At 73.4% G+C, this 97758-nt stretch carries 95 protein-coding genes; 49 read left to right on the forward strand and 46 right to left on the reverse strand.

The genetic code is table 11. From position 1 onward, the window contains the following. The first annotated feature begins 170 nt into the window (after positions 1-170). The 6 genes from Mco01_RS19010 (at position 171) to Mco01_RS19035 (ending at position 4806) form a co-directional block, all read left to right on the forward strand. Positions 171-557 carry an SgcJ/EcaC family oxidoreductase gene (locus Mco01_RS19010; protein ID WP_204058238.1) on the forward strand — a complete coding sequence of 129 codons (387 nt, stop codon included), beginning with the start codon at positions 171-173 and terminating at the stop codon, positions 555-557. 58 nt (positions 558-615) lie between these two features. Beyond that, the gene (locus Mco01_RS19015; protein WP_204058239.1) at positions 616-1575 is read left to right on the forward strand and encodes a sigma-70 family RNA polymerase sigma factor; all 960 of its coding nucleotides are present in this window, start codon (positions 616-618) and stop codon (positions 1573-1575) included. 86 nt (positions 1576-1661) lie between these two features. After that, positions 1662-2072: a TOBE domain-containing protein gene (locus Mco01_RS19020; protein WP_204058240.1), complete on the forward strand. Its 411-nt coding sequence runs from the start codon at positions 1662-1664 to the stop codon at positions 2070-2072. Beyond that, positions 2047-2883, forward strand: a complete 837-nt coding sequence (gene modA / locus Mco01_RS19025) for a molybdate ABC transporter substrate-binding protein (protein WP_204058241.1) — start codon at positions 2047-2049, stop codon at positions 2881-2883. The genes Mco01_RS19020 and modA overlap by 26 nt, the downstream gene beginning before the upstream one ends. 49 nt (positions 2884-2932) lie before the next feature. Then, entirely contained in the window at positions 2933-3745 is an 813-nt protein-coding gene (locus Mco01_RS19030) for an ABC transporter permease (protein ID WP_204058242.1), read from the forward strand. Beyond that, on the forward strand, positions 3727-4806 hold the full coding sequence (locus Mco01_RS19035; protein ID WP_204058243.1) for an ABC transporter ATP-binding protein: 1080 nt from the start codon (positions 3727-3729) through the stop codon (positions 4804-4806). Before Mco01_RS19030 ends, Mco01_RS19035 begins: the two co-directional genes overlap by 19 nt. Before the next feature lie 39 nt (positions 4807-4845). Here the strand turns inward: Mco01_RS19035 and Mco01_RS19040 are convergent, their stop codons facing one another. Next, positions 4846-6948 carry a glycoside hydrolase family 44 protein gene (locus tag Mco01_RS19040; protein WP_204058244.1) on the reverse strand — a complete coding sequence of 701 codons (2103 nt, stop codon included), beginning with the start codon at positions 6946-6948 and terminating at the stop codon, positions 4846-4848. A gap of 229 nt (positions 6949-7177) precedes the next feature. On the opposite strand from Mco01_RS19040, the gene Mco01_RS19045 reads away from it, so the two are divergent. Beyond that, positions 7178-8440 (forward strand): D-arabinono-1,4-lactone oxidase, encoded by a 1263-nt coding sequence (locus tag Mco01_RS19045; RefSeq protein ID WP_204058245.1) that lies wholly within the window; start codon positions 7178-7180, stop codon positions 8438-8440. A 307-nt stretch (positions 8441-8747) separates the two neighbouring features. Then, the gene (locus Mco01_RS19050; protein WP_204058246.1) at positions 8748-10922 is read left to right on the forward strand and encodes a phosphocholine-specific phospholipase C; all 2175 of its coding nucleotides are present in this window, start codon (positions 8748-8750) and stop codon (positions 10920-10922) included. Between the two features lie 168 nt (positions 10923-11090). Here Mco01_RS19050 and Mco01_RS19055 read toward each other — a convergent pair whose 3' ends face one another. The 5 genes from Mco01_RS19055 to Mco01_RS19075 all read right to left on the reverse strand — a co-directional run bounded on the left by Mco01_RS19055 (position 11091) and on the right by Mco01_RS19075 (position 15605). Beyond that, positions 11091-12854, reverse strand: coding sequence for an MFS transporter (locus Mco01_RS19055; protein ID WP_204058247.1), 1764 nt, complete (start codon positions 12852-12854; stop codon positions 11091-11093). Positions 12855-12949: 95 nt separating this feature from the next. After that, a complete protein-coding gene (locus tag Mco01_RS19060) occupies positions 12950-13783 on the reverse strand; it encodes an alpha/beta fold hydrolase (RefSeq protein WP_204058248.1) in 834 nt (277 codons plus the stop codon). Between the two features lie 134 nt (positions 13784-13917). Then, positions 13918-14406, reverse strand: coding sequence for a MarR family winged helix-turn-helix transcriptional regulator (locus Mco01_RS19065; RefSeq protein ID WP_204058249.1), 489 nt, complete (start codon positions 14404-14406; stop codon positions 13918-13920). Positions 14407-14776: 370 nt separating this feature from the next. After that, on the reverse strand, positions 14777-15103 hold the full coding sequence (locus Mco01_RS19070) for a hypothetical protein (protein WP_036333381.1): 327 nt from the start codon (positions 15101-15103) through the stop codon (positions 14777-14779). Positions 15104-15287: 184 nt separating this feature from the next. After that, on the reverse strand, positions 15288-15605 hold the full coding sequence (locus Mco01_RS19075) for a hypothetical protein (protein WP_204058250.1): 318 nt from the start codon (positions 15603-15605) through the stop codon (positions 15288-15290). 530 nt (positions 15606-16135) lie between these two features. Here Mco01_RS19075 and Mco01_RS19080 point away from each other — a divergent pair. Beyond that, a complete protein-coding gene (locus Mco01_RS19080; protein WP_204058251.1) occupies positions 16136-16579 on the forward strand; it encodes a hypothetical protein in 444 nt (147 codons plus the stop codon). Between the two features lie 451 nt (positions 16580-17030). On the opposite strand, the gene Mco01_RS19085 is transcribed toward Mco01_RS19080, so the two are convergent. Beyond that, positions 17031-18281, reverse strand: a complete 1251-nt coding sequence (locus Mco01_RS19085) for an extracellular catalytic domain type 1 short-chain-length polyhydroxyalkanoate depolymerase (protein ID WP_204058252.1) — start codon at positions 18279-18281, stop codon at positions 17031-17033. Positions 18282-18497: 216 nt separating this feature from the next. Here Mco01_RS19085 and Mco01_RS19090 point away from each other — a divergent pair, with 216 nt between their 5' ends. Next, positions 18498-19280 (forward strand): ArsR/SmtB family transcription factor, encoded by a 783-nt coding sequence (locus tag Mco01_RS19090; protein WP_204058253.1) that lies wholly within the window; start codon positions 18498-18500, stop codon positions 19278-19280. A gap of 22 nt (positions 19281-19302) precedes the next feature. On the opposite strand, the gene Mco01_RS19095 is transcribed toward Mco01_RS19090, so the two are convergent. The 4 genes from Mco01_RS19095 to Mco01_RS19110 all read right to left on the reverse strand — a co-directional run bounded on the left by Mco01_RS19095 (position 19303) and on the right by Mco01_RS19110 (position 21997). Continuing rightward, entirely contained in the window at positions 19303-19875 is a 573-nt protein-coding gene (locus Mco01_RS19095) for a TetR/AcrR family transcriptional regulator (protein ID WP_204058254.1), read from the reverse strand. Positions 19876-19945: 70 nt separating this feature from the next. Further along, entirely contained in the window at positions 19946-20770 is an 825-nt protein-coding gene (locus tag Mco01_RS19100) for an ABC transporter permease (RefSeq protein WP_204058255.1), read from the reverse strand. Then, on the reverse strand, positions 20730-21536 hold the full coding sequence (locus tag Mco01_RS19105; RefSeq protein ID WP_204058256.1) for an ABC transporter ATP-binding protein: 807 nt from the start codon (positions 21534-21536) through the stop codon (positions 20730-20732). Before Mco01_RS19105 ends, Mco01_RS19100 begins: the two co-directional genes overlap by 41 nt. Then, positions 21533-21997 carry a MarR family winged helix-turn-helix transcriptional regulator gene (locus Mco01_RS19110; protein WP_204058257.1) on the reverse strand — a complete coding sequence of 155 codons (465 nt, stop codon included), beginning with the start codon at positions 21995-21997 and terminating at the stop codon, positions 21533-21535. Before Mco01_RS19110 ends, Mco01_RS19105 begins: the two co-directional genes overlap by 4 nt. 83 nt (positions 21998-22080) lie before the next feature. Here Mco01_RS19110 and Mco01_RS19115 point away from each other — a divergent pair, with 83 nt between their 5' ends. After that, the gene (locus Mco01_RS19115; protein WP_204058258.1) at positions 22081-22995 is read left to right on the forward strand and encodes a DUF72 domain-containing protein; all 915 of its coding nucleotides are present in this window, start codon (positions 22081-22083) and stop codon (positions 22993-22995) included. A 40-nt stretch (positions 22996-23035) separates the two neighbouring features. Here the strand turns inward: Mco01_RS19115 and Mco01_RS19120 are convergent, their stop codons facing one another. The 3 genes from Mco01_RS19120 to Mco01_RS19130 all read right to left on the reverse strand — a co-directional run bounded on the left by Mco01_RS19120 (position 23036) and on the right by Mco01_RS19130 (position 25916). Next, complete coding sequence (locus Mco01_RS19120) at positions 23036-24253, reverse strand: RNA polymerase sigma factor (RefSeq protein ID WP_204058259.1); 1218 nt, start codon at positions 24251-24253, stop codon at positions 23036-23038. A gap of 9 nt (positions 24254-24262) precedes the next feature. Continuing rightward, positions 24263-24607: a YciI family protein gene (locus tag Mco01_RS19125; RefSeq protein ID WP_204058260.1), complete on the reverse strand. Its 345-nt coding sequence runs from the start codon at positions 24605-24607 to the stop codon at positions 24263-24265. Between the two features lie 133 nt (positions 24608-24740). After that, on the reverse strand, positions 24741-25916 hold the full coding sequence (locus Mco01_RS19130) for an alginate lyase family protein (protein WP_204058261.1): 1176 nt from the start codon (positions 25914-25916) through the stop codon (positions 24741-24743). 431 nt (positions 25917-26347) lie between these two features. Here Mco01_RS19130 and Mco01_RS19135 point away from each other — a divergent pair, with 431 nt between their 5' ends. From Mco01_RS19135 to Mco01_RS19175, 8 genes are all read left to right on the forward strand, one after another. Continuing rightward, positions 26348-27526 (forward strand): hypothetical protein, encoded by a 1179-nt coding sequence (locus Mco01_RS19135; RefSeq protein ID WP_204058262.1) that lies wholly within the window; start codon positions 26348-26350, stop codon positions 27524-27526. Positions 27527-27840: 314 nt separating this feature from the next. Further along, a complete protein-coding gene (locus tag Mco01_RS19140) occupies positions 27841-29754 on the forward strand; it encodes an APC family permease (protein ID WP_204058263.1) in 1914 nt (637 codons plus the stop codon). Between the two features lie 229 nt (positions 29755-29983). Further along, positions 29984-30073, forward strand: coding sequence for a potassium-transporting ATPase subunit F (locus Mco01_RS19150; protein WP_051459184.1), 90 nt, complete (start codon positions 29984-29986; stop codon positions 30071-30073). Further along, positions 30073-31734, forward strand: coding sequence for a potassium-transporting ATPase subunit KdpA (gene kdpA, locus Mco01_RS19155; protein WP_204058265.1), 1662 nt, complete (start codon positions 30073-30075; stop codon positions 31732-31734). The genes Mco01_RS19150 and kdpA overlap by 1 nt, the downstream gene beginning before the upstream one ends. A gap of 2 nt (positions 31735-31736) precedes the next feature. Next, positions 31737-33887 (forward strand): potassium-transporting ATPase subunit KdpB, encoded by a 2151-nt coding sequence (kdpB, locus tag Mco01_RS19160; protein WP_204058266.1) that lies wholly within the window; start codon positions 31737-31739, stop codon positions 33885-33887. After that, entirely contained in the window at positions 33887-34765 is an 879-nt protein-coding gene (locus Mco01_RS19165) for a potassium-transporting ATPase subunit C (protein WP_204058267.1), read from the forward strand. The genes kdpB and Mco01_RS19165 overlap by 1 nt, the downstream gene beginning before the upstream one ends. A 2-nt stretch (positions 34766-34767) precedes the next feature. Then, a complete protein-coding gene (locus Mco01_RS19170; protein WP_204058268.1) occupies positions 34768-37386 on the forward strand; it encodes a sensor histidine kinase in 2619 nt (872 codons plus the stop codon). Then, a complete protein-coding gene (locus tag Mco01_RS19175) occupies positions 37383-38051 on the forward strand; it encodes a response regulator (protein WP_204058269.1) in 669 nt (222 codons plus the stop codon). The genes Mco01_RS19170 and Mco01_RS19175 overlap by 4 nt, the downstream gene beginning before the upstream one ends. Positions 38052-38054: 3 nt before the next feature. Here the strand turns inward: Mco01_RS19175 and Mco01_RS19180 are convergent, their stop codons facing one another. The 3 genes from Mco01_RS19180 to Mco01_RS19185 form a co-directional block, all read right to left on the reverse strand. Beyond that, positions 38055-39599 carry a Na+/H+ antiporter gene (locus tag Mco01_RS19180; protein WP_204058270.1) on the reverse strand — a complete coding sequence of 515 codons (1545 nt, stop codon included), beginning with the start codon at positions 39597-39599 and terminating at the stop codon, positions 38055-38057. An 84-nt stretch (positions 39600-39683) separates the two neighbouring features. Next, positions 39684-39806 carry a hypothetical protein gene (locus Mco01_RS39805; RefSeq protein ID WP_275410526.1) on the reverse strand — a complete coding sequence of 41 codons (123 nt, stop codon included), beginning with the start codon at positions 39804-39806 and terminating at the stop codon, positions 39684-39686. After that, positions 39806-40066: an SAV_915 family protein gene (locus Mco01_RS19185; RefSeq protein ID WP_204058271.1), complete on the reverse strand. Its 261-nt coding sequence runs from the start codon at positions 40064-40066 to the stop codon at positions 39806-39808. The genes Mco01_RS39805 and Mco01_RS19185 overlap by 1 nt, the downstream gene beginning before the upstream one ends. Positions 40067-40437: 371 nt before the next feature. Between Mco01_RS19185 and lysA the strand changes: the two genes are divergently transcribed. The 3 genes from lysA to Mco01_RS19200 all read left to right on the forward strand — a co-directional run bounded on the left by lysA (position 40438) and on the right by Mco01_RS19200 (position 44263). Continuing rightward, a complete protein-coding gene (gene lysA / locus Mco01_RS19190) occupies positions 40438-41766 on the forward strand; it encodes a diaminopimelate decarboxylase (RefSeq protein WP_204058272.1) in 1329 nt (442 codons plus the stop codon). Positions 41767-41927: 161 nt separating this feature from the next. Then, positions 41928-43748 carry an APC family permease gene (locus Mco01_RS19195; RefSeq protein ID WP_204058273.1) on the forward strand — a complete coding sequence of 607 codons (1821 nt, stop codon included), beginning with the start codon at positions 41928-41930 and terminating at the stop codon, positions 43746-43748. An 11-nt stretch (positions 43749-43759) separates the two neighbouring features. After that, on the forward strand, positions 43760-44263 hold the full coding sequence (locus Mco01_RS19200) for a hypothetical protein (RefSeq protein ID WP_204058274.1): 504 nt from the start codon (positions 43760-43762) through the stop codon (positions 44261-44263). 122 nt (positions 44264-44385) lie between these two features. Here Mco01_RS19200 and Mco01_RS19205 read toward each other — a convergent pair whose 3' ends face one another. Next, positions 44386-44856: a hypothetical protein gene (locus Mco01_RS19205; protein WP_204058275.1), complete on the reverse strand. Its 471-nt coding sequence runs from the start codon at positions 44854-44856 to the stop codon at positions 44386-44388. A gap of 210 nt (positions 44857-45066) precedes the next feature. Between Mco01_RS19205 and Mco01_RS19210 the strand changes: the two genes are divergently transcribed. Continuing rightward, complete coding sequence (locus tag Mco01_RS19210; protein WP_204058276.1) at positions 45067-45258, forward strand: DUF4236 domain-containing protein; 192 nt, start codon at positions 45067-45069, stop codon at positions 45256-45258. Between the two features lie 74 nt (positions 45259-45332). Here Mco01_RS19210 and Mco01_RS19215 read toward each other — a convergent pair whose 3' ends face one another. The 4 genes from Mco01_RS19215 to Mco01_RS19230 all read right to left on the reverse strand — a co-directional run bounded on the left by Mco01_RS19215 (position 45333) and on the right by Mco01_RS19230 (position 49786). After that, positions 45333-46343 carry an acetamidase/formamidase family protein gene (locus Mco01_RS19215; RefSeq protein ID WP_204058277.1) on the reverse strand — a complete coding sequence of 337 codons (1011 nt, stop codon included), beginning with the start codon at positions 46341-46343 and terminating at the stop codon, positions 45333-45335. Then, a complete protein-coding gene (locus Mco01_RS19220) occupies positions 46340-47755 on the reverse strand; it encodes an APC family permease (protein WP_204058278.1) in 1416 nt (471 codons plus the stop codon). Before Mco01_RS19220 ends, Mco01_RS19215 begins: the two co-directional genes overlap by 4 nt. 172 nt (positions 47756-47927) lie before the next feature. Next, positions 47928-48650 (reverse strand): DinB family protein, encoded by a 723-nt coding sequence (locus Mco01_RS19225; protein ID WP_204058279.1) that lies wholly within the window; start codon positions 48648-48650, stop codon positions 47928-47930. Positions 48651-48691: 41 nt separating this feature from the next. After that, positions 48692-49786: a substrate-binding domain-containing protein gene (locus tag Mco01_RS19230; protein ID WP_204058280.1), complete on the reverse strand. Its 1095-nt coding sequence runs from the start codon at positions 49784-49786 to the stop codon at positions 48692-48694. Positions 49787-49836: 50 nt separating this feature from the next. On the opposite strand from Mco01_RS19230, the gene Mco01_RS19235 reads away from it, so the two are divergent. The 3 genes from Mco01_RS19235 (at position 49837) to Mco01_RS19245 (ending at position 51926) form a co-directional block, all read left to right on the forward strand. Continuing rightward, entirely contained in the window at positions 49837-50319 is a 483-nt protein-coding gene (locus Mco01_RS19235; protein ID WP_204058281.1) for a MarR family winged helix-turn-helix transcriptional regulator, read from the forward strand. A 71-nt stretch (positions 50320-50390) separates the two neighbouring features. Further along, the gene (locus tag Mco01_RS19240) at positions 50391-51167 is read left to right on the forward strand and encodes an SAM-dependent methyltransferase (RefSeq protein ID WP_204058282.1); all 777 of its coding nucleotides are present in this window, start codon (positions 50391-50393) and stop codon (positions 51165-51167) included. Positions 51168-51191: 24 nt separating this feature from the next. Beyond that, positions 51192-51926, forward strand: a complete 735-nt coding sequence (locus tag Mco01_RS19245; protein WP_204058283.1) for a TetR/AcrR family transcriptional regulator — start codon at positions 51192-51194, stop codon at positions 51924-51926. Between the two features lie 82 nt (positions 51927-52008). On the opposite strand, the gene Mco01_RS19250 is transcribed toward Mco01_RS19245, so the two are convergent. The 3 genes from Mco01_RS19250 to Mco01_RS19260 all read right to left on the reverse strand — a co-directional run bounded on the left by Mco01_RS19250 (position 52009) and on the right by Mco01_RS19260 (position 54037). Beyond that, positions 52009-52293: a DUF427 domain-containing protein gene (locus Mco01_RS19250; RefSeq protein ID WP_036333428.1), complete on the reverse strand. Its 285-nt coding sequence runs from the start codon at positions 52291-52293 to the stop codon at positions 52009-52011. Between the two features lie 85 nt (positions 52294-52378). Continuing rightward, positions 52379-53317, reverse strand: a complete 939-nt coding sequence (locus Mco01_RS19255) for a PfkB family carbohydrate kinase (protein WP_204058284.1) — start codon at positions 53315-53317, stop codon at positions 52379-52381. Between the two features lie 99 nt (positions 53318-53416). Then, the gene (locus tag Mco01_RS19260; protein ID WP_204058285.1) at positions 53417-54037 is read right to left on the reverse strand and encodes a TetR/AcrR family transcriptional regulator; all 621 of its coding nucleotides are present in this window, start codon (positions 54035-54037) and stop codon (positions 53417-53419) included. Between the two features lie 169 nt (positions 54038-54206). Here Mco01_RS19260 and Mco01_RS19265 point away from each other — a divergent pair, with 169 nt between their 5' ends. After that, positions 54207-54974 (forward strand): SDR family NAD(P)-dependent oxidoreductase, encoded by a 768-nt coding sequence (locus Mco01_RS19265; RefSeq protein WP_204058286.1) that lies wholly within the window; start codon positions 54207-54209, stop codon positions 54972-54974. Positions 54975-55041: 67 nt separating this feature from the next. After that, positions 55042-56229 (forward strand): MFS transporter, encoded by a 1188-nt coding sequence (locus Mco01_RS19270; protein WP_204058287.1) that lies wholly within the window; start codon positions 55042-55044, stop codon positions 56227-56229. Positions 56230-56354: 125 nt separating this feature from the next. On the opposite strand, the gene Mco01_RS19275 is transcribed toward Mco01_RS19270, so the two are convergent. The 5 genes from Mco01_RS19275 to Mco01_RS19295 all read right to left on the reverse strand — a co-directional run bounded on the left by Mco01_RS19275 (position 56355) and on the right by Mco01_RS19295 (position 60718). Next, entirely contained in the window at positions 56355-57428 is a 1074-nt protein-coding gene (locus tag Mco01_RS19275) for an ADP-ribosylglycohydrolase family protein (protein WP_239103738.1), read from the reverse strand. Further along, the gene (locus Mco01_RS19280; protein ID WP_204058288.1) at positions 57425-58147 is read right to left on the reverse strand and encodes a GntR family transcriptional regulator; all 723 of its coding nucleotides are present in this window, start codon (positions 58145-58147) and stop codon (positions 57425-57427) included. Before Mco01_RS19280 ends, Mco01_RS19275 begins: the two co-directional genes overlap by 4 nt. Then, complete coding sequence (locus tag Mco01_RS19285) at positions 58144-58713, reverse strand: cysteine hydrolase family protein (RefSeq protein ID WP_204058289.1); 570 nt, start codon at positions 58711-58713, stop codon at positions 58144-58146. Before Mco01_RS19285 ends, Mco01_RS19280 begins: the two co-directional genes overlap by 4 nt. Continuing rightward, positions 58710-60203, reverse strand: a complete 1494-nt coding sequence (locus tag Mco01_RS19290; RefSeq protein ID WP_204058290.1) for a purine-cytosine permease family protein — start codon at positions 60201-60203, stop codon at positions 58710-58712. The genes Mco01_RS19285 and Mco01_RS19290 overlap by 4 nt, the downstream gene beginning before the upstream one ends. 68 nt (positions 60204-60271) lie before the next feature. Next, on the reverse strand, positions 60272-60718 hold the full coding sequence (locus Mco01_RS19295; protein WP_204058291.1) for an ester cyclase: 447 nt from the start codon (positions 60716-60718) through the stop codon (positions 60272-60274). A 172-nt stretch (positions 60719-60890) separates the two neighbouring features. On the opposite strand from Mco01_RS19295, the gene Mco01_RS19300 reads away from it, so the two are divergent. Then, the gene (locus Mco01_RS19300; protein WP_204058292.1) at positions 60891-61388 is read left to right on the forward strand and encodes a low affinity iron permease family protein; all 498 of its coding nucleotides are present in this window, start codon (positions 60891-60893) and stop codon (positions 61386-61388) included. 37 nt (positions 61389-61425) lie between these two features. On the opposite strand, the gene Mco01_RS19305 is transcribed toward Mco01_RS19300, so the two are convergent. The 5 genes from Mco01_RS19305 to Mco01_RS19325 all read right to left on the reverse strand — a co-directional run bounded on the left by Mco01_RS19305 (position 61426) and on the right by Mco01_RS19325 (position 65520). Next, entirely contained in the window at positions 61426-62034 is a 609-nt protein-coding gene (locus tag Mco01_RS19305; RefSeq protein ID WP_204058293.1) for a response regulator transcription factor, read from the reverse strand. Then, positions 62031-63182: a sensor histidine kinase gene (locus Mco01_RS19310; RefSeq protein ID WP_204058294.1), complete on the reverse strand. Its 1152-nt coding sequence runs from the start codon at positions 63180-63182 to the stop codon at positions 62031-62033. The genes Mco01_RS19305 and Mco01_RS19310 overlap by 4 nt, the downstream gene beginning before the upstream one ends. 373 nt (positions 63183-63555) lie before the next feature. Further along, complete coding sequence (locus Mco01_RS19315) at positions 63556-63993, reverse strand: DUF6069 family protein (RefSeq protein WP_204058295.1); 438 nt, start codon at positions 63991-63993, stop codon at positions 63556-63558. 126 nt (positions 63994-64119) lie between these two features. Continuing rightward, positions 64120-64539 carry an STAS domain-containing protein gene (locus Mco01_RS19320; protein ID WP_204058296.1) on the reverse strand — a complete coding sequence of 140 codons (420 nt, stop codon included), beginning with the start codon at positions 64537-64539 and terminating at the stop codon, positions 64120-64122. A 288-nt stretch (positions 64540-64827) separates the two neighbouring features. After that, positions 64828-65520 carry a PRC-barrel domain-containing protein gene (locus Mco01_RS19325; RefSeq protein ID WP_204058297.1) on the reverse strand — a complete coding sequence of 231 codons (693 nt, stop codon included), beginning with the start codon at positions 65518-65520 and terminating at the stop codon, positions 64828-64830. A gap of 255 nt (positions 65521-65775) precedes the next feature. Between Mco01_RS19325 and Mco01_RS19330 the strand changes: the two genes are divergently transcribed. Both Mco01_RS19330 and Mco01_RS19335 read left to right on the forward strand, forming a co-directional pair. Further along, entirely contained in the window at positions 65776-66000 is a 225-nt protein-coding gene (locus Mco01_RS19330; protein WP_204058298.1) for a type II toxin-antitoxin system HicB family antitoxin, read from the forward strand. Between the two features lie 78 nt (positions 66001-66078). Further along, entirely contained in the window at positions 66079-66417 is a 339-nt protein-coding gene (locus tag Mco01_RS19335) for a YciI family protein (protein ID WP_204058299.1), read from the forward strand. A 91-nt stretch (positions 66418-66508) separates the two neighbouring features. Here the strand turns inward: Mco01_RS19335 and Mco01_RS19340 are convergent, their stop codons facing one another. Next, on the reverse strand, positions 66509-67183 hold the full coding sequence (locus Mco01_RS19340) for an esterase/lipase family protein (protein ID WP_204058300.1): 675 nt from the start codon (positions 67181-67183) through the stop codon (positions 66509-66511). A 232-nt stretch (positions 67184-67415) separates the two neighbouring features. On the opposite strand from Mco01_RS19340, the gene Mco01_RS19345 reads away from it, so the two are divergent. From Mco01_RS19345 to Mco01_RS19360, 4 genes are all read left to right on the forward strand, one after another. Next, complete coding sequence (locus Mco01_RS19345) at positions 67416-70280, forward strand: LuxR C-terminal-related transcriptional regulator (RefSeq protein WP_204058301.1); 2865 nt, start codon at positions 67416-67418, stop codon at positions 70278-70280. A gap of 144 nt (positions 70281-70424) precedes the next feature. Then, on the forward strand, positions 70425-71363 hold the full coding sequence (locus tag Mco01_RS19350; RefSeq protein WP_204058302.1) for a hypothetical protein: 939 nt from the start codon (positions 70425-70427) through the stop codon (positions 71361-71363). 868 nt (positions 71364-72231) lie between these two features. Beyond that, positions 72232-72909 (forward strand): fasciclin domain-containing protein, encoded by a 678-nt coding sequence (locus Mco01_RS19355; protein ID WP_204058303.1) that lies wholly within the window; start codon positions 72232-72234, stop codon positions 72907-72909. Between the two features lie 218 nt (positions 72910-73127). Then, on the forward strand, positions 73128-73760 hold the full coding sequence (locus tag Mco01_RS19360; RefSeq protein WP_204058304.1) for a hypothetical protein: 633 nt from the start codon (positions 73128-73130) through the stop codon (positions 73758-73760). A 93-nt stretch (positions 73761-73853) separates the two neighbouring features. Here the strand turns inward: Mco01_RS19360 and Mco01_RS19365 are convergent, their stop codons facing one another. The 3 genes from Mco01_RS19365 to Mco01_RS19375 form a co-directional block, all read right to left on the reverse strand. Continuing rightward, a complete protein-coding gene (locus tag Mco01_RS19365; RefSeq protein ID WP_204058305.1) occupies positions 73854-74042 on the reverse strand; it encodes a transposase in 189 nt (62 codons plus the stop codon). Positions 74043-74092: 50 nt separating this feature from the next. Next, positions 74093-74689, reverse strand: a complete 597-nt coding sequence (locus Mco01_RS19370) for a UTRA domain-containing protein (RefSeq protein ID WP_204058306.1) — start codon at positions 74687-74689, stop codon at positions 74093-74095. A 72-nt stretch (positions 74690-74761) separates the two neighbouring features. Then, positions 74762-75448: an alpha/beta fold hydrolase gene (locus Mco01_RS19375; protein WP_204058307.1), complete on the reverse strand. Its 687-nt coding sequence runs from the start codon at positions 75446-75448 to the stop codon at positions 74762-74764. A 98-nt stretch (positions 75449-75546) separates the two neighbouring features. Here Mco01_RS19375 and Mco01_RS19380 point away from each other — a divergent pair, with 98 nt between their 5' ends. Beyond that, complete coding sequence (locus tag Mco01_RS19380) at positions 75547-77694, forward strand: amylo-alpha-1,6-glucosidase (RefSeq protein ID WP_204058308.1); 2148 nt, start codon at positions 75547-75549, stop codon at positions 77692-77694. A gap of 85 nt (positions 77695-77779) precedes the next feature. Here the strand turns inward: Mco01_RS19380 and Mco01_RS19385 are convergent, their stop codons facing one another. Further along, positions 77780-78805 carry a LacI family DNA-binding transcriptional regulator gene (locus tag Mco01_RS19385; RefSeq protein WP_204058309.1) on the reverse strand — a complete coding sequence of 342 codons (1026 nt, stop codon included), beginning with the start codon at positions 78803-78805 and terminating at the stop codon, positions 77780-77782. A 321-nt stretch (positions 78806-79126) separates the two neighbouring features. On the opposite strand from Mco01_RS19385, the gene Mco01_RS19390 reads away from it, so the two are divergent. The 7 genes from Mco01_RS19390 to Mco01_RS19420 all read left to right on the forward strand — a co-directional run bounded on the left by Mco01_RS19390 (position 79127) and on the right by Mco01_RS19420 (position 86402). After that, positions 79127-80506 (forward strand): GH1 family beta-glucosidase, encoded by a 1380-nt coding sequence (locus Mco01_RS19390; RefSeq protein ID WP_204058310.1) that lies wholly within the window; start codon positions 79127-79129, stop codon positions 80504-80506. Positions 80507-80579: 73 nt separating this feature from the next. After that, on the forward strand, positions 80580-81020 hold the full coding sequence (locus Mco01_RS19395; protein WP_204058311.1) for a DUF6157 family protein: 441 nt from the start codon (positions 80580-80582) through the stop codon (positions 81018-81020). A gap of 65 nt (positions 81021-81085) precedes the next feature. Continuing rightward, entirely contained in the window at positions 81086-81751 is a 666-nt protein-coding gene (locus Mco01_RS19400; protein ID WP_204058312.1) for a dienelactone hydrolase family protein, read from the forward strand. Positions 81752-81871: 120 nt separating this feature from the next. After that, positions 81872-82849, forward strand: coding sequence for an aldo/keto reductase (locus Mco01_RS19405; protein ID WP_204058313.1), 978 nt, complete (start codon positions 81872-81874; stop codon positions 82847-82849). A 54-nt stretch (positions 82850-82903) separates the two neighbouring features. Next, positions 82904-83725, forward strand: a complete 822-nt coding sequence (locus Mco01_RS19410) for a carotenoid biosynthesis protein (RefSeq protein ID WP_239103739.1) — start codon at positions 82904-82906, stop codon at positions 83723-83725. Next, positions 83713-85164, forward strand: a complete 1452-nt coding sequence (locus Mco01_RS19415; protein WP_239103740.1) for a phytoene desaturase family protein — start codon at positions 83713-83715, stop codon at positions 85162-85164. Before Mco01_RS19410 ends, Mco01_RS19415 begins: the two co-directional genes overlap by 13 nt. Further along, a complete protein-coding gene (locus Mco01_RS19420; RefSeq protein ID WP_239103741.1) occupies positions 85161-86402 on the forward strand; it encodes a glycosyltransferase family 2 protein in 1242 nt (413 codons plus the stop codon). The genes Mco01_RS19415 and Mco01_RS19420 overlap by 4 nt, the downstream gene beginning before the upstream one ends. On the opposite strand, the gene Mco01_RS19425 is transcribed toward Mco01_RS19420, so the two are convergent. Next, the gene (locus Mco01_RS19425) at positions 86284-86949 is read right to left on the reverse strand and encodes a glycerol-3-phosphate acyltransferase (protein WP_204058314.1); all 666 of its coding nucleotides are present in this window, start codon (positions 86947-86949) and stop codon (positions 86284-86286) included. The two genes, Mco01_RS19420 and Mco01_RS19425, sit on opposite strands and share 119 nt — an antisense overlap. Position 86950: 1 nt before the next feature. On the opposite strand from Mco01_RS19425, the gene Mco01_RS19430 reads away from it, so the two are divergent. Beyond that, complete coding sequence (locus Mco01_RS19430) at positions 86951-87628, forward strand: spheroidene monooxygenase (RefSeq protein ID WP_239103742.1); 678 nt, start codon at positions 86951-86953, stop codon at positions 87626-87628. Positions 87629-87639: 11 nt separating this feature from the next. Here Mco01_RS19430 and plsX read toward each other — a convergent pair whose 3' ends face one another. From plsX to Mco01_RS19450, 4 genes are all read right to left on the reverse strand, one after another. After that, positions 87640-88584, reverse strand: a complete 945-nt coding sequence (gene plsX / locus Mco01_RS19435) for a phosphate acyltransferase PlsX (protein WP_204058329.1) — start codon at positions 88582-88584, stop codon at positions 87640-87642. A 170-nt stretch (positions 88585-88754) separates the two neighbouring features. Continuing rightward, on the reverse strand, positions 88755-89699 hold the full coding sequence (locus Mco01_RS19440; protein ID WP_204058315.1) for a phytoene/squalene synthase family protein: 945 nt from the start codon (positions 89697-89699) through the stop codon (positions 88755-88757). Continuing rightward, positions 89696-91165, reverse strand: coding sequence for a phytoene desaturase family protein (gene crtI, locus Mco01_RS19445; RefSeq protein WP_204058316.1), 1470 nt, complete (start codon positions 91163-91165; stop codon positions 89696-89698). The genes Mco01_RS19440 and crtI overlap by 4 nt, the downstream gene beginning before the upstream one ends. Continuing rightward, positions 91165-92220 carry a polyprenyl synthetase family protein gene (locus Mco01_RS19450; RefSeq protein WP_204058317.1) on the reverse strand — a complete coding sequence of 352 codons (1056 nt, stop codon included), beginning with the start codon at positions 92218-92220 and terminating at the stop codon, positions 91165-91167. Before Mco01_RS19450 ends, crtI begins: the two co-directional genes overlap by 1 nt. Before the next feature lie 273 nt (positions 92221-92493). Between Mco01_RS19450 and Mco01_RS19455 the strand changes: the two genes are divergently transcribed. From Mco01_RS19455 to Mco01_RS19470, 4 genes are all read left to right on the forward strand, one after another. Continuing rightward, complete coding sequence (locus Mco01_RS19455; RefSeq protein ID WP_204058318.1) at positions 92494-93549, forward strand: MerR family transcriptional regulator; 1056 nt, start codon at positions 92494-92496, stop codon at positions 93547-93549. A gap of 114 nt (positions 93550-93663) precedes the next feature. Further along, the gene (locus tag Mco01_RS19460; protein ID WP_204058319.1) at positions 93664-94188 is read left to right on the forward strand and encodes an RNA polymerase sigma factor; all 525 of its coding nucleotides are present in this window, start codon (positions 93664-93666) and stop codon (positions 94186-94188) included. A 2-nt stretch (positions 94189-94190) separates the two neighbouring features. Further along, positions 94191-95141, forward strand: a complete 951-nt coding sequence (locus Mco01_RS19465) for a YbgA family protein (RefSeq protein WP_204058320.1) — start codon at positions 94191-94193, stop codon at positions 95139-95141. A gap of 59 nt (positions 95142-95200) precedes the next feature. Continuing rightward, positions 95201-95668: a TspO/MBR family protein gene (locus Mco01_RS19470; RefSeq protein ID WP_204058321.1), complete on the forward strand. Its 468-nt coding sequence runs from the start codon at positions 95201-95203 to the stop codon at positions 95666-95668. 110 nt (positions 95669-95778) lie between these two features. Here the strand turns inward: Mco01_RS19470 and Mco01_RS19475 are convergent, their stop codons facing one another. Further along, on the reverse strand, positions 95779-96264 hold the full coding sequence (locus Mco01_RS19475) for a MarR family winged helix-turn-helix transcriptional regulator (RefSeq protein ID WP_204058322.1): 486 nt from the start codon (positions 96262-96264) through the stop codon (positions 95779-95781). A 90-nt stretch (positions 96265-96354) separates the two neighbouring features. Here Mco01_RS19475 and Mco01_RS19480 point away from each other — a divergent pair. Then, positions 96355-97758 (forward strand): phosphoketolase family protein (locus tag Mco01_RS19480; protein WP_204058323.1); only part of this gene is annotated, 1404 nt, incomplete at its 3' end.

Raw genomic sequence — 97758 nt, forward strand, 5'->3', positions numbered from 1 at the left:
CCCTCCCGCCGATAGAGCCGTCGACGCCGGCTCTATCGGCGAAGGCTCCACACGCCCCCGGGGGCCGACGCCGTGCCGGCCCCCGAAAGATCTTTCTCCGGGGACCGATGAATCGGAGCCGGCCGGCAGGTACATCCACCGACCGACCGGATCCGAGAGAAGGAACCCCGATGACCACACGCACCGACGCCGGCGTCGACGAGCTCCTGCGCCAGGTCTACGCGGCCTGGACGGACAACGACGCCGACGCCTTCGCCGCCCTGTACCTCCCCGACGCCACCGTCGTGATGCCCGGGGTGCTCCACCGGGGCCGCGAGGCGGTCCGGGCCTACATGGCCGCCGCCTTCGCCGGGCCGCTGAAGGGCTCACGCGGGATAGACGAGCCCGAGGACGTGCGGGTCATCGGCGACACGGCCGTCGTCGTCAGCAGGGCCGGGATCCTCATGGCGGGGGAGACCGCCCTGCCGGCCGACCGGGAGCGCCTGGCGACCTGGGTGCTGGTCCGGCGTGACGGCGAATGGCGGATCGCCGCGTACGCGAACGCGCCCGCGCGCTGACGGTGCGAGGCTGGGCGCGTCCCCGGGCCCGGGGACGCACCGGAAGGGGGGGACCGGCGTGGGCGTCGCGACCGGCGGGGACTTCGAGGCGCAGGCGGGGCCGTACCGGGACGAGCTGCTCGTCCACTGCTACCGCATGCTCGGCTCGGTCCACGAGGCGGAGGACCTGGTCCAGGAGACGATGCTGCGCGCCTGGCGTGCGTGGCGCCGGTACGACCCGTCGCTGGCCTCGGTCCGCACGTGGCTGTACCGGATCGCCACGAACGCCTGCCTGTCCGCCCTGGAGGGGAGGGCCCGCCGGCCCCTGCCGTCCGGTCTGGGAGGGCCGAGCGACGACCCGGACGCGCCGCTGACCCCGGCCGCCGACGTGCCGTGGCTCCAGCCGTTCCCGGACGCGCGCCTCGGCGACCCGGCCGCCGAGGTCGTACGGCGGGGCACGCTGCGGCTGGCCCTGGTCGCGGCGATACAGGTCCTGCCGCCGCGGCAGCGGGCCGTGCTCATCCTCAGGGACGTGCTGGAGTTCTCCGCCGCCGAGGCCGCCGCGCTGCTGGAGACCTCGCCCGCCGCGGTCAACAGCGCCCTGCAGCGCGCCCGGGCGAGCCTCTCCGGTTGCGCCGCCGCCGAGGGCCGGGTCGCCGAGCCCGGCGACGCCGCGGTGCGGCGGACCGTCGACCGCTACATCCGGTCGTTCGAGGCCGGGGACGTCGCCGGGCTGGTCGCCCTGCTGACCCGCGACGCGGTGCTGGAGATGCCGCCCGTGCCGCTCTGGTACGCCGGGAGGGACGGCTACGGGCGCTTCATGACCCGGGTGTTCGCGATGCGCGGCGCCGACTGGCGGATCACGGCCCTCACGGCCAACACGCAGCCGGCCCTGGCCGCCTACTGCCGCGACGGCGACGCCTACGCGCTCCACACGCTCCAGGTGCTGACCGTGACCCCGGAGGGCGTCGCGCGGAACGTCGTCTTCCAGGACCCGGCGGTGTTCGCGGCGTTCCGGCTGCCGGGCAGCCTCTCGTGAATGCAAATAGATGGCCCTGATTCGGGCTGCGTCTGCTAAGGGATCGGGCTTTTTACCCGGGTATTCGCGGCTGTAGGCTTGCCCGTGTGACGACGTTCCGGATCAGCGAGGCCGCCGTGCTGCTCGGCGTCAGCGCCGACACCGTGCGGCGGTGGGTGGACGGGGGACGCCTGCCCGCCGAGCGCGACCGGCACGGCCACCGCGTGGTGGCCGGCACCGATCTGGCGGCCTTCGCCCGCGCGCAGATCGAGGTCGAGGGGGGCACCGGGCACTCCTCGGCGCGCAACCGCTTCCGCGGGATCGTGACCGAGGTGGTCAGGGACGCGGTGATGGCCCAGGTGGAGATCGCCGCCGGGCCGTTCCGGGTGGTCTCGCTGATGAGCCGGCAGGCGGCCGACGAGCTGGGCCTGGAGCCCGGCGTGGTCGCCGTCGCCGTCATCAAGTCCACGAACGTCGTCGTGGAGATCCCCGATGGCGCCCGCGCCGCGACCCCGTAGGAGTGCAGTGTTTCCGACGCGTCTCACCCGGCGGGTCACCGCCGTCGCCGTCGCCGCCGTCCTCGTGGCCGGCTGCGGCTCCACCGGCTCCGGTGACGCGGGCGCCTCGGCCGCGTCCGGCTCCGCGGCCTCCGCGGGGAAACCGCTGACCGTGTTCGCCGCGGCCTCGCTCACCGAGACGTTCACCACGCTCGGCGCGACCTTCGAGGCCGCCCACCCCGGCACCAAGGTCACGTTCAACTTCGGCTCCAGCGCGACGCTCGCCCAGCAGATCACCCAGGGCGCCCCGGCCGACGTCTTCGCCGCGGCCAGCCCCGCCACGATGAAGACCGTCACCGACGCCGGCCTGGCCGCCGGGACGCCGGCGACGTTCGTGCGCAACCGGCTGGAGATCGCCCTCCCGCCCGGCAACCCGGCCAAAATCGACGAGCTCAAGGACCTCGCCGATCCGAAGGTGAAGGTCGCGCTCTGCGCCGCGCAGGTGCCCTGCGGGGCGGCGGCGGTCAAGGCCCTCGACGCGGCCAGGCTGAAGGTCACTCCCGTCACCCTCGAACAGGACGTCAAGGCCACACTCACCAAGGTCGAGCTCGGCGAGGTCGACGCCGCCCTCGTCTACCGCACCGACGTGCTGGCCGCCGGGGGCAAGGTGAAGGGGGTCGACTTCCCCGAGGCGGCCCAGGCGATCAACGACTACCCCGTCGCGGCGCTGTCGAAGGCCCCTCAGCCCGAGCTGGCCCGGCAGTTCGTCGACCTGGTCCTGTCGCCGCAGGGCCTGGACGTCCTGACCGCGGCCGGGTTCGAGTCGCCCTGACCATGGCCGCCGCGGCTCACCCCCGCGCCCGTACGGCAGGGGGACGGCGATGAGGACCCGCCCGGGGGAGGCGGGGCCGGTGCGCGGGCCGGTGCCCTGGGCGCTGGCGGTCCCGGCCGTCGCCGGCGTGGCGTTCCTGGTGCTGCCGCTCGCCGGGCTGCTGGTGCGCGCGCCGTGGGCCACGCTGCCGCGGCGGCTGGCCGAGCCGCAGGTGCTGGAGGCGCTGCGCCTGTCGCTGGTCACCGCGACCGTCGCGACGCTGGTGTGCCTGGTGCTGGGCGTGCCGCTGGCGTGGCTGCTGGCCCGCGCCGAGTTCCCGGGCCGCCGGCTGCTGCGCGCGCTGATCACGGTGCCGCTGGTGCTGCCGCCTGTCGTGGGCGGTGTCGCCCTGCTGCTCGTCCTCGGCCGCCGCGGACTGGTGGGCCAGTGGCTGGACTCGGCGTTCGGGGTGTCGCTGCCCTTCACCACGGCCGGCGTCGTGGTTGCCGAGGCGTTCGTCGCCATGCCGTTCCTCGTGATCAGCGTGGAGGGCGCGATGCGCGGGGCCGACCGCCGCTACGAGGAGGCCGCCGCCACGCTCGGCGCGTCCCGCTGGACGGTCTTCCGCCGGGTCACGCTGCCGCTGATCACCCCCGGCGTGCTGGCGGGCGCGGTGCTGTGCTGGGCCCGGGCGCTGGGTGAGTTCGGGGCCACGATTACCTTCGCCGGGAACTTCCCCGGCCGCACCCAGACCATGCCGCTCGCCGTCTACCTGGCCCTGGAGACCGAGCCCGACGCGGCCGTCGTGCTCAGCCTTGTCCTGCTGGCGGTCTCGGTCGCGATCCTGGCCGCCCTGCGCGAGCGATGGGTGGGCGGCCCGTGACGGCGGGGGACCGCGGCGCGGAGGGCGGGGGCCTGCGGGCGCGGCTGATCGTCGAGAGGGCCGCCTTCCGCCTCAGCGTCGACCTGGAGGCGGCGCCGGGGGAGGTGGTCGCGCTCCTCGGGCCGAACGGCGCGGGCAAGACCACGGCTCTGCGGGCGCTGGCGGGGCTGGCCGCCCTGGGGGAGGGCGGGAGCATCGACCTGGACGGCGAGCCCCTGCACACCCTGCCCGCCGAGCGCCGCCCGATCGGCGTGGTGTTCCAGGACTACCTGCTCTTCCCCCACCTGTCCGCCCTGGACAACGTGGCGTTCGGGCCCCGGTGCCGGGGGGTGCCGAAGGCCGAGGCCCGCCGCCGGGCCGCCGCCCTGCTCGACCGCGTCGGCCTGGCCGGGCACGCCGCCGCCCGGCCGCGCCAGCTGTCCGGCGGGCAGGCGCAGCGGGTGGCCCTGGCCCGCGCCCTCGCCGTACGGCCGCGGCTGCTGCTGCTCGACGAGCCGCTGGCCGCGCTCGACGCACACACCCGGCTGGAGATCCGCTCCGAGCTGCGCCGGCACCTGGCCGGCTTCGACGGCGCGACCGTCCTGGTGACCCACGACGCGCTGGACGCCATGGTCCTGGCCGACCGGCTCGTGGTGATCGAGAACGGCGCGGTGGTGCAGCAGGGCCCGCCGGCGGAGGTGGCCCGCCGCCCGCAGACCGACTACGTGGCCCGCCTCGTCGGCCTCAACCTCTACCGGGGCACGGCCGACGGCCATTTGGTCACCGTGGGGGACGTCGTGTTCAGCGTGGCCGAGCGGCTGAGCGGGCCGGCGTTCGTCGCCTTCTCGCCCGCCGCCGTCGCCCTCTACCGCAGCCGGCCCGACGGCACCCCGCGCAACCTGTGGCGGTGCCGGATCGAGGGGCTCGAGCCGCACGGCGACGGGATCCGGGTCCATCTGGAGGGCCCGCCGTCCGTGGCGGCCGACGTGACCCCGGCCGCCGTCGTGGACCTCGACCTCGGCCGGGGCCAGGAGGTCTGGGCCGTGGTCAAGGCGACCGAGACGCACGCGTACCCGGCCTGACGAGGGCGGCCCGGGGGAGTCCGGGCCGCCCTCGGCCCGCTACGCGGTCGCGCAGGGCGAGCCGTTCAGCGTGAACTGCCGGGGCGCGGGGTTGGCCGCGTTGTCCCAGCGGCCGAGGAAGCCGAAGGTCACGCTGCCGCCGTTCGCGCCGATCGTGCCGTTGTAGCTCGCGTTGGTCACCGTGACCTTCCCTCCGCTCTGGGTGTAGGAGCCGTCCCACATCTGCGTGACGGTCTGCCCGTTGCCGTACGTCCAGGCGAGCCGCCAGCCCTTCACGGCGGCCGTTCCCCGGTTGACGATCCGGACGCCTGCCTGGAAGCCGCCGGGCCACTGGTTCGTGATCGTGTACGTCACGGCGCAGGAGGCGTTCGTGGTCGGCGTGGGGGTGGGGGTGGGGGTGGGGGTGGGGCTCGGCGTGGGCGTCGGGGTGGGTGTGGGTGTGGGTGTGGGGGACGGGCTGGGGCTGGGGGACGGCGACGGGCCGGTCCCCTTGGGAATCACGATCGTGCTGATCGAGTTCGCCGGGAAGGTCCCGGTGAAGCCCCCGGCGCCCACCTGGAGGTCGGCGCCGCGCGCGATGGCCGTTACGTCGCTCGCGCCGTACCGGTAGGCCTGAGCGGTCGCGCCGCCGTCCCGCCCCTTGAGCGCGACGGAGCTGGTGAGGTCGCCGGTCGTCTTGTTCACGACGACGAGCGTGAGCGCGCCGTCCGACGCCCGCTCGGCCGCGTACACCGCGAGCTTGCCCTGGTCGGCGCTGGTCGCGCTGACGCCGGTCTCGCCGAACCTGCCGCCCTTGCCGTCGTAGTTCAGGTACATGCGGAAGGCGTAGGCGCCGGGCTGGGAGGCTGTCGGCGGGCCCCAGAGGGTGGCCAGGTCGAGGCCCTCGCGGCCGAAGATGCCGAGGATGTCGGCCTCGGCCAGGGCGCCGTTGATGTTGTCGAGTGCGCCCCAGTTGTACTCGGTGATCGCGGTCTTGGTGCCGGGGTAGTTGGCCGCGACCGTCTCCTTCATCCGCGGGATGAGGCGGACCTGGGTGTTGATCCAGCTCTCGTCGGTGTAGGCCGGATCCCACAGCGCGCGGGTGGAGCGCAGGCGCAGCGCGTCGGTGGTGGGGTCGCCGCCCTGGCCGAAGGCGACGCCGGACGCCTGCGGATAGAAGTGCTCGTCGAAGTAGTCGAGCACGCGCAGGTGGTGCTCGTCCTCGTACTTCTTCATCTGCTGCAGGTACCACGCCGAGAACGGCAGGCCGCCCCGCACGTCCTTGTCGGGCGGGTTCGACCAGCAGTTGGTGCGGCCGCAGGTCTCCTGGTCGAGGCCGGAGTAGTCCCACGACGACCAGCCCCAGCCGACCGGGCCGAGCGTCTTCGCCCCCGGGTCGGCGGCCTTGACCGCGGCGCCGATCAGGTACCCCTGGTCGCGCAGCTCCTCCGAGCTCGCGCCCTTGGGGTGCACGTCGCGATGCGTGCTGTGCCAGATGTCGGGCTCGTTGTCGAGGTTGTAGAACTTCACGCCGCCCGCGCCGGCCGTGCCGTACTTCGCCGTGAGGTGGCCGAGCCAGTCCTTCACGTACCCGGCCCCGGCCTCGACGCTGGTGTCGTGCGGGTCGTTCCCGGTGATCGGGGTGCCGTCGGGTTTGACGCCGTTGCCGCAGTCGGGCCGCCACTGGTCGGTCTGCTGCTGCGGGCCGTACTTGGCCACGGAGAACCCGCAGGACGCGTCCCGCGCCTTCGGCACCCAGCCGATCAGGGGGACGGTCAGGATCGTGTCGGTGCCGGTGCGCCGGTCCTGCTCCACGAAGCGGTCCGTGCTGGAGCCGTCGGGCAGCTGCGACGGGTCGGCGTCGTCCTCCGCGATGTTCTCGAAGAACCAGTCGGAGGCGCGGTTGTCGGTGTCGTACAGGTAGTTGTAGCGGGTGGTCGCGTTGCCGCCCCACCGCCGCACCGGCAGCCGCAGCTCCTTGGCGAGCGCCTCGTCGGCGAAGTTCATGCCGTAGATGTACGGGCTGATGGCGTGGCGGCCGGCGGTCACGTCGACGGTGAGCGCGGGGCCGTCGGCGGCGGCGAGGGCCGGCACCCGCCCGGCCACGCCGATCGCCGCGGCGACGGCCGCCGCCACGCCGATCGTGAGCGTTCTCCTGCGCACGGGTCTCCTCTCGGGTCCCTGGGGTCCGGGGCGGCCGGACGCGAGGTGGGGGGCGCGCCCGGCCAGGGCATCACGCTGGCCGGGGGGCGGGACGGGGGACAAGACACGGTTCCGCCCGTCCACCCGGGTTCCGCGCTGAGCAGGCACGACCCGCCCGAGGGCCCTGCAAGTTTCACGGCCCGGGCCGCGCACGGCACACACAGGGGTGAAAGTGCGAGAAACTCATGCAATGACCCATGCGGCGACAAACTGGGCGGGCAACGTCACCTTCCGCGCGGACCGCGTCGAGCGGCCGTCCTCCCTCGACGAGCTGCGCGCGCTCGTCGCGCGCAGCGCGAAGGTGCGCGTGCTCGGCAGCGGGCACTCGTTCAACCGGATCGCCGACTCCCCGGGCGCGCTCGTCTCGCTCGACGGCCTCCCGCCGGACGTGGAGATCGACAGCGCCTCCGCCACGGTCAGGGTCGCCGCCGCCGTCCGGTACGGCGACCTCGGCCGCCGCCTGCACGACAAGGGCTTCGCGCTGCCCAACCTCGCGTCGCTGCCGCACATCTCTGTCGCCGGCTCCGTGGCCACCGGCACGCACGGCTCGGGCGACGCGAACGGCGGCCTCGCGACGTCCGTCTCCGCCGTGGAGATGGTCACCGCCGGGGGCGACCTGGTGACCCTGAGCCGGGACGGCGACCCCGGCCGGTTCCCCGGGGCGGTCGTCGCGCTCGGCGCGCTCGGCGCCGTGGTGGGCCTGACGCTCGACCTCCTGCCCGCGTTCGAGGTGCGGCAGCGGGTGTACGAGGGACTGCCGGCCGAGGCGCTGGACGACCACTTCGGCGACCTCGTCTCCGCCGCCTACAGCGTGAGCCTGTTCACCGACTGGCGCTCGTCCCGGATCAACCAGGTCTGGGTGAAGGAGCGCGCCGGCGAGGCGGGGGAGGCGCCGGCCGACCTGTTCGGGGCGCTGCCCGCCGACGGCCCGCGGCACCCCGTCCCGGGCATGGGCGCCGACCACTGCACGGCGCAGATGGGCGTCCCCGGCCCCTGGTTCGAGCGGCTGCCGCACTTCCGGCCCGACTTCACCCCCAGCAGCGGCGAGGAGCTCCAGGCGGAGTACATGGTGCCCCGCTCCCGGGCGGTCGAGGCGTTCCACGCGCTCGACGGCATCCGCGACCTGATCGCCCCCGTGCTGCAGATCTCCGAGATCCGCACGGTCGCCGCGGACGACCTGTGGCTGAGCCCCTCCCAGGGCCGGGACACCGTGGCCTTCCACTTCACCTGGATCAAGGACACGGACGCCGTGCTCCCGGTGCTGGGCGCGATCGAGGAGCGCCTGGCGCCGTTCGACGCCCGGCCGCACTGGGGCAAGCTGTTCACGCTCCCGCCCGCAGTCCTGCGCTCGCGGTACGAGCGGCTCGGCGACTTCCGGAAGCTCGCGCGCCACTACGACCCCGACGGCGTGTTCACCAACGAGTACGTCGAGCGGTACGTGCTCGACGCCTGACCCGCGCCGCATACCAGCGGCCTCAATTGCACCACCTGCACCGGGGGCTGAGACATCGCCGACGTGCGACGAGACCGCCATCGTGGATCGCCGCAGGGTTTCGGTCCTGGGCGACGCCGGTGAGCCGGAGCGCGCCGCCGACGTCCGGACCGGAGTCGCTACCAGGGTCACCAGCGGCAAGCCGGCACGACCCCGCACCCTAGGTCTTGCGCCACCGGCAATTTGGGCGTCGGCCTAATGTCGCTTTCGGGCAAGGTCATCAGGCCATGATCAGGCGGCACATCCCCGTACCCAAAGGTCTTGAGCCATGTCTGAACTGTCCCGCAGGAATTTCCTCGGCACCGCCGCAGCCGTCACCGGAGCGGCCGCCGTCGGCGCGGCGTTGCCGGGTGCGGCCGCCGCGGCTGCTCTCCCGCGGAGCAAGCCCGCTCCGTCCGGCAAGCCGTACGGCGACATCCGTGACATCAAGCACGTCATCGTGGTCATGCAGGAGAACCGCAGCTTCGATCACTATTTCGGAGCACTGAAGGGTGTGCGCGGGTTCGGCGACCGCTCGACCATCGTGCTCCCCGGTGGCAAGACCGTCTGGGAGCAGCCGAAGGCGTTGACGACCGGGGCCGACACGCAGTATCCGTGGCGGCTGAGCGGGGCCAAGACCTGGAGTGGGGCGACCCCGCCGAGCGCCGAGCTCGGCGCCGCCAACTACGGCGGCACCAGCCACGGCTGGACCGACCAGCACGGCGCCTGGTACGGCGGGCTGATGAACGGCTGGTACTACGCCAAGGGCGGCCCGACCACGCTGGGCTACCTGGACCGCCGTGACCTGCCGTTCCACTACGCCCTCGCTGACGCCTACACGGTCGGCGACGCCTACCACTGCTCCGTGCTCAGCGCGACCGGCCCCAACCGCACCTACCTGTGGGGCGGGACGATCAACGCCGACCACAGGCACGGCAGCTTCACCGCGTACGATGGCGGCGACGAGCGCGGCAAGTTCCTGCCCTGGGAGTCCTACGCCGAGACGCTCCAGGCGGCGGGCGTCAGCTGGCGGGTCTACCAGTGCGCCGACGACTACGGCGACAACGGCCTGGAGTACTTCAACACCTTCGCCAAGCTCGACCCCACTCAGGGCGGGAAGGCCGCTCCGGGCGACGTCTACTACGACAACGGGGTGAAGAACGTCCCCGAGCCGGTCACCGGGCTGTCGGGCAACGCCGACAACATCACCGCCGCGATCCGCGCCGACGTGATCAACGGCACCCTGCCGCAGGTCAGCTGGATCGTGAACAACCAGTTCTTCTCCGAGCACCCGGTCACGGCTCCGAGCAACGGCGCGTACTTCCTCCGCGGCGTTATGGAGGCCCTCAACGCCGACCCGGATGTGTTCAACTCGACCCTGGTCATCATCAACTACGACGAGAACGACGGCCAGTTCGACCACGTGCCGCCGCCCACGCCGGCGCCGGGCGAGGCGGACGAGTTCGTCTCCGGCACCATGGCGGCGTACGGCGTCACCGCGCCGCTCCCCGTCGGGCTCGGCTTCCGCGTGCCGCTCATCCTGATCTCGCCCTGGACCCGCGGCGGCTGGGTGACCTCGGAGGTCTCCGACCACACCTCGGTCATCCAGTTCATGGAGAAGTGGACCAGCGCGCTCGGCAAGCCCGCCGTCTCGCCCAACATCAGCGACTGGCGGCGCGAGGTCTGCGGCGACCTGACCAACGCCTTCGACTTCGAGAAGCCCGTTTACGGCATGCCCGACCTGCCGGAGACCGGGCCTCTCATCCCCGAGACGCGGTACACCCCGCTGCCGGGCGACAACACGATGCCGACGCAGGAGGCGGGAACCAAGCAGGCGCGTCCGCTGCCGTACCAGCCGAACGCCAACTTGACCGGGTTCACCGGCGGGCCGTCCGGCGCGGTGGCGAACCTGGCGTTCAGCAACGAGGCCCCGTTCGTGACCAAGGCCAGTCACTTCGCCGTCTACAACAACCGGGCCGGGCTCCCGTCGCTGGCGCAGTACCCGGCCGCGTTCCCGGGCCAGTACACGGTCCCGGCGAAGGCGACGGCGTCCGGAACCGGCCCCGTGGGCGCCTCGGCCGGCGACACCGCGTACGACATCACCGTCACCGGGCCGAACCGGTTCCTGCGCCGTTTCGTCGGTGACCTCGCTGCCGCCGGCAAGGACCTCGTCGTCGAGGCGGCCTATTACGACGGCAAGTCGACCGCGCGGCCGAAGCTGAAGCTCTGGTTGCGCAACAACGGGGATGCGCCCGTGACGTTCGTGATCACGCACAACAACTACATCTCGGACACGCCGCAGACCGTGAAGGTCGCCGCGCACAGCAAGGAGGCGTGGGCGGTCAGCCCGCTGGGCGTCAGCGGCGGCTGGTACGACGTGACCGTTACGGCCGACTGCGACGCGGCCTGGTCGCAGCGGTTCGTCGGTCACCTGGAGACCGGAGAGGCCAGCATCACCGGCTGATCGAGCGTGCCGTACCGGAAAGGCTCTTCCGTGCCACGCGGGAGGGCCTTTCGACGTGGCGGCCCGCGAAAGCCGGCCGGGCTGCGTACGCCTCGATCTCCGCCTTGTCGTGCCCGGTCAGGGTGACCGTGCCGGCTCACCTCACGTCGTTCATGTCGTACCTCGTGCCTAGTGCGGGACCACGGGGGCGTCGCCCGCCGCGGGTGTGCCGGCTCCCGCACGGCTTCGCCGGCCGTCGAACATCGAGGCCGCCGCGCCCACGATCATCATGACCGCCGCCGCCGAGAAGACGACGACCAGCCCCTGGTGCACGGGCCCGGAGATCATGGTGGGGAAGAACGCGTTCCCCGTGAGACGGTCCTGCGCGGCGGGGGGCAGCGCGTGCAGGACGTCCGGCGGCAGCAGCGTCCGCACGGGGTTGTACCCGAGGAACGCGGCGAACACGCTGCCGACCGGCGGCAGGTGACCCACGGCCTGCGCGGCCGCGGCGGGCACGCCCGCCCGCTCCAGGCTGGAGGTGAGCACGCCGGGAAGGCTCGTCGCCAGGCCGACGATCAGCAGCGAGAAGAAGATGCCGATCGACAGGGCCTGCCCCGAGTTCTGAAAGGTGCCGCGCATCCCGGCCGCCGCGCCCCGCTGGTGGGCCGGGACGCTGCTCATCACCCGCGAGGTGTTCGGGGAGGAGAAGACGCCCGACCCGACGCCGTTGACCGCCAGCAGCAGCGCGAACGCCCAGTACGGGAAGTCGACAGGCAGCGCCAGCAGGCCCAGGAAGGTGGCGGCCGTGATGAGGAGCCCGCCGGAGGCGAACAGCCGCTGGCCGTACCGGTCGGACAGATAACCCGACACCGGCCCGGCGGCCAGGAAGCCCACGGTCAGCGGCAGCATGTAGATCCCCGCCCACAACGGGGTGTCCTCGAACGCGAAGCCGTGCAGCGGGAGCCAGATGCCCTGCAGCCAGATGATCAGCATGAACTGCAGGCCGCCCCGGCCCATGGCCGACAGCAGCACGGCGAGGCTCCCGGCCGAGAACTGCGGGATCCGGAACAGAGTCAGGTGGAACATCGGCTCGGCGACCCTGGCCTCGATTACGCAGAACGCCGCCAGCAGCGCGACGCCGCCGGTCAGCCCCGCCAGCACCCACGGGTTCGTCCACCCGGTGGCGTGCCCGCCGTACGGCTGGATGCCGTAGGTGATGGCGGCCAGCAGCACGCCGAGCCCCAGCGCGAAGGTGACGTTGCCGGGCCAGTCGAGCCGGCCGCGCCTGCGCTCGCCCAGCTCGTTCAGTGAGGCGTACGACCAGACGGTGCCGGCCAGCCCGATCGGCACGCTGACGAGGAAGACCGCCCGCCAGTGCCACTCCGACAGCAGGCCGCCGATGAGCAGGCCGAGGAACGAGCCCGCGATGGCGGCCACCTGGTTGACCCCGAGCGCCGTGCCGCGCTGCCGCAGCGGGAAGGCGTCGGTCAGGATCGCGGTCGAGTTGGCGAACAGCATGGCGCCGCCCACGCCCTGCACCACCCGCCAGCCGATCAGCCACAGGGCGCCCGGGCCGCCGCTCAGCGGGTCGAGCGACAGGCCGATCGAACCGGCCGTGAATATGACGAAGCCGCTGTTGTAGATCCGCACCCGGCCGAACATGTCCCCGAGCCGCCCGGCCGGGACCACGAGGACGGCCGAGACGAGCAGGAAGCCCATGATCATCCACAGCAGGTAGCCGACGTTGGCCGGCCGCAGGGGATCGAGCCCGATGCCCCGGAAGATCGCCGGGAGCGAGATGATGACGATCGACGAGTTGACCGTCGCCAGCAGCATTCCCAGTGTGGTGTTCGAGAGCGCCACCCATCGGTAGCGGGGGTGGTCCCGGTCGAACCGCCCCGCTCTCCGGTCCCGCCCCGCCGTCGCCGTCGTCGATCCCGTCGCGTCAGCCATGCCCATGTCCTCCCGGGACACGACGATAGTACTTGCTTTGGGTAACTAAGTACCGGGGCCGGGAGGACGGGCGCAGGCGTGTGACGTGCGGGCCGCTACTTGGCCAGGAAGGCCACCAGGGCCTCGGTCACCTCCGCGGCGTGGGTCCACAGCAGCCCGTGCGGGGCGCCGTCGATCTCCACGTACTCGGCCGAGGGCAGCAGCCGGTGGAACGGGCGGCCCGTGGCGTCGATCGGCAGGATCCGGTCCGCCGTGCCGTGCAGGATCAGCGTCGGCACGTCGATCTTCGGGATGTCCCCGCGGAAGTCGGTCGTCCAGGTCGGCACGCAGGCCGCGGAGGCGTAGAAGGACGCGCCGGCGGCCACGTTCCAGCTCGCGCGCAGGGCCTCCTCGCTCAGCCGGCTGCCCAGGTTCTCGTCGGTGTTGTAGAAGTTCACGTAGAAGTCGGTGAAGTACGCGTAGCGGTCCGCGGTCACCGCCTCCAGGATGCCGTCGAACACGGCCTGGTCCACGCCGCTGGGGTTGTCGTCGGTCTTGCGCAGGAAGGGCTCGAGCGAGGCGAGGAAGGCCGCCTTGGCCACCCGCTCCGAGCCGTACGTCCCGATGTACCGGGCGACCTCGCCGGTGCCCATGGAGAACCCGACGAGCACGACGTCGCGCAGGTCCAGGGTCGTGAGCAGCGTGTTCAGGTCGGCGGCGAAGGTGTCGTAGTCGTAGCCCGTGGTGGGCTGGCTCGACCGGCCGAAGCCGCGGCGGTCGTAGGCGATGACGCGGTAGCCGGCGTCGAGCAGGGCCGGGATCTGCTTCTCCCAGGAGTGCCCGTCCAGGGGGTACCCGTGGATGAGGACGACCGGCTGCCCCGTACCGTGGTCCTCGTAGTAGATCTCGATGTCGGTGCTGTTCTCCTGCCCGACGGTGATGTACGCCACGACGATCTCCTTCGCTCACGTGGGCGGGGGACGGTCTGGGGGGTGCCCGCATGTTCGGGAAAAACCTAGCGCACGATTACATCGTGCACAAGTAAAGTGAGCGCACGGCCCGTTTTGCCCCGAAAACGGGCAGGTCAGACAGCAGGCTCGGCGCCCCGGCGCGTGTACGCGGTGACGTTGGCGATGAGACGGCGGAGGGTGGCGAGGGTCCGGGTGAACTCGTCCGGGTCGAGGCCCATGGCGTCCCCGACCGTCGCCGGCAGGTTCCGGGTGTGCTCCCGCAGGGCGGATCCCCGCTCGGTCAGGGTGATCTGCACGGCGCGCTCGTCGTCGGCCCGGCGCTCCCTGCGCAGCAGGCCGTTCGCCTCCAGCCGCTTGAGCAGCGGCGTCAGCGTGCCGTAGTCGAGCTGGAGCGCGGCGCCGAGATCCTTGACGCTGACCCCGGCCGCGTCGCGGCGCCACAGCACCAGCAGCACGAGATACTGCGGGTACGTCAGGCCCAGCTCCTCCAGGATCGGCCGGTAGAGGCCGGTCACGGCGCGGGAGGCCGCGTAGAGGGCGAAGCACATCTGGTCGTCGAGGATCGCCGACAGGCTCCGGCGGTCGAGGTCGCTGCCGCTCATCTCCCGAGCGTAACGCCTCTTGTGCGCGAGCAGCGTGTGCGCGGTCAAATCGCACGCGAGCAATCTTCGGCAGGCTGGCGAGACGCCCGGGCGGGCCGCGCGGAGGCGCCGCCGCGGGCCGGGAGCGAGCCGGCCGCCCTGGGGTGGACGCTCCTCGCGCCCGTCGAGACCGCTCACCGCCCCAGGCCGGGACCGGCGGGACCGCGATCCCCGCGCCCGCCGAGACCGCTCACCCCCGAGGCCGGGGCCGGTGGACCGTGATCCCCGCGCCCCGGACGACTCGGCGCGACGGGCCTGCCCGGCCTTGCCCGAACCAGGCTCGGGAACGGTCCAAACCGCCGTCCGGCTGCCCCCACCGCAGCCGGCCGGCCTACCGTGCCCGCCGGATGAAGTCGCGGGTGGTCGCGGTCCCCGCCTCGCTGAGGAAATCGGCGAGATCCTCCGTGATCAGGGTCTTGTCGACCCCGACGGTGACGTCCTCCCGGCCGAACTCGGCCACCACCAGCCCCCCGGCCAGGTCCCCCGTCCGGCGGATCCGGACGCGCAGCGCCGGCACCGGACGGGGCTCGTCCACCGGCTGCAGGAGCCCGAGGACGTCGATCGCCACATCGTTCAGGGGCTTCGTGAGCTCCGGAGCGAACTGCGCCTCATCGACGTACGCGATGATGCGGTGTTCCGGAAACGTGCGGCTGATCACACCAGGACAGCTGCGCAACAGGGGAGTCCGGCGGATCTCCACTGAGGGTTGCGTCGGTGATGACACGGATCATCCACCGTATCCCTTCTGCACGAATATATCCGATTGTTTCCAACAGCGGCTCCCCGAGTGCCAGAAAAGTTTTGCGCATCCGCCTGGTTCGTGCACTGGTGTATCCGTAAAATTAGGCTTCATCCCTTTGGGTGGATGTATGTGCGGAACCAATCGCTTTAATTAGTTCATCGGCGAGTTGTGTGCATTGTTCCGCTGTGTAGCCTCTGGGGGCACGGAAGATCAACCGCTCGCCCACGCCGGCCGGGACGTCGACGATCTCCCAGCCGATCCACTGCGTGATGGCCAGCCCCTTCAGGCTGTCGGCGTCCATGCCGAGCCCCGCGGCCAGCGCCTCCAGTCGCCACATGTCCGGCATGCGGGGGACCCGGCCGCTGAGCACGTCGGTGATCCACTGGGCGGTCAGGCGCTGGCCCGTGCTCTGGCTCATGGATCGCAGGGCGAGCGTCCGGATGCTGATCCCCTGGTCTTCGAGGTGCTCCCGGATGCAGTCGTTCAAGGGAGTGGGGGGCGAATCGGCTGTCACGCGGCGGGGGGCCATTCGGTTGTCAGCTCCTCGGGGTTTTTCTCTCCGTGATCGCCCCCATCATGCCCGCTAGATCTTGCTGACAGGGCCGGAATCCCCGACGAAGCATAGGTTCGTTCTGTCAACAAGATGGGTCGGGGGGCGACCGCGCAGGTGGGGAAGCGTTTGGGGAATCTTTCTGAATCTCCTGCGCACGCTTTCCCTCCGCATTACAGTTCATGGCTGTCAGCGAATTCTGATGACGCGGATTCTCCTGACAGGCATCCTCGATCGGGATTTCGCGCCGCCGCTCCTCCGGGGGAGGCGATCCCGATCCGGGTGCGCGCTCCGCGTACGACGGCCGTCATCCGCCGTCGTCGCGCGCATCCGGTCCCGGCAGCACGGAAGCGCGTCGCGTCTTCCGCCGACCTCGTGAAAGGAATCGTCTCTTGACGATGAAGAAAGCTCTGGTCACCGGCGTGCTGGCCGCCTCCGCCGCGGTCTCGTCGGTCGCGCTGTCACAGGCGCCGGCGAGCGCCAACGACACCACCTCGACCCCGCGCTCGGTCACGGTCACGGTGCACATCACCAAGACGAAGAAGCACGTCGTGCGGCACAGGCGCCCCAAGATCAAGATCGTCCGCAAGTACATCCACGAGTACATCGTGAAGGGCACGACGTACGTGCTGCCGGACTGCCAGTACGTGGTCCACGGGGGCGTCTACGTCTCGCCGTCCTGCGGGCCGGACCTGACCCGTCCGGTCTACGTCGCGCGCGGCCGCGTCTACGACCTCCCCGGCGACTGGTGCGACCGCGCTCCGACCACGATGCCCGGCCTGGGCCTGAGCGACGCGGTGTACGTCCTGAACGGGCGCTGGTTCGCGATGCCGGGCTACTGATGCGACCAGCGCACCGGCCTCCCCGGTCGCGCTGGTTCGGCCTCCCTGGCCGGAGGTCCGGATAGGGCTGAGGACGGCCCCGGCCAAGGGGGTGCCGGTCAACGGCCCCGGCCCGAGTGACCCGGTCAGGGTGGCGCCGCTCGGCGGTCCCGACCGCACACGGGGTCGCCGACCGGCGACGTCGCCGCCGCGGTTCAGGGTGTGAGGCCCCCGGAACCGCGGTGGCGACGGCACCGCACCATCCCCGCGGGAGCGTAGCCCGCGGGGATGCACGAAGACCCGGAGACGCTTTAGGGGGGTGTTTCCGGGATGTTCGCGGCGTGGGCGGGTTTCCGACGCCCGCCCGGCCAGCTCGCGCCCTGCACCTGGGCATGAGCGGCGCGACTGGAGTGCCGCGACGAGAGCGGCTGCGACGGGGCTCGCAGCCGCTCTCCTTCATGCCCGGACGGACTCAACAGGCGGAGTCGGCGAGGACCCAGTAGTTGGGGCCGGTCTGCCGCAGGGCGTGGACGGTGAAGGTGTTCCACAGCCCCATGGCGTCGTTCGAGCCGTTGGCGTAGGTGTAGCCGCCCGACTGGTAGGCCCGTCCGGCCGTGGTGTGCGCGTAGTTGCTGGCCCGCACGCACGTCCCCGTCGGCGTCGGCGTGGGCGTCGGGCTGGCCGTCGGCGTGGGAGTGGGCGTGGGAGTGGGCGTGGGAGTGGGCGGAGAGCCGCCGCCGTCCAGGCCGAAGAACCGGGCGTCGTGGTAGGCCGAGCAGATCGTGTCGAGGAAGTAGGCCGCCGTGGCGCCGCACTGGTCGGCGGCGCTCCCGGGGTCGACGGGCAGTCCGTGGCCCATCCCGGCGATCTCGTACAGGCGCACGTCGTCGGCGCCGTACACCTTGAGCGTGGTGCCGCCGGTGAGCGACTGGGTGGACGTTGGGGTCTGCGACACGCCGCGGACGTTGGTCCACTGGTCGCGCAGCTGGGTTCCGTTGGCAGGGGTGACGGTGTAGTCGGACTGGCCCTGCCAGATCGCGACGCGCGGGTACGGCCCGGAGTAGCCGGGGTAGGCGGCCCGTACGAGGTCGCCCCACTGCTGCGGGGTCTTGCTCGTGGCGCTGTACTGGCAGCCGGACGCCTCGGTGAGGCTGCTCGCGCACCGGTACGCGAGGCCCGCCCCGATCGAGCCGGCCGCGAAGACGTCCGGGTACGTCGCGAGCATGACGGCCGACATGGCGCCGCCCGCCGACAGGCCGCTGACGTAGACCCGCGCCGGATCGATGCCGTACTGGGAGACGGCGTAGGCCACCATGGCCCGGACGGAGGCCGCCTCGCCCTGGCCCCGGCTGGTGTCGCCGGTCTGGAACCAGTTGAAGCAACTGGAGGAGTTGTTGGCGCTGCTGGTCTGCGGCAGCACGAGGGCGAAGTTCCACTGGTCGGCGTACTTGCGCCAGCCCGAGTTGGCGAAGTAGCCGCTCGCGTCCTGGGTGCAGCCGTGCAGGAGCACCACCAGGGGCCGGCCGCTCGGCAGGCCGTCGGGGCGGTAGGCGTACATGGACAGGTTGCCGGGGTTGGACCCGAACGAGGAGACCTGGACCAGCGACGCCGCCCGGGCGGGAGTCGTGGTCAGGGCGGCCGCGGCGAGCCCGGACAGCGCGAGGAGGACGGCCAGGAGGGCGCGGGCGGCCCGGGACGGCCGCGCGGAGAGGGATGTGACCATGGGGGTGCTCCTTGTGACCTGGATCACGGTCCTTACCGCGCACGCTAGGTCGTCGGTGATCCTCCCGACATGTCCGCGAAACACACTCTTCGCCCGCCTGTCATGGCCCTGTCAAGGAGGCGTGGCCGGCGGCCGGCTCCGCAGGGTTGACAGGCCCCCGGTCATGGCGGCTATCGTTCAGGCAGCCGGACGGCTGCATTTGAGGAACGGCGGACGATGGACGAGGTGTTCAAGGCGCTGGCCGACGCCAGCCGCCGCCGCCTGCTCGACAGCCTGAACGCCCGCAACGGCCAGAGCCTGCGGGAGCTGTGCGCCGGGCTCGACATGGCCCGGCAGTCGGTCAGCAAGCACCTGGCCGTGCTGGAGGCCGCCACCCTCGTGACCACGGTCTGGCGGGGCCGGGAGAAGCTCCACTACCTGAACCCCGTGCCCATCAACGCCATCGCCGACCGCTGGATGAGCCGGTACGACCGCGAGCGGGCGGGCGCGCTCGCCGACCTGAAGACCGCATTGGAGCTGGAGCCCATGGGCGACCCGGAGTTCGTCTACACGATCTACATCAAGACGACGCCGGAGCGGCTGTGGCAGGCGCTCGTCGACCCCGCCTTCACCCGGCGCTACTGGGGGATCGGCTTCACCTCCGACTGGCGGCCCGGGTCGCCCATGACCTGGGAGAAGGACGGCGTCACCGTCGCCGACCCCGAGCAGGTGGTCGTCGCGGCCGAGCCCGGCCGGCGGCTGTCGTACACCTGGCACACGCTCACCCCGGAGTTCGCCACGGCGGTGGGGCTGGACGAGGAGACGGCCGCGCGGCTGCGGGGGGAGCGGCGCTCGACCGTGACGTTCGAGATCGAGCCCGCGGGGGAGGCGGTCCGGCTGACCGTGGTCCACGGCGGCTTCGAGCCGGGCGGCGAGATCCGCGGGATGGTGGGCCAGGGCTGGCCCGCCGTGCTGTCGAGCCTGAAGTCGCTGCTGGAGACCGGGGACCCCCTCCCTTGAGAGGCCGCTGGCTGGGCCGCCGTCAGGCCAGGAGCGTCCCGAAGACCAGCGAGAAGAACGCGTCGAAGGCCTCGCCGGAGCGGTCGGCGCGCGCCCTGACGAGCGTCCCCTCCCACGCGCTGAGCACGAAGACGGCCGTCGCCTCGGGGTCGAGGCCGGGCCGGAGGCCTCCGGCGCTCCGAGCCTCGTCGAGCACCCCCGTGATCAGGGCGGACCACCGCGCGAACCCCTCCCGCACGGCCGTCCGCAGCGTCTCGCTGTGGTCGGTGATCTCGGCGCCGAAGTTGCCGAGCATGCAGCCCCGGGCGAAGCCGTGCCGTACGGTCTCGTCGCGGAGGAACTCGAAGTGGGCGCGCAGGCGGGCCAGCGGTTCGACGCTCCGGTCGGTCAGGTCCCGCATGCGCACGGTCTCGCCGTAGCGGTCGAGCGCCACGACGGCGAGCGCCTCCTTGCTGGGGAAGTGGTTGTAGAACGACCCCTTCGGGACGCCGGCCGCGTCGGTGATGTCCTTCACGCCGGCGGCGTTGTAGCCCCGCGCGTGGAACTGCTCGAACGCGGCCTCGACGATCTCCTTGCGCATGCCGACCCTGGCCATGCGATCAATATGTCCGGTCGTCTCGCCTGACGTCAAACCGCCGTACGTCCACCGTGCGTCCGCCCGGCGGTCATCCGCGGGCGAGGCGGGGGAGCAGCGCGGAGGCGATCGCGATCATCGCGGCGGCCGTGACGAGCAGCACCCCGAAATCGAGCGCGAGCCGGGCGTCGGTGCCGGCCAGCAGCCCCCGCAGCGCCTCGACCTCGTAGCTCAACGGGTTGACGTGGTTGACGACCTGCAGCCAGCCGGGCATGAGCTGCACCGGGTAGAGCGCGTTGGACGCGAAGAACAACGGCATGGTGATCGCCTGGCCGATGCCCATGAGACGGTCGCGCGACAGCACGAGCCCGGCGATCGTGATCGACAGGCAGCAGAAGAACACCGAGCCCAGCACGAGGGCGAGGGCCACGCCGAGCAGCTTCAGCGGGTTGGCCGTGATGTGCACGCCGAGCACCAGCGCGAGCAGGAGCACGACGACGGCCTGCGCCAGCGCCCGGACCCCGGCGGCGAACGCCTTGGCCCCGACCAGCGCGACCCGGGGCGTCGGCGTGACCAGCAGCTTGGCCAGCACCCCGGCGTCCCGCTCCCAGATGATCTGGATGCCGTAGAAGATGGCGATGAACAGCGCCGACTGCGCGAGGATGCCGGGGGCGAGGAAGTCCAGGTAGGGCGTCGAGCCCGTGGGGATCGCCCGGATCCGGGTGAAGACCTGGCCGAACACGAGCAGCCACAGGGCCGGCTGGATCGCCCGGGTGACCAGCTCGGTGCGGTCGTGGCGCAGCTTCTGCAGCTCCACCAGGCACATCGTGCCGGTGCGCGAGAGCGCCGTGCGGACCAGGCCGGGCGACCCGGCCTCAGCCGACACGGCGGGCGGTGCGACGGGCGGCGCGGACATCGCGGATCCCTCCGTTCTCTGTCTCGGGGGCGAGCGCGTCCCCCGTGTGGTGGCGGAACACGTCGTCGAGGGTGGCGCCGGGGCCGAGCGCGCCCTTCAGCGCGGCGGGGGAGCCGACGGCCCTGACCCGGCCGCGGTGCATGAGCGCGACGCGCTCGCAGTGCTCGTCGGCCTCCTGCATCGCGTGGGTCGTGACGAGCACGGTCATGCCCGTCTCGGCCCGGACGGCCTCGATCCGGTCCCACACGCCCTCGCGGGCCACCGGGTCGAGGCCCACCGTCGGCTCGTCGAGGATCAGCAACCGTGGGGCGCTGACCAGGGCCTGGGCGAGCTCCAGCCGGCGCAGCATGCCCCCGGAGTAGGTCTTCGCCTGCCGGTCGGCCACGTCGGCGAGGCTCACGGCGTCGAGGGCGGCGGCCACCTGCTCGGCCCGCGCGCGGCGGGGCAGGTCGTAGAGCCGGGCGAACAGCGCGACGTTCTCCCTGCCCGTCAGCGTGCCGTCGGCCGACAGCTGCTGGGGGACGTACCCGATCAGGCGGCGCACGGCCGTCCTGTCGCGGGCGACGTCCCGGCCCAGCACCTCGATCGTGTCCGGCGGGGCGGGCAGCAGCGTGGTGATCATTCTGATGGTGGTGGTCTTGCCGGCGCCGTTCGGCCCGAGCAGGCCGAACACCTCGCCGGGTTCGATCAGCAGGTCGAGCCCGTCGACTGCGACGGTCGCGCCGAAGGCGTGCCGCAGTCCCGTGCACCGTACGGCGGGGGTCACTGGTCCTCCTCCTCCTCGGCCAATTCGGAAAGCAGGTGCCGCAGGGCGGGGAGCGCGGCGCCGATGGCGGCGAGCTCCCCCGGGGGCAGCCGGTCGAGGGCGTCGCCGACGAGCATCCGGCGAGACTCCCGCCACCGGGCCATGCGCGCGACCGCGGCGTCGGTGACGAAGAGCCGGGCCGCCCGGCGATCAGCGGGATCGACCTCCCGGCGCAGCAACCCGGCGTCGGCCAGCTGGTTCACCAGCGTGCTCACCGAGTTGCCGGCCAGGTGGAGCCCGCGGGCGGCGGCGGCGACGCCGATCCCCGGTTCGGCCGCGACGATCTGGAGCAGCTCCACGTGCGCGCCGCGCAGCCGGGGGCCGGGCAGCTGCTCGCGCAACCGGCGGCGGGTGACCCGCCGTAAACCGGTGAGGACGGTCATCAGCTCCTCGGCCGTGGCCTGAGCAGGGGCGGCACTCATGGGACCAATATAGCTCTTATTGAGAGGTATTTGACCCGGGGGTCCCCGGCGGCCCTCGGGGGCGTCCCGCCTACCGTGAGGGAGTGGGGGAGATCCTCGTCGGCACCGCGTCGTGGACGGACCGGACGCTGCTGCGGTCGGGCTGGTACCCGCCCGACGTCACCACGCCCGAGGAGCGGCTGCGCTACTACGCCGGCCGCTTCCCCGTCGTGGAGGTCGACGCCACCTACTACGCCCTGCCCGCCGAGGGGACGGCCCGCCTGTGGGCCGAGCGGACGCCGCCGGGATTCGTCTTCGACGTCAAGGCGTTCTCCCTGCTCACCGGCCATCCGACCCGCCCGCGCGCGCTCCCCGCCGACCTGCGCGCGTCCCTGGGGGAGGGCGGGGGGAACCTGTACGTCCACGACCTCGACCCGGCCCTGGTGGAGCAGGTGTGGGAGCGCTTCGTCTCGGCGCTGCTGCCGCTGCGGGAGGCGGGCAGGTTCGGCGCCGTGCTGTTCCAGTTCCCCCGCTGGTTCCCGATCGGCGGGCGCGCCAAGCGCTACATCCTGGAGTGCGGGCGCCGGTGCGCTCCGCTGCCGATCTCGGTGGAGTTCCGCAACCGCACATGGATGACCGAGGAGAACCGGGCCGAGACGCTCGACTTCCTCCGCTCGTACGCCATCCCGTACGTGTGCGTCGACATGCCGCAGGGCCACCCGTGCTCGATCCCGCCGGTCGTGGCGGCCACGGCGGACCTGGAGATCGTCCGGTTCCACGGGCGCAGCGACAAGTGGACGAGCCACGACATCCACGAGCGCTTCGGCTACCTCTACTCGCCGGAGGAGCTGGAGGAGTGGGCTCCCCGGCTGTGCGAGCTGGGCCGGGAGGCGTCCACCACGCACGTGCTGATGAACAACTGCTACCGCGACCACGCGCAGACGAACGCCCGCCAGCTCGCGGGCATCCTCGCCGCGATGCGGGACTGCGCCGTCCGCCCCGCCCCCGCCTCCGGATGAGCGCGGCCGCCGGCCGAGCCGGGGTGGCGCGCGGGGACGGTCAGAGCTGGCCGAGCCGTCCGCGCAGGTGCCGGGCCTGCGGGTCGCTCATGCCGGCGTCGAGCGCTCGTCCGTAGGCGGCGCGGGCCTCCTCCGCCCGGCCGAGGCGGTGCAGCAGCTCCGCACGGGTGGCGTGCCACCAGGGGTAGGCGTCGAGCCCGGGGATCTCGTCCACGAGGGCGAGGCCGGCCGCCGGGCCGTCGCGCTCGCCCACGGCGACCGCCCGGTTGAGCCGGACGACCGGGGTGTCCTGCACGGTGAGCAGCACGTCGTACCAGGACACGATCGCGTCCCAGGCGGTCTCGGCGTACGACGGGGCGAGCGCGTGGCAGGCGGCGATGGCGGCCTGGACGGCGTAGGGGTCGGGCCGCCCGGGGCTGCGCCGCAGGGCCGCTCCCGCGAGCCCGACCCCCTCCTTGATCGCCTCCGGGTTCCACCGCTCCCGGTCCTGGTCGGCCAGCAGCACCGGCCGTCCCTCTCCGTCGAGGCGGGCCTCGCGCCGGGAGTCGTGCAGCAGCATCAGCGCGAGCAGGCCGAGCACGGTCGGCTCGTCCGGCATCAGCTCGGCCAGCAGCCGGGCCAGGCGGACGGCCTCGCGCGTCAGGGCGACCCTGACCAGATCGGCGCCCGCTCCCGCCGCGTACCCCTCGTTGAAGATGAGGTAGACGGTGGCCGCGACGCCGGACAGCCGGGCGGGCAGCTCCTCGGCGGCCGGCACCCGGTACGGGATCCGCGCCTGCGCGATCTTCTGCTTGGCCCGGGTGAGCCGCTTGGCCATGGTCGCCTCGGGCACCAGGAGTGCCCGGGCGACCTCGGCCGTGGACAGCCCGCCGAGAGTGCGCAGGGCGAGCGCGACCTGCGCCTCCAGGTTGAGCGCCGGATGGCAGCAGGTGAAGACGAGCCGGAGCAGGTCGTCGCGGACGACCTCGGGCGGCTCGGGGGCGGGGTCGATCCAGGTCATCGCCTCCGCCTCCTTGCCCGCCCGCCGGTTCTCCCGCCGGATCAGGTCGACGGCCCGGTTCTTCGCCGTGACCACGAGCCAGGCGCGCGGGTTGTCCGGCACGCCGTCGCGCGGCCACGTCTCCAGCGCCCGGACGACGGCGTCCTGCACCGCGTCCTGGGCCAGGTCGATGCCGCCGGTGACGCGGACCAGCGTGGCGAGCACGCGAGTGCCCTCCTCGCGCACCAGCCGCGCCACCGCGTCACCGGCCCCGGGCATCTCCGTGCGTCAGAACTGGATGACCGGGCGGACCTCGACGGCCCCGTTCCAGGCCGCCGGGATCTTCGCCGCGACCGCCACGGCCTCGTCGAGGTCGGCGCACTCCAGGACGTAGTAGCCGGTGAGCGCCTCCTTCGTCTCGGCGTACGGGCCGTCGCTGGTGATGGCGTCGCCGCCCTTGCCGCCCTGGACGCGGACGGTGGTGGCGGTGGCCGTGGGGTAGAGGGCGTGGCCGCCCTTGATGACGGCCTCGGCCGCCTCGCCGAACTCCTGGTACTCCTTCATCTCCTGGCCGTACTCGGGGCGCGTCCAGTCGACGTCGGGCGTGTAGGTGAAAGCGATATAGGTCGGCATCGGTGCTCCTTGCGTGCCCGGGCGGGTCTCCGTCGCCCGCCTTCCCTAGGTGGACGAACGGCCCTCGCCCGTTCTGGACACTCTAGGCCGACCGATTTCCCGCGACCTTGCATACGACCGGAAGAGCGGCCCGTCAGCCGGGGTTGTTCGCGTGGGTGAGCGTCTCCCAGGCCGTGAACAGCAGGTTGGTCCCGGCGGGGCGCTGCTGCTCGGTGAGCTTCTGGGTGTTGGTCATCGCGATCCCCATGCGGTTGTGCAGCGCGTTGAAGCCCACCTCGGTGACCGGGCCCAGGCCGAGCGTGAGCGAGCCGCCGCACAGCCAGGACGGCACGGCCGTCCCGAGCTGGTACTTGGACTGGAACCCGAGCGCCTGGCGGAGCCGTTCCGAGACCTCGGGGTAGAGGTCCTGGCCCTGGATGCGGGTGGTCTCCGCGACGTGGGAGATGGCCGAGATGCCGTACCCGGTGTGGGTGAAGTCCCGGCACGTCTCCTGGGTCAGGCCGTCGACGAACGTCGTCTGCCCCTGCCAGTACTTCACGATCTTGTCCCGGGTGTCGAGCCCGCTGCCGGGGGTCGTCTTCGGCAGCGCGCCGTCGGAGGCGATGTAGATGTAGGCCGGCACCCGGGCGCGGAACTTCGCGATGGCCTTGTCGTAGCTCGTCCGGTCCTCCAGGAAGACGGAGATGCCGACGGCGGCCTCCATCATGCTGAGCTCCCAGTTGCCGTTGCTGTTCGAGCCGTTGATCACCTTCGGCAGGTACACGGTGCGCAGCATGGTGGCGAACCGGTTGACGTTCGGCCAGCTGGAGTAGGTGTAGCGGATGATCTCGGCGGCCCGCGGCCAGACCGACCCGGCCCACCCGGTCTGCAGCGGGGCGTTGCTGTTGGTGTGGTCCGTGATCACGGCCGACCAGGCGTCCATGATCTGGATGGCCTTCGTGGCGTACCGGCTGTCGCGGGTGACGTACCAGGCCAGGGCGAGCGTGTAGGCGGCCAGCGCGTCCTGCCGCTCGTCCGTGCATCCGTAGTTGGGGTTGGAGTAGCTGCCGCACTCGACCACGGCCCGCGGCTTGGGCGTGCGCGACAGCGAGGCGAGCGAGCTGGCCATCATCTGGTCGTAGGCGGCCTTCCACGGCTGGGCGCCCGCGTTGACCTTGCTCCGGACGAAGTCGAGCTGGGCCCGGCCGACCAGCACTCCCGGATGGGTGAACGCGGCCGGGGCGGCGGATGCCGGGGCGGCCGGCGACGCGGTGACGGAGAGGGCCGCGACGAGCGCGGCCGCGCCTATGGAGAGGGCGGAACGGCGCATGGGGGGTGCTCCTGTTTCGGCTCTGTGGGCGGCGAGGAGGGGGTGACCCGACGGGTGCGCCGGGGGAGGGGGGCCGCCTTGACCGCTCATCCCAGGGCATCCGCACCCCGCCCGTCAAGACTTTTAGGAAACTTTCCTAACATTCAGTCCGGGTGGGTCCGGGCGCCCGTCCCGGGGGAAATGCGAGGCGCCGTTCATTCGCGAAATGCGCGCAGTGCGCGCCGAAAAAGCGTCGTGAACGCATTCGAGGCCCCGGGTTCGGAATGCCGTGGTTCGCGGGATCCCTGGTTTATCGCTTTTCCATCCCTGTACCTTGGTTTACCGTTCCATAAATCTACTGCCAGGGGCTATGTCGAACCGGCCGGTATTCTCGGCACGCATCACCGTATGGGTGATGGCCCGAATTCTACGCATCTGTTAGGGGATGGAATTTGATTCCTCCTGAAATTGGAACGAGGTTCGATCCGCTCGGTGGACGGCTGGCGAAAGGCGCGGCCGCCCTGACGCTCGCGGTGGCCGCGCTGTCGGTCCCGCTGCCCGCGAGCGCCGCGGCCCCGCCGTCGGGAGTCGGCGTGGCGCCGATGCGCGACGGCGTCCCCATCGTTCCGGCAACCTCCCGCCCGCACCGGTCCTGCCGCCACCACCCGGACAACCCGCGCTGCCGGCCGGGGCAGCATCGGGTCAGGCACCACCGCCCGGACGAGCACGCCGGGCCTGGCCGCCCCGAGGGGGGACGCCCCGCTCAGCCCGCCACGATCGGGGGCTCCTCGCCGCAGCACGCGACGAACGGGGGCAACCAGGGCGGTCCGTGGGGGCCGCGGGGGACCTCCGGCGGCACCACGGGGAACGGGCCGGTCGTGCGCCACACGCCCGGCGTCGTCCACGTGCCGGAGCACGACGGGGTGAGCCGGCCGCGTCCCGTGGCCGCCCCGACGGTGACGGTCACGCCGACCGTCTCCGCCACCCGGACGGTCGTCGCCACCCCGCGACCCGTGGCCACCCGGCGACCCGTGGCCACCCCGCGACCCGTGTCCACCCCGCCGCCCGTGGCCACCCGGCCGCCCGTGGCCGCTCGGCCGTCCCCCGCGGCGACCGCCGAGGGCACGCCGGCGACCGGCCTCGAGGCGACCGTCCCCGGTCCCGTGGTGGTCGTGCCGGCTCCGAGCCTGGGCTTGGGGCTCGACCTGGGCCTCGACCTCGGTCTCGGCCTGGGCTCGGCGCTCGGGGGCTGCCCGCGCCAGTGCGTGCCGGCCGGGAACACCGGCGTCGTCGGGCCGATCGCCCAGACGGCCGGCGCCGTCTCGCCGTGCACGAGCACGCTGGTCGCCTCGCCGTGCGCGCAGAGCGTGGACGACGGCGCCGTCTCGCCGTGCGCGAGCACGCTGGTCGCCTCGCCGTGCGCGCAGAGCGTGGACGACTACGTCCGCGCCGCCGTCATCGCCGTCCTGGAGACCGGCACGCACATGGGTTGCCGTCCGGTGATCGCCGCGTCCGCCGCCGCGTCGGCCGCAGTGGCGACCCCGCGGCGGGCCTGCGCGTCGCAGACGATCATGCCGCTGCTGTGGCCGCGGTCGGCCGTCGCACAGACGGAGGCGGCGCCCACTCCCTGACGCCGTCCGTCCGCGGGCCGGCCGCCGCTCCCGGCCGCCCGCGGACGGAGGCGCCCCCCGACGCGCCCCCCCACCGCGCCCCCCCACAACGCCCCGCACCGCCCCCTCGCCAAGCCCCCGTACGCCCCCCGCCAAGCCCCCGTGCGCCCCCCCGCCAAGCCCCCCGTGCGCCCTCCGTCACGTGCTCCGCCACGTGCCCCGTCGCGCCCCGAAACGATCTTGACGTTTTCTTGACGCCCCTACCAGGCGAAACCCGTTCCCGGGCTCAGTAGGGTTCCTCTCGTCTTGACGGGCCTTTGATACGGAGTGGGCGCATGGTCCGGGTTGATCAGCACGTCCTGGCGAGGGACGGCGCGGTGCGGCGCTGGCTGCTGGAGGGGCTGCAGGCCGACCGCGGGCAGATCGAGCACGGCCCGCACCGCAAGCACCCGTGGTGGCAGGTGATGTGCCTCACGGGCGTCGACTACTTCTCGACCCTCGGGTACCAGCCCGGCATCGCGGCCCTCGCGGCCGGGGCGCTGTCTCCGCTCGCGACCCTCATGCTCGTCCTGCTCACGCTGTTCGGCGCGCTGCCGATCTACCGCCGGGTCGCCGAGGAGAGCCCGAACGGCCAGGGCTCCATCGCGATGCTGGAGAAGCTCGCGCCGCAGTGGTGGGGCAAGCTGTTCGTGCTGGCGCTGCTGGGGTTCGCGGCCACCGACTTCGTCATCACGATGACGCTGTCGGCCGCCGACGCCACCGCGCACATCCTGGAGAACCCGTTCGTGCCCGCCGCCTTCGACGGGCAGCGGGTGCCGGTCACGCTGTTCCTGCTCGCGCTGCTCGGCGCGGTGTTCCTGATGGGCTTCAGCGAGGCGATCGGCATCGCCGTCGTGCTCGTGGGCGCGTACCTGGTCCTGAACGCGGTGGTGGTGGCGACCGCGCTGGTGCACGTGCTGGAGCACCCGCACGTGATGGTCGACTGGGAGCGGGTGCTGACCCACACCTACAGCAGCCCGCTCGCCATGGTCGGGCTGTCCCTCGTCGTGATGCCGAAGCTCGCGCTCGGCCTGTCCGGATTCGAGACCGGCGTGGCCGTGATGCCGGTGGTCCAGGGCGACCGGGCGCGCCGCATCGCCGGCACCAAGCGCCTGCTCACGGTGGCCGCCCTGATCATGAGCGTCTTCCTGATCCTGAGCAGCGTCGTCACGACCGTGCTGATCCCGGCGAAGGAGTTCGAGGCCGGGGGCAAGGCGTCCGGGCGGGCCCTCGCCTACCTCGCGCACGGCTTCCTGGGCGACTGGTTCGGCACGGTCTACGACGTCAGCACGATCGCGATCCTCTGGTTCGCCGGGGCGTCGGCGATGGCCGGGCTGATCAACCTGGTCCCGCGCTACCTCCCGCGGTACGGCATGGCGCCGGACTGGACCCGCGCCGTCCGCCCCCTGGTGCTGGTCTTCAGCGTCATCGCGTTCGCGATCACGATCATCTTCCGCGCCGACGTGGACGCCCAGGGCGGGGCGTACGCGACGGGCGTGCTGGTCCTGATCCTCTCGGCGGCCGTCGCCGTGACGCTGTCGGCGTGGCGGCGGGGGAGGATCCGGGCCATCGCGGCGTTCGGGGTGATCGCCGCCGTCTTCGCGTACACGCTGGTCGACAACGTGATCGAGCGGCCCGACGGCGTGAAGATCGCGTCGTTCTTCATCGTGGCCATCGTCGTGACCTCGCTGATCTCGCGGGCGACGCGGTCCACCGAACTGCGGGTCAGCGAGATCCACTTCGACCCGCTGGCCGAGCGGTTCGTCAACGAGGCGACCGGCGAGATCCACCTGATCGCCAACGAGCCGCACCTGCGCGACCAGGACGAGTACAACGACAAGCGGCGCGAGCAGTGGCTGAACCACCGGCTGCGCAGCGACGAGCCCGTCATGTTCGTCGAGGTCACGGTCGTCGACGCCTCCGACTTCGAGACCGAGCTGCAGGTGCGCGGCGAGGAGCGGTACGGCCACCGGATCCTGCGCTACGAGAGCCCGACGGTGCCCAACTCGCTGGCCGCCCTCCTGCTCCGCCTGCGCGACCGGACCGGGCACGCGCCGCACATCTACTTCCACTGGACCGAGGGCAACCCGGTGACGGCCATGCTGCGCTATCTGCTGTTCGGCGGCGGGGACGTGCCCCCGCTCACCCGGGAGGTCCTGCGGCAGGCCGAGCCGGACGTCACCCGGCGGCCGCACGTCCACGTCGGCTGACGGCCGGCCGTACGGAGAGCGTAAATACGCGCCGCCGGGCCGTATGGAACCCGTCAAGGGTGACGATGACCCATGATTTCCGGTCTTTGCTGGTCCTGTGCCCCCCGGAGAGGGGGCCGGACGCAATCACTTAGGAACTAGGAGTGGGGATGACGGACGTCATCTTCGTCGCCCTGACGGTCGCGATCTTCGTGATCATGGGGCTCGTCGTAAGGGCGGTGGAGCGGCTGTGAGCGCCGTCAACGCCATCGGCCTCGCCGTGTGCGCCGCGCTGGTGGTCTTCGTGGTCGCGGCCCTGCTGTTCCCGGAGCGCTTCTGATGGGTGCCACGGCGGCTGGAGTCGTCTTCATCGCCTCCCTCATCCTCGCGCTCGGCCTGACGTACAGGCCGCTGGGCGACTACATGTACCGGGTCTACAGCAGCAGGCGGCACACCGCGCTGGAGCGCGGGATCTACCGCCTGATCGGGGTCAGGCCCGACAGCGAGCAGCGCTGGGCCGTCTACGCCCGGGCGCTGCTCGCCTTCTCGGTGATCTCGATCCTCGTCGTGTACGGCATGCAGCGGCTGCAGGACAAGCTGTTCCTCAGCCTCGGCATGCCGCCGGTCACCGGCCACATCGCGTGGAACACCGCGATCAGCTTCGTGACCAACACCAACTGGCAGGCCTACTCGGGTGAGTCCACCATGGGCCACCTCGTGCAGATGGCCGCACTCGCGGTGCAGAACTTCGTCTCCGCGGCGGTCGGCATGGCCGTCGCCGTCGCGCTGGTGCGCGGCTTCGCCCGGAGCAGGACCGACGAGATCGGCAACTTCTGGGTGGACCTGGTCCGCGGCACGGTCCGCATCCTGCTGCCGATCGCCGTCGTCGGCGCGCTGGTCCTGGTGGCGGGCGGCATCGTGCAGAACTTCGCCTCGCCCCACGAGGTGACCACGCTGACCGGCGGCACCCAGGCGATCACCGGCGGCCCGGTGGCCAGCCAGGAGGTCATCAAGGAGCTCGGCAACAACGGCGGCGGCTTCTACAACACCAACTCGGCCCACCCGTTCGAGAACGCGACCGGCTGGACCAACTGGGTGGAGATCTTCCTCATCCTGCTCATCCCGTTCGCGCTGCCGCGCACGTTCGGCCGTCTGGTCGGGCAGAACCGGCAGGGGTACGCGATCCTCGCGGTGATGGGCACCCTGGCCCTCGCCAGTGTCGTGCTGACCAACGTCTTCGAGCTGAGCGGCCACGCCACCGTCGTCCAGGCGGTGGGCTCCGCGATGGAGGGCAAGGACGTGCGGTTCGGCGTCCCCGACTCGGCGACGTTCGCCGCGGCCACGACGCTGACCTCGACCGGCGCGGTCAACTCCTTCCACGACTCGTTCACGCCGTTCGGCGGCATGATGACGATGTTCAACATGATGCTGGGCGAGGTGGCGCCCGGCGGCGCCGGCGCCGGCCTGTACGGCATGCTCGTGCTCGCGGTGATCACGGTCTTCGTGGCCGGCCTGATGGTCGGCCGGACCCCGGAGTACCTGGGCAAGAAGATCGGCTCGCGCGAGATCAAGCTCGCCTCGATGTACTTCCTCACCACTCCGACCCTGGTGCTCGTCGGGATGGCCGTGGCGATGGGCAACCAGGCGGGGCTCGCCGCGATGCTGAACAGCGGCGCCCACGGGTTCTCCGAGATCCTCTACGCCTTCACCAGCGCGTCCAACAACAACGGCTCGGCCTTCGGCGGCGTCACGGTCAACACCCCCTGGTACGACGTGGCGCTGGGCCTGTGCATGGCCTTCGGCCGGTTCCTCCCCATCGTCTTCGTGCTCGCTCTTGCCGGGTCCCTCGCCCGGCAGGCGCCCGTTCCCGAGTCGGCCGGGACCCTGCCGACGCACCGCCCGCAGTTCGTCGGGATGGTGGTCGGTGTGACGATCATCGTCGTGGCCCTCACCTTCCTCCCCGCCCTCGCGCTCGGGCCGCTCGCAGAAGGACTCTCCTAGACATGTCGACCTCAGTGCTCGAAGCGCCGGAGCAGACTCCGGCTCCGCAGAAGGACGGGAAGGTCGGCGGCGGCCTGCTCGACCCGGCGCAGCTCGTCAGATCGCTGCCCGACGCGCTCAGGAAGCTGAACCCGGCCACGCTGTGGCGCAACCCCGTGATGTTCATCGTCGAGATCGGCGCGGCGTTCACGACCGTGCTGGCGGTCGTCGACCCCTCGTTCTTCGCCTGGGCCATCGTGGTGTGGCTCTGGCTGACCGTCGTGTTCGCCAACCTGGCCGAGGCGGTGGCCGAGGGCCGCGGCAAGGCCCAGGCGGCCACGCTGCGGGCCGCCAAGCGCGACACCACCGCGCGCCGCCTGACGAACTGGACGCCCGGCGCCCACGTCTCCACGTGGGACTCGGTCGGCGCGGCGGACCTGCGGCAGGGCGACGTGGTGGTCGTCGAGGCCGGCGAGATCATCCCCGGCGACGGCGACATCGTCGAGGGCATCGCGTCCGTCGACGAGTCGGCCATCACCGGCGAGTCGGCCCCGGTGATCCGCGAGTCCGGCGGCGACCGGTCCGCGGTCACGGGCGGCACGAAGGTCCTGTCGGACCGCATCGTGGTGCGGATCACGCAGAAGCCCGGCGAGAGCTTCATCGACCGGATGATCGCGCTGGTCGAGGGCGCCAACCGGCAGAAGACGCCCAACGAGATCGCGCTCAACATCCTGCTGGCCGCCCTCACGATCATCTTCCTGGTCGCGACCGTGACCATGCAGCCGCTCGCGATCTACTCCAAGGCGCAGAACCCCGGCGTGCCCGACTCCCTCGCCCTCAACGGCGACGGCGTCACCGGCGTCGTGCTGGTCTCGCTGCTCGTGTGCCTCATCCCCACGACCATCGGCGCGCTGCTGTCGGCCATCGGCATCGCCGGCATGGACCGGCTCGTCCAGCGGAACGTGCTGGCCATGAGCGGCCGGGCCGTCGAGGCCGCGGGCGACGTCAACACCCTGCTCCTGGACAAGACCGGGACGATCACGCTGGGCAACCGGCAGGCGTCGGAGTTCCTCCCCGTCGAGGGCGTTCCCGAGGAGGAGCTGGCCCAGGCGGCCCAGCTCGCCAGCCTCGCCGACGAGACCCCCGAGGGCCGGTCGGTCGTCGTCTACGCCAAGCAGGCGTACGGCCTGCGCGAACGGCGGCCGGGCGAGCTCGCCCACGCCGAGTGGATCGCCTTCACCGCCCAGACCCGCATGTCGGGGGTGGACGTCGAGGGCCGCCAGATCCGCAAGGGCGCGGCCACGTCGGTCATGAAGTGGGTCCGCGACAACGGCGGCCACCCCACCGCCGACGTCGGCCACCTGGTCGACGGCATCTCCGCCTCCGGCGGCACGCCCCTCGTCGTCGGCGAGGTGGACAAGGGCGGCAGGGCCCGCGTGCTCGGGGTCATCCACCTCAAGGACGTGGTCAAGCAGGGCATGCGCGAGCGGTTCGACGAGATGCGCCGCATGGGCATCAGGACCGTGATGATCACCGGGGACAACCCGATGACGGCGCGGGCGATCGCCCAGGAGGCCGGGGTCGACGACTTCCTGGCCGAGGCCACGCCGGAGGACAAGCTGGCCCTGATCAAGAAGGAGCAGGAGGGCGGCCGGCTGGTCGCGATGACCGGGGACGGCACCAACGACGCCCCCGCGCTCGCCCAGGCCGACGTCGGGGTGGCCATGAACACCGGCACCTCGGCCGCCAAGGAGGCCGGCAACATGGTCGACCTCGACTCCAACCCGACCAAGCTCATCGAGATCGTGGAGATCGGCAAGCAGCTGCTCATCACCCGCGGCGCGCTGACCACGTTCTCGATCGCCAACGACATCGCCAAGTACTTCGCGATCATCCCGGCGATGTTCGCGGCGGTCTACCCGGGCCTCGACGCCCTGAACGTCATGCGCCTGCACAGCCCGCAGTCGGCGATCCTGTCGGCGGTCGTCTTCAACGCCCTGGTGATCATCGCGCTGATCCCGCTGGCGCTGCGCGGGGTGCGGTACCGCCCCTCCAGCGCGTCCAAGCTGCTGTCGCGCAACCTCTACGTGTACGGCCTCGGCGGCATCGTCGCGCCGTTCATCGGAATCAAGCTCATCGACCTCCTCATCCACTTCCTTCCGGGGATGCAGTAATGGAACGCCTGCCGAGCTGGCTCCGCCAGCACATCGCGGCGATCAGGGCGATCGTCGTGCTCACGCTGCTCCTGGGCGGCGTCTACCCGCTCGTGATCACGGGCGTCGCCCAGGCCGTCTTCCACGCCGAGGCGAACGGCTCCGCCGTCCAGAAGGACGGCAAGGACGTGGGGAGCGCCCTCGTCGGCCAGCTCTTCACCGACAAGAGCGGCAACCCCGTCGCGGGGTACTTCCAGAGCCGGCCGTCCGCGGCCGGCGCCGGGTACGACATGCTGTCCACGGCCGCGAGCAACCTCGGCCCCGAGGACGTCGTGGACGTCCTCCCGGTCCCGGGGGCCAAGGACGACGAGGGCAACCCCGACACCGGCAGGCAGAGCCTGCTCACCCAGGTCTGCGCGAGATCCAAGGCGATCGGGGAGCTCGAGGGCGTCAGCGGGGCCCGGCCGTACTGTACGGCGGACGGGATCGGCGCGGTGCTGAAGGTCTTCCCGGCCGTCGGCACGCCGACCCGGGCCGTCAGCGTCAACCAGGCCTGCCCCGCGACCCCGTTCGTCGCCGTCTACGAGGGCGTGAAGGTCGAGTGCGGCAAGCCGGGCGAGGACTACTCGGCCGGCCGCACGGTCCCCGTCCGGGGCGGCGCGACCGCCGTGGTGCCGCCCGACGCGGTCACCGCGAGCGGCAGCGGCCTCGACCCGGACATCTCCGTGGCGTACGCGGACCTTCAGGCGCCGCGGATCGCCCGGGAGCGCCACCTGCCCCTCGGGACGGTGCGGACGCTGATCCGGGAGCACACGACCGGCCGCGCCCTCGGTTTCATGGGCGAGCCCGCCGTGAACGTGCTCGAGCTCAACCTCGCCCTCGACGGGAAGCGGGGGTAGCGGTGCGGCGCGGACGTCTCAGGGTCTACCTCGGCGCTGCGCCCGGCGTCGGGAAGACGTTCGCCATGCTGTGCGAGGGCCGCCGGGCGCTGGAGCGGGGCCGGGAGGTGGTCGTGGGCCTCGTGGAGACCCACGGCCGCCCCCGCACCGCGGAGCTGCTCGACGAGCTGGAGGTGGTCCCCCGCAGGCAGCTGATCCACCGGGGGACCGTCTTCGCCGAGATGGACGTCGACGCGATCATCGCGCGGGCTCCGCGGCTCGCGCTCGTCGACGAGCTCGCCCACACGAACGTCCCCGGCTCCCGCAACGTCAAGCGCTGGCAGGACATCGAGGAGCTCCTCGAGGCGGGCATCGACGTGATCTCCACGGTCAACATCCAGCACCTGGAGTCGGTCAACGACGTCGTCGAGCAGATCACCGGCATCCCGCAGCGGGAGACCGTCCCTGACGAGGTCGTCCGGCGGGCGGACCAGGTCGAGCTCGTCGACATGTCCCCGGAGGCCCTGCGCCGCCGGATGGCGCACGGCAACGTCTACGGACCGGAGAAGGTGGACGCCGCGCTGTCGAACTACTTCCGGGTCGGCAACCTCACGGCCCTGCGCGAGCTCGCCCTGCTGTGGGTGGCGGACAAGGTCGACGAGCAGCTCGACCGCTACCGCGCCGAACACGGCATCGCCGCCAAGTGGGAGGCCCGGGAGCGCGTGGTGGTCGCCCTGACGGGCGGCCCGGAGGGCGACACGCTGGTCCGCCGGGCCGCCCGCGTCGCCGCCCGCACCAAGGGCGCCGATCTGCTGGCCGTGCACATCACGAAGGCGGACGGCCTGTCGGGAGGCGATCCCGCCCTGCTGACCCGCCAGCGCGCCCTCGTCGAGAGCCTTGGCGGCACCTACCACCAGGTCGTCGGCGACGACGTCCCCCGGGCGCTGCTCGCCTTCGCCCGCGGGGTCAACGCCACGCAGCTCGTGCTCGGCGCCTCCCGGCGGGGCAGGCTGGCGCAGCTGTTCGCGAGAGGCGTGGGCGTCGAGACCATCGCGCTGTCGGGCTCCATCGACGTGCACATGATCACGCACGACGAGGTCCGGCGGGGGCGCACCCGCCCGTCGCGGTCGCGGGCGGCGCTGACCCGCAGGCGCCGCCTGGCCGGCTGGGCCGTCGCGTTCGTCCTGCTCCCGGTGCTCACCGCGACGCTGGTGCCGTTCCGGGACGCGCTGTCGCTGCCGAGCTTCATCCTGCTGTTCCTCAGCATGGTGGTCGGGGTGGCGCTGGTCGGCGGCATGTGGCCGGCGATGACGGCGGCCGTCGGGGGCTCGCTGCTGCTCAACTACTTCTTCACGCCGCCGGTCGGCGAGTTCACCATCTCCGACCCGGAGAACCTGTTCGCCCTGGTCGTCTTCGTCCTCGTCGCCGCCGCGGTCAGCACGATCGTCGACCTCGCGGCCCGCCGGACGAGGGAGGCGGCCCGGGCCGGCGCCGACGCCGAGATCCTCTCGACGCTGGCCGGGCACGTGCTGCGCGGCGAGGCCGCCGTGCCGACCCTGCTCGCGCGCATGCGGGAGACGTTCGGGCTCGCGTCGGTGTCGCTGCTGGAGCGCCGCCCCGAGGCCGGGCAGGGCCCGGACGACCGGTCCGACCCGGTCGCCTGGCGCATCGTCGCGACCGCGGGCGGGCCGCCGTGCGGCTCCCCGGGGGACGCGGACACCGACGTCGACGTGGGCGACGACCTGGTCCTGGTCGCCAGGGGCAGGCTGCTGGACGCCTCCGACCGGCGGGTGATCGAGGCGTTCGCCGCCGAGATCGCCGTGGCCCTGCGGCAGGAGCGCCTGGAGGAGGAGGCGGAGGCGGCCCGGCCGCTCGCCGAGGCCGACCGGATGCGCACCGCCCTGCTCGCCGCCGTCAGCCACGACCTGCGTACCCCACTGGCGAGCGCCAAGGCGGCCGTCGAGAGCCTGCGCAGCCGCGACGTCGACTGGTCGCCCGAAGACAGGGACGAACTGCTGGCCACCGCGGACGAGTCGCTGACGCGGCTCGACCGGCTGGTCGCGAACCTGCTCGACATGAGCCGGCTGCAGGCCGGAGTCCTGGGCGCGGTCGCCCAGCCGGTCGCGGTCGAGGAGATCGTCCCCCGGGTGATCGACGACCTCGGGCCGCCGGCCGGCGAGATCACCCCGGACATCCCGCTCGACCTGCCCGACGTCGTCGCCGACCCCGCCCTGCTCGAACGGGTGCTGGTCAACCTGGTCTCCAACGCGGTGCGTTACACGCCGCCGGGGGAGAAGGTGCTCCTCACGGCCAGCACGCACGGGGACCACGTGGAGATCCGGGTGGTCGACCGGGGCCCCGGCATCCCCCCGGACGCCTACGACCGGGTGTTCCTGCCGTTCCAGCGGCTGGGCGACCGGGACAACCACACCGGGGTGGGGCTGGGGCTGGCCCTGTCGCGCGGGCTGTCGGAGGCGATGGGCGGAACGCTCACCCCCGAGGAGACGCCGGGCGGCGGCCTCACGATGACCGTCACGCTGCCGCTGTCCTTACGCGCGCGGCGCCCGGACGGCGACACCGGCGGGATCGCCGGGGCCGTCCCTGACGAAGCCCCGGCGGGTGTGGAGGAGGCCTCGCCGTGAGCCGCATCCTGGTCGTGGACGACGAGCCGCAGATCCTGCGCGCGCTGCGGATCAACCTCGTGGCCCGCCGGTACGAGGTCGCGGTGGCGCCCGACGGCGGGTCGGCGCTGCGCGAGGCCGCCGACTGGCGTCCCGACCTGGTCGTGCTCGACCTCGGCCTGCCCGACATGGACGGGCTCGACGTCATCCACGGCCTGCGCGGCTGGACGCGCGTGCCGATCATCGTGCTGTCCGGGCGGGCCGGCAACCAGGACAAGGTGGACGCCCTCGACGCGGGGGCCGACGACTACGTGACCAAGCCGTTCGGGATCGACGAGCTGCTCGCCCGCGTCCGCGCGGTCACCCGCAGGACGGCCGTGCAGGAGGCGGAGCTGGCCCGGGTCGTGATCGGCGACCACGTGGTGGACCTGATCGGCAAGACCGTCTCCGGCGACGTGCGGCTGACGCCCACCGAGTGGCACATCCTGGAGCTGCTCCTGCGCAACCCCGGCAAGCTGGTCAGCCAGCGGCAGCTGCTGACCGAGGTGTGGGGCCCGGCGTTCGTCAAGGAGACGAACTACCTGCGGCAGTACATGGCCCAGCTGCGCCGCAAGCTGGAGCGGGACCCCGCCCATCCCGTCCACCTGATCACCGAGCCTGGCATGGGCTACCGCTTCAAGCCCTGACGCTCACTCCTCGATGTAGCGCAGGTCCTGCCGGTCGAGGCGGCGCTGGAGCCGGCGGTAGGTGCCCTCGCCGATCTCGCCGGCCGCGTGCATCCGGGCCAGCGCCTCGGCCTGCACGGCGACCACCTCCCGGCGGATCTGGCCGTACGTGCCGGTCAGGTCCTCCTGCTCCTGGTCGAGCTCCTGCTGGATCCGCAGGGACCGCCGGACCTGGTGCAGCACCGCCGGCGGCGCGGCCTCCAGGTCGGCGAGCTGCTCGACGTGCCGTGCCGCCACGTCGGTGAGCCGCCGCCGCGCCCGGACGTACTCGGCCTGGGAGTCGCCGGCGGGCACGGCGAGGCCCGACAGGCGCACGAGCGGCGCCAGCGTGAAGCCCTGGACCACGAGCGAGATGACGATGACGCCGGTCGCCAGCACCACGAGCAGGCCGCGGTGGGGGAGCGGCTGTCCTGAGGCCGTCGTGAGCGGGATGGACAGCGCGGCCGCCAGGGGGACGACGCCGCGTGCCCCCGCCCAGGAGACGACGGCCGACACCGGCCAGGACGGGCGGAACCGGCCGCCGCCGCGCCGCTGGAAGAGGGCCGTCAGCGGGACCATCCAGGCCACCCGCACCACCACGAGCGTGAGCGCGACGACGAGGACGGCCGCGACCCAGGGCCGCTCGGATGCCGCGAGATGACGGATCTGCCCGGGGAGCTGGAGGCCGATCAGGCTGAACACCACGCTCTCCAGCAGGAAGATCACCGTGCCGTATACGGCCGCGAGCTGGAGCCGGATCCGGGCGTCGGTCAGCTCGTGCTGACGGGCGCCGATGATCACCGCGGACACGATCACGGCGGTGACGCCCGAGGCGCCCACCGCCTCGGCGAGCACGTAGCCGAGGTACGGCACGATCAGCGCGACGACGCTCTCCAGGATCGGGTCCTCGGTGCGCCGCCGGACGAACGAGACCCCGGCGGCCACCACGGCGCCGACGACGGCGCCGCCGGCGGCCAGGCGCACGAAGTCGACGGCCACCGAGGACCAGCCCGCGACGCCGCCGGCGACGGCCGCCGCGGTGGCGATCCTGAACAGGATGAGGCTGGTGGCGTCGTTGAACAGGCTCTCGGCCTGCACGAGCGTCTGCAGCCGGGGCGGCAGCGCGAGCCGGCGGCCCAGGGCGGTCACGGCCACCGGGTCGGTGCTGGCCAGGACGGCCCCGAGCACGAACCCCAGCGCGATCGGCAGGGGGGTGAGGAGGGTGGTGACGAAGCCCACGGCGGCCGCGGAGACCAGCACGAGGCCGACCGCGAGCAGGGTCACCGGCCGCCACAGCCGGCGCAGCTCCCGCCAGGACAGCTCCTCGCCCGCCGCGTACAGCAGGGGCGGGAGCACCACCAGGCTGACGATCTCGGGAGTGACGTGGATCTGCTCGGCGATCGGCAGCATCCCCACGGCCACGCCGGCGACGACCAGCAGGGAGGGCGCCGGCACCCGGATGCGCCCGGCGAACGTGGCGACCACGGTGGCCATGGCGACCAGGAACAGCACGATCTGCACGCTCTGCACGGGCTTCCTCCGGCATCCCTCAGAATGCCGACCAGACTTCCCGGCTCACCAGGTCACCACGGTACAGGATGAGCGATCAGGTCATTAACGCCCGCACACGCACATACTTCCCTCGTCGCCGGACGGCTCGGGGTCGTCGTCCTGGCCGGAGCCGTCCGCCGGGTCCTGGCGGGTGTCCGCCGCGAGGTCCTGCCCGAGCGCGCACATCACGCGCTCCTAAGGGCCGGGCGGCTCATGGTCCCGGCCGGGTCGACGACGACGCCGACGACGTCCAGGTCCTTGATCAACGCGCGGAGCGCGGGCTCGCCGAGGCGGACCCACGGCTGCTCCTGGCCCAGCACCCGGGCCAGCTTCAGTGGCGAGGTGAACGCCACGGACGTCCTCTTGCCCGAGGCGGTCCGGAACAGGCGGAGGGCCAGGGTGGTCGTCCCGGGGCGGACGGGCACGTACAGCGGATCTCGCGACATCAGGGGTCTTCGTCTCCGTTCGGAAGCACTACATGGGCGACGCTAGGCCGTTCCGCGCCTCCGGGAGCCGTCCCTGACGGAATCCCGACGCCGCGGGCCCCGACGCTGACGCGAACCTGATGCCCGCCGCGGGCGGCGCGGCCCGCGCGCCCGGCCCGCACGCCCGGCATGGAAGGCGGCACCGTGAGGGGGACGTAAGGCGCGCGTCAGGGTTGGCGCGGCGGCCGTCAGAGAACCGTCACGATGCCGCTGAACAGGGAAGTCGCCGCCTAGCGTCGGTGTCGTCGCCATCGGCGCCGCGGCACGCGCCGTCCCCGGGCCACCGCCCGCAGCGCCCCGCGGCACCGCCCCTACCACCTCGTGAGGACGACATGACTCTGCTGATCACACCTCCGCGGACCCCGGAGACGGCGACCGGCCCGTGGCCGGCCACCATGCGCTTCACCGCGGGCGGGCGGGCCGCGCTCGGCGGCGTCGACCTCATGGAGGTCGTCCGGCGCTTCGGCACTCCGGCGTACGTGATGGACGAGGCGGACGTCCGGCTGCGCTGCCGGGCCTACCGGAGCGCGCTGCCCCGTGCCGAGATCGCGTACGCGGCCAAGGCGTTCTGGTGCCGCGCGATGGCCGCCTGGGTGCGGTCGGAGGGGCTGTCCCTCGACGTGTGCTCGGCCGGCGAACTGGCCGTGGCGCGCTCCGCAGGCTTCCCCGCCGACCGGATCATCCTGCACGGCAACGCCAAGACCCCGGCGGACCTGCGGGCGGCCGTGGACGAGCGGGTCGGCCGCGTCGTGATCGACGACATCGCCGAGATCAACCGTCTCGCCGCCCTCGTGCCCGCCGGCACCCGGCAGAAGGTGCTGGTGCGGGTGATCCCCGACATCGAGGCCGGGGCCCACGCGGCGATCCGCACGGGCGGCGAGGACCACAAGTTCGGGCTGTCGATCGGGGGCGGGGCCGCGGGGGAGGCCGTGAGCCGGATCCTCGCCCAGCCGCGCCTGGAGCTGGTCGGCCTGCACTGCCACCTCGGGTCCCAGATCGCCGACGCCGCGCCGTACGAGGAGGCCGCGCGCGTGCTCGTGGAGCAGCTGGCCCGCATCAGGGACGCCCACGGTGTCGTGCTTCCCCAGCTGGACCTCGGCGGCGGCCACGCCATCGCGTACACGAGCGGGCAGACGGGCCTGGCCCCCGCCCGGCTCGCGGCGGTGGCCGCGTCGGTCGAGGAGCGCAGCGCCGGGATCGGCCTGCCGGTCCCGCGGCTCACGTTCGAGCCCGGCCGCGCCGTCAGCGGGCCCGCCGGGGTGACGCTCTACCGGGTGATCGCGGTCAAGAAGGGGCTGCGCCGCACGTACGTCGCGGTCGACGGCGGCATGAGCGACAACCCCCGGCCCGCCCTGTACGGCGCGCCGCACGAGGTGCGCATGATCGGCCGGGCGAGCCTCGCGGGCGAGCGCGAGTACATGGTGGTCGGCCACCACTGCGAGTCGGGCGACACGCTGGCCGAGGCCGTCCGCCTGCCCGCCGACGTCCGGCCGGGTGACGTGCTCGGGGTCGCCGCCACCGGCGCCTACAACCACACGATGGCCTCGACGTACAACATGACCGGCCGCCCGCCGGTCGTCGCCGTGAGCCGCGGCGCCGCCCGCCTGGTCGTCCGCCGTGAGGGCGTCGACGACCTGCTGCGGCGCGACGTCGGCCTCTGAGCCGGGCCCGCGGACGTCCGGACGGCGCCGCATCCGGGCTCCGCCCGGCGTCAGGGCGGCGTAGGGAATCGTCTTCCCGGCGTCAAGGACCCGTACGGGCGTCCGGCCGCACACAGGACACCAGGTGACGATGGGGACGTATCCCCAACCAGGAGAAAGCGATGTCGACACTGACGGCTCCGGCTCCCGCCTCCGGTCCCAAGGAGCCCCCCGATAGCTCCGAAAGGCACCGGCTGAGCGTCGCCGGCGGGCTCGCGGCCCTGTCCCTGGACGCGCTGGCGTCCGTCGCGTACGGCCCCGAGGCCATCGTCCTCGTGCTCGCCCTCGCGGGCGGCGCGGGCATGGGCTTCACGATGCCGGTCACCCTGGCCATCGCCCTCCTGCTCGCGGTGCTCACGCTGTCCTACCGCCAGGTCATCGCCGCGTTCCCCGGGGGCGGCGGCGCGTACGGCGTGGCCAAGACGTACTTCGGGCGGCGGACCAGCCTCGTGGCCGCGGCGTCGCTGCTCATCGACTACGTCCTCAACGTGGCCGTCTCGGTGGCCGCGGGGGTGGCCGCGCTGACCTCCGCCGTCCCGGCGCTCCTGCCGTACACGGTCTGGCTGTGCCTGGCCGTGCTCGCCCTCGTCACCGCCGTCAACCTCCGGGGCATCGCGCACAGCGCCCGCGCCTTCATCGGGCCCGCGGTCGTGTACGTCGGCGCGATCCTGCTGGTCGTGGTGGCCGGGCTGCTCAGGAGCGCCCCGGCGGTCCCGCCGGCGCACGTGGCCCAGGCGCACAACCTGGAGACGGTCGGCGTGCTGCTCCTGCTGCGCGCCTTCGCCAACGGCTGCGCCGCGCTCACCGGCGTGGAGGCGATCGCCAACGCCGTCCCGTCGTTCCGCCGGCCGAGGGCGCGGCGGGCCCAGCGGGCCGAAGTGGCCCTGGGTGCCCTGCTCGGCGCGATGCTCGTCGGCGTCGCCGCGCTCATCGGCAAGTTCTCCATCACCCCGGTGCCGGGCGTGACCGTCCTCGCCCAGGTGACCAAGGCGTCGCTCGGCGACGGGCCGCTGTTCTACGTGGTCCAGCTGTCCACGGTGGTGCTGCTCGCGCTCGCCGCCAACACCTCCTTCGGCGGCCTGCCCGTGCTGGCCCGGCTGCTGGCCGAGGACAACAACCTGCCGCACGTGTTCGCCCTGCAGGCCGACCGGCAGGTCCACCGGTACGGCATCGCGTTCCTCTCCGCGGCCTCGGCCGTCCTCCTGGTCGCGGCGGGCGGCGCGATGAACGCGCTGGTCCCGCTGTTCGCGATCGGGGTGTTCGTCGGTTTCACGATCTCTCAGGCCGGCATGGTGCGGCACTGGGCCGGCTCCCGCCCGGCCGGATGGCGGTGGCGTGCGGCCCTGAACGGCTCCGGCGCGCTGCTGACGCTGGTGGCGGCCCTCGTGGTGACGGCGTCGAAGTTCGGCGAGGGCGGCTGGCTCGTCGCCGTCGCGCTCCCGCTGATCGTCGCCGCCATGAGCTGGGTCAACCGCTGTTACGCCCGCATCGGGCGGCGGCTGGAGCTGGGCCGCACGCCCGCCCCGCCCCGGCCGCGCCGCTCCCTTGTGGTCGTGCCCGTGCAGACGGTCAACCGTCTGGCCTGCGAGGCGCTCACGGCCGCGCTGTCCCTCGGCGACCGGGTCGTGGCCGTCCACATCGCGCAGCCGGGCGAGGAGCGGGAGGCCCGCCGCTTCGCCGAGGACTGGGAGCGGTGGCACCCCGACGTGGAGCTCGTCCAGCTCGCCGACGAGCGCAGGCGGCTCGACCAGCCCCTGGTCGGCTACCTCGCGAACGTCCCCGAGCCGCACGTGTTCGTCCTCATCGCCGAGGTCGAGCCCGAGCACGCCTGGGAGCGGATGCTGCAGAACCAGCGCGGCGCCGTGCTCGCCCGCGCCCTGCGCCGCCGCACCGACGCCGTCGTCTGCCGCATGCGCATGCGGGTCGGACCCGCGACCGCCTGACGGGACGGGACATGCACACCTCATCCGAGGGGCGCGGCCTCATGGCCGCGCTCCTGCTGATCGTCGCCTGCGCGACCAGCGCCGTCGCCGGCTGCGTCCTGATCCGCGAGGCGGACGGCTGGGACGCCGATCACCGGAGGGTGACCGCCCAGGTCGTCCGCGTGCTGCGGGTTCCCGTCGCCGCGGCGCGGCCGGCCCCCGTGCCCGGCGCCGTCGCGGAGCTCGCCTGGACCGGCAGGGACGGCCGCCCGCGCACCGGGAGGACGGTCCTGCCGTCCGCCCACGCCCCGGGGGACCGGGTCGAGCTCTGGGTGGACGCCCGCGAGACTCCCGCGTCCGGCCCCCCGCCCGTCGGGCTGGTCGTCCTGGTGGCCCTGCTCGGGGGGCTGAGCGCGGCCGGAGGTCTCTGGGCGGCCGGACACCTCGCACGGCACGGGCGGCAGGCCTGGACGGCGCGGCGTGCCGTGGCCGGCTGGGAGGGCGAGTGGCGCGCGATCGCTCCCCGCGGGCGCTGACCCACGGTCGCGCTGCCTGAGCGCTGACTGGTCGCACTCCGTGGGCGCTGACGCGCGACCGCCCCCGCGGGCGTTGACGTGATCGCGGTCCGCCGGCGCTGAGGCGCGAGCGCGGATCGGCCTCAGGCGGCGCGGCCGCCGTCGTCCCGGACGGCGGACGGGGCCGGGTGGAGGCGGCCGAGCAGGACGGGAGCGCGACGGGCCTCCCGCCGTGCCCTCCACCGGGCGCGGGCCGCGCGGGCGCGGCGGCGGGACCGCACCAGGCCGGGCAGCAGCCCGAGGACGGCGCCCCCGAGGCCGGCCGCGCCGAACGCGCCCAGCCTGGCCGCGTCCACCCCGGACATCGTCAGCTCTCCCGCGCCGTTCACCAGGAACCCGGTCGTGAGCATCCATCCGATGACCGCCGTCGCCGCCCCGGCGGCCGGGCGGCGCGCGACGGCGGCGAACGCCCCGGTGACGAGGACCATCGCCGTCACCCGCGCCGGCGCGCCGTGGAGGACGGGCGCGACGGCGGCGCAGGCCGCCGTCGTCACCGCGCCGCCAGTGGGGAGGAGGATCTCGAGCGGGGTCGCCGAGCCGCTGCGCGGGCGCATCGTGCCGTCCTTGCCTGTCCGTACGGGGAGGGGATGCCCCCATCGAATCGCGGGCCGGCGGCCGTGACAGGCCCCGCATACGGCATCCGTACGGCGAGGGGCCGGGTCCTGACGCGTCCTTGACGAGGCGCGGGAACCCGGCGGCTTTACTCCATGTTTGCCGTCCGGGCCGTGGGTAGTTGATCGTGCGTCACACCCACGGAGGGACAGATGGGCTGGAGTTACCGTAAGGCGATCAAGCTGGGGCCGTTCCGCCTCAACCTGTCGAAGAGCGGTGTCGGGCACAGCTACGGCGGTCGCGGCTTCCGCGTCACCAAGACCGCCGACGGGCGGCGGACCCTGACCGTCAACCTGCCCGGCGGGTTCCACTGGAAGAAGACGCTGAGCGGCAGCCGCGAGTAACACGGCCGCCCCGCACGACGAGGGGCCCGCCGCCCGGGGACGGACGGCGAGCCCCTCGTGCCTGTCGCGGCCGGTCAGCGGGAGGACAGGTACTCCGCGCCGAGCGCCCGCAGGCGCGCGTGGGCAGAGCCGTACACCTCGGGCCCGCCCAGGTACGCCTTGGGCAGCTTGGCGACCATGGTGTAGTTGGTGTCGCAGACGTTGCCGACCGGCGCCTCGCCTCCCTGGCTGACGAGCTGGTAGGCGTCCAGCTCGTCGAGCCCGGTGAGCGCGGCGGTCCACGTGACCAGGTCGTGCTGGCTCACCCGGTAGGCGTCCTCCAGCGGGCGGGCCGAGCCCGTCGACATCAGGTGGTCGTCGTCCTCCAGCCGCGGCCAGGGCGTGACCGCCCCCTTGATCAGCTCGACCGCGACGACCGTGTTCATCGCGGCCTCCACGGCCGTGCCGCATACCTCGCCGTGGCCCTGCCGGCAGTGGCCGTCGCCGATGGCGAACAGCGCGCCCGGCACGTTCACCCCCAGGTAGACCGTGACCCCGGCGCGCAGCTCCGGGGTGTCCATGTTGCCGCCGTGCGCGTCGGGGGTGATGGTCATCCGCGCCTCGTTCGCGGCCGGGGCCACCCCCACCGTGCCGTGCATGGGGTCGAGCGGCATCTCGACGGAGAAGTCCCCCCGCCGGGCCTGGTAGCGGACGGTGCGCTTGGCGGCGTCGACCTCGTACAGCCAGACCAGCTCCTCGAGCGGCGGCTGCAGCGTCGCCGTGGTGTGGGTGCTCGTCAGCGCGCCGAAGTGCGGGAACGTCGTGGACACGGCCCAGTCGCGGGCCGGCTCGATGGAGACGAAGTGCAGCGCCAGCGTGTCGCCGGGCTCGGCGCCCTCCACGTGGAACGGCCCGGTGACCGGGTTCAGGTACGGGAACTCGCACACCTTCGAGGGGAGGTCGTCGAGCCCCCGCACCCGGCCGCCGAAGCAGTCCTCCGTGTACAGCTCCAGGACCGTGCCCGGCTCCACCCGGCCCACGGCCGGGCGGCCGCCGAAGGTGTAGGACAGGTCCCCGGGCTCGGGGCGGTAGGACACGACGTTCACTCGGCGGCCTCCGTGGTCATGGCGGACAGGGTGGGGCGCCGGCCCATCAGGTAGGACCCGGCGAGGATGATCGCGCCGATCGCCAGCCAGACGAACCCGAGCACCTGGGCGGCCACCTTGGCGTTGATCACGACGTACAGCAGGATCAGGAAGCCGATCGCCGGGGCCGCCAGATGGCGCCACCAGTCCCGGCTGCCGTTGCGGACGACGTAGTGGACGACGACCGACACGTGCAGGGCGAGGAAGGCGGTCATCGCGCCGAAGTTCACGAGCGAGCTGAGCAGCGGGATGCCGTCGTCGCGGGAGGCCATGTAGAGGCCGAGGACGAGGGAGACGGCGGCCACCACGAACGTCGCGTTGACCGGCACCTTGTGCCGCGGGTGCACCTTGCGGAGGAAGCTCGGCAGCTGCCGGTCGCGGGCCATCGCGAACAGCAGGCGCGAGGTGGCGGCCTGCGCGACCAGGGAGTTCGCGAAGCCCCAGGCCACGGCCGTCGCGACGGCGGTGAGCACGCTCAGCCAGTGGCCGCCGGCGTACTCGGCCGTGTCGTAGAACGCGGTGCCCGCCGGGTCGCCCTTGGCCAGCAGCTCGTCGCGTCCCGGGGCGAGCAGCGCGGCGACCCAGGTCTGCACCACGAACAGCGCGCCCGCGAGCGCCAGCGCCATGACCATCGACCGGCCGAGGCGCCGGGTGTTCTCGCGGCTCTCCTCGGCGAGCATCGAGATGCCGTCGAACCCGAGGAACGACAGCACGGCCACCGACACCGCTCCGAAGACCAGCGGCCAGGAGAACGTCGAGGAGTCGAACAGCGGGCTCAGCGCGCCGCCGTGGCCCTTGCCCTGCGCGAGCGCGACCAGGCCGACGACCAGGAAGATCGCCAGCACGATCATCTCGGCGATCAGCATGATCTTGTTCATCCGGGCCGTCATCTCGATGCCCAGGTAGTTGACCACCGTGTTGAGCACGATGAAGCCGATCAGCCAGACCCAGATCGGCACCGCGGGCACGAACGACGTCATGGCGGCGCTGGCGACCAGGTACAGCAGGGCGGGCACCAGCACGTAGTCGAGCAGGATCACCCAGCCGGCGAGGAAGCCGACGGGGGCGGCGATCCCCCGGCCCGCGTACGTGTAGACCGATCCGGCCATGGGGAACGCCCGGGCCATCTGGGCGTACGACAGGGCGGTGAACGCCATGGCGGCCAAGCCGATGACGTAGGCGAGCGCCACCATGCCGCCGGAGGCCTGGAACACGCTGCCGAAGATGCCGAACGGCGCGATCGGCACCATGAAGATCAGGCCGTAGATGAGCAGGTCGACGTAGCTGAGCGAGCGCTGCAGCTCCTGCTTGTAACCGAAGCGCTCGACGCCGGCGTCGTCGACCGGCGGGGACGCCTCAGAAGGGGAGGACATGGATGACTCCTTAACGCACGGGGCAGAGCCGTACGATAGGGCCATTCCTTGAAAACGAAAAGATTTCTCCTGGAAGATTTACGCGACGGTCATGTCAGACCTCGGTCGATGCGTGACGCTTCGGCCTCGCGTGATGCTTTACACGATCACGGCGAGCCCCTCATCACCTCGCCTACGGAGCCGCCCGACGTGACAGCTTGTCCAGGTCGCGCACGCAGAAACCGTGGTGGTGCCATTCCTCGTTGAGCACAGTGCCGAGGCATTGCCGCACGCGCCGGCCCTTGGCATACGGGGGCCATCTGTCGTCGTCCGGCACCGGGGCGGGCTTCGCGAGCTGTTCGGGTGTGACCTCGGCGAGCCACGCCTCAATCTCCGACGCCTGCCGATCGCGCACGGTCAGCACTTCGTCGAGACCCGGCCGGGCGGACCCGTCCAGCCCCAGCCCCTCCTGATCCGGCACGTACGGAGCTGCCAGTCCCAGCGCCGTGAACGGCTCGGTCAGCCCGAGCACGCAGCGCCGGAACCACGAGTCGTGCACGAAGACGAGATGCCGCAGGGTCTCGACCATCGACCACTCGCCGTCGACGCGGAGATCCTCGCTGCCCTCGGCCATCGACCCGGCCCGCTCGGTGGTCGTCGCCCACGCCTTCCGCAGCTGTCGCCAGGCCTCGCGCAGGTCGTCCGGTTCATCGGAACGGATCAGCAGCCGCACCGGGTGCCGGCGGTCGAGCTCCGCCTCGACGTACGACGTCACCTCCACGCCGTTGACCACCAGGTTGGTGACCAGACCGTCGATCTCGACGTCCTGCATGACCACACCGACCAGCCGCGCCCTGCTCAGGTCGCACTCGCGGAACTCCGCGCCCGTGAGGTCCTCGTCGTTGAAGCGTCGCATACGGACAGACTAAGCCGGGGTCACGACGAGGGCGGTCCCGGTCAGGCGGAGGTGACGAGGTCGAAGTCGAGCCCGTCGGCCCGGCCGACGTAGACGCGCTGGCGGACGCGCCGGCCCCGCAGCGTCAGCGGCCCGCGCCCGGTCGTGATCGTCGTGCCGTCGGCCGCGGCGTCCAGCGCCGGGACGGCGACCGTGCCCGCCCGGTCCGCGAGGGCCGCCAGCATGAGGACGCCCTCGTAGCAGCCGTGCCCGTGACCGTTCAGCAGGGGCGCGTCCGGCCCGAACGCGCCCGCGTAGCGCTCGCCGAGCCCCAGGTTCGCGTCGGTGCCGATGGCGCCGAAGTAGCCCATCGCGGCGTACAGTTCGCCGGTCGCGTCGCCCCCGATGGCGAGCAGCCCGTGCTCCTCCAGCGCCCCGCACAGCCGGGCGCAGCCGAGCCCGCTCGCCGCGAACGCCCGGTTGAAGGCGATGAGGTCGGTGCCGATGAGCGTGAGCAGCACCGCGTCCGGCCGGGCCGCGGCGAGCTCCTCGAACAGCGGCTCCACGGCGGCCGTCCCGGACGGGACCAGCCGCTCCCCGACGACGGTCGCCGAGCGGGCGGCCAGATGCGCGCGGGCCGACGCGTGCACCAGGCGCGGCCACACGTAGTCGTTGCCGAGCAGGAACCAGCGCCGGGCCCGCCGGTGCTCGATGAGCCAGTCGAGGCCGGGCCCGACCTGGAGCGACGCGGGCTCGCCGAGGTAGTAGACGCCCCGCCCCGGGGCCGTCCCCTCGTACGGCGGCGTGTAGACGAAGGGGGCGGTCCCGTCGAGCGACCGCTCGACGGCGAGGCGCACGTCGCTGGCGTGGGTGCCGACGACGGCCTGCACGGCGTCCTCGCGCACCAGCTCGGCGATCTCGCGGGCGACCTCGGCCGGGCCGCGGCCGCCGTCCACGAGCACCAGCTCGACCTGCCTGCCCAGGATCCCCCCGGCCGCGTTGACCTCGTGCGCGGCGAGCATGGCACAGTTGATCGCCGACGGCCCGAGCAGCCCGAGCACGCCGGAGACCGGCACCACCAGTCCGACGCGGAACGTGCCGGCCCTCATCAGGTGAGCTTCCAGAGGGTCGATGACCACTGTGACAGGATCGGTCACGGGCACGAGTATCCTCCTCGGGCGCGATCAGACGAAGGGAGCCCTCGGTGGTGACGGCTGGACCCGGCGGCGGGCGCGCTACCCCCCTCCCACAGGACGCCGAGCCGTCCACCGGGCTCGGCTCCTCTCTGGCGTACCTGCTCAGTCGGGCCGAGCGGAGCGTCAACCGGGCGCTGTCCGCGGCCCTGGCCGCTGAGGACGTCTCGGTCGAGCAGTGGCGGATCCTCCAGGCGCTCGCCGACGGCCGGGGCCACTCCATGGGCGAGCTCGCCGAGGCCGCGCTCATGCCCCACCCCACGCTGACCAAGGCCGTGGACCGGCTGGTGGAGCGGGCCGTCGTCTACCGCGGGCACGACCCGGCGGACCGCCGCAAGGTCGCCGTCTTCCTGGCCGGCCGGGGAAGCGATCTGCTCGGCCGTCTGGAGGCCGGGATCGCCGAGCACCACCGGGCCATCCTCGCGGCGTACGGCCCGGAGCGCACCGGGCGGCTCATGCGCGATCTGGAACTCCTCGTCCGCGCCCTCGAGGGCTGACCGCCGCCTCGGTAAGATCGTCGGCCCGTACGGCCGGTCCGCGGCCGGCGAGGCCGCGAACGAGGAGAGCGATGGAGACCAGGGCGACCGCCGCCGGCATCTACAACTACCTGCTGGGCGGCGACGCGTGGAGCGCGGCCGACCGGGCCGCGGCCGACCGCGTGCTCGCGGTGTCGGCCGAGTCGCGCGTGGTCGCCCGGCGCAACCGCGACTTCCTCGTGAACGCGGTCCGGTACGTCGCCGGGCAGGGCGTGCGGCAGTTCCTCGACCTCGGGTCGGGGCTCCCCGACGGCACGAACGTGCACCAGATCGCCCAGGCCGTCCAGCCGGGCGCGCGCACCGTGTACGTCGACAACGACGCGCAGGTCCTGCCCCACGCGCGGCGGCTGATCGAGGGCGACCCGGACACGGCGTACGTCCACGCGGACCTGCGCGAGCCCGCCGCCGTCCTCGGGCACCCGGACACGCGGCGCCTGCTCGACCTGTCGCGGCCGGTGGCGCTGCTGATCGTGTCCGTCCTCCACCACGTCCCGGACGAGGACGACCCGTACGGCGCCGTGGCCGCCCTCGTCGGCGCGCTCGCCCTCGGCAGCCACCTCGTGGTCTCGCACTCCTCGCTCGACCTGGACGCCCTCGACCCCGAGGTGCGGGAGCGCGTCGTCGCGAGCAACGCGACGATGAGGGTCCCGGTGACGTTCCGGGGCGCGGACGAGGTCGGCCGGTTCTTCTCCGGCACGCGGCTCGTCGAGCCGGGGCTCGTGTACGTCGAGCAGTGGGCGCCGGGACGAGCGCTGCCGCGCGAGCCGATCCCGCTGGACATGCTCGCCGGCGTCGGCGTCAAGCTCTGACGCTATAGGTTTTACTATAGCGAGATGGACACGGACCTGCGGGCCGCCGGGGGAGCCTCGGCTCGGGACCGCCTGCTGCTGGCCGCCGCCCAGCTCCTGGAGAGCGGCGACCGGTCGTTCTCGACGAGGGCGGTGTGCGACCTGGCCGGGGTGAAGGCGCCCACGCTGTACCACCACTTCGGCAACAAGCAGGGCCTCGTCGACGCCGTGCTCCTGCACGGCTTCACCCAGTACGTGTCTCCGTCCGGGTCGCCGGAGGCGTCGAGCGACCCCGTGCGGGACCTGCGCCACGGCTGGGACCGGCACGTCGAGTTCGGCCTCGACCACCCCAGCTTCTACACACTCCTGTACGGCGGGGTCGAGCCGGGCCGGCCGTGCACGGTGACGGCCCCCGCCACCGACATGCTGGTCCGGCTGCTCGACGAGGTCGCGCGGCGCGGGCTGCTGCGGGTGCCTCCGGCCGAGGCGGCCGCGCAGATCCTCGCGGCGAACGTCGGCGTGACGCTGAGCCTGATCGCCCAGCCGGAGGGCGAGCGCGACCTGCGGCTGTCCGAGCGGGTGCGGGAGGCGGCGCTGGCCGGGGTGCTGGCCGGGGTGCTGACCGGCCCCGGCGAGGGACGCGCTCCGGAGGGCGACGGTCCCACCCGGGCGACGGCGGCCATCGCGCTCGCCGCCGCCGTCGAGAGGGACGGCTCCGGCCTCACACCGGGGGAGTCGCTGCTGCTGCGCGAACTGCTGGCCCGCCTGGGCGGGGCCTGACCCGGCCTCGGCCGGTGACGCCGGGACCAGGGTCCGCTCAGGACATGGCCGGACTCGGGGGTGGCGGCTCAGGGGTGACGGCTCAGGGGGTGACGGTGACGCCGCGCCAGAAGGCGATGCGGCCGGTGATCTCGCGGGCCGCGTCCTTCGGCTCCGGGTAGTACCAGGCGGCGTCGGCGTTGGTCCGGCCGTCGACCTCGATCGAGTAGTAGGAGGCCGTGCCCTTCCACGGGCAGACGGTGTGGGTGTCCGACTCCCGCAGCAGGCTCGCGTCGACCGCCTCGCGGGGGAAGTAGTGGTTGCCCTCCACGACCACCGTGTCGTCGCTCTCCGCGATGACCGCGCCGTTCCATGTCGCCTTGGCCATGTCGTAGGACTCCGCTCTTCGGGCCGGGTGCGTACACCGTCCACCGTAGCCGGGGCCGCGGGCGCCGAAGCCGCCGCCGTACGGCTCAGGAGGGAGCGGCCGGCCGGGCGGCGAGGAAGCGGGCGAGGTCGGCGGCCCGGGGCGCGGTGGCGGGACCGCGCGCGGCGACCGCGAGGGCGGCCCCCGCGTTCGCGACGCGGGCGGCCTCCAGCGGATCGGCTCCGGCGGCGAGCGCCGCGACGAAGACACCGGTGTGGGCGTCCCCGGCGCCGTTGGTGTCGACCGCGCGGACGGCGAAGCCCGGCACGTGAAGAGGGACGTCGCCGCTGCGGACGAGGAGGCACCCGTCCCGGCCCGTGCGGACCAGGACGCCCCGCCTGCCGGTGAGCCGGGCCAGCGCGGCGGCCGCGGCGGCCGGATCGTCCTCGCCGGTGACGGAGGCGGCCTCACGGGCGTTGCAGGTCCACCAGTCGGCCCGCGCGAGCAGCAGCCCCCGCGCGTCGTCGCCGAGGAGGTGGACGAGCGGCCCCGGGTCGACGACGACGGAGACCTCGTCCCCCAGGGAAGGCAGCCAGCCGGACAGCGCCTCCCGGTTGCTCGGGTGCAGCATGCCGTACCCGGAGACGGCGACGACGTCGCGCGGCCCGGGGCGTACGGCGGCGAGGTCGTCGAGGGTGAGGGCGGCCTCGGCGCCGCGGCTGGTGAGGAAGGTGCGCTCGCCCCCGGCGTCGACGACGCTGACCGCGAAGCCCGTGTCCACGCCGGGCTTGGCGGGACGCAGGACCGCGATGCCCTCGTCGCGCATGGCCGCGCGGACCCGGTCGCCGAAGGGCCCGGTGCCGTGCGCCCCCGCGTACGCGACCCGCAGGCCCTGCCGGGCGGCGGCCGCCATGACGTTGAAGCCGCCGCCGGGAGTGATCTCGGTGGCGGTCGCCAGGACGTCGCCGCCGCGTTCGGGCAGCGCGGGCACCGCGAGCACGATGTCGACGACCGCGTTTCCCGCGTAGATCAGCCGGGCGTCCACGGCGTCACCCGCCCGTCAGGAGCGGACGTCCCCGCCCGGTGGGCGGAGGCCGACGCGGGGGATCGGGGCGCGACGGGACGAGTCCAGCTCCCCTGGGAGTCAACGGGTCGGGCAAGAGCCGCCCTCCGGGGTCAGGAGCCTCTCGGCGATCGCGCGAGCCTGACGTGCGGGGCCCTGAGCGCCGAGAGCCTGAACCGAGGCGTAGACACCCTCCATGATCAGAATCAGGTGGTCGGCGAGGCCGGCCGAGCCGGCCACCCCCTGGGACTCCGCCAACTGGTCGACCAGCTCCACCATGCGCGCATGAGTCCACTTCTTCAGGTCCACGGCGTGCCGATGGCAACCGGCTTCGGATTGGGGATACTCGGCCAGGGTCATGAGGAAGGGGCATCCCCTGCTGACGTGGGGTTGAGTCTGGGCGATGAGCTCGTCGAACAGGGCGAGGATCCGATCGCGGGGGCTGCGGCCGTCAGCCCGCGTCGCCTTCATGAACCATTCCCGGTAGTCGTTCTCCGTACGTTCGACGTACGCGGTGACGAGATCGTCTTTCGACGGGAACAGCCGGTAGAGCGTCATGGGAGCGACCCCGGCCTCGGCGGCGATCCGATCCACCCCGACGGCGCGGATGCCGTTCCAGTAGAACAGGCGGCGCGCGACCTCCAGCACATGTTCGCGGGTCTCTGCGGATGTGCGTCGCCTACGAGCGTCCGAGCTGCTCATGAGGACAGTCTAGTCATGTTAGGGAAGGTCCCCTAATGGTGCTCGGCGGAGGCACCCGATCCGGTTGCCCATCAATGGCGGGCGTGTGTACGCTCTTGTTAAGTAACGTTCCCTAACAACACGGCGGACCGTCACATCGAGGTTCCCTCCCAGAACGAAGGACATTCGCATGTCAGGTCTCACAGGCAAGACCGCGCTGGTGACAGGGGCATCGCGCGGCATCGGGCGGTCCATCGCCGAACGTCTGGCGGCTGAAGGCGCGCTCGTGGCGGTGCACTACGGCAGCAATGAGGGCGCCGCGAAGGACGTTGTGAATGCGATTCATACCGCCGGCGGACGCGCCTTCCCCGTACGCGCCGAACTCGGCGTGGACGGGGATGTGGACACGTTGTTCACCGGTCTCGAGGAAGGCCTCGCGGGCAGACCGCTGGACATCCTGGTGAACAACGCCGGCTTCATCGACTACGACGCGACCGTCGACTCCGTCACTCACCAGCAGTTCGAGCGCCTGTTCGCGGTCAACGTGCGGGCACCGCTGTTCATCACCCAGCGGGCACTCACGCTGATGCCCGACGGCGGTCGCATCATCAACATCTCGTCAGGCGTGACGTGGTTCGCGATCCCGGAAATCGTCTACGCCATGACGAAGGGCGCCATCAACGTGTTCAGCCGTTCACTCGCTCACACTCAAGGCGTCCGCGGCATCACCGTGAACACGGTGTCCCCGGGTGTCACCGAGACCGATATGAACGGCTGGCTGAGCGACCGCGACGCGGCGAAGGCCATCGGTGATCTGACAGCGCTCGGCCGGCCCGCGAAACCGGCCGATATCGGGGACGCGGTCGCCTTCTTCGCCTCGGAGGACGCGCGCTGGATAAGCGGTCAAACCCTTGAAGTCAACGGTGGTCTCTTCCTGGGGCCTCGCGTCCAGCGATAGACGCGGGCGCGATGCGCTCGGGGCGCGTGACGTCACTTCAGGAAGTCCTGGCATTGGGGAGGGCGACATGAGCATCACCGCGACACCACAGACGCAAAAGCGGGCCGGTCCGGCCTTGGCCGCCCTGTTCCTGGGAACGTTCGTCATGGGCATGGCGGAGTTGCTGGTCGTCGGTGTGCTGGATCTGATCGCGAAGGATTTCGAGGTTTCACTCAGCAGCACCGGCACGCTCGTGACCAGCTACGCGTTCGGGCTCGCTGTGGGCGGCCCCATCTTGACCGCGCTGACGATACGCCTGAGCCGCCGCAGGCTGTTGTTGTTCGCGATGGCGGCCTACGTGCTCGGCAACGTCGTCATGGCGCTCGCAGGACACTTCGCGGTGCTGCTCGCGGCGAGGGCTGTGACAGGGGCGGTGCAGGGTCTTTTCATCGGCGTCGCCTTCGCGGTGGGGGCGAGCGTCGTGACTCCGGATCGAATGGGCAGGGCGATCTCCATCGTCATCGGGGGCGTCGCCGTATCCATCGCCCTGGGTGTTCCGATCGGCACGTTGATAGGCCAGGGGCTCGGCTGGCGCGGCGCCTTCCTCGCCGTCGTAGGACTGGGTCTGGTCGCGCTGGTCGCGCTTGTGGCTTTGGTTCCGGCGGTGACCGCCACCGGTGTGGAAGGACTGCGTGCTCAGGCGCGATTCGCGCTCGCGCCTCGGGTGCTGGCGATGCTGGTCGTCGGCTTCCTGCTGCTGGGAGGGCAGTACGCCGCGCTGACGTACATCACCCCCTTTCTGCAGCAGGTCACGGGGGTGTCCGGAGCCTGGATCAGCGCGTTTCTGCTGGCGTACGGTGTGGCCACCGCCGTGGGCGCGTTCGCCGGGGGCTGGGCGGCCGATCGGAACGCGGCAAGGACCCTGGGGCTGGCCAACCTGGTGCTCGTCGGCGCGCTGGGCGCCCTGTGGCTGAGCGGCGCCGTCCCCGTGCTGGTGGCACTGGCCCTGCTGGTCTGGGGACTGGTCGGATTCGGGCTGGTGCCCTCGTTGCAGTACCGGGTGGTCGACCTCGCCGGTCCCGGTCGTGATCTGGCCGCGACTCTTCCGGCTTCGGCGGTCAACACGGGGATCGCGGTCGGGGCGCTCGCCGGCGGCTGGAGTCTCGACAGTTTCGGGCCGGCGTCCGTGGTTGTGACGGGCTTGCTGGTATGCCTCGTGGCTCTGCCGGCGACCTGGGCGAGTGGCCTTCTGAAGGTTCGCCCGCAGGGCAGCTGAGAGCTCGGGCCGTGCAGGGGAGCCTCGACGCCCTGGAGACGGCGATCTGGAACCGCCGCTGCGCGGCCCTGGGGCGAGGGCGATCAGCCGGAGCCTTCACTGTGACGGCTGGGGCGGCGGCACGTTCATCCGTCCGGGCGCGCCTTCGCCCGCAGGGCCAGGAGAGCGGCGGCGGTCTCGTCGAGCGGCAGGGCGTTCGCCGTGGCGACGAGGCGGCGCGCGCCGGCGGGGAACGCGGCGACGCCGTGGCACGCGCCGGCGACCGCTCCCGCGACTGCGGCGATAGTGTCGCAGTCGCCGCCGACGGACGCGGCCAGCCGGACGGCCCGCCACGGGTCGTCGCGGCACGCCGACAGGATCGCGAACGCCGCGGGCACCGACTCCTGGGCCGCGAGGCTCGTGCCGACGAGTGTGTAGACGCGGTCGCACACCTCGTCGCCGGGCAGGCCGTCGACCAGCGTCGTCGCCCAGGCGATCCGGGCGGCGACGTCGGCCCCGGCGACCCAGTGCCCCCGCCGCGCGCCCAGGGCGGCCGCGGCCCGCGCGGCCCGCACGGCCTCGGCCACGGTCGCGCCGTCGATCCCGGCGCTGACCGCCGCGGCCACGGCGGCGGCGGCCGCCAGGGCGACCCCCGTGTTGTGGGTGAGTTTGCTGACGTCGACCACCCGGTCCACCAGGACGTCGAGGTCCGAGGACGGCACGGCCACGCCGACCGGCGTGATCCGCATCGCCGCGCCGTTGGTGTCGCCGTACCGGCCCGCCTCGTCGACGCTCGCCCCGGCCAGCACCCGGGAGACGGCCCGCTTCGTGGAGGGGCCGAGGAGGTCGAGCGACCCGCGGGCGCGCATGGAGTCCTCCCACGCGACCAGCCGCCGCGCGAGCTCCGCGGGGTCGGCCGTCCCGTGCCCGTCGAGGAGGAGGCCGGCCACCAGCATGGCCTGCTCGGTGTCGTCGGTCACGGCGCCCGCCGGCATCCCCGCGGCCAGGGGATGATCGGGCGGCGCCGGGTGGAAGCCGTCCACGACGGGCCCGTACCGCTCGACGACGAGCGGGCGGGGCAACATCTGCGTCGGCATGCCGAGCGCGTCGCCGATCGCGAGCCCGTACAGAGCCCCCGCCGCCCGCGCCTCCTGGTCCGGCGGCGTCGTGCGGAGGCCGGCGCCGGGCCCCGGCCCCTCGTCGTACGGTGCGGGGGTCACGAGAGCCCGCTCTCGCTGAAGGTGAGGAAGAGCTCGAAGTGGTCCGGGTCGAGGAGGCTCTCGACGTCCTCGGCGAAGGCGCCGCCGGCGGACCAGCTCGTCCGGCGGGTGGTGAGGAACCAGGCGCCGGCCTCCCGGCCGAGCAGGCCGGCCTCGCGGCCGTCGAGCCGGCGGCCGCCCATGCGCTGCTCCCCGTGGTCGGGACGCAGGCCCGCCCGGCTCAGCTCCTCGGTCAGCGAGCCGCCGTCGAGGCCGCGCTCGGGAAGGTCGCGCAGGCCGTCCACGGCCGGGAGGCAGCTGCGCTCGTAGGACACGACGCCGCCCCCGGCCACCTCGCGGAGCCGCTCGACCACGACGACCTCGGGTGAGGACAGGTTCAGTCGTTCGGCGAGCGCGTCATCCCGCCGCATGGCGACGGTCAGGACGCGCACCCGGGTCTCCACGCCCTGGGCGGCGAGCGCGCGGGCCCAGCCGAGCCGGGTGTCGAGGGGGCGGCCGTCGAACAGGACGAACGAGCCCTTGCCGGTCCGCGTGGTGATCAGCCCGGCCTCGTTGAGCTCGGCGAGCGCCGATCGGACCGTGGTGCGGCTCACGCCGAAGCGCCGGGCGAGGGTCGTCTCGCCCGGGAGCCTGCTGCCGTGCGGCACCCGGCCGGAGCGGATCTCCCGCTCCAGCGTGATCAACACCCGCTGGTGCTTGGGACGTCCGACGTCGGTCACCGGCCCCCCTCCGGGGCGGCGAGCGCGCCGATCACGTCGTCCACGGTCACCACCCTGATCAGCGGGCCGTACAGCCGCATGACGTCCAGCGCCCTGCGGTGGGCGTCGTCGTCGACCCCGGCGCAGGCGTCGGCGGCGACGTGGACCTCGACGCCCGCGTCGGCCGCCGCGAGGGCGGTCGACAGGACGCAGCAGTCGGTGGACACGCCGGCCAGCACGAGCGGCCGGTCCCCGACGGCGGCAGCCAGGGCGGGGGTCCACTTGCCGAACGTCACGGCGTCGACGGTCGGCCCGGCCTGGGCCGCGAACGCGTCGACGATCCGGTAGAGGGGGGAGCCGGGCGGCTCCAGCGCGAACGGCCACTGCTCGTAGTAGGCGACCCAGGCGCCGGACGGGACGTCCGGGGCGATGAACCGGGTGAACGTCACCCGGGGGGCCAGCGCCTCCACGAGCCGCCGTACGGGCTCGACCGTCTCGGCGAAGCGGGGGGTGAACCAGGGGCTGTCGGGGTCGGCGAACACGTTCTGCATGTCGACGACCGCCAGCCAGGGAGCCCGAGACGTCACGCCCGCGCCTCCTCCGGCGCCGGGGCCTGGCTCTCCTGGACACGCACGCCCGGCCGTCCCAGGAGCAGCGTCGCCGCGAACCCCAGCGCGAGCGCGACGAACACGCCCAGGTTGGCGTACGCCCAGGAGCCGTCCCTGCCGCCGAGCCCGAGCGGGCCCAGCAGGTAGCCCTGCCACTTCAGCCACCCGGCGGCGCCGTTGGTGACCAGGCCCCAGCCGGCGACGGTGGCGACGACGAGCACCGCGACGGGCAGCGCGCGGACGTCGCCGTACCGGCCGGACGGGCGGTAGAGGTCGGTCTCGTCGTAGTCGCGGCGGCGCAGCGCGATGTCGGCCAGCATGATCCCGCACCAGGCCGCGACCGGTACTCCGAGCGTGATGAGGAAGCCCATGAACGGCCCGAGGAAGTCGCCGGAGACGAAGACGATGTAGATCGTGCCGAGGATCATGATCACGCCGTCGACGAAGGCGGCGACGTACCGGGGCACCGGCAGGCCCGCCGCGAGCAGCGCGAGGCCGGAGGAGTAGATGTCGAGCACCGCGCCGCCGACCAGGCCGAGCACCGCGACCAGCGCGAACGGGACGAGGAACCACGTCGGCAGGATCGTCGTGAGCGCTCCGATGGGGTCGGCGGCGATGGCGCCGTTGAGCTTGTCGTCGGAGCCCGCGAGCAGCAGGCCGAACACGAGCAGGACGAGCGGCGCCAGCGACGCACCGAACGTGGTCCACCCCACGACCCCGCGACTGGAGGAGGCCCTCGGCAGGTAGCGCGAGTAGTCGGCCGCCGCGTTCACCCAGCCCAGCCCGAACCCGGTGGCCATGAACACGAGCGTGCCGATGAGCTCCTGCGCCGAGCCGGAGGGGACGGACGAGACCGCTCCCCAATGGATGTGGCCGGCCACGAGCACGACGTAGACGACCGTCAGGACGCCGGTGACGACCGTGATCATGGTCTGCAGGCGCATGATCACGTCGAAGCCCATGACCCCGGCGACGACGATCAGCACGCTCACCAGGACGAGCGCGCCGACCTTCGTGGCGGTGCCGCCGCCCAGCCCCAGCCGCGAGAACACGGTCGCGGTCGCGAGCGTGGCGAGCGCCGTGAGGACGGTCTCCCAGCCGACGGTCAGGATCCAGGAGATCGCCGAGGGCAGGCGGTTGCCGCGCACGCCGAACGCGGCTCGGCTGAGGACCATGGTCGGCGCCGACCCCCGCTTGCCGGCCACCGAGATCAGCCCGCAGAGCAGGAAGGAGAAGACGATCCCGAGCGTTCCGGCGATCAGGGCCTGCCAGAACGAGACGTTGAACCCGAGCGCGAAGGAGCCGTAGCTGAGCCCGAGGATCGAGACGTTGGCCCCGAACCAGGGCCAGAACAGCTGCCGGGGCCGGCCCCTGCGCTCGGCGTCCCCGATCACGTCGATGCCGTGGGTCTCGATCCTCGCCTGCCGCGCCGCGGCGGGGACCGCGCCCGTGCCCTGTGTGTCCGTCATGGCACCCTACCTGTCTAGACCTGTTCAACGAACGGTAAGGGCAGGGCAACGCCGGCGCAAGAGGGCGTTCAGGGACGGTGGACGGGCGCCGGGCAGGAGAGCCCGAGCTGGGCGTACACCTCAAGCTGGTCGTAGAAGACCTGCTGGCTGACGATCAGGCCGTTCTCGACCCCGAAGACCCAGCAGACGCGGGCGGTGGCGCGGCGGCCGGTGCCCTGGAGGACCTCGCCGTCCGGCAGCGTGAACGGTCCGGTGTGCGTGCCTGCGGCCATGCTCGTGGCGGCGACCTCGTCGCCCTCCGTGATCGTCTGCCAGACGGTGAGCGTCACGTCCGGGAAGGCCGTCCAGATGAGCTCGTGGTAGGAGAGGATCTGGTCCCGGTTGTCGCTCTGCCCGGGAGGTCCCACGGAGGCCGCCTGCGGGGCGAAGCAGCTCAGGACCGCCTCCGGGTCGTGGGCGTTGTAGGCCGTGAAGAAACGGTCCACCACGCTCACCGCGTTCACCACGTCCGGCATGGGAAGCCTCCCTCCTGGGCGCGTGTCTCAACGGTACCGGGGGGCGGGCCCGCCGCTCCTCCCAGGCCTTGTCGTCCGATGCAGGCTGACCTGCTGCTTCTCAGTGTGCGAAGCCCGCATCATGCCGTACGGCACGGGTAGGCCACGCTGCTCGGCAGAAGGGAGGAACGCCATGGCGATCCGGCATGACCGCACGGAGGACGACCCGCGCACGTCGCCGTCGGCGCCCCAGGACCGCAGCACCCGGATCACCCGGGGGATCGCCCGCACGACGGCGATGGCGGGCTCCTTCCCGGCGATCCTGATCGCCGCGCTCCTCGCGCTGGCCTGGGTGGTGGGCGGGCTGTTCGTGTCCGGCGGCTACGGCAACACCGGCTACCAGCTTCCCGTCTCGACCATCTCCTCGATCGTCACGTTCGTGATGGTCTTCGTGATCCAGTCGAGCCAGAACCGCGACAGCCGCGCGCTCCAGGCGAAGATCGACGCGCAGAACGACGTGCTCGCCGCCGTCGCCCGCCACCTGGGCCTGGAGAACGACCAGTACCTGCTGACCCGGCTGGTGGGGCTGGAGGAGGCCCCGGAGGCGGAGATCGACCGGGAGCAGCGCAGGGTCCGCGGCAGCGCGAGCAGGACCGCCGACGTCCTCGGCGAGGACGAGGACGACGCCTGACGACGTCCGCCACGCCTGGCCCCGGCGCGGGCCGCCGTCAGAGCCAGCCGCTGTGCCGCGCGACCCGGACGGCCTCCATGCGGTTGCGGGTGCCGGTCTTCATGATGCAGGACGACAGGTGGTTCCTGACCGTGCTCTCCGACAGGTGGAGGCGCCCCGAGATGTCGGCGGCCGTCGACCCGTCCGCGGCGGCGATCAGCACCTCCCGCTCGCGCGGCGTGAGCGGGCTCGGCCCGGCGCTCAGGGCCGCCGCGGCCAGCGCGGGGTCGACGACCGTCTCGCCCGCGAGGACCCGCCGTACGGCCTGGGCCAGCTCGTCGACCGGCCGGTCCTTGACCACGAAGCCCCGGGCCCCGGCGTCGAGCGCCCGGCGCAGGTAGCCCGGCCGGCCGAACGTGGTCACGATGACCACGGCGCACCCGGGCAGCGCGGCGCGCAGGTCGGCCGTCACGTCGAGCCCGCTCCCGCCGGGCAGCTCGATGTCGAGCAGGACGACGTCCGGCCGGACCCGCGTCGCGGCCGGCATGACCTCCTCGGCGGAGCCGACCTGCGCCACCACCTCGAGGTCGTCCTCCAGGTCGAGCAGCGCGGCGAGGGCGTCCCGCATCATGCCCTGGTCCTCGACGATGAGCACTCGGGTCGTCATGGCCCTCCCTCCACTCCGGCGTGCGGGACCTCCGCGGCGAGGACGAACCCGCCCGGAAGGCTCGTCGCGCGCAACCGGCCCCCGGCCGCCGCCAGCCGCTCGCGCAGGCCGCGCAGCCCGCTCCCGGACGCGGCCGCCGGATCGCCTCCCGCGCCGTCGTCGCGGATCTCCGCGAGGACCGGGTCGACGTCGCGGCGGACGGTGATGCGGCACCGCCGCGCCCCCGAATGCCGCACGACATTGGTCACGCCCTCGCGGACCACCCAGCTCAGCAGCATGTCGGTCTCCGGGGACAGCGCCGGTCCCGACTCCTCGACCACGCACTCGATGCCGGCCGTCGCCAGGGCGGCCCGGGCCGTGTCGAGCTCGAAGGCGAGGCTCGCGTCCCGGTACCCGGTGACGGCCTCCCGCACCTCGGTCAGGGCCTGCCGCCCGATGGCCTCGATGTCCGAGGCGTGCCGCACCGCCGCGGCGGTGTCGCGCGGCGCGAGTCGCCGTACGGCCTCGGCCTTGACCACGACCATCGAGAGCGTGTGCCCGAGGAGGTCGTGCAGGTCGCGGGCGAAGCGCAGCCGCTCCGCCGAGACGGCGGAGGCGGCCAGCTGCTCGCGGGTGCGGGCCAGGTCGGCGATGACCTCGGCCATGCGCCGGAAGCCGTACGTGGTCATCCCTGCGAGCATCGAGGTCACCCCGGTGCCCCAGAGCGCGTCGCTCCAGGAGCCGGAGACCGCCGCCTGCGTCACGCCTCCGGCGAGGGCCGTCACGGCGATCAGCACGGGAGCCGCGCGCAGCGGCATCACGGCGGCGACGGCCACGGCGAGCAGGCTGTAGAGGGTGAACCAGTCCCCGGCGGGGAAGGCGGCGGTCGCGGCCACCGTGACGGCGGCCAGCAGCAGGACGAGCGCCTGGGGGATGCGCCTGCGGACCGCCCAGGGACGGCGCGCGGACGTCAGGGCGGTGACGAACGACCCGCCCGCGACGGCGGCGGCCGCCCAGACGGCCCAGGCCGGGCCCGCCTCCCCGGCGGACGCCAGCGGGGCGACGAGCAGCAGCGCCGCCAGCGCCAGCGCGGGCAGCGGCCCCTCGACGAGCGCCCGCCATCCCCGCGGACGGCACGCGCCGTTCCGCTGGGGGGAGAAGGCCGCCATGCCCGCCATTATGGGCGTCCACGATCGCTGCGGCGACGGCGCGCCTGCGCGCTCCGGTGATCCGGTGTCCCGTGACGTCCGTCCGTCACGGTCATGGTCCGCGGGCGGCGGCGCCGTCCCGGAAGGTCGCGACGGTACCCGCGGTGCGGGGACGTCCGGTGCCTTCGGGACCGGCGGCGTCACTGACATCCCCTGCGGCGCGGCTGAGAGGGCCGCGCCGGGGTGGCGGTCGTCGCGGTGAGGACCGGCTGCGCCGGGGTGGCGGTCGTCGCGGTGGGGACGGCCGCGGCACCGGGCATCGGACGGTTTCGCGGGTGGGCCGGCGCGTTCGGCCCTACGGACTGGGGTCGGCCGGTGGGCGCGAGGGGCCGCGTCATCGGTCGCGTCCCGTCCGCCGCACGGTGCCGGTGAGCCCGCCGATCAGCACGGCGGCCACGGCGAGGTGCATGCAGGCCAGCGCCGCCTTCGCGCCCCCGGTCACGCCGCCGAGCGGGCCGGTGAGGGAGACGGCGAACACGGCCGCGGCGATGACGAGCCAGGCGGCGCGGGGCCGCGGCACGTTCCTCTCCAGCAGGGCGATGAGGGCAAGGGCGAGAAGCCCGCAGAGTGCGCTGGTGACGGCGACGGCCACGGCCCCGACGTTCTGGACGCCCGTTCCGGCCGACGCGCGAAGGTCGACTCCGGCGACCGGGCCGGCGACGGCCCACACGGCCAGCGCCGCGGCGACGGAACCGAGGACGGCCAGGAGCCGCAGCCCCCAAGCCGTACGGGAACGGGTGGAGTTCGGGGAGGTGGTCAGATCGGATGCCATCGGGAGGTCCCCCTTCACGGGCCGGGCGTGGCGTACGCCTCGACGCTAGAAGCGGGGGAGGTCCCTCCGGCAGAGCGGTATGTCGCCTCCTCACCAGGACGAATCGCCTAGACGGCGCTGTCCCGGTCAGGCGGAGGCGGTGTCCTCGGACTGCGGGCGCTGCCCGGGGACCGGGCCCTTCCTGGCGGCCTCGATCGCGTCGTCCAGTGTCGGCTCGACGAGGAAGGCGGCGCGCAGCCCGGTGATGGTGAGGATCCGGCCCAGATGGGGCGGCACCCCGGTGAGCACCAGCGGGCTGTCCTGCTCACGGCTCTGGTTGAGCAGCATGACGAGCACGCCCACGCCCATCGAGTCGCAGAACGTGATCTCGCTCAGGTCGAGGATCAGCGCGGCGGGCTGCGCCGCCTCCCAGGCCTCCTTGACCTGTTTGTGGAACAGCCCGGCGTGGTGGTAGTCCAGATCACCTGAGGCCCGGGCGACGATGAAGTCCTCGTGCAGCCCTAGGGACACGGCGAAGCTCTCGGACGGGTCGATCTGGTCGGCCATGGGATTCCTGTCGTCGGCTCGCAGGGGTCAGGGCGAGCGTCTCCTGGTATGTCTACCAGGCATTCGAAGGAGTCCCCACCGTGGGTTGCGTCGTGTCCGCCGTGGTACCGGCCGCGCGCGGGCGCCCGCACGCCGCCGGAATGCGTCCACGAGTCCCGTCCCGCGCGTCGGGTTCAGGGACGCGCGTGGCCCCGCCGTCGCCCGGGGCCCGCACCGATTCCGGCACGGCAGCCGGCCCCGGATCCGGCCCGGAAGCCGGCCGGGTGGGAACAGCGGGCAGGTCCGGGATCAGTGGGCGTGGCGCCCGCTCCCGGCGTCGCCCTCCGTGCCGCCGCGCCGGTCGTCCCGGCTCGCGTCCGCGTCCGGGACGCTGCCGATGCCTGCGTCCGTGCCGGTGCCGGCGTCCGTGTCCGCGCGTGTGCCTGCGTCCCTGCTCGCGTCCGTGCGCACGTCCGTGCCTGCGCCGGTGTACGCGCCGTACGGGTCGTCGTACGGGAGGCGTCGCTCGCCGGCCGGGTCGCCCTCCCGGTGCCGCGTCTCGCCGTCCGGCCTGAGGCCGCCGGCCTCGCCGCCGGCCGTGGCGGGCTCGTCGGCGAGGACCGGGCTCTCACCGGCCGGGTCCCAGAGGGGCAGGCCGGGCGGGTCCTCGCGCAGGGAGGTGGGCCAGTCGAGGTCGTAGTAGCTGTAGAGGTCGTGCTCCTGCTCGGGGGAGAGGTGGCCGTCGTCGTCCGGGGCCACCGAGGGGGCGTCCTTGACGTACGCCTTCTCGTACGGGACCTCGACGTGATCGGCGACCCAGTCGGCGTCCTTGAAGGGGACGAAGGCCCGCTTGGTCCCGAACAGACCCGTCTTCACGCACAGCCACTCGGGCCGCCCGGTCGCGTCGTCGAGGAAGACGTTCTTGACCTCGCCGACCTTGTCTCCGTTCGGGTCGTACACCGGGTGGTCGAGGACCATGGAGATCTGCTCGCGCGTGATCATCCGTTCCTCCTTCATCGCGTAAACGAACCCTCATGGCTTACCGCCTCGAATGGAGTGAAAACCACTTCAGGGCGTCGAATCGCCCTAGGGGTCATTCAGCGTGGCGCGTTTCCGCAGGTCAATTCGGTGGTTTACGTGTTGTGAGAAATATCTCCATTGGCGGGTGAAAGGTTCATCTACATTGGGGACGAGGATCTCCGAGGCGTTGTCCCCGGCCCGGACCGGCCCTGGATCCGGCGGCGTAATGTGACGCACATGGGGCGGACCGTGAAAATGACCGCGACCGTCAGCAAGGCGGGGGACCACCTCTACTGCGCCCGATGCGTGCAGGTCGAGATGGCCTGTGAGGGCCGTACGGTCGACGAGGCGCTGGGCCGTCTCCGCCGGGCGCTGGAGCGTCACTTCCAGGACAGGCCCCTTCCGCCGCTCCCTCCTGAGGAGCCCATGGTGGTGCCGATCGAGATCCGGGTCCCGGTCTGAACGGCGCTCCTCCCGTTTCGTCGGTCCCGGCGGCTAGCATCGCCGCCGAACGACGTCCCGCGACGAGAGGCCAGGGCCATGGCGGAGATCACCGACGACCACATGCGCGAGATGCTCACGAAGTCCAGGCCGTACACGGTCGTGCTGCTCAGGGCGACCCCGAAGCGCAACGAGCCCGGCGCCGACGCCGTGGTCTGGGAGCACGGCCGGCGCAACTTCGAGCTGCGGGAGCGCGGCGTGCTCGCGATCGTCTGCCCGATCACCGACGACAGCGGGTGGAGCGGGATCGGCCTGTTCGACGCCACGCCCGAGGAGACGGCCCGCATCATGGACGACGACCCCGGAGTCAAGGCGGGCGTGTTCACCTACGAGGTCCATCCCGGCCGCTCGTTCCCCGGAGACGCGCTTCCCGCCTGAACCCGTCCCCCCCGGCGTGACGGGTCCGCCCCCGCCGGATCCCGGGCGGGACGGCGGGGTTCCGGCGGGGGGCGGACGCCTGGGCGGGCGGTCAGCGGACGAAGTCCCTCACCTTCTGGGACACCGATCCCGCCAGCAGCAGCGACAGGTGCCCGATGCAGCCGACGTTCGTGTTGACCGCGCCGTCGAGCCGCACGCTGCCGTCCGGGTTGATGATCTCGTCGCAGGACGACCAGAACGTGCCGTAGTTGACCGGGCCGGGCGTCTCGTCCCCCGCGTTGAGCTGCCTGAGGAACGAGGAGTCGTAGTTCATCTCGCCGCAGGACACGATCAGCAGGTCGCACAGGTACGACGCGTTGGTGCCGTGGTTGGGGCCGCCGATGGACGCCCAGTCGTCGACGTACGCCGTGCCCCCGAGGAACTTGAGGTACCAGCGCGAGGACAGCCCGCCCATCGAGTGCGACACGATGTCCACCTTGGCCGCGCCGGTCTGGGCGCGCACCTGCCGGATGAAGGCAGCGAGCTGGTCGGCCGTGGTCACGTTCGACTGCGTCGAGTTGTAGCCCCAGACGAAGAGCCGGTCGGCGGGCCATCCGTCGTGCTGGAAGTCCGACTTCATCGCGGCCCAGTTCCAGTCGGCTCCGGCCCAGCCGTGGACGAACACCACCGGGTCGGGGGTCGCGGCCCTCGCGGGCGCGAACGGGGACAGGACGGTCAGCGCCGCCAGCAGCGCCGACGTCCAGGCCAGCCGTGATGCACGTGACATGGGGGTCCTCCTTCGGGGCGGCCCGCCAGGGGGCTGCGGTGCCGAAAGAGTCCGGCTGACCCGGCTGCGCGCACACCGGTGAAGTCGCCGGTCATCCGCGGACCGGCGGCCTCACCTGCCGCGAAGGCGCGGAGGGGGAGACCGTCACGCGCTCGTACAGTCCGGAAAAACGCGATTTCTTCGAGAAAGGCCCTTATTCACGAGCGCTTAACTCGCGAGTAACTTAAGACCTGTGATCGGCGTCACACCGCCTCTCCTGTACGGCCGCGCCGCGGAACGGGCCGAGCTCGACGCCCTCATCGAGGCGGCCGCCGCCGACTCGCGCAGCGCCGTGCGCGTGCTGATCGGAGAGCCGGGCGCGGGCAAGACCGCCCTGCTCGGCTGCGCGCTCGCCCGCGCGGCCGGCGCCCCGGACACGGGTGCGGACCCCCGATGCCGTCGTGCGATCGGAGAGCCTGCCGTCGCGGCGGCCGCCCCGCCGGGCGGCGCCGGACGCGGGGGGTTCGCCGTGCTGACCACGCGAGGGGTGCCGTCGGAGTCGCGGCTGCCGTTCGCGGGGCTGCACCGGCTGCTCCGCCCGGTCACCCGGCTGGTCGGCGGCCTGCCGTCGCCGCAGCGAAAGGCCCTCGGCGCGGCGCTCGGGCAGGCGGAGGGGCCGTCCCCGGACCGGTTCCTGATCTCCGTCGCCGTGCTCACCCTGCTGTCCGAGCTGGCCGAACGCGGCCCGGTGCTCGCCCTGGTGGACGACGCCCACTGGCTGGACGCCCCCTCGCTCGACGCGCTCGCCTTCGCGGCGGCCCGGTTCGAGGCCGAGGGCGTCGTGCTGCTGGCGGCCGTCCGGGCCGGCCACCCCTCGCCGCTGTCGGGACTGCCCGCGCTGCCGGTCGAAGGGCTGACGCCCGGGGCGTGCGACGAACTGATCACGTCGAGGGCCGCGGGACCCGTCGCGACAGCCGTACGGGACCGGCTGGTGGCCCACACCCGGGGCAACCCGCTTGCCCTCGGGGAGGTCGTCGACGCCCTGACCCCCGACCAGCTCGCCGGCCGGGTCGCGCTGCCGCACCCGCTGCCGATCGGGCCGGGGCTCGAAAGGGCCTACCTGGAACGGGTGTCGGGGCTGCCCGCACCCACCAGGAGCCTGCTGCTGCTCGCGGCGGCGGAGGCCGAGATGGACGCCGGGACCCTGCTGCGGGCGGCGGCGCACGTCCGCATCGACGTGTCGGCCATCGAGCCCGCCGAGTCGGCCGGGCTGATCCAGGTGTCGGAGGCCGGTGTCCGCTTCCGGCACCCGCTCATGCGGTCGGCCGTCTACCAGGGCGCGGGGCTGGCCCGCCGGAGGTGGGCGCACCAGGTGCTCGGCGAGGTGTCGGGACCGGGGGACCGGCGGCCCTGGCACCGGGCGGCCGCCGCGCTCGAACCCGACGACGGCCTCGCCGCCGAACTGGAGGAGAGCGCGGGCCGCGCCCGGGTGCGCAGCGGATACGCCGCCGCGGCCGTGGCCCTGGAGCGGGCGGCCGAACTGACCGGGTCCGAGCCGGCCCGCGGGCGGCGGCTCGTCGTGGCCGCCTGGGACCGGTGGCTCGCCGGTCACACCGGCTCCGCCGTACGGCTGCTCGACCAGGCGAGGCGGTCCGCCGAGGCCGCGGGCGACACCCGGATGCTCGGGGAGATCGACTTCCTGCGAGGGACCGTCGACCTGCGCGGCGGGGTGACGGGGGACGCCTACCGGTCGCTCGTGTCGGCCGCCGGCCGCGTGGAGCCCGAGACTGCGCTGCGCGCGCTGATGGGCGCCGCCGAGGCGGCCTCGTACGCGGGCGACGACCGCCTGCTGGCCGCGGTGGCCCGCAGGGCGGAGGAGGCGGCGGACGTGCCAGGCGACCGGGCCGCCCTCATCCGCGCGTACCTGGCCGGGATCGCGGACGCGGTCGGCGGCGACCTGCCGCGCGCCGTCGGTCCGCTGCGGGAGGCCCTGCGGATCGCCGAGCGGGTCGACGACCCGGACGCGCTGGTCTGGGCGGCGACGGCGGCGCTGCTCGTGGGCGACGACGCGCTCGCGCACGCCCTGCCCGCGCGCGCCGCCGCGATCGCCCGGGCGCGCGGGGCGGTCACGGCCGTGCCGCAGGCCGTCGAACTGCTCGTCCACACCGAGCTGTGGAGCGGCAGGCTGGCGATCGCCGGGGCGAACGCCCTGGAGGGGCTGCGGCTGGCGACCGACACCGGCCAGCTCAACTGCGCCTGCCACCTGCGCGCGCTGCTGGCTCTGCACGCCGCGATCGAGGGCGACACGGCTGCCTGCCGCGAACGGGCCCGCGACGCCATGACCCGGGCCCGCGAGCACGACCTCGGCCTCGCCTGGGCCGTCGCCACCTGGGCGCTCGCGTTCGGCGACCTGTCGCAGGGCAGGTACGGCGAGGCGGCCCAGCGCCTGGCCCGCATGGCGGAGGCCGGCCCGGGCCAGGGACATCGGGCGATCACGCTGCTGTCGGCCCCGCACTTCGCCGAGGCCGCCGCCCGCAGCGGCGACCGCAGGCGCGCGGGCGCGGCTCTCGCGAGGTTCCGGACGTGGGCCGAGACCGTCGAGAGCACGTGGGCCCTCGCGCTCGTCGAGCGGTGCCTGGCCCTGCTCGCCGAGCCGGCGGAGCCGGGGGACGCCGACCGCCACTTCCGGAGGGCCCTCGACCTGCACGCGCGGAGCGAACGCGACTTCGAGCGGGCCCGCACGGCCCTGCTTTACGGCGCGCACCTGCGCAAGCAGCGCCGCCGGGGCCAGGCGCGCCACCACGCCCGGGAGGCCCTGGAGATCTTCGAACGGCTCGGGGCCGCCCGGTGGGAGGAGCGGGCCCGGAGCGAGCTGCGGGCCACGGGCGAGACCGTGGCCGGGCCGGGGACCGGGGACGCGGCCGGGCTCACCGCCCAGCAGCTCCAGATCGCCCGGTTCATCGCCGAGGGGGCGACCAACCGCGAGGTGGCGGCCCGTCTGTTCGTCAGCCCCCGTACGGTCGACTACCACGTGCGCAACATCTTCGCCACGCTCGGCATCGCCTCCCGGGGGGAGCTGATCCGCCGGTTCCGCGGCGGCCGGGCGCCCGGTTCCTGACCGTCCGCCGGGGTGCGATGGGGTCTTTGCGGGTGAAGCGGCTGATCCGCATGTTTGACCGGACATTGATCGTGGGATGCGTGAGCACCCGGCCTGCGGCGCTTACGGTCGTGCTCGTATCGTCAACGACCTCGGGGGAGTCTCATGCCTATCTGTACGGCCGTACTGGCCGCCGCCCTCCTGTCCGGGCCCGCCGCCGCACCTCCTGATCCGGGCCCTGGCGCCCCGAAGGCGGTCGCCAAGAAGATCGAGAAGAGCTCGCCGTCGGAGCCGCAGCAGCCGCTGGCCGCCCTGCAGCCGGGGGGCGCGGCGAGCATGGGCATGCCGGGCATGGGCGGAGAGCCCGTGGAGGCTCCGATCGTGCTGCCTCCGGCAGCCTTCGAGGACAAGCCGGGGGCCACGGCCGGCATCGGGGCCGGGGACGCAGCCGGAGAGAAGGCCGCGACCAAGGCGGGAGACACGACCGGCGGCAAGACGGGGGACAAGGCCGGTGACACGGCCGCCGGGAAGCAGGACGACGACCTGGCCATCCCGATGATCAATCCGAAGACGCACGATCTCCTGATCAAGCCGGTGGTGTCGAACGGGGCGCCCGGTCAGCCGATCAAGACGTTCACGCTGAATCCGTTCCAGGGGGTGCAGGTGGCGCAGTCGTACCCGGGCTTCGGCCGTCCACGCCACCACACCGTGCCGCGCGGGCCGAAGCACCCGAAGGCCACGGGCCATCCGAAGACGCAGGGGAGCGCCGGGGCGGCCGCGCTGCACTCCCTTACCTCGTCCGCCGGGCAGGCGGCGAACGCCCCGGCCCACACCCGGGACAGCGCCGGCGAGCAGCGCCCCAAGTCCCCGGCCCACGCCCAGCAGACGGGGCATCAGGCGGCGCAGCACCTGCCGCAGCAGGCGCCCGCCGTGGTGCGGCACCCGAAGTCGCCCGTCCAGGGGCAGCAGACGCCGCGGCACCTGCCGCAGCAGGCTCCGGCCGCGGTGCACCCGAAGTCGCCGGTTCACGTCCAGCAGGCTCCCCTGCTCCCGCGGCAGGTCGCGGCGCCCGTGTCCCAGGTGGTCCCGCCGCTGCGTCCCTAGCGCGAGCCCGCGGGCCCATGCCGGCACGTGTGCGGCGGCGCGGGTGACGCCGTGACGCCGACGACCATGTGACGGCGGGGGACGCGGCCCCGAGCGGGTCGCCGTCCCGGCAGCCGGCCGCGGAACGGCGGGATGCCGCGGGCACAGGCGCCGAGCTGCGGGAACGAGCGCCGAGCTGCGGGAACGAGTGTTAAGCCGCGGGAACGAGCGGTGAGCTGCGGGAACGAGCGGTGAGCTGCGGGAACGAGCGGTGAGCTGCGGGAACGAGCGGTGAGCCGCGGGAACGAGCGGTGAGCCGCGGGAACGGCCGCCGAACCGCGAGGACACGCGGCACGTATGTCCGCCGCGGCCGGCACGAGCCCGCGCCCCGGGGTTCCGGCGAGAGCCGGGGCGCCGGTGTGCGGCGGCGGACTCCCGCCACGGGATGACCGCCCGGGTTCGTCCCTTCCGGCACGCGTCCCCGCGGCTCATCCGCGCCGCGTTCCGATCACAGCGCGTTCCGGGTACGGCGCGTTGCGTTCACGGGGCGTTCCGTCCGCCTGTGGCCCGCGGTCCGTCATGCGTCACCCGCGCGCCCCGATGACGGCGCCGCCGAGTCCCGTGCCATGCGCAACCCGACCGGGTGCGTCCGGCGCGTGACGGGCCCACTCCCACGACCACGACCCGCCCACAGCAGCACACCACCAGCACACGACCCGCCCACCAGCAGCACACGACCACGACCGCGCCCATTCGCGACGAGCGGGGCGGGCCCGCGGGCCACGACCGGCCGCACCGGCGGCCACGCCGCGGGCGGCGCCGGCCGACGTCCGTCCCGGACGCCGCGCCGGCGAGCAACGACCTCTCACCACGAAGGAAACACGAAACAATGAAGACCCGTCTTCTCGCCCTTTCCACGCTGACCGTGGCGCTGTCGCTGTGCGCGGCGTGCGGCGGCCAGGGCAACGGCAAGTCGGCCGCCCCCGCCGCGGCCAACGAGACCGCGACCGACACGGTCTCCGAGACCGCCAGCGCCGAGACGAGCGCCGCCACCGAGTCGGCGTCGCCCGGCGCGTCGCCTGGCGCGTCGCCCTCCGCCTCGCCGTTCGGGGCCGGCTGCGCCTCGTTCCCGGCGTCCGGCCGCGGCAGCCTGACCCAGCTCGCGAGCGAGCCGGTCGCGACCGCGCTCGGCTCCGTCCCGTCGCTGTCCACCTTGGCCAGCGCCGTGAAGAAGGCCGGGCTGGTCGAGACCCTCAACAGCGCGCAGGACATCACGATCTTCGCGCCCACCAACGAGGCGTTCGACAAGCTCCCGAAGAAGAAGCTCAACCAGACGCTGTCGGACCGCAAGGCGCTGACGACCCTGCTCAGCTACCACGTGGCCAAGGGCCGCAAGACGCCCGCCGACCTGCAGAGCGGCAAGATCACGACGCTCCAGGGCACCGACCTGACCGTCACCGGCTCCGGGCAGAACTACAAGATCAACGATGCGAACGTGCTGTGCGGCGACGTGCCGACGCGCAACGCCACGGTGTACGTCATCGACAAGGTGCTGCTGCCGAAGTAGGCGCCGTCCACGCACCTTCTCACGAGGGGCGAGCCGCGACCGCGGCTCGCCCCTCGTCGCATTCTGGCCCGGTCGATCCGTCTCTGACGTGGGTCAATGTCCCTGAAACGGCTAATTCTCTTTCTTTGACCGGACACTGGGCGTCGGGTCCGTGATCGCCCGGCATGCCGTGCATAACGTCGTTCTCGTACCGTCCAACCACTAACTGGGGGAATCTCATGCCTATATGCACTGCTGTCCTCGCTGCCGCCCTTCTGTCCGGGCCGGTCTCCTCCACGCCCGCCGACCCGGCGCCGGCGTCCAAGAGCGCCATGGCGCCGGGCAAGCAGATCGCCCAGATCGCCATGAAGAACCCGGACGACCCGGAGCTCATCGCCAGCAAGGCGCTGGACGTGCTGAAGGGCAAGGGCACCAAGATCGGTCCCGCGTCCGGCGGCAGCAAGGGCGCCAACGACAGCAAGGGCCGCAACGACAGTGACGACAGCGGCGCCGGCCAGCCGCAGGACGTCTTCCTGACCGGCGGCAACCCGACGAACAGCTCGGGCGTCGGCCCGACCATCACCAAGAAGGGCGCCCCCGCCAAGAGCGCGGGCGTCGTCCCGTCGTTCGGCGAGGGCGGCGCGCCCTCGAACAACTCGGGGTTCGGCCCGACGATCAACAAGAACAACGCGCCGGCCGGCGGCAACCAGGGCTCGCAGCTGAAGATGCCCCCGGTGTTCGGCCAGCAGTTCGCCGACTCCTTCGCCTGGCCGCAGACCAAGCTGCAGCCCCAGAGCAAGACCACGGCGAAGAACAAGAAGGCCAAGAGCGCCGAGTCGGAGGACAACGACTGGATGAGCGACTGGACCTGAGAGCCGCGCTGACGAGGGGTGAGCCGGACGGCCCGGCTCACCCCTCGCCGTGTCCCGGGAGGCCGCGGGCCCGGGACGGGCGGCGCAGGGCGCTCAGTCCGTACCAACGGGGGGAAGCTCCACGACCTCGACCAGGTCGGCCAGGTCGACGTACCGGGCCACCTCGGCCACCGAGGCGCAGAAGCCGACGTGGTAGCCGAGGTGCCGGACGCGCAGCAGGCCGCGGCCGTCGAGGACGACGCAGTCCACCTCGTAGCCGTTCACACCGACCCATTTCCGCATGGAGGCACAGTAGGAAACACGAGGTCAAGGGCCGGCAAATCCCCACCAGGTCACGTGGGCCAGGGCCGCAGGCGCGTGGTCGAGACGATCACCGCGCGGTCGCCGGGAAGGCTGACCTCGGAGACCTCCACCACCCGATCGCGGGTGTCGATCGACGTCTTGCGCAGCACCAGGACCGGCGCGTCGGGCGCCACGCCGAGAAGCTCCGCCTCGCCCGGCTCCGGCCGCCGGCTGACGACCTCGTCGACCACGCGGTCGACCTCGATGCCCACGGTCCTGAGCTGGTGCTGGGTGCCTCCCGGCCACGGCTCGTTCTCCGGGTTCAGCAGGTCGGGGTTGCGGGCCACCATGTCGTGCACCAGCCAGGAGTTCACCAGGCTCAGCGTGGCCTCGTCGTCGGCCTCCTGCGTCCGGTAGCGCCGGTGCAGCAGTTTGGTCCCCTCCGGCACCCCGAAGCGCCGGGCCAGCTCAGCGTCCGCCGGGGCCGTGTCGTAGTCGATGTCGAAGTCGAGATCCTCCTTGCGGAGGCCGGTGTCGTGCTCGGTGGCGCCGGTCCTGCGGCGCTCCGACTCGGGCAGCAGCGCCCGGTCCTTCTCCCACTGGTACCGCTCCGGGCTGCGCCGGAGCCGGCGACGGCTCTCATCCATGCACGCGCCATTCCCCGGCTCCGGCCTCCTATGTTCCCCGCCTGGTCGTCGCCGTCCGCGAGACGGAGGGAGTCAGCGGCGAAGGAAGGCGACGACGGTCTCGGCGAACCGCTCGGGGGCGTTCTCGTGCACCAGATGCCCGGCGGGGATCGTGACCACCCGGGCGTCCGGCATCCTCCGGCCCATCTCGGCGAGCCGGTCCTGCGGGATGTGGCTGTCCGGGCCGCCGGCCACCACCAGCGTGGGGGCGGCGACGGTGCCCAGCGCCTCCAGCCAGGCCGGGTCGGGGTCGTCCACCTGCGCCCGGATCGCGAGGACCATCTCCCAGTCGAACGGCAGCGGCCCCTCCGGCCGTTCCGGGACGGTCCGGGGCCGGGGCAGCGGCGGCGGGACGTCCTCCAGCACGAGACGGCCGACCCGGCCGGGGTGGGAGGCGGCCAGGAGGTAGGCGACCACCCCGCCCATCGAGTGGCCGACCACGTCGGCCACGGCGAGCCCCAGCGCGTCGAGGAACGCGGCCACGTCGTCGCGCATGACGGGGAAGGAGTAGACGCCCGGCCAGCCGGAGGACCCGTGGCCCCGCAGGTCGGGGGCGTACACCCGGTGGCCGTCGGCCGCGAGGGCGGCGGCCGGGCCGTCCCAGTCGGACGCGTCCTTGCCTAGGGCGTGCAGCAGCACCACAGGCGTCCCGCCCTCGTCGCCCCACGTCCGGTACGCCAGCCGCAGGCCCCCCGCCTCGACGAGCCGGTGATCGCTCATGCCCCGACCATAGCGCGGTATTGATCCTGCCTTAATCCAATGAAACGGACAAAATGTCACAATCGGGGTATCTGGCACCTCGGTGGGGGTTCGGGATCGTGAGCGGATGGACGTTCGAAGGACAGCCCACGGCGCTCGGAGGCGCGGCACTGACGCTCGTCTCCGGCGGCTCGTTCTGCGTGTCGGCCCGCAACGGGGACATCCTCCCCGGCCGGCCGCACGGCGTGTACTACGCGGACACGCGGTTGCTGTCCCATCTGGAACTGCGGGTGGACGACAGGCAGGTCGAGGAGCTGCAGGTGCTCGTGGCCGAGCCGTACCACGCGACCTTCATCGGCCGGGCCGCCCCGCGCCGGGGGCAGGCGGAGAGCACGCTGCTCGTGATGCGGGACCGGTACACGGGCGGCGGGCTCGCCGAGGAGATCGTCCTGCGCAACATGGCCGACGAGCCGGCCGGCTGCGTGGTGACGCTGCTGGTCGGCTCCGACGTGTGCGACCTGTTCGAGGTGAAGACCCACCGGGTCCACTGGGTCGCCGACGTGGTCACCGACGCCGAGGAGCGGGCGCTGCGCATGTTCTCGCCCAGCAAGCGCCGCGGCGTGCGCGTGGTGGGCGCGGAGAACGGCGCGGAGGTCATCGTGGTGACCGCCCCGCGCATGCTGATCTTCCACGTGGTGGTGCCCCCGCGAGGGGAGTGGAAGGAGTGCGTGCAGGTCAGGCCCATCATCGACGGAGTCGAGAGCGAGCCGTGGTTCGCCGGAGGCCGCCGGGCGCTCGAACACGCGGAGCACGCCCGCCGCCTGGCCGAGTGGGACCGGCTCAGCCCGAGGGTCACGACCGCCAACCGCGCGCTCGGGGCCATACTGAGCCAGTCGCGGACCGACCTCGGCGCGCTGCGCCTGTACGACCCCGACCACCCCGAGCTGCCGCCGACCATCGCGGCGGGGGCGCCCTGGTTCATGACCCTGTTCGGGCGCGACTCGCTGATCACCTCGTGGATGGCCCTCCCGCTCGACCCCGACCTGGCGTACGGGACGCTGCGCCGCCTGGCCCGGCTGCAGGGCACGAAGACCGACCCGCTGAGCGAGGAGGAGCCCGGCAAGATCATGCACGAGCTCCGGTACGGCGTCGCCGTGGACGGCGTGGGAGCGCACCCCTATTACGGCTCGGTCGACGCCACCCCGCTGTTCGTCATCCTCCTCGGCGAGCTGCGCCGGTGGGGCCTGCACCACGACGTCCTGCACACCCTGATGCCGCACGTGGACGCGGCGCTCGAGTGGATCGAGCGGTACGGCATGCGCGACGGCTTCCTGTGGTACCGGCGCAAGACCGACCAGGGCCTGCTCAACCAGGGGTGGAAGGACTCCTTCGACGGCGTCAACTTCGCCGACGGCGCGATCGCCCGGCCGCCGATCGCGCTGGCCGAGGTCCAGGGGTACGTGTACGCGGCCTACATCGCCCGGCACTACTTCGCCAAGGAGGAGGGCGACACCGAGACCGAGCGCCGGTACACGCGGAAGGCGGCCGAGCTGCGCGAGGCGTTCAACGAACGGTTCTGGCTGCCCGGCCGCGGCTACTACGCCGTCGGCCTCGACCACGAGGGACGGCCGATCGACGCCCTCGCCTCCAACATGGGGCACTGCCTGTGGTCGGGCATCGTCGACAAGGACAAGGCGGAGTCCGTCGCCCGGCACCTCATGTCGCCTGCCATGTTCACCGGCTTCGGCATCCGGACGCTCGCCTCGGACATGGGCGCCTACAACCCGATGAGCTACCACAACGGCTCGGTGTGGCCCCACGACAGCGCCCTCGTCGCCGCCGGGCTCATGCGGTACGGCTTCGTGGACGAGGCGCGGCGGATCGCCGCCGGCCTGCTGGAGGCCGCCGAGGTCTTCAACCGCCGGCTGCCCGAGCTGTTCTGCGGGTTCTCCCGTGAGGAGTTCCCGATGCCGGTGCCGTACCCGACCTCGTGCTCGCCGCAGGCGTGGGCGGCCGCGACGCCGATCCAGCTCGTGCGGATGCTGCTGCGGATCGACCCCTGGGTGCCCCGCCGCACGGTGTGGATCTCCCCGGTGCTGCCCGAGGGGTTCGGCGACCTCCACATCGCGAGGATCCCGCTGGCCGGGACGCGCGTCGACCTCGACGCCCGCGAGGGCAGCGGCGAGGTCCAGGTCATCGGCCTGCCCGAGGACATCCGGCTCGTCTGCGAGCCCCGTCCGGCCGCGAGAGCCGCCGTCCGCGTCTGACGGCCGCCGCACGGGGACGCGGGGCGCCGGTCAGGACGGGTTCGAGCCGTGCGGACTCTTGGGCGTGGCGTTGCCACTGGCCCCGTTACCGCTCCCCGCGCAGGGGACCGCCGGTGGACCCGCGGACGACGAGGGTCGTGGGCAGGACGCGCGGGGGAGGGGGGTCGCCGCCGTCGATCATGGTGACCACGGCCTCGGCCGCGGCCGTGCCGAAGCCGGCCGTGTCCTGGGCCACGGTGGTCAGGCCGGGCGGGACGAGCGCGGCAGGCTCGATGTCGTCGAACCCGACGACCGCGATGTCCTGGGGGACCTTGAGGCCCGCCTCGGCGATCGCGTGCAGCGCGCCGATCGCCATCTCGTCGCCGGCGGCGAACACGGCGTCGGGCCGCTCCTCGGCCTCCAGCAGCCGCCGCATGGCGGCATACCCGCCGGCCAGGTAGAAGTCGCCCTGGACCACGTGCTCGGGCCGGTACGGCAGGCCGCGCCGGGCCATCTCCGCGCGGTACCCCTGGAGCCGCTCGGCCCCCGGCCGCGTCCGCTCGGGACCGGCGATCGTGGCGATGGTCCGCCGTCCCCGCTCGTGCAGGTGCCGCACGGCCGCGGCCGCCCCGCCGACGTTGTCCGAGGTGACGTACGTGGTACGCGGGCCCTCGACGGGACGGTCGAGGGACACGCACGGCACGCCCGACTCGGCCAGCGTGCGCAGGGGCGGGTCCCACGTGCCGTTGTCGATCAGCACGACCCCGTCGAGGTTGTGCCGCCGGACGGCGCGCAGGTGCGCGTCAGGCCGGCCCCCGTCGTTGGTGGCGAGCATCAGCAGGTGGTAGCCCCGCCCGCTGAGCGCGGTCTTGAGGCCGATCAGGATGTCCTGGAAGAACGGGTGCCGCCACCCCGGGCGCCGGTGGTCGGTGTCCCAGACGAGCCCGACCATGAACGACCTCTTGGTGGCCAGCGTCCTGGCGGACTCGTTCGGCAGGTAGCCGATCCGCTCGGCGGCCCGCAGCACCAGTTCCCTGGTCTTGGGGTTAACCACCTCCGGGCTGTTGAACACGCGGGACACCGTCGCCGGCGACACCCCGCACAACCGGGCCAGCTCTCTGATCGTTGCCACGGACCAAAACGTATCGCATCTCGCTGTAACCGGTTTCATGTAACCGGTTTCAGGCAAAATACTTTGTGAATCCCCAGCGTGTCAACCGTTATGACGCGTTACGTATCCGTGACTTGACACGTGGCCCTTCTTTGGTTGTGATGGCCGTCATCTCGGCCGAGGCTTTCCGTTGCCGCGGGTCCGGCCGTCGCGTCTCGCAGTCACCGATTCCTTCTCGCATGCCTCAAGGAGATCCCAGGTGCCTGCCGCACGACTGCGCCCGCCGACCGACCCCACTGGCCGTACGGGGAGTACGGGTCGTACGGGCCGCCGGGCGGGGGCATGACCGCCGTCGAGCAGCGCCTCGCGGAGCGGGCGGCCTTCCCCGCCGGCTTCGTCTGGGGGACGGCCACCGCGGCGTACCAGATCGAGGGGGCGGCCGCCGAGGACGGCCGGGGGCCGTCGATCTGGGACACCTTCTGCCGGGTGCCCGGCGCGGTGGCGCGGGGCGACTCGGGGGATCTCGCCTGCGACCACTACCACCGCTGGCAGGAGGACGTGGATCTCATGACCGAGCTGGGCGCGGGCGCCTACCGATTCTCGGTGGCGTGGCCGCGGGTGCTGCCCGAGGGGGGCGGCCGGGTCAATCAACGGGGGCTGGACTTCTACCGGCGACTGGTGGACGCGCTGCGCGAGGGCGACATCGAGCCGTTCGTGACCCTCTACCACTGGGACCTGCCGCAGGCCCTGGAGGACCGGGGCGGGTGGCGGTCGCGCGACACCGCCGAGCGCTTCGCCGACTACGCCGAGGTGGTGTACGACGCGCTGGGCGACAGCGTGTCTCACTGGATCACCCTCAACGAGCCCTACTGCTCGTCCATCGTGGGGTACGGCGAGGGCCGCCACGCGCCGGGCGCGCGGGAGGGGCACGGCGCGCTGGCCGCGGCCCACCACCTGCTGCTCGGCCACGGCCTCGCCGTGGGCCGGCTGCGCGAGCGCGCGCGGCCGGGGCAGCGGATCGGCGTGACGCTCAACATGTCCCCGACCGTGCCCGCCACCTCGTCGGCCGAGGACGCGGCGGCCGCCCGCCGGATGGACCTGCTGGTCAACCGGCAGTTCACCGAGCCCCTGTTCGGCGGCACCTACCCCGCCGACATGGCCGACACGTTCGGCGCCATCAGCGACCTCTCCTTCCGGCGGGAGGGGGACCTCGACGTTATCGGGGCGCCGCTGGACTTCCTCGGCGTCAACTACTACTACCGGATCCACGTGGAGGCGGCGCCGTACGACGAGCCGGACCCGGCGCTGCGCACGGCGGACGACATCGGCGTCCGGGCGGTGACCCCCCGCGAGGCCCGCCTCAGCGGGCTGGGCTGGGTGGTCGAGCCCGACGGGCTCCACCAGACCCTCGTCGGCCTGGCCGGCCGCTACCCGGACCTGCCGCCGGTGTACGTCACCGAGAACGGCTACGGGGACGACGGGGCGCTGGAGGACACCGGCCGGCTCGACTACCTGCGCGACCACATCGACGCCACGCGGGAGGCCATCCACTCCGGCGTCGACGTCCGCGGCTACTTCTGCTGGTCCTTGATCGACAACTTCGAGTGGGCGCGCGGGTACGCCGCCCGGTTCGGGCTGGTCCACGTCGACTACAGCACCCAGGTGCGCACTCCCAAGGCCAGCTACCACTGGCTGCGCGACTTCCTCGCCGCGAGCGGGTGACGCGTGCCGTCGTGCGGGGGCCGGGTCGCCGGCGCGAGCTGAAAGCCCGTCCCCCGTCGTGCATCATGGGCCCGTGCCGGACGACCTGAACTACCGCTCGACGCTGATCGCCGTCGCCGACGACTGCCCGGTGACGGCGTCCGAGGTGCCGCGCCCGCGCGGCGGCAGGGCGACCGTCGCCGTCCTGCAGTACGAGATGATCTCCGCCGCCCCCCACGGCCTGACCCAGGAGGACGTGCTCTTCGAGACCTGGCTGCGCCGGCGGGACGACCTCCCGCCGGACCCGCCGGGCCTGGCGGAGGACCGGAGGTGGGAGCTGCGGGAGGCGTTCTTCTCCCGGTCCCAGGCGTGCCTGCGGGCCTCCCCGTTGCCGAGGCGGCACGGCTGGGGCCTGCTGTTCGACGCCGCCGGCCGGGTCGCGCTGTGCCCGATGGAGTCGGCGGAGTACCGGCGGCTCGTCGCGGGCGCCGGGGGCGTCCGGGTCCTGAAGGCCATGCGCTCGCGCCGCACCTGACGCCGGGAGGTTTGCGCCCCTCCCGTCCGGGTACGCCGCCTCGTCCATCCGGCGAGGAGGGCGCCATGGACGAGGTCGAGGTGAGCGTCCGGATGCCGGCCGTCGGCGTCGTGCTGGACGCCGACGTCGCCGTCCCCGAGGGGGCCACGGGGGTGGTGCTGTTCGCGCACGGCAGCGGGAGCGGCCGGCACAGCCCGCGCAACCGGTTCGTCGCCCGGGAGTTGCGCCGGGCCAGGCTCGCGACCGTGCTGGCCGACCTGCTCACGGCCGAGGAGGAGCGCGTCGACGCGCGGACGGGACACCTGCGCTTCGACATCGCCCTTCTGGCGGCGCGGGTGGGCGCGGTCGCCGACCTGCTGCCGCGCGACGAGCTCACGCGGGGCCTCGCCATCGGCCTGTTCGGCGCGAGCACGGGGGCCGCGGCCGCCCTGGTCGCCGCGGCCACCAGGCCCGACACCGTGCGAGCGGTCGTGTCCCGGGGCGGCAGGCCCGACCTGGCCGAGGAACGCCTGCGGGCCGTGACCCAGCCGACGCTGCTGATCGTGGGGGAGCGGGACCCGATCGTGGCCGACCTCAACCGGGAGGCCGTGGGCGGCCTGGGCGGGCGGGCCGCGCTGGAGATCGTCCCCCATGCGTCCCACCTGTTCGAGGAGCCCGGGGCGCTGGAGGAGGTCGCCCGCCTGGCGACCGGGTGGTTCCTGCGCCACCTCGCGCCGCGGGCCGCGGGCTGAGGCCGGGGACGGCTCCGGGTACCGCCCCCCGGCCGGCCATCGCCGTCCGGCCCGCCGGGTCCCGGCGTCGTCCCACGTCGGGTCATGGGAGGCGGGGCGGCCCGGCTACGATCGGTGCCCATGGAACAGCGCGTGATGGGCAGGACGGGCAGACGGGTGGGCGTGGTCGGGCTGGGAGCCTGGCAGCTCGGGGCGGACTGGGGCGAGGTGGACGAGGCCGACGCGCTGGCCACGCTCGACGCCGCGGTCGACGCCGGGGTGACGTTCATCGACACCGCGGACGTGTACGGCGACGGGCGCAGCGAGAGGATCGTCGGCAAGCTGATCAAGCGGCGTCCCGGCCTGACGGTGGCGACCAAGATGGGCCGGCGGGTGCCGCAGACCCCGGAGGCGTACACGCTGGAGAACTTCCGGGCCTGGAACGACCGGTCCCGCGAGAACCTCGGCGTCGACACCCTCGACCTGGTCCAGCTCCACTGCCCGCCGAGCGCGGTCTACGAGGACGACCGCGTCTTCGACGCCCTCGACACCCTCGTGTCCGAGGGCCGGATCGCCAACTACGGCGTGAGCGTCGAGACCGTCTCCGAGGCCCTCACCGCCATCGCCCGGCCCGGCGTCGCCAGCGTCCAGATCATCCTCAACGCGTTCCGGCTGAAGCCCCTCGACGAGGTGCTGCCCGCCGCGGAGAAGGCCGGCGTGGGGATCATCGCCCGCGTCCCGCTCGCGAGCGGCCTGCTGTCGGGCAAGTACGGCCCGCAGACCGTCTTCGGCGAGGACGACCACCGCAACTACAACCGGCAGGGCGAGGCGTTCGACGTCGGCGAGACGTTCTCCGGCGTCGAGTACGGCGTGGGACTCCAGGCCGTCGACCGGCTGCGTCCGCTCGTGCCCGAGGGCATGACGATGGCGCAGTTCGCGCTGCGCTGGGTCGTCGACCAGTCCGGCGTGAGCGCCGTGATCCCCGGCGCCCGCAACCCCGCCCAGGCCCGGTCGAACGCCGCCGCCGCCGAGTTCCCGCCCCTGTCCGCCGAGGTGCAGTCGGCCGTCCGGGACGTGTACGACGAGCTGATCCGGCCGCAGGTCCACCACCGCTGGTGACGGCGCCGCCTTTCCGGTGCATCTGAGACACGGGGTCCGCTCGAAAGACCCTGTGTGGACACACGGGAGATCCGCGGGGAGAGGGCGGGAGACGACGGCCCCGGCGCCGCAGGCGTCCGGCCCCACGAGCCCGGGGCCGCAGGCGGACGCGGGCTGAGGGCGGCGGGAGGGCTTCTGCTGGCGGCCATGGTGGCCGCCCAGGTCGCCTCCGGGCTCCGGCCGGGCGACCTCAGGCTCACGAGCGCGGTCGTCGTCCTGCTGGCGGCGGCCGCGCTGGCCTTCGCCGGCGCGGCGCACACCCCGCGCCGCGCGTTCGCCGCGTTCGCCGCCGCCGTGGCCGTGGGCTACGCCGCCGAGTGGGCCGGGACCAGGACCGGCCTGCCGTTCGGCGAGTACCGGTACACCGGCCTGCTGTGGCCGCACCCGGGAGGCGTCCCGCTGGTCGTGGCCCTCGCCTGGGGTGGCATGGGCCTGGCCGCGCACGCGGTCGCCCGGCGGGCGGTCCCGGGGAGCCGGCCCGCCCGGCTGCTCGTGGGGGCCGCCGCCCTGACGGCCTGGGACCTGTTCCTCGACCCGCAGATGCTCCGCCTCGGGCTGTGGACCTGGGCCGAGCAGGGGCCGTACCGGGGCGTCCCGCTGAGCGACTTCGCCGGCTGGCTGCTGGTGTCCCTGCTGGTCGTGGCGGTGATCGACCGGGTCGCCGGGCCCGCGCGGGCGGGCACCGGCCTGGTCGTCCTCTACACGGTCATGGCCGCGATGGAGACCCTCGGCTTCGCCGCCGTGTTCCGGCCGCCGGACCCGCTGGTCGCGACGGCGGGCGGCGTCGCGATGGGGGCCTTCGCCCTGCTGGCCTGGAGGCGTCCGTGGCCGGCGTGATCGTGGTCGGCGGCGGCGTCGGGGGGATGGTCGCCGCGCTGCTGCTCGCCAGGGACGGGCACGACGTCCGGCTGTACGAACGGCTGCCCCGGCTCGGGGGGAAGCTCGCCGAGCACCGCCGCGACGGCTTCACCTTCTCCATCGGGCCCTCGCTGCTCACGCTGCCCGGCCTGTTCCGCGACCTCGGCGTGGACCTCGGCCTGCTCGAACTCGACGAGCTGTGCCGCTACCGCTTCCCGGACGGCTCGACCCTGCCGGCGTACCGGGACGCGGACCGGACGGAGGCGGCGGTCGAGCGGCTGACGGGCGAGGGACGCAACTGGCGGGCGTTCCACCGGTGGGCCGAGGGCTGCCTGGAGGCGTCCATGCGGACGTTCTTCGCCGGGCCGCTCACGGGATCCGTCCGGGACCTCGCGGCGTCGGGGGCGCGGCCGAAAGACCTGCTCGCGGTCGCCCCCGGCCGCACCCTCGACGCGCTCGCCCGCCGGTTCTTCCGGGACCCCCGGCTGCGCCGGTACGTCGACCGGTACGCCACCTACGCGGGGTCGAACCCCTACCGGGCCCCCGCCGCGCTCGGCTGCATCCCCGCGATCGAGCACGGGGACGGCGGCTGGTACGTGCCCGGCGGGCTGCCCCGGCTCGCCGACGCCCTGGCCGTGCTGCTCGACAAGGCAGGGGTCGAGGTCCGGCTCGGCGGCGAGGTGGCCGCGGTGCTCGCCGACCGCGAGCGCGTCCGCGGCGTGCGCCTGGCAAACGGCGAGACGGTCGCCGCGGACGTCGTGGTCGTCAACGCCGACGCCGCCGCGCTGTACGGGCGCCTGCTGCCGGACCGGGCCCGGCTGCGGCGGATCGCCCGCCTCGGGCCGTCCTCGTCGGCGTTCCTCCTCCTCGCCGGGGTCGAGGGCAGGACCGAGGGGCTGCCGCACCACTCGATCGTGTTCTCCGCCGACTACCGGCGCGAGTTCGCCGACATCTTCGACCGGCGCCGCCCGCCCGAGGACCCGACCGTCTACATCGGCTGCTCGGCGGTGCACGACCCCACCCAGGCCCCCGACGGCGCGGAGAACTGGGTGATGCTCGTCAACGTCCCGGCCGGCGATCCCTCCCGGTGGCCGCTCACCCCCCGGGCGTACGGGGACCTGGTGCTGGAACGCCTGGCCGGGCGCGGCCACGACCTGTCCGGTCGGCTGCGCTTCCTCGACCTGCTCACCCCGGCCGACCTGCGCGACCGGTACGGGGCGTGGGGCGGCGCGATCTACGGCGGCGCGTACGGCGGGCCGCTCGCCCCCTTCCGGCGGCCCGGCAACCGGGGTCCCCGGCGCGGCCTCTACCTGGCCGGCGGGTCGGCGCACCCCGGCGGCGGCCTCCCGCTGGTGGCCATGGGCGGACGCATCGTCGCCGACCTGGTGAAGGCGGACCTGCGGCGGTCCCGCCCATGAGGCCGTCCGCGCGGGCCCTCGCCGCCCTGGCGGCGGCGAGACCGGACGGGGGGCGGCCGGTGGGCGCGCAGGTCTTGGCCGCCCTGGCGGCGGCGAGGCCGGCCGCGGCGCGGGCGCTGGCGGGCGCCCAGGCGCTCGCCGCCCTGGCCGTGGCCACCAGACTGGCACGCGGGCGGCGCCGGCTGCCCCCGCTGGCCCCGGCCCCTCCGCTTCCCGGCCTCACGGTCTCGGTCGTGATCCCGGCCAGGGACGAGGAACGCCGGATCGGGCCCTGCCTGGAGGCCGTCATGGCCGACCCGGCCGTGACCGAGGTCGTGGTGGTGGACGACGAGTCCGCCGACGGCACCGCGGCCCTCGCGGCCTCGTACGGCGCCCGGGTGGTGCGAGGCGGGCCGCTGCCGTCCGGGTGGGTGGGCAAGCAGTGGGCGCTCGACCAGGGGCTCAGGGAGGCGCGCGGCGAGGTCGTCGTCACGCTCGACGCCGACGCGCGGCCCCGGCCGGGCCTGGTCGGCGCGCTGACGGCGGCCCTCGACCGCCACGACCTGGTCAGCGCAGGGCCGCGGTTCGTCTGCGACGGCCTCGCCGAGCAGGCGCTGCACGCGTCGTTCCTCGCCACGCTCGTGTACCGGTTCGGGCCGATCGGGCCGCCGTCCCCGCCGGCGCCCCGCCGCGTCGTGGTGAACGGCCAGTGTCTCGCCTTCCGCAGGGACCGGATGCTCCGCGCCGACGGCTTCGCGCGGGTGCGCGGCCACATGACCGACGACGTGGCGCTGGCCAGGACGCTCGCCTCCGGAGGCTGGTCGGTGGGGTTCCTCGACGCCGGCGACCTGCTGGAGGTCGACATGCACGAGTCGGCGGGGGAGGTGTGGCGGGAGTGGGGGCGCTCCCTGCCGCTGGCCGACGTGACGTCCCCGGCCTGGCGGGCCGCCGACCTCGCCGTGGTCTGGCTGACCGCCGCCCTGCCCGTGCTGCGGCTGGCCGCCGGCCGCCCGACCCGGCTCGACCTCGCGCTGCTCGCCGTACGGGCGCTGCTGACGGGGGCCCTGCGGGGCAGCTACGCGCGTCCCGGGCCCGGGGTGGCGCTGTCGATCCTGCTCGACCCCGCCACGGCCGCCCGGCTCACGTACGCGACCCTGCGGCCGGTCCGCGCCTGGCGCGGCCGCGCCTACCCCGCCCGTCCCGTCCCCCCGGCCGGCGGCGACCGGCCAGGGCCGCCATCCCGAAGCGCAGCCCGATGAGGCACATGAGCGCGCCCGTCAGCGCGACGTGCGTCAGCGGGGCGAACAGCGCCTGCAGCACCGGCGTGGCGAACACCCCTGTGCGGGCGCCGGCCGCGAACGACCGGGAGGCCAGGCTCACGCCCACGAGCAGGACGACCGCGAGGGCGAACGCGGGCGGGCACACGACGGCGAACCCCCCGGCGAAGGTCAGGATCGAACGGCCGCCCCGGAAGCGGGCGAACACCGGCCACGCGTGCCCGATCATTGCCGCCGCCACCGCCGCGTACGCCACCGGGACAGTGGGCCCGGCCACGACCCCGAGCCCCGCCGTGTGGGCGCCGCCGACGGCGAGCCCGAGCAGCCCGGCGAGAACGCCCTTCAGCATGTCGCCGGCGAAGACCGGCGCCGAGGCGCGTGAGCCGGCCCGCTCCCGCACGTTCCAGAAGCCCGGGTTGCGGTCGCCCACCTCACGCGGGTCGAACCCGTGCGCCCGGGCCACCAGCACCGCCACCGGGACCGAGCCGAGAAGGTAGCCGCCGATGACCGCGACGAGCAGGGGCACCATCGTGACGTTTCACCTCATCAGGTATGCGGGCCGGGGCGCCATGCGGCACATGGCGTTCGACCGGCCGGTGCTGCGGCGCACCGAGGGGCTCGCGTTCTGGCGGCTGCTGGGCACCGGGCGCGGGCCGTCGATGACACTGGGGGCCGACCTGCGCCGGTGGGCGCTGCTCGCCGTGTGGCGGGACGAGACGGCCCTGCTGGGGTTCCTGGACCGCTCGCCGATCCCGGCCCGCTGGCGGGACGAGGCCGCCGAGTCGTGGCACGTGCGGCTGGAGCCCCTCGCCTCCCGCGGCCGCTGGAACGGGACCGACCCCTTCGCCGGCGCTCTGCGGCGGGACGGGACGGATGGTCCGGTGGCCGTGCTGACGCGGGCCTCGATCCGGCCGTCCCGGCTGGTCGCGTTCTACCGGTCGGTCCCCGGCGTCGACCGGCTGCTGCGCGACCAGGACGGCTGCCTGGCCTCGGTGGGCGTCGGGGAGTGGCCGCTGGCCCGGCAGGCGACGTTCTCCCTGTGGCGGGACGCCGCGGCCGTCCGCGCCTTCGCCTACGCCGGCGCCGCCCACCGCGAGGTGATCCGCCGGGTCCGCGCGCACGACTGGTACGCGGAGGAGCTGTTCGCCCGGTTCAGGCCGTACGCCAGCGAGGGGACCTGGGACGGCGCCGACCCCCTCGCCCGCTGAGCGCCCGCCCGTCACGGGACCGGCCGTACGGCGAGGTGGTCGCGCACGCGCGCCACCACCTGCCCCTCGGCGAGGTCGCGCGCCACGACGCAGGCCCGCGCGATCGTCGGGGCGCGTGAGGAGCCGTGCGCGACGACCACGGTGCCGGTGAGGCCGAGCAGGGCCGCGCCCCCGTGGGTCTCCGGGTCGTAGCGGCCGGCCACCTCGCGCAGCGCCTCCGAGGAGGCCGCGCCCGTCTCCGCGAGGAGCCGCAGCGTGGCGCGGACCGTGCCCTCGACGTTCTTCAGCACCACGTTGCCGGTGAAGCCGTCGGTCACGATCACGTCGACCGTCCCCGCGAGCACGTCGTCGCCCTCGACGTTGCCGTGGAACCGGAACGGCAGCCAGCGCAGCAGCTCCTCGGCCCGGCGGGTCAGCCGGTTGCCCTTGCCCGGCTCTGAGCCGATCGACAGCAGCCCCACCGACGGGTCGGGCACCGCCAGCACGAGCTGGGCGTACGACGCCCCGAGCAGCGCGAACTGGGAGATCATCTCGGCGGTCGGGTCGGCCGTGGCGCCCGCGTCGATCAGCACCGTCGCTCCGCCCGTCGCCGACGGCAGCGCGACCGCGAGGGCCGGGCGCAGCACCGGCGGCGCGGTGCCGAGCCGGGCGACGGCGCACGCCGCGACCGCGCCCGTCGAGCCGGCCGAGACGAACGCGCCGCCCGCGCCCTGCCGTACCAGGTCGAAGCCGACGGCGAGGCTGGATCCGGTCCTGGCGATCGCGCCGGCCCCGCGTTCGGTCATCGGGACCACGTCCGCCGCGTGGGCGACGTCGATCTCGCCGGCGGCGCCCAGCGCGGCAAGCTGCCTGCGCACCACGCCGGCCTGGCCGACCAGCACGATCTGGACGCCGTGCTCGCGGTGCGCCTGCACGGCGCCGCGCACGACCTCGGCCGGTCCGTGGTCGCCGCCCATGGCGTCCAGCACGACCGGCTGCGGCGTGCGGTCGTCCCGCCGGATCAGCTCCCCGATCTCCTGCGCGATCGCGTCCTCGGTCTCCTCGTCCTCGTCCGCCTCGCCGGACTCGGTGCCGCCGGCCGGCCGGCCGCTCTCCTCGGGCTCGTACGGCTCGAACTCGGGGTCCATCACGGCACCTCCGTCCGCCGTTCGGCCCTGCCCGCCGCCGACGCGGCCAGCAGGTGCCGGGCGAAGATCGCCGCCTTCCGCCGCCGGGGGACGCGCGCCCGCCCCCCGAGAACGTCGTGGCCCGCGGCCTCCACCTCGTCCAGGATTCCTCCGTACAGCTCGTACGCCGCCCGGACGCACGGGCGCGAGGACGGCGCGAGCAGGGCGATGCCCGGCTCCGCCAGCCGGTAGTGCTCCCGGGCCCGGTCGATCTCGAACGCGACCAGCTCGCGCACCGCGGGCCCGGCCCGCCCGGCGGCCAGGTCGGCCTCCCGCACGCCGAACTTGTCCAGGTCCGACAGCGGCAGGTAGACGCGCCCCCGGGCCAGGTCCTCGACGACGTCCCGGATGAAGTTGGTGAGCTGGAAGGCGAGCCCGAGCTGGCGGGCGGGCTCGCGGGCCGCGCCGGCGGCGCCCGGCAGGGGCTCCAGCAGCGGGAGCATCATCGTGCCGATGACGGCGGCCGAGCCCTCCATGTACCCCAGCAGGTCGTCGTAGGTCTCGTACCGGCTCACGGTGAGGTCGGCCCGCATGGACGCCAGGAACGCGTCCACGTCGCCGAGGGCGATGTCGAAGGCCCGCACGGTGTGCGTGAACGCGGGGAGGACGGGGTCGCTCACGGCCTCGCCCGACAGGGCGGCGACGAGCCGGGAGATGAGCCCGTCGAGGGCCACCGCCCGGTCGCCGGTCATGTCGAAGGAGTCGACGATCTCGTCGGCGTACCGGGCGAAGCCGTACAACGCGTGGACGTGGGGCCGCTTCCACGGGGGCAGCAGCCGGGTCGCCAGGTAGTAGGAGCGGCCGTGGGCGGCGTGCAGGCGGCGGCAGCGCTCGTAGCTGGCGGTCAGCGTCGTCCCGAGCGGGGGAGCCGGCGCGGCCGGCGGGGTGGACGGCGTGGACGTCATGGGCGGCTCTCCAGGATGCGCTCGGCGGCCAGCCGGCCGCTGATCAGCACCGGCGGCACCCCGACCCCGGGCGCGGTGTACATGCCCGCGAAGTGGAGGCCGGGGACGCGCCGGGCCGTCCCTGACGGCCGGAACCAGGCCGTCTGGGTGAACCGGTGGTCGAGGGCGAACGGGGTGCCCGCCGCGTGGCCGCGCCGCCTCCAGGCGGGCGGGTCGAACACGAGCCGGGGCGCGCCGGACAGGTCGCCGTACCCGAGGGCGGCGAGCCGCCCGAGCAGACGGTCCACGAGGCGGGGGGTGAGCCGCTCCCAGTCGCCGCCGCCCCGCAGGTTGGCGGTGGGCTCCAGCACGCTGAGCGTGGCGTGGCCGCCGGGCCCCGCCTCGCCGTCCGTCTCCGGGCAGGTCACCAGCAGGCTCGGGTCGGGCTGCGGCCGGCCCGCCTCGAGGGCGGCGAACGTGGCGTCCCACTCCTTCCCGAAGTGCAGGGTGTGATGGGCCTGGCCGGGCGGGCGCCGGTCGAGGCCGAAGTGGACCACCAGGCAGGACGGCGAGAAGCGCGGCCTGCGCAGCCGCCAGTCGCCGGCCGGCCCGGGCAGCAGGCCGCGGTGGGCGTTGGCGAGGTCGCAGGCGACCACGACGTGGCTCGCGGCCAGCCGTTCGCCGGTGTCCAGGCGGACGCCCGTCACCCCGGAGCCGTCCGCCTCGACCCGGGTGGCCCGCACGCCGTACCGCATCCGGGCCCCGGCCTTCTCCGCGGCCGACGCCATGGCCAGGGGGATCGCGTGCATGCCGCCCTCACGGGGGAAGTACACGCCGCCGACCGTGTCCATGTGGGCGATCACGGCGTAGACGCCGAGGGCCCGCCGGGGCGACAGGCCCACGTAGAGGGCCTGGAACGTGTGGGCCCGCACCAGCCTGTCGTCGGTGAGGAAGCGGCGGACCAGCCGGTCGAGGCTGCGGAAGCCGCCCATGCGCGCGAGCGCGGCCAGCGCCCGGGGCTGGACCAGCCCGCGCAGCCGGGTCATGTCCCTGTCGATGAAGGCGCGCCACTCGACCTCGAACATCGCCGACAGGTGGCGGCGGAACCGGCGGTACCGCTCGGCCTCCGTCGGCCCGCACAGCGCCCGCACCCGGTCGGCCATCGCGTCCGCCCCCGCCACCACGTCCAGGTGCGACCCGTCGGCGTAGGTCAGGCGGTAGAACGGGTCGAGGCGGCGCAGCGGCAGCCAGCGCTCCATGTCCTCGCCGGCGGAGGCGAACGCCTCGGCCAGCACACCCGGCATGGTCAGCACCGAGGGCCCGGTGTCGAAGCGGTACGGCCCGAGGACGGCGCGGCCGCAGCAGCCGCCGGGGGCGTCGCCCGCCTCCACGACCGTCACCTCGCGGCCGGCGCCGGCGAGCCGCATCGCGGCGGCCAGGCCGCCGAGCCCGGCCCCGATGACGACGACGGGGGCCCGGGCGGCCATCAGGCGCTCCGCCGGGCCGCGGACGCCGCCAGGTCGAGGAGGGCGGCCTCGGCGTCCGGGGGGACCGCGGCGCCTGCCAGCGCCTCACTCGCCCGGTCCACCAGCGCGGCGATCCTGCGCTCGACCTCCTCCAGGGCGCCGGTGGCGACGATCAGCTCGCGGGCCGCCTCGGCGCCGGCCTCGTCGCGCACCCCGTCGAGCAGGCCCCTGCCGCACGCGCCCGACCGCTCCCTGGCGACGGCGAGCAGGTAGGTCCGCTTGCCCTGGATCAGGTCCGCGCCCGCGGGCTTGCCGGTGCGGGCCGGGTCGCCGAACACGCCGAGCACGTCGTCGCGGAGCTGGAACGCCTCGCCCACCGGCAGCGCGTACGCGCTGAGGACGGCGCGCAGCGCGGGGTCGCCGCCGGCGATGGCGTGGCCGAGGTGCAGGGGACGCTCGACCGTGTACTTGCCTGACTTGTACGTCGAGATCAGCACGGCCTGCCGCCGGTCGCCCGGCCCCCGGGCGGCGCTCGCGATGTCCAGGTACTGCCCGGCGATGATCTCCACGCGCAGCTGGGTGAACACCTCCATCGCCTCGGCGAGCCGCCGGCGTCCGGCCAGCAGCGCCGCGTCGGCCCAGGTGAAGGCCAGCATCCCGAGCAGGGTGGCGGCCGACTCGCCGAAGCGCCGCGAGCCGCCCGACCAGCCCAGCTCGCGATGGCGCTCGGCGAGCCGCAGATGCGCCGCAGCCCGGCCGCGCCGGGTGGGGGCCTCGTCCATCACGTCGTCGAGGAGCAGCGCGCACGCGTGGAGCAGCTCGACCGCGCACCCGGCGGACAGCACGGCGTCCAGGTCGCCCTCCGAGCCGCCCGCGGCGCGGTGGCCCCAGTAGACGAACGACGGGCGCAGCCTCTTGCCGCCGCCCGTCACGAAGTCCACGAGGAAGCTCCGCACCGTCTCCCGGTCGGGCTCGTCCAGAAAGTCCAGGCGGCCCATCTCCCGGGCGAGGAGCTCGTCCAGGTGGCGGTCGACCAGTTCCCGCACCCGGTCGGCCTCCCGGGTCAACGTCACCATCCGCGCAGCTCCTTCGGCTCGGTTCCGGCGATCGGGTGTGCCATCAGTAGGGTTTTCGGATCTCGCCGCTCGGGCGGTTGCATCGCCTCCCGAGTCCCGGCCGGGCCGCCGGAGCGGCCGGACCGGTCGCGCGCGGGCGCCGTGCATCCGCCCGGGGGTCGCGCGCCGAAACAAGCCGAGGGAGCGGAGACCCCGCGGGCGGGACGGTCCCGGCCCGCGCGGGCCGGTAGGGTACGACGCGCTCGGCACGACCGCCGGCAGGGCGCGGGCACCATGCGGCGGCAGGCGGCGGACGCCCTGGACGGCGTGGACGGCGTTGGTCGGCATGACGGACGGTGGACGGTGACGGACGAGAGCGGGCCCGAGGCCGGCGGCGCGCCGGTCTCCGACGAGGACACCGGGTACGGCATCGGAGCCGTGGCCCGCAGGCTCGGCGTGCCCGCGCCGACTCTGAGGACCTGGAACCTGCGCTACGGCATCGGCCCCAGCAGGCGCAGCCCCGGCGGGCACCGGCGCTACGACGACACGGACCTGCGGCGCCTGGAGGAGATGAACCGGCTCATCCACGCCGGCATGCCCCCCGCCGACGCCGCGCGCCAGGCCCTGCGGATCCGTCCGGCCGCACAGGGACCCGAGCCGGCGCGGCCCGCGGCCGCGCCGCCCGAGCCGACGCGGCCGTCCGCCCGCCCTCCCCTGGCGCGGGACGCGGCCGTGCCCGGCCAGGGCCTCCTCTCCGCCGCCATGCTCGCCCGGGCCGCGTTCGCCCTCGACAGCCCCACCGTCGGCGGGGCCCTGGAGGCGGCCCTGCGCGCACGGGGGGTCGTCTGGACCTGGGAGAACCTCGCGCTCCCGGTGTTCGCGACGATCGTCAGGCGGCAGCGCGAGTCAGGCTTCGGCGTCGAGATCGAGCACCTGTTCTCGGACCGCCTGCTCGCCGCGCTCACCGCGGTCGCCCGGCGGACCGGCCCCCCGGTGCACCCCCTGCCCGTGCTGCTGGCCTGTGCCGAGGAGGAGCAGCACAGTCTCCCCGCGTACGCGCTGGCGGCCGAGCTGGCCGGTCTGGGCGTGCAGACGCGGGTGCTCGGGGCCCGCACGCCGTACAGCGCCCTGGGGGACGCGATGCGGCGCCTCGGCCCCGCGGTGGTCTTCGTGTGGTCCCAGATGGAGGCCACCGGCGACCCGGCTCCGCTGGCCGCGCTGCCGCGGCTGCGCCCGGCCTGCCGCGTCGTCGCCGGCGGTCCCGGCTGGTGGGACGGCCTTCCGCCGGGCACGACCAGGGTGTCCACGTTTCACGACGCGGTTACAGCGGTAATGACCTTTCTGCGGTGATCCTTCCGTTTTGACCGTTTGTTGACCTCCCCTCTGGGCCTTCGGCCTTGCGTCATCCGAGCGCGGCCAGCTATGAATAGGTTTTGAATAAGTTTCCCGGGCTAGAGGATGCTCATGAACGAGACCCTGGAGATGCGCCTGGCGGCCGGAGAGGCCGGCGCGATAGGGGAGTGCTACGCCGCGCACGCCCCCGCTCTGCGCTCCTACCTGCGAAGACTCGTTCCGACGCAGGACGTCGACGACGTCCTGCAGGTGGTCTTCACCGAGGTGTGGCGCTTCCGGCACCGGTTCGACCCCTCGCGCAGCCTGTCCGCCTGGCTGTTCGGCATCGCCCACAACCGGGCCGTCGACCACCTGCGGGCGCGGACGCCGACGACCGTCCCGCTGGAGGCGGTCGCCGACCCGGCGGGGCGGGACGGCCGCGAGGACGGCGACGCGTTCGCCGACCGCGACCGGGTCCGCCGTGCCCTCGACGCGCTGCCCGACGTCCAGCGCCAGGCCATCGAGCTGGCCTACTACGGCGACCTGACCCAGCGGGAGATCGCCGACCGGCTGCGGGTCCCGCTGGGCACGGTGAAGGCCCGTACGGCCCGCGGCCTGCACCGGCTGTCCCGCCTGCTGCCCCCGGCCGCCGCCTGATCATGGACGACGTCAGGCCGAGGGTCGCCGTCTCCCGCTGCCTGCTGGGGGACCCGGTGCGGTTCAACGGCGGGCACAGCCGGGACCGGTTCGTGTCCGGCGACCTCGGCGGGCACGTGGACTGGGTGCCCGTGTGCCCCGAGATGGAGCTCGGACTCGGCGCCCCCAGGGAGAGCCTCCGCCTGGAGGGGTCGCCCGAAAGCCCCCGCCTGATGACGAGGAGGAGCCGCGCCGACCTCACCGGCCCGATGACGGCACTGGCGGCAGAGCGGGCCGCCGGGCTCGACGTGGACGGCTACCTGTTCAAGTCGAGGAGCCCGAGCTGCGGCATCCACGGGATCCCCCTCTACGACGGCGACGCGGTGACGGGCCGCCGCAACCGGGGCCTGTTCGCGGCCGCCGTGATCGACGCCCACCCGCTGCTGCCCGTGGAGGACGAGGGACGGCTGCACGACGCCGTGCTCCGCGAGGCGTTCGTCGAGCGGATCTTCGCCCTGGCCCGGCTGCGGGCCCTGCTGTCGGGCGAGTGGCGCCCCCGTGACCTGGTCGAGTTCCACAGCCGGCACAAGATGCAGCTCCTGGCCCACGACCCCGCGGCGTACCGGGGGATCGGCCGGATCGTCGCCGCGGCCGGCGCCCGTCCCCGCGACCTCCTCGCCCGGGACTACGCCGCGGCCTTCCGGGCGGCCCTGGCGGCGAAGGCGACGGTGGGCCGCCATGTCAACGTCCTCCATCACTGCCTCGGCATGGTCGGCCGCCATCTCGACCGGGCCCGCCGCGCCGACCTGGTGGAGGTCATCGAGTCGTACGAGGCCCGGAGGGTGGCGCTGACCGTGCCGGTGGCGCTGATCCGCCACCACGCCAGGGGCGAGGGCGCCGCTCACGTCAGCGGGCAGACCTACCTGTCGCCGTACCCGGACGAGCTCCGCCTGCGCAACCACATCCCCGCTTGAAAGCCGATCGGGCCGCGCCGTCCGGGAAGGTCACCCGTGCAGAGCGAAAGGACGGACCCATGAAGAAGACGTTCCTCGGCACGGCGCTTGCCGTCACGGCCACGGCCGTCGCAGGAAGCCTGTCGGTCGACGCCACCTCGGCCTGGTACCGCGGGCTCCGCAAGCCCTCCTGGCAGCCGCCGCCGCCCGCGTTCGGCCTCGTGTGGACGCCCCTCTACGCGACCATCGCCTACGCCGGCGGCCGGGCGCTGTCGCGTGGCGGGGAGGGCTCCCGGCCCGCGCTGGCCCGCGCGCTCGGCGCGAACCTGCTCCTCAACGCCGCCTGGTCGGCGCTGTTCTTCCGCGCCCGGTCCCCGAAGCTCGCGCTGGCGGAGATCCTCGCCCTCAACGCGTCGAACGCGCTGCTCGTCAGCCGGGTCGTCCGCGCCGACCGGAGGGCGGGCCTGCTGCTCCTGCCGTACGCCGGGTGGACGGCCTTCGCGACCGCCCTCAACGCCTCGATCGTGCGGCGCAACCCGGACGCCTGAGGTCACTCCGATCTCCGACAGCCCGCGTCGCTCTCGACCGAGCGGTCGGGCGCGGGTTTCCGTCGGCCGGCGGCTCCTGACCGGCCTCACCCGCCGGCGCCGAAACGGTCCTACGTGCCGGGGAATTCGGCGGTCAGGCCCTCGGACTCCATACCGGCCAGGATCCTGTCCAGGAGGCCGTGGAACTCGCGCGTCTGCTGGGGGGTGAGGGGGTCGAACAGGATCCGCCTGACCTCCTCGACGTGACCGGGGGCGGCCTCCACGAGAGCGGCGAACCCGGCGTCGGTGAGCTGCGCGACCGTGGTGCGCCGGTCCTCGTGCCGCTTGGCCCGCCGCACCCAGCCCTTCTCCTCCAGCCGCGCCATCGCGTGGGACAGGCGGCTCGCCGAGTACTGCAGGAACGCGGCCAGCTGCGTCATCGTCATCGTCCGCTCGGGCGACTCCGACAGGGCGACCAGGATCATGTAGTACGCGTGGGGCATGCCGGAGTCGCGCTGCAACTGCCGCTCCAGAGCCATCTGGAGCAGGTGACTCGTCTTGAGGTAGGCGCGCCAGGTGCGCTGCTCCTCGTCGTCGAGCCAACGGGTCTCCGGCATGCGGTAAGCGTACCGATCGGAACGGTCCCCGGCGCCCGGACCGCGGGCATTCGACGGGTTCAAACCGGTCGAGGGGGAAGTGTCACAGGCATGGACGAACTCCAGCGCGTCGACGCCTACTGGCGAGCCGCGAACTACCTGTCCGTGGGCCAGATCTACCTGATGGACAACCCGCTGCTGACCGAGCCGCTGCGGCCCGAGCACGTCAAGCCGCGCCTGCTGGGCCACTGGGGCACCACTCCCGGCCTGAACTTCTGCTTCGCGCACCTCAACCGGGTGATCCGCGAGCGCGGCCAGGACATGATCTACATCTGCGGCCCCGGGCACGGCGGCCCGGCCGCCGTGGCCCACGCCTGGCTGGAGGGCAGCTACACCGAGCGGTATCCGCACGTCACCCAGGACGCCGCGGGCATGCGGAGGCTGTTCCGCCAGTTCTCGTTCCCCGGCGGCATCCCGAGCCACGCGGCGCCGGAGACGCCCGGGTCGATCCACGAGGGCGGTGAGCTCGGCTACGCCCTCGCCCACGCGTACGGCGCGGCCTTCGACAATCCCGGGCTCGTCGTCGCGTGCGTGGTCGGCGACGGCGAGGCCGAGACCGGCCCGCTGGCCACCGGGTGGCACTCCAACAAGTTCCTCAACAGGGACGGGGACGGCGTGGTCCTGCCGATCCTGCACCTGAACGGCTACAAGATCGCCAACCCGGCCGTGCTGGCCCGGATCCCCGAGGAGGAGCTGGTCAAGCTCTTCGAGGGGTACGGCTACCGCCCCCACATCGTCTCGGGCGACGACCCCGCCGCCGTCCACGAGATCATGGCCGCCACGCTCGACACGGTCTTCGGCCAGATCGGCGACGGCGGCCCACTCCCCATGGTCATCCTCCGTACTCCCAAGGGGTGGACGGGCCCCCGCGAGGTCGACGGCCTGCCGGTCGAGGGCACCTGGCGGTCCCACCAGGTGCCGCTGACCGACGTGCGCGACCGGCCCGACCGGCTGGAGATGCTGGAGGAGTGGATGCGCTCCTACCGGCCCGGCGAGCTGTTCGACGAGGAGGGACGCCCCCGCGCCGCGCTGCTGGAGACCGTGCCCGAGGGCCCGCGCCGGATGAGCGCCAGCCCGCACGCCAACGGCGGGGAGTTGCTGCGGCCGCTCGTGCTGCCCGACTTCCGCGACTACGCGGTGGAGGTGAAGGCGCCCGCGGCGGCGTCGAGCGAGCCGACCCGGGTGCTCGGCGGGTTCCTGCGCGACGTGATCGCCGCCAACCCGGAAAACTTCCGGCTGATGGGGCCGGACGAGACCGCCTCCAACCGGCTCCAGGCCGTCTACGAGGTCACGGACAAGACGTGGCAGGCGGCGCTGCTGCCCACGGACGAGCACCTCGCGCCCGACGGCCGTGTGATGGAGGTGCTGAGCGAGCACCAGTGCCAGGGGTGGCTGGAGGGATACCTGCTGACCGGGCGGCATGGGCTGTTCAACTGTTATGAGGCGTTCATCCAC

Source organism: Microbispora corallina (assembly GCF_016863035.1).
Lineage (GTDB): Bacteria > Actinomycetota > Actinomycetes > Streptosporangiales > Streptosporangiaceae > Microbispora > Microbispora corallina.

Bases quoted from the DNA above. Each gene is read 5' to 3' on its own strand.
- Mco01_RS19240 (WP_204058282.1), top strand. From the start codon at position 50,391: ATGGAGACCAGGGCGACCGCCGCCGGCATCTACAACTACCTGCTGGGC.
- Mco01_RS19400 (WP_204058312.1), top strand. From the start codon at position 81,086: ATGGACGAGGTCGAGGTGAGCGTCCGGATGCCGGCCGTCGGCGTCGTG.
- kdpB (WP_204058266.1), top strand. From the start codon at position 31,737: ATGTCGACCTCAGTGCTCGAAGCGCCGGAGCAGACTCCGGCTCCGCAG.
- Mco01_RS19210 (WP_204058276.1), top strand. From the start codon at position 45,067: ATGGGCTGGAGTTACCGTAAGGCGATCAAGCTGGGGCCGTTCCGCCTC.
- Mco01_RS19065 (WP_204058249.1), bottom strand. From the start codon at position 14,406: ATGAGCGGCAGCGACCTCGACCGCCGGAGCCTGTCGGCGATCCTCGAC.
- Mco01_RS19310 (WP_204058294.1), bottom strand. From the start codon at position 63,182: ATGGCGGCCTTCTCCCCCCAGCGGAACGGCGCGTGCCGTCCGCGGGGA.
- Mco01_RS19370 (WP_204058306.1), bottom strand. From the start codon at position 74,689: ATGGATGAGAGCCGTCGCCGGCTCCGGCGCAGCCCGGAGCGGTACCAG.
- Mco01_RS19195 (WP_204058273.1), top strand. From the start codon at position 41,928: ATGTCGACACTGACGGCTCCGGCTCCCGCCTCCGGTCCCAAGGAGCCC.
- Mco01_RS39805 (WP_275410526.1), bottom strand. From the start codon at position 39,806: ATGTGCGCGCTCGGGCAGGACCTCGCGGCGGACACCCGCCAGGACCCG.
- Mco01_RS19055 (WP_204058247.1), bottom strand. From the start codon at position 12,854: ATGGCTGACGCGACGGGATCGACGACGGCGACGGCGGGGCGGGACCGG.
- Mco01_RS19030 (WP_204058242.1), top strand. From the start codon at position 2,933: ATGAGGACCCGCCCGGGGGAGGCGGGGCCGGTGCGCGGGCCGGTGCCC.
- Mco01_RS19350 (WP_204058302.1), top strand. From the start codon at position 70,425: ATGCCTATCTGTACGGCCGTACTGGCCGCCGCCCTCCTGTCCGGGCCC.
- Mco01_RS19470 (WP_204058321.1), top strand. From the start codon at position 95,201: ATGAAGAAGACGTTCCTCGGCACGGCGCTTGCCGTCACGGCCACGGCC.
- Mco01_RS19050 (WP_204058246.1), top strand. From the start codon at position 8,748: ATGTCTGAACTGTCCCGCAGGAATTTCCTCGGCACCGCCGCAGCCGTC.
- Mco01_RS19330 (WP_204058298.1), top strand. From the start codon at position 65,776: ATGGGGCGGACCGTGAAAATGACCGCGACCGTCAGCAAGGCGGGGGAC.
- Mco01_RS19390 (WP_204058310.1), top strand. From the start codon at position 79,127: ATGACCGCCGTCGAGCAGCGCCTCGCGGAGCGGGCGGCCTTCCCCGCC.
- Mco01_RS19305 (WP_204058293.1), bottom strand. From the start codon at position 62,034: ATGACGACCCGAGTGCTCATCGTCGAGGACCAGGGCATGATGCGGGAC.
- Mco01_RS19100 (WP_204058255.1), bottom strand. From the start codon at position 20,770: ATGTCCGCGCCGCCCGTCGCACCGCCCGCCGTGTCGGCTGAGGCCGGG.
- Mco01_RS19465 (WP_204058320.1), top strand. From the start codon at position 94,191: ATGGACGACGTCAGGCCGAGGGTCGCCGTCTCCCGCTGCCTGCTGGGG.
- Mco01_RS19200 (WP_204058274.1), top strand. From the start codon at position 43,760: ATGCACACCTCATCCGAGGGGCGCGGCCTCATGGCCGCGCTCCTGCTG.
- plsX (WP_204058329.1), bottom strand. From the start codon at position 88,584: ATGGGCGGCGACCACGGACCGGCCGAGGTCGTGCGCGGCGCCGTGCAG.
- Mco01_RS19475 (WP_204058322.1), bottom strand. From the start codon at position 96,264: ATGCCGGAGACCCGTTGGCTCGACGACGAGGAGCAGCGCACCTGGCGC.
- Mco01_RS19095 (WP_204058254.1), bottom strand. From the start codon at position 19,875: ATGGCCAGGGTCGGCATGCGCAAGGAGATCGTCGAGGCCGCGTTCGAG.
- Mco01_RS19010 (WP_204058238.1), top strand. From the start codon at position 171: ATGACCACACGCACCGACGCCGGCGTCGACGAGCTCCTGCGCCAGGTC.
- Mco01_RS19460 (WP_204058319.1), top strand. From the start codon at position 93,664: ATGAACGAGACCCTGGAGATGCGCCTGGCGGCCGGAGAGGCCGGCGCG.
- Mco01_RS19315 (WP_204058295.1), bottom strand. From the start codon at position 63,993: ATGGCATCCGATCTGACCACCTCCCCGAACTCCACCCGTTCCCGTACG.
- Mco01_RS19375 (WP_204058307.1), bottom strand. From the start codon at position 75,448: ATGAGCGATCACCGGCTCGTCGAGGCGGGGGGCCTGCGGCTGGCGTAC.
- Mco01_RS19090 (WP_204058253.1), top strand. From the start codon at position 18,498: ATGGACGAGGTGTTCAAGGCGCTGGCCGACGCCAGCCGCCGCCGCCTG.
- Mco01_RS19325 (WP_204058297.1), bottom strand. From the start codon at position 65,520: ATGATCACGCGCGAGCAGATCTCCATGGTCCTCGACCACCCGGTGTAC.
- Mco01_RS19335 (WP_204058299.1), top strand. From the start codon at position 66,079: ATGGCGGAGATCACCGACGACCACATGCGCGAGATGCTCACGAAGTCC.
- Mco01_RS19120 (WP_204058259.1), bottom strand. From the start codon at position 24,253: ATGCCCGGGGCCGGTGACGCGGTGGCGCGGCTGGTGCGCGAGGAGGGC.
- Mco01_RS19045 (WP_204058245.1), top strand. From the start codon at position 7,178: ATGACCCATGCGGCGACAAACTGGGCGGGCAACGTCACCTTCCGCGCG.
- kdpA (WP_204058265.1), top strand. From the start codon at position 30,073: ATGGGTGCCACGGCGGCTGGAGTCGTCTTCATCGCCTCCCTCATCCTC.
- Mco01_RS19455 (WP_204058318.1), top strand. From the start codon at position 92,494: ATGCGGCGGCAGGCGGCGGACGCCCTGGACGGCGTGGACGGCGTTGGT.
- Mco01_RS19420 (WP_239103741.1), top strand. From the start codon at position 85,161: ATGAGGCCGTCCGCGCGGGCCCTCGCCGCCCTGGCGGCGGCGAGACCG.
- Mco01_RS19250 (WP_036333428.1), bottom strand. From the start codon at position 52,293: ATGGCCAAGGCGACATGGAACGGCGCGGTCATCGCGGAGAGCGACGAC.
- Mco01_RS19360 (WP_204058304.1), top strand. From the start codon at position 73,128: ATGCCTATATGCACTGCTGTCCTCGCTGCCGCCCTTCTGTCCGGGCCG.
- Mco01_RS19355 (WP_204058303.1), top strand. From the start codon at position 72,232: ATGAAGACCCGTCTTCTCGCCCTTTCCACGCTGACCGTGGCGCTGTCG.
- modA (WP_204058241.1), top strand. From the start codon at position 2,047: ATGGCGCCCGCGCCGCGACCCCGTAGGAGTGCAGTGTTTCCGACGCGT.
- Mco01_RS19085 (WP_204058252.1), bottom strand. From the start codon at position 18,281: ATGGTCACATCCCTCTCCGCGCGGCCGTCCCGGGCCGCCCGCGCCCTC.
- Mco01_RS19290 (WP_204058290.1), bottom strand. From the start codon at position 60,203: ATGACGGACACACAGGGCACGGGCGCGGTCCCCGCCGCGGCGCGGCAG.
- Mco01_RS19320 (WP_204058296.1), bottom strand. From the start codon at position 64,539: ATGGCCGACCAGATCGACCCGTCCGAGAGCTTCGCCGTGTCCCTAGGG.
- Mco01_RS19220 (WP_204058278.1), bottom strand. From the start codon at position 47,755: ATGTCCTCCCCTTCTGAGGCGTCCCCGCCGGTCGACGACGCCGGCGTC.
- lysA (WP_204058272.1), top strand. From the start codon at position 40,438: ATGACTCTGCTGATCACACCTCCGCGGACCCCGGAGACGGCGACCGGC.
- Mco01_RS19110 (WP_204058257.1), bottom strand. From the start codon at position 21,997: ATGAGTGCCGCCCCTGCTCAGGCCACGGCCGAGGAGCTGATGACCGTC.
- Mco01_RS19365 (WP_204058305.1), bottom strand. From the start codon at position 74,042: ATGCGGAAATGGGTCGGTGTGAACGGCTACGAGGTGGACTGCGTCGTC.
- Mco01_RS19125 (WP_204058260.1), bottom strand. From the start codon at position 24,607: ATGCCGACCTATATCGCTTTCACCTACACGCCCGACGTCGACTGGACG.
- Mco01_RS19340 (WP_204058300.1), bottom strand. From the start codon at position 67,183: ATGTCACGTGCATCACGGCTGGCCTGGACGTCGGCGCTGCTGGCGGCG.
- Mco01_RS19035 (WP_204058243.1), top strand. From the start codon at position 3,727: ATGGGTGGGCGGCCCGTGACGGCGGGGGACCGCGGCGCGGAGGGCGGG.
- Mco01_RS19140 (WP_204058263.1), top strand. From the start codon at position 27,841: ATGGTCCGGGTTGATCAGCACGTCCTGGCGAGGGACGGCGCGGTGCGG.
- Mco01_RS19295 (WP_204058291.1), bottom strand. From the start codon at position 60,718: ATGCCGGACGTGGTGAACGCGGTGAGCGTGGTGGACCGTTTCTTCACG.
- Mco01_RS19450 (WP_204058317.1), bottom strand. From the start codon at position 92,220: ATGGTGACGTTGACCCGGGAGGCCGACCGGGTGCGGGAACTGGTCGAC.
- Mco01_RS19130 (WP_204058261.1), bottom strand. From the start codon at position 25,916: ATGCGCCGTTCCGCCCTCTCCATAGGCGCGGCCGCGCTCGTCGCGGCC.
- Mco01_RS19185 (WP_204058271.1), bottom strand. From the start codon at position 40,066: ATGTCGCGAGATCCGCTGTACGTGCCCGTCCGCCCCGGGACGACCACC.
- Mco01_RS19245 (WP_204058283.1), top strand. From the start codon at position 51,192: ATGGACACGGACCTGCGGGCCGCCGGGGGAGCCTCGGCTCGGGACCGC.
- Mco01_RS19225 (WP_204058279.1), bottom strand. From the start codon at position 48,650: ATGCGACGCTTCAACGACGAGGACCTCACGGGCGCGGAGTTCCGCGAG.
- Mco01_RS19405 (WP_204058313.1), top strand. From the start codon at position 81,872: ATGGAACAGCGCGTGATGGGCAGGACGGGCAGACGGGTGGGCGTGGTC.
- Mco01_RS19165 (WP_204058267.1), top strand. From the start codon at position 33,887: ATGGAACGCCTGCCGAGCTGGCTCCGCCAGCACATCGCGGCGATCAGG.
- Mco01_RS19425 (WP_204058314.1), bottom strand. From the start codon at position 86,949: ATGGTGCCCCTGCTCGTCGCGGTCATCGGCGGCTACCTTCTCGGCTCG.
- Mco01_RS19270 (WP_204058287.1), top strand. From the start codon at position 55,042: ATGAGCATCACCGCGACACCACAGACGCAAAAGCGGGCCGGTCCGGCC.
- Mco01_RS19440 (WP_204058315.1), bottom strand. From the start codon at position 89,699: ATGACGTCCACGCCGTCCACCCCGCCGGCCGCGCCGGCTCCCCCGCTC.
- crtI (WP_204058316.1), bottom strand. From the start codon at position 91,165: ATGGCCGCCCGGGCCCCCGTCGTCGTCATCGGGGCCGGGCTCGGCGGC.
- Mco01_RS19265 (WP_204058286.1), top strand. From the start codon at position 54,207: ATGTCAGGTCTCACAGGCAAGACCGCGCTGGTGACAGGGGCATCGCGC.
- Mco01_RS19300 (WP_204058292.1), top strand. From the start codon at position 60,891: ATGGCGATCCGGCATGACCGCACGGAGGACGACCCGCGCACGTCGCCG.
- Mco01_RS19205 (WP_204058275.1), bottom strand. From the start codon at position 44,856: ATGCGCCCGCGCAGCGGCTCGGCGACCCCGCTCGAGATCCTCCTCCCC.
- Mco01_RS19260 (WP_204058285.1), bottom strand. From the start codon at position 54,037: ATGAGCAGCTCGGACGCTCGTAGGCGACGCACATCCGCAGAGACCCGC.
- Mco01_RS19080 (WP_204058251.1), top strand. From the start codon at position 16,136: ATGAAGAAAGCTCTGGTCACCGGCGTGCTGGCCGCCTCCGCCGCGGTC.
- Mco01_RS19075 (WP_204058250.1), bottom strand. From the start codon at position 15,605: ATGAGCCAGAGCACGGGCCAGCGCCTGACCGCCCAGTGGATCACCGAC.